58 protein-coding genes, 1 tRNA gene and 1 pseudogene (1 of these 60 cut by a window edge) are annotated in these 82,706 nt (G+C 53.1%); 37 read left to right on the forward strand and 23 right to left on the reverse strand.

Annotation, left to right across the window (positions count from 1 at the left end; genetic code table 11):
- From LOC67_RS16370 to LOC67_RS16420, 11 genes are all read left to right on the forward strand, one after another.
- Positions 1-191, forward strand: the final stretch of a protein-coding gene (locus LOC67_RS16370) for an SDR family NAD(P)-dependent oxidoreductase (protein WP_230263683.1). It extends 631 nt beyond the left edge of the window; the window shows 191 of its 822 coding nt (coding positions 632-822); the start codon falls outside the window, past its left edge; it ends in the stop codon at positions 189-191.
- 136 nt (positions 192-327) lie between these two features.
- Positions 328-1,332: an AAA family ATPase gene (locus LOC67_RS16375; protein WP_230263684.1), complete on the forward strand. Its 1,005-nt coding sequence runs from the start codon at positions 328-330 to the stop codon at positions 1,330-1,332.
- Positions 1,333-1,852: 520 nt separating this feature from the next.
- Positions 1,853-2,932, forward strand: coding sequence for a PstS family phosphate ABC transporter substrate-binding protein (locus LOC67_RS16380; protein ID WP_230263685.1), 1,080 nt, complete (start codon positions 1,853-1,855; stop codon positions 2,930-2,932).
- A gap of 381 nt (positions 2,933-3,313) precedes the next feature.
- Positions 3,314-4,258 carry a phosphate ABC transporter permease subunit PstC gene (pstC, locus tag LOC67_RS16385; RefSeq protein ID WP_230263686.1) on the forward strand — a complete coding sequence of 315 codons (945 nt, stop codon included), beginning with the start codon at positions 3,314-3,316 and terminating at the stop codon, positions 4,256-4,258.
- A gap of 5 nt (positions 4,259-4,263) precedes the next feature.
- Positions 4,264-5,484 (forward strand): PstA family ABC transporter permease, encoded by a 1,221-nt coding sequence (locus tag LOC67_RS16390; RefSeq protein ID WP_230263687.1) that lies wholly within the window; start codon positions 4,264-4,266, stop codon positions 5,482-5,484.
- A 12-nt stretch (positions 5,485-5,496) separates the two neighbouring features.
- A complete protein-coding gene (gene pstB / locus LOC67_RS16395) occupies positions 5,497-6,333 on the forward strand; it encodes a phosphate ABC transporter ATP-binding protein PstB (RefSeq protein WP_230263688.1) in 837 nt (278 codons plus the stop codon).
- A 166-nt stretch (positions 6,334-6,499) separates the two neighbouring features.
- Positions 6,500-7,201 carry a phosphate signaling complex protein PhoU gene (gene phoU, locus LOC67_RS16400; protein WP_230263689.1) on the forward strand — a complete coding sequence of 234 codons (702 nt, stop codon included), beginning with the start codon at positions 6,500-6,502 and terminating at the stop codon, positions 7,199-7,201.
- Between the two features lie 424 nt (positions 7,202-7,625).
- Positions 7,626-7,811: a hypothetical protein gene (locus LOC67_RS16405; protein WP_230263690.1), complete on the forward strand. Its 186-nt coding sequence runs from the start codon at positions 7,626-7,628 to the stop codon at positions 7,809-7,811.
- A 21-nt stretch (positions 7,812-7,832) separates the two neighbouring features.
- A complete protein-coding gene (locus LOC67_RS16410; RefSeq protein WP_230263691.1) occupies positions 7,833-8,780 on the forward strand; it encodes a prenyltransferase/squalene oxidase repeat-containing protein in 948 nt (315 codons plus the stop codon).
- Between the two features lie 85 nt (positions 8,781-8,865).
- Entirely contained in the window at positions 8,866-9,606 is a 741-nt protein-coding gene (locus LOC67_RS16415) for a hypothetical protein (RefSeq protein WP_230263692.1), read from the forward strand.
- Between the two features lie 214 nt (positions 9,607-9,820).
- The gene (locus tag LOC67_RS16420; protein WP_230263693.1) at positions 9,821-11,209 is read left to right on the forward strand and encodes a hypothetical protein; all 1,389 of its coding nucleotides are present in this window, start codon (positions 9,821-9,823) and stop codon (positions 11,207-11,209) included.
- Between the two features lie 76 nt (positions 11,210-11,285).
- On the opposite strand, the gene LOC67_RS16425 is transcribed toward LOC67_RS16420, so the two are convergent.
- Positions 11,286-12,395 (reverse strand): GTP-binding protein, encoded by a 1,110-nt coding sequence (locus LOC67_RS16425; protein ID WP_230263694.1) that lies wholly within the window; start codon positions 12,393-12,395, stop codon positions 11,286-11,288.
- 307 nt (positions 12,396-12,702) lie between these two features.
- Here LOC67_RS16425 and LOC67_RS16430 point away from each other — a divergent pair, with 307 nt between their 5' ends.
- On the forward strand, positions 12,703-14,196 hold the full coding sequence (locus LOC67_RS16430; protein WP_230263695.1) for a sulfatase: 1,494 nt from the start codon (positions 12,703-12,705) through the stop codon (positions 14,194-14,196).
- Between the two features lie 105 nt (positions 14,197-14,301).
- The gene (locus LOC67_RS16435; RefSeq protein ID WP_230263696.1) at positions 14,302-15,039 is read left to right on the forward strand and encodes a hypothetical protein; all 738 of its coding nucleotides are present in this window, start codon (positions 14,302-14,304) and stop codon (positions 15,037-15,039) included.
- Between the two features lie 22 nt (positions 15,040-15,061).
- On the opposite strand, the gene LOC67_RS16440 is transcribed toward LOC67_RS16435, so the two are convergent.
- Positions 15,062-15,586: a hypothetical protein gene (locus LOC67_RS16440; RefSeq protein WP_230263697.1), complete on the reverse strand. Its 525-nt coding sequence runs from the start codon at positions 15,584-15,586 to the stop codon at positions 15,062-15,064.
- A gap of 1,060 nt (positions 15,587-16,646) precedes the next feature.
- Between LOC67_RS16440 and LOC67_RS16445 the strand changes: the two genes are divergently transcribed.
- Complete coding sequence (locus LOC67_RS16445) at positions 16,647-17,483, forward strand: alpha/beta hydrolase (protein WP_230263698.1); 837 nt, start codon at positions 16,647-16,649, stop codon at positions 17,481-17,483.
- A 1,349-nt stretch (positions 17,484-18,832) separates the two neighbouring features.
- Here LOC67_RS16445 and LOC67_RS16450 read toward each other — a convergent pair.
- The 4 genes from LOC67_RS16450 to LOC67_RS16465 form a co-directional block, all read right to left on the reverse strand.
- Positions 18,833-19,858, reverse strand: a complete 1,026-nt coding sequence (locus LOC67_RS16450; protein ID WP_230263699.1) for an alpha/beta hydrolase fold domain-containing protein — start codon at positions 19,856-19,858, stop codon at positions 18,833-18,835.
- A 348-nt stretch (positions 19,859-20,206) separates the two neighbouring features.
- Positions 20,207-21,280, reverse strand: coding sequence for a lipase family protein (locus LOC67_RS16455; RefSeq protein WP_230263700.1), 1,074 nt, complete (start codon positions 21,278-21,280; stop codon positions 20,207-20,209).
- Between the two features lie 107 nt (positions 21,281-21,387).
- On the reverse strand, positions 21,388-23,715 hold the full coding sequence (locus LOC67_RS16460) for a PVC-type heme-binding CxxCH protein (protein ID WP_230263701.1): 2,328 nt from the start codon (positions 23,713-23,715) through the stop codon (positions 21,388-21,390).
- Positions 23,712-24,998, reverse strand: coding sequence for a c-type cytochrome (locus tag LOC67_RS16465; protein WP_230263702.1), 1,287 nt, complete (start codon positions 24,996-24,998; stop codon positions 23,712-23,714). Before LOC67_RS16465 ends, LOC67_RS16460 begins: the two co-directional genes overlap by 4 nt.
- Before the next feature lie 108 nt (positions 24,999-25,106).
- Here LOC67_RS16465 and LOC67_RS16470 point away from each other — a divergent pair, with 108 nt between their 5' ends.
- The 4 genes from LOC67_RS16470 (at position 25,107) to LOC67_RS16485 (ending at position 34,003) form a co-directional block, all read left to right on the forward strand.
- Positions 25,107-26,705: an efflux RND transporter periplasmic adaptor subunit gene (locus LOC67_RS16470; protein WP_230263703.1), complete on the forward strand. Its 1,599-nt coding sequence runs from the start codon at positions 25,107-25,109 to the stop codon at positions 26,703-26,705.
- Positions 26,702-29,914, forward strand: a complete 3,213-nt coding sequence (locus LOC67_RS16475) for an efflux RND transporter permease subunit (protein WP_230263704.1) — start codon at positions 26,702-26,704, stop codon at positions 29,912-29,914. The genes LOC67_RS16470 and LOC67_RS16475 overlap by 4 nt, the downstream gene beginning before the upstream one ends.
- A gap of 181 nt (positions 29,915-30,095) precedes the next feature.
- Entirely contained in the window at positions 30,096-32,516 is a 2,421-nt protein-coding gene (locus LOC67_RS16480; RefSeq protein ID WP_230263705.1) for a prolyl oligopeptidase family serine peptidase, read from the forward strand.
- Between the two features lie 2 nt (positions 32,517-32,518).
- Entirely contained in the window at positions 32,519-34,003 is a 1,485-nt protein-coding gene (locus LOC67_RS16485; protein WP_230263706.1) for a pectate lyase, read from the forward strand.
- Here the strand turns inward: LOC67_RS16485 and LOC67_RS16490 are convergent.
- The 5 genes from LOC67_RS16490 to LOC67_RS16510 all read right to left on the reverse strand — a co-directional run bounded on the left by LOC67_RS16490 (position 34,000) and on the right by LOC67_RS16510 (position 38,515).
- Positions 34,000-35,253, reverse strand: a complete 1,254-nt coding sequence (locus LOC67_RS16490; RefSeq protein WP_230263707.1) for an FHA domain-containing serine/threonine-protein kinase — start codon at positions 35,251-35,253, stop codon at positions 34,000-34,002. The two genes, LOC67_RS16485 and LOC67_RS16490, sit on opposite strands and share 4 nt — an antisense overlap.
- On the reverse strand, positions 35,253-36,812 hold the full coding sequence (locus LOC67_RS16495) for a serine/threonine-protein kinase (RefSeq protein WP_230263708.1): 1,560 nt from the start codon (positions 36,810-36,812) through the stop codon (positions 35,253-35,255). Before LOC67_RS16495 ends, LOC67_RS16490 begins: the two co-directional genes overlap by 1 nt.
- Before the next feature lie 204 nt (positions 36,813-37,016).
- Positions 37,017-37,532: a magnesium-dependent phosphatase-1 gene (locus tag LOC67_RS16500; protein ID WP_230263709.1), complete on the reverse strand. Its 516-nt coding sequence runs from the start codon at positions 37,530-37,532 to the stop codon at positions 37,017-37,019.
- A gap of 46 nt (positions 37,533-37,578) precedes the next feature.
- Complete coding sequence (locus LOC67_RS16505; protein WP_230263710.1) at positions 37,579-37,899, reverse strand: hypothetical protein; 321 nt, start codon at positions 37,897-37,899, stop codon at positions 37,579-37,581.
- Positions 37,900-37,903: 4 nt separating this feature from the next.
- Positions 37,904-38,515 (reverse strand): sigma-70 family RNA polymerase sigma factor, encoded by a 612-nt coding sequence (locus tag LOC67_RS16510; RefSeq protein WP_230263711.1) that lies wholly within the window; start codon positions 38,513-38,515, stop codon positions 37,904-37,906.
- 199 nt (positions 38,516-38,714) lie between these two features.
- On the opposite strand from LOC67_RS16510, the gene LOC67_RS16515 reads away from it, so the two are divergent.
- The gene (locus LOC67_RS16515; RefSeq protein WP_230263712.1) at positions 38,715-43,058 is read left to right on the forward strand and encodes a spondin domain-containing protein; all 4,344 of its coding nucleotides are present in this window, start codon (positions 38,715-38,717) and stop codon (positions 43,056-43,058) included.
- Positions 43,059-43,627: 569 nt separating this feature from the next.
- Entirely contained in the window at positions 43,628-45,064 is a 1,437-nt protein-coding gene (locus LOC67_RS16520) for a hypothetical protein (protein WP_230263713.1), read from the forward strand.
- A 268-nt stretch (positions 45,065-45,332) separates the two neighbouring features.
- On the opposite strand, the gene LOC67_RS16525 is transcribed toward LOC67_RS16520, so the two are convergent.
- The 4 genes and pseudogenes from LOC67_RS16525 to nusB all read right to left on the reverse strand — a co-directional run.
- A complete protein-coding gene (locus LOC67_RS16525; protein ID WP_230263714.1) occupies positions 45,333-46,712 on the reverse strand; it encodes an SGNH/GDSL hydrolase family protein in 1,380 nt (459 codons plus the stop codon).
- A gap of 243 nt (positions 46,713-46,955) precedes the next feature.
- A complete protein-coding gene (locus tag LOC67_RS16530; RefSeq protein WP_230263715.1) occupies positions 46,956-47,825 on the reverse strand; it encodes a TerC family protein in 870 nt (289 codons plus the stop codon).
- Between the two features lie 185 nt (positions 47,826-48,010).
- Positions 48,011-48,772 (reverse strand): sulfite exporter TauE/SafE family protein, encoded by a 762-nt coding sequence (locus tag LOC67_RS16535; RefSeq protein WP_230263716.1) that lies wholly within the window; start codon positions 48,770-48,772, stop codon positions 48,011-48,013.
- Positions 48,773-48,883: 111 nt separating this feature from the next.
- Positions 48,884-49,306 (reverse strand): annotated as a pseudogene (nusB, locus tag LOC67_RS16540) (transcription antitermination factor NusB); the annotation flags it as partial.
- Positions 49,307-49,833: 527 nt separating this feature from the next.
- Here nusB and LOC67_RS16545 point away from each other — a divergent pair.
- The 5 genes from LOC67_RS16545 to LOC67_RS16565 all read left to right on the forward strand — a co-directional run bounded on the left by LOC67_RS16545 (position 49,834) and on the right by LOC67_RS16565 (position 56,048).
- Positions 49,834-50,877, forward strand: a complete 1,044-nt coding sequence (locus tag LOC67_RS16545) for an alpha/beta hydrolase-fold protein (protein ID WP_261366974.1) — start codon at positions 49,834-49,836, stop codon at positions 50,875-50,877.
- A gap of 296 nt (positions 50,878-51,173) precedes the next feature.
- A tRNA-Ala gene (locus LOC67_RS16550) sits at positions 51,174-51,246 on the forward strand.
- Between the two features lie 961 nt (positions 51,247-52,207).
- Complete coding sequence (locus LOC67_RS16555; protein WP_230263718.1) at positions 52,208-52,741, forward strand: hypothetical protein; 534 nt, start codon at positions 52,208-52,210, stop codon at positions 52,739-52,741.
- Between the two features lie 663 nt (positions 52,742-53,404).
- Positions 53,405-54,304 (forward strand): hypothetical protein, encoded by a 900-nt coding sequence (locus tag LOC67_RS16560; protein WP_230263719.1) that lies wholly within the window; start codon positions 53,405-53,407, stop codon positions 54,302-54,304.
- A gap of 292 nt (positions 54,305-54,596) precedes the next feature.
- Positions 54,597-56,048, forward strand: a complete 1,452-nt coding sequence (locus LOC67_RS16565) for an AAA family ATPase (protein ID WP_230263720.1) — start codon at positions 54,597-54,599, stop codon at positions 56,046-56,048.
- A 61-nt stretch (positions 56,049-56,109) separates the two neighbouring features.
- On the opposite strand, the gene LOC67_RS16570 is transcribed toward LOC67_RS16565, so the two are convergent.
- From LOC67_RS16570 to LOC67_RS16600, 7 genes are all read right to left on the reverse strand, one after another.
- Positions 56,110-56,406, reverse strand: coding sequence for a hypothetical protein (locus LOC67_RS16570; RefSeq protein WP_230263721.1), 297 nt, complete (start codon positions 56,404-56,406; stop codon positions 56,110-56,112).
- Positions 56,403-57,335 carry a metallophosphoesterase family protein gene (locus tag LOC67_RS16575; protein ID WP_410001139.1) on the reverse strand — a complete coding sequence of 311 codons (933 nt, stop codon included), beginning with the start codon at positions 57,333-57,335 and terminating at the stop codon, positions 56,403-56,405. Before LOC67_RS16575 ends, LOC67_RS16570 begins: the two co-directional genes overlap by 4 nt.
- Before the next feature lie 8 nt (positions 57,336-57,343).
- The gene (locus tag LOC67_RS16580; protein ID WP_230263722.1) at positions 57,344-59,155 is read right to left on the reverse strand and encodes a cellulase family glycosylhydrolase; all 1,812 of its coding nucleotides are present in this window, start codon (positions 59,153-59,155) and stop codon (positions 57,344-57,346) included.
- Between the two features lie 228 nt (positions 59,156-59,383).
- On the reverse strand, positions 59,384-62,893 hold the full coding sequence (locus LOC67_RS16585; RefSeq protein WP_230263723.1) for a protein kinase domain-containing protein: 3,510 nt from the start codon (positions 62,891-62,893) through the stop codon (positions 59,384-59,386).
- 331 nt (positions 62,894-63,224) lie between these two features.
- On the reverse strand, positions 63,225-63,929 hold the full coding sequence (locus LOC67_RS16590; RefSeq protein ID WP_230263724.1) for a class I SAM-dependent methyltransferase: 705 nt from the start codon (positions 63,927-63,929) through the stop codon (positions 63,225-63,227).
- A 208-nt stretch (positions 63,930-64,137) separates the two neighbouring features.
- Positions 64,138-65,574 (reverse strand): sigma-54-dependent transcriptional regulator, encoded by a 1,437-nt coding sequence (locus LOC67_RS16595; protein WP_230263725.1) that lies wholly within the window; start codon positions 65,572-65,574, stop codon positions 64,138-64,140.
- Between the two features lie 235 nt (positions 65,575-65,809).
- The gene (locus LOC67_RS16600; protein ID WP_230263726.1) at positions 65,810-67,543 is read right to left on the reverse strand and encodes a two-component system sensor histidine kinase NtrB; all 1,734 of its coding nucleotides are present in this window, start codon (positions 67,541-67,543) and stop codon (positions 65,810-65,812) included.
- A gap of 210 nt (positions 67,544-67,753) precedes the next feature.
- On the opposite strand from LOC67_RS16600, the gene LOC67_RS16605 reads away from it, so the two are divergent.
- From LOC67_RS16605 to LOC67_RS16615, 3 genes are all read left to right on the forward strand, one after another.
- Positions 67,754-68,167: a hypothetical protein gene (locus LOC67_RS16605; RefSeq protein ID WP_230263727.1), complete on the forward strand. Its 414-nt coding sequence runs from the start codon at positions 67,754-67,756 to the stop codon at positions 68,165-68,167.
- A 127-nt stretch (positions 68,168-68,294) separates the two neighbouring features.
- Positions 68,295-69,668: a magnesium transporter gene (gene mgtE, locus LOC67_RS16610; RefSeq protein ID WP_410001140.1), complete on the forward strand. Its 1,374-nt coding sequence runs from the start codon at positions 68,295-68,297 to the stop codon at positions 69,666-69,668.
- A gap of 126 nt (positions 69,669-69,794) precedes the next feature.
- A complete protein-coding gene (locus LOC67_RS16615; protein WP_230263729.1) occupies positions 69,795-70,862 on the forward strand; it encodes a peptidase M42 in 1,068 nt (355 codons plus the stop codon).
- Positions 70,863-71,036: 174 nt separating this feature from the next.
- Here LOC67_RS16615 and LOC67_RS16620 read toward each other — a convergent pair whose 3' ends face one another.
- On the reverse strand, positions 71,037-71,258 hold the full coding sequence (locus tag LOC67_RS16620; RefSeq protein ID WP_230263730.1) for a hypothetical protein: 222 nt from the start codon (positions 71,256-71,258) through the stop codon (positions 71,037-71,039).
- Positions 71,259-71,570: 312 nt separating this feature from the next.
- Here LOC67_RS16620 and LOC67_RS16625 point away from each other — a divergent pair, with 312 nt between their 5' ends.
- The 9 genes from LOC67_RS16625 to LOC67_RS16665 all read left to right on the forward strand — a co-directional run bounded on the left by LOC67_RS16625 (position 71,571) and on the right by LOC67_RS16665 (position 81,758).
- Entirely contained in the window at positions 71,571-72,332 is a 762-nt protein-coding gene (locus LOC67_RS16625; RefSeq protein WP_230263731.1) for a hypothetical protein, read from the forward strand.
- Positions 72,329-73,807 (forward strand): RimK family protein, encoded by a 1,479-nt coding sequence (locus LOC67_RS16630; protein WP_230263732.1) that lies wholly within the window; start codon positions 72,329-72,331, stop codon positions 73,805-73,807. The genes LOC67_RS16625 and LOC67_RS16630 overlap by 4 nt, the downstream gene beginning before the upstream one ends.
- A 285-nt stretch (positions 73,808-74,092) precedes the next feature.
- Complete coding sequence (locus tag LOC67_RS16635) at positions 74,093-75,325, forward strand: glutamate-cysteine ligase family protein (RefSeq protein WP_230263733.1); 1,233 nt, start codon at positions 74,093-74,095, stop codon at positions 75,323-75,325.
- A gap of 32 nt (positions 75,326-75,357) precedes the next feature.
- Complete coding sequence (locus LOC67_RS16640) at positions 75,358-76,086, forward strand: N-formylglutamate amidohydrolase (protein ID WP_315861062.1); 729 nt, start codon at positions 75,358-75,360, stop codon at positions 76,084-76,086.
- The gene (locus LOC67_RS16645; protein WP_230263735.1) at positions 76,083-77,630 is read left to right on the forward strand and encodes a carbon-nitrogen hydrolase family protein; all 1,548 of its coding nucleotides are present in this window, start codon (positions 76,083-76,085) and stop codon (positions 77,628-77,630) included. The genes LOC67_RS16640 and LOC67_RS16645 overlap by 4 nt, the downstream gene beginning before the upstream one ends.
- A gap of 119 nt (positions 77,631-77,749) precedes the next feature.
- Complete coding sequence (locus LOC67_RS16650; protein ID WP_230263736.1) at positions 77,750-78,355, forward strand: hypothetical protein; 606 nt, start codon at positions 77,750-77,752, stop codon at positions 78,353-78,355.
- Positions 78,356-78,749: 394 nt separating this feature from the next.
- Positions 78,750-79,859, forward strand: coding sequence for a DUF1559 domain-containing protein (locus LOC67_RS16655; protein ID WP_230263737.1), 1,110 nt, complete (start codon positions 78,750-78,752; stop codon positions 79,857-79,859).
- Positions 79,856-81,268: a PepSY-associated TM helix domain-containing protein gene (locus tag LOC67_RS16660; RefSeq protein WP_230263738.1), complete on the forward strand. Its 1,413-nt coding sequence runs from the start codon at positions 79,856-79,858 to the stop codon at positions 81,266-81,268. The genes LOC67_RS16655 and LOC67_RS16660 overlap by 4 nt, the downstream gene beginning before the upstream one ends.
- A gap of 163 nt (positions 81,269-81,431) precedes the next feature.
- Positions 81,432-81,758 (forward strand): ArsR/SmtB family transcription factor, encoded by a 327-nt coding sequence (locus LOC67_RS16665; RefSeq protein WP_230263739.1) that lies wholly within the window; start codon positions 81,432-81,434, stop codon positions 81,756-81,758.
- Positions 81,759-82,706 lie beyond the last annotated feature (948 nt).

The following is an 82,706-nucleotide window of genomic DNA, read 5'->3' on the forward strand; positions in this document are numbered from 1 at the left end:
GGGGTGATTCAACGAATGATTATTGGGATCATCGCGCCAAGACGCAGGCGTTGATGGGCCGATGGGGAAGGCCTAGCGATATTGCCCAAGCGGTTAACTATCTGACTGATCCGGAGAACACGTTTTGTGTTGGACAATCGATCAATGTGAACGGTGGTTGGAGTCGTCGATTTCCTGGTCGGCCGAGCTGAGATAGCGTTTTTACCGTTTGAATAGTTGGGTGGCAAAACGTTTTGGCAAACGTGGTACCCGAGTCACCTCCCCCGCAAAAAATCGGATAGACTGCGTGGGTTCCCCATCAACTTGTCTTATCTCTTTGAGCTTTCGATGAGCAGCGTTTCTGATTCCACTCAGCAAAAGGCCGACGATTTCCGCCAACGATACGAAAGTGTTCGCGAAATGATTGGCCGGGTGATCGTCGGTCACGACGAAATCGTTCAGGGCGTCCTGACGGCAATGCTATGTGGCGGACACTGTTTGCTCGAAGGTGTTCCGGGGTTGGGAAAGACAATGTTGGTACGCACATTGTCTGAGGTTTTGGAATTGGATTTTAATCGCATCCAGTTCACGCCCGACCTGATGCCCGCTGATATCCTGGGTACAAACATGATCGTCGAATCCGATCAGGGGCATCGTGAATTCCAGTTCCAACGCGGTCCAGTTTTCACACAGATTCTGTTGGCCGACGAAATCAACCGCGCCACGCCGAAGACTCAATCGGCGATGTTGGAAACGATGCAAGAAGGCACCGTCACGGCAGCCGGTTCCAGATACGAACTAAAGAAACCGTTCTTCGTACTCGCCACGCAAAACCCAATCGAGCAAGAAGGCACTTACCCGCTTCCTGAAGCTCAGCTAGACCGTTTTCTGTTTAAGTTGGTTGTTGGCTACAGCAGCCGCGAAGACTTGAACGAAATCGTCGAACGCACCACTCGTGGTGAAAAGGCCAAGATCGAAAAAGTGATCGACGGCGAGGCGATGTTGGCAATGCAAGCGATGGTTCGCGAAGTCGTGCTAACGCCGCCAATTCGTGACTACCTCGTTCGACTTACCTTGGCGACACACCCCGACGGCCCACATTCAGTTGATGCAACCAATGCCTACGTGCGTTGGGGCAGTAGCCCTCGTGGTGCGCAGACTTTGGCGTTGGCTTCGAAAGTCCGCGCGATCCTGGCCGGTCGATTCAATGTCAGCTTCGAAGATGTGCGGCGAGTCTTTTTGCCAACAATGCGGCACCGAGTCCTGTTGAACTTCGAAGCCCAGGCCGAAGGCGTCGAGCCCGACAAGGTGCTGCTAGATATCTTGGAAAAGGTGAAAGAGTCAGTAGAGTAGACGCGGTCGTCGGTGGGGTCGGGGACCCCTTGGTTAGCACTCTGAAAACCTGCTGCTTTCCAATTACCGGGTTTAACTCTGTGGAAGTAGCGATCTCCTCCGTAGGGTTGGCTCCATCAAAGCGGCTTTGTGAGAGACCAAACCTGAGAAACTTTCGGCTGCTAAATCTCGGTCCGTAAACTCGTGATGGGGCATCATCCGCTGCGGTGCTCCTAACGTTGTTCGGGATCCCGTTAGCTGGGGTTCACGGGGGATCTTCCCTCGGGTGGGCTGGATTGTAGCGACGACGGCCTTCTCTTCATCTAATCTTCATTCGCTGATTTGCACCCTAGCGGTCGTCAGGTTGGGCCTTCACTGGTATCTTTCCGCGCGACATGGAATGCATCTCTCTCAATTTGCCTGCAAATCGGGAGGGGAAGCTTTTCTACCAGAAATGGCACGTTTTCGGCGGTCAAATGTGATTGGCGGCCTAATCAGGAAAGATTGTTTTCCTCAACTTTCACCGGAGTGATTCCTTCAGATGGCCATCCAACTGAAAAACTGGACCCTACCATTGGCAATCGCAGCGCTATGTGCCGTTGGTTGCAATTCAAAAACTGATACCGCGTCTGGTGATGCGGGAGCCGAATCCAGTGAGATCGCTGGTGAGGGTGCGGCGCCATCGAACATGGCCGGCACGATCAAAATCAACGGCAGTAGCACGGTATTGCCAATCAGCAACGCAGTCGCTGAAAAGTTCGCTCAGCAGTACCCCGACGTTTCGGTTTCTGTTGACGGTGCCGGAACGGGTAACGGCTTCAAAGATTTCGAAGTCAAAAAGACCGACATCTCGGACGCCTCTCGCCCCATCAAACCGGGTGAGAAAGAAAAGTGCCAAGCCAACGAAGTTGCCTTCATCGAAGTTCCTGTCGCCTACGACGGTCTGACCATCGTCATCAACCCAAAAAATGATTGGGTCAAGTCGCTGACAATCGATCAGCTGAAAAAGATCTTCGTCGGTGACGACGCGGCGAAAACTTGGAAAGACGTCGACCCATCATGGCCTGAAGAAAAAATCGACATCTACGCACCGGGCACCGGTAGCGGAACTTACGACTACTTCCACGAAGTGGTTGTCGGAAAGTCAGACGCGGAACTTCGTCAGGACATGAGCCTGAACGAGGACGACAATATCTTGGTCAAAGGCGTTGCCGACAATAAAAACGCGATCGGATTCTTCGGCGTCGCATACTACGAAGAAAGCAAGGACAAGTTGACCGCCGTTCAAATCATCAACCCCAAAGACGGCAAGGCTTACCTGCCAACGACGGAAAACATTGCCAGCGGCAACTACGCCCCGTTCAGCCGCCCGCTGTTCATCTACGTCAGCTTGGCATCGTTGAAGCGTGCCGAAGTTCAAACATTCGTCAGCTACTACATGGACAATGTTTCCGAACTTTGCGAACGCGTTGGATACGTCCGTCTTCCTGAGTCGATCATCGAAAAAGGCAAAGCCAACATCGAAAATCGTGCTGCCGGAACCCACTACATCAACGCCGAAGGCGAAACCCGTAGCGGCGCCCTGGAAGACATCTTCGTTGAAGAAAATTTGGTGAAGTAAACAGCCAAAAAGGCTTACCGGTCGCCAAAGACGGCAACGTCGGTCATGATGGCGGCCATGAAGAGTGTTCGATCGTTCCGACGCTACAATGATGTGGCGTCGGATCGCATCGTAAAGTTAATTTCTGTGCTTGCGACAGTCGCTACAATTGGAGTGGCTTTGGGATCAAAGCTGACCGTTTAGCTTTTCGGGAATGACAGGAAAGTAGGCAAAATTGCGGTCTACACCGGGTACCCCCAAATTGCTGTTGGGTCGTTGAATTACATCAGCGGATAGCGAACCAAAGTCGTTTTTATCGGAAATGGCCGACGCTCCGGCGGATCGGATACATTTCGGCGACTCCGAATGTGAGTCATCAAATCTAAAAATCGCACGACAAAAATGTCACTGCCGAAGGCTTTGCAATCGAAGGAGTTTCGGTCAACTCGCGTCGGCGTGTTGTCCGAGCGTTTGATCGTGTTTAGCCTGGCAACCTGCGCGACCATCACGGTACTGATCACCATCGGTATCATCTACATGTTGGTCAGTCAGAGTGCCGGGTTCTTTGCCAGCGATGCGGTTACGCTGAAGGGGTTCCTGACGGACACCGAGTGGACGGCTCTGCAGAGCAAGGACTTGGCGAAAGCGAAGTTCGGGATTCTGCCGCTATTGAGCGGGACTTTACGAGTCACCGCGATCGCGATGCTGATCGCCCTACCGTTGGGATTGGTCACCGCGATCTATTTGAGCGAATTCGCTTCGCCTCGAATCCGGTCATGGCTAAAGCCCACGCTAGAGGTGATCGCTGGTATCCCGACAGTGGTGCTCGGTTATTTCGCGATCCTCGTGATCAGCCCATCGCTGCAGTTTTTTACCGATGGTTTTGCAACCTTCAACGCGACCAGTGCTGGGATTGCGGTGGGCATCTTGTGCTTGCCGATGGTTTGTAGTCTTTCCGAAGATGCAATGAGAGCGGTACCCAGATCCTTGCGTGAAGGTGCCTATGGACTTGGTTGCACGCCTTTCGAAACGTCGATCAAGGTTGTCGTTCCCGCGGCGCTAAGCGGAATCGTTTCGGCATTTCTGTTGGCCTTCAGCCGTGCGATCGGCGAAACGATGGTGGTGGCTTTGGCGGCAGGAACCCTGCCGACGTTCACATTTGACCCATCGCAGCAAGCGCAAACGATGACGGGCTTCATCGTCGAAATGATCAAGAGTGAAAGTGAATACGGCACGGTGCAGTATTTCAGCTTGTACGGCGTCGCGATGACGTTGTTTTTGATCACGTTCGGAATGACATTGATCGGGCAAATTATTCGCCGACGTTTCCAGGAGGCGTACCAATGAGCTCGATGCCTACTGCCCTGACCAGTCAAGACCCTCAGTATCTGACGAATAACGCGATCCGTCGCAAACGGATGAGTCGTTGGTTTTATGGGCTCTGTGTCGCGATCGCTTTTGTGAGTGTTCTGATTCTGGTCGTGCTATTGGTGGCGATTTGGACTCAGGGCCAATCACGCCTGTCGACTGACCTTTTGACACGCGCCCATAGTGAGCTTCAGATTGAACGAAGCGGAATGTGGCCGTCGATCGTTGGGTCTCTGATCGTTTGCTTTGTCTGTGCACTCGCCGCGTTGCCGCTGGGAATTGCGACAGCGGTTTTCCTTGAGGAATTCAAGCCAACCAGCAAGCCACTGCGGGTGATGCATGGATTCATTCAATTGAACATTGCAAACTTGGCGGGGGTGCCATCGATCGTTTACGGGCTGCTCGGCCTGACGGTGTTTGTCTACATGTTTAACGTGTTTGGGCAAATCAAAGTTAACGAATCACCCGGCTGGGAAATCATGGGTGCCGATCACTATTACCAAGTGATGACGTTGCAGCCTGGGCATGTGGTCTTCGTCCCGCAAGAAGATCCAAGCATCCGAGAAATCGAGATTACCGAACCGGTCGAAGCCGTCGACAATGCGGGAAAGCGGTTCGAACTCGCTGTCTGGACTCCGGGAACACCTCGGCCAAAAGACGAGGCTACCAAGCGTAAAACGATTGAAGAGGGGGCCATCGGCGGGACAATCACCCGTCGATCGTGGTACTACTTTCGATTGCCTTTGGATAAAAGTTTTCTCTCCGGCGGGATGACACTGGCGCTAGTGATCCTGCCGATCATCATCATCGCTTCGCAAGAATCTCTCCGTGCGGTATCTCCATCGCTTCGAGAAGCGTCGATGGGAATTGGGGCAACGACTTGGCAAACTGTTCGTCACGTATGTTTGCCGGCTGCCGTTCCCGGGATCATGACCGGCTCGATTCTGGCAATGGGACGTGCGATCGGTGAAGCCGCTCCAATTTTGGTCGTGTTGGGTGCAAATGTCATGAAGGCCGGCGGTCCGGAGCACCTGATGGACAACGCAGTGACAATGCCGGTCTTAATTTTTAACTGGGCGGGTCGGCAACAAAACGAATTTCAAGAACTTGCCGCGGCAGCGATCATCGTACTATTGGTCGTTCTGTTGATCTTGAATTCGACCGCAATCGTTATCCGGCAGAAAGTACAAAAAGCACACTCCTGATCTATAGCAACCATGTCTACCGCACCGACGGCACAGCCAACTGATGCCCAACCAGATCAGTCAGACGATTCGACACTGATTCGAATCAAAAACTTCTGCTCTTGGTATGGCGACTATCAGGCTCTTCATGACCTGACGCTCGACATTCCTCGTCGCCAGGTTACGGCCTTCATCGGTCCCAGCGGATGCGGTAAAAGCACGTTGCTGAAATGGATCAACCGGATGAATGACATCGTGCCCGGTGCGAGAGCGAAGGGGCATCTGTCGTTGTTAAGCGATTCAGAAACGGCGCCCAAGAAGGAACTGGATATTCTTGATCCTTCTGTCGATGTCGTCGCGCTTCGGCGACAAATCGGAATTGTGTTTCAGAAACCAAACCCGTTTCCCAAAAGCATCTACGACAACGTTGCGTTCGGGCCTCGTTTGCATATGAAAACGACCAAAGCCGAATTGGACGAGCTGGTCGAATGGTCGTTGCAAAAAGCAGCCGTCTGGGATGAAGTCAAAGATCGATTGCATGGTCCCGCACTGGGACTCTCTGGCGGTCAGCAACAGCGTCTATGTATCGCACGTGCGATCGCTGTCGGTCCAGAAGTCCTGCTGATGGACGAGCCATGTAGCGCGCTCGACCCATCGAGCACATTGGCGATCGAGGATTTGATTTTCGAACTGCGGTCGCAGTACACCATCGTGATCGTGACGCACAACATGCAACAGGCATCACGCTGTAGTGATCGAACAGCATTCTTTTTCGAAGGCCGTTTGGTCGAAGCCGGTGACACCACCCAGGTCTTCACCAAGCCAGAGAAAAAGCAAACCGACGACTATGTCCGCGGGAAATTCGGTTGATGCCGTGTTGGCGCCTGTTGCCACATGGCAAAGGTTTCACGGCTAAGGTTATTACCGGACAATCGCATTAGCTGCTGCAGTGGTTGTCTGCCAACAGTGTCTAGTTCAATCGATTGTAAGTGTTTTGGAACGGATCGAATTCAGGGAATAAGGAAGGTGGATTGAGATGTCGAAACATCTTGAACGAGAACTCGAACGACTTCGCGAACAACTGATTTCGCAGTTCACTGTCGTCGAACAAATGATTCAGCTTGCCGTTCGCTCACTTGTGGAGCGTCGTCCAGATTTCGCTGATCGCGTTCTTGAAAACGATGTTGCCGTCGACGAGATGGATGTTCGGATCGAAGAGGAGTGTCTGAAAGTTTTGGCGCTGCACCAGCCCGTTGCTTTCGATATGCGATACTTGATTTCCGTTGACAAGGTGAATGGCGAATTGGAGCGGATGGGTGACACCGCTTGCAATATCGCGGAACGAGCCAAAGCGCTTTGTCGATTTCCACTTTTTACCGTCCCGGAAGAGATGTCCGAGATGGTTGATACGTCGATCAAAATGGTTCGGCGTGCCCTCGATTCGTTTATCAATTGCGACTCCAGCATGGCCAATGATGTTATCCAGATGGACGACATCGTTGATGCCTTGAACCGCGTTGTGATCGATCAGTTGCAAGAAGTCATGAAGTCCGACCGCGAATTGATCGAGCCTGCGGTCCACTGTTTCAGTGCCTCGCGGCATCTCGAAAGAATCGGTGACTTGGCGGAATGTGTTTGCGAAGAGGTGATCTACCTCGTCGAAGGCGAGATCGTTCGTCACAAGCACGGCTGGAATCGTGAAGCAGACAAACGGGGCGGCACAAGCACAACCGTTTAAGTCTCAAACCTTCGGTGCACCCCTCTTGCACCAAATCAGCTCGCTCTGCCCGTCTGATCATTGGATCAAGTAGGCCTGCCACGCTAGCGAGGCAGACGGAGCGTGAGCGTTTCTAAATCGCCAATTGGTGGATTCACGTAGGGTTTGCAGACCTTTGCTTGCCCTATGGGTGGGGCTATGGGGTTTTTGGGTTGCCTTGGTTCCGTGTTTGCGGTTGGCATAGTTCCGTAGCGGCGTTTCCTTCAAGTCTGTGGCGAGTCTGTCGGCTTGCCAATTTTCGTGGTCGCCTTTGCCTCTGTGAAGTTAGCGTTCGTCCCCGTTATGTGGGCGGAGCCGAAGGCGACCAAACGGCAAAGCCAGCAGGTCATCAGCCACGTCGGTGCGGATATCGTTCAGTGTTTGGTTCAAACGTGGGTGCCTTTCAATGAAGCTAGGACGAATCGAAATTACCGAAGCGTCAATCAAGATCGGTGTCGCAACGGCGATAATTGTCCTCAGTTTTGTGCTACTGAAACGCGTTACCGCCAGTGACCTGACGGGGCAGGTCAGAGGTAGCGGCGTTACTGTTGGCGAATCTGTTGTAAGTTCGCCAAATGAGGCACACCATTAGCAGATCGTGTAGGCTGGTGGGATGATCCACTCAGTTAAAAAACCGGTCCTGGTCTTATTTCTACTCACGTACTTCACGGTCACGTGCAACGCTGAAGATAAATCGATTCAGCTTGGGCTTCGCTATCTCAAACAAAGCGGTGAACGCTGGATCGAGAATCGTGAATGCGTCTCCTGTCACCAAGTCCCCTCGATGATTTGGGCTCACACCGCTGCGTTTTCCAGTGGCTTTGAAGTGTCTCGCGAAGACCTTGCCAAATGGGTTGAATGGTCAAGCCAAGTTTCTCACTTCGTCAAGGCGTCGCAGCGAGAGGAACAGGATCGTCAGAAAACGATGTCTGGCAACATTGACACCATGGTCGCGTTGCTACTCGCCATCCCTGCGAAAAACGATGATGGGGACCAATGGCGGAGCGAGTTCGCAAAGAAGTTGGTGGCCGAGCAAGCGGCGGATGGATCATGGAAGGCCTGCGGCCAGCTACCAATGCAGCGTCGGCCCAAAGATGAGACACAAGCCGTTACAACGATTTGGACATCGCTAGCCTTGGAAATCGAAGGTGTCTCCTACGATCGAAATTCAGCCTTGGCGTTCGCCGATCAGATTGAATCGCCGGTATCGTCGGAGTGGTTGGCAGCTCGCTTGCTACTAGCGGACTATCAAAACGATTCGCGAAAGCAGGACCTGCAGACAAAGTTACTCGAACAACAGAATCCTGATGGCGGTTGGGGATGGGCGCTCACTGAAGAAAGCGATGCGTTGGGAACAGGGTACGTGCTATACGCATTAGCCAAAGTCGCTGCCGATCCAGACGCGATTCAAAGGGCTCGTGATTATCTCGTTGAAACGCAGAAGGAAAACGGGAAGTGGCTGGTTCCTGGGACGAAAGAGTCAGCCAAAGGGAAAACGACCGCGACCGCCAACGATTGGGGAACTGCGTGGGCAATCGTGGCGCTCGCCGAAAGCCGATAAGCAACTATATCTCGTGGGCTGCTTCTGACTTGCGACAGGGCAGGTTGTACTAGACAAGTCTCTATCGCTAATCCCAGGTTTTCAAATGAACGGCTTTGGAGCATTCAAACCGCAGTCGCAAATCCGTTGCTTGGCTTTGACCCTCGCAACGCTCTTTCTATTGGGCTTGTTTGACAAAGGCTGGTCGCAGGAAATCGGTGCAAACGTCGATTCAGAATCGAATTTGCTTTTGCGATTCGAAACGCTCGTCGATGGAACTCGGAAGTCAATTGCCGATGCTTGTGTCTACTGGGATATTCGAGCCAATCGTCGCTTTGGGACAGAGCTTCCGGCGTTTCCAAAGGTGACGACTGCCCATCGCTTGCAGTTGCAGAACAACGTCTTCGTGCCTCGGGTTTCAACGATGCGTGCAGGGCAAGTGTTGGAGATTGCGTCCGAGGATAAAGACCATAACTTGTACCTGACATGGTTCGCCAATAGCGTCCGCGGATATCGAAACAAACTAGCGACACCATTGATCTACCGACGCGAAGTTGAAAAAGCGGAACCTGGAGCCGTTTCGATAAGGTGCAACATTCATGACGATGTCCAAGGCTGGATTTTTATTCATGACAATCCCTATGCCGGGGTGACAGATCAGGAAGGTCGCGTTGTCATCAAAGCCTTGCCAACAGGAAGGTCGGTTTTCCGATTGAACGTTCCGGGACAAGAATTCGATTTCGATCACCTTTTGCTTAGCGGCAAGAATATTGAAGCAAAGAATGGCCGCTTGAGCTTGGACTTGGTACCAGGAGACAACGAATTTGTCGTGCAGTTGTCAAAGTGAACTTAGGGAAGGGCAGGGAACAATTGCTTTGCTTTGCATTGGGTACGTTTCAAAGTCATCGATAAAGTGACTTTGCGATTCTTGGTCGCACCGTGGTCGTTTCGATTGGGCATCCCGGACCACTTCCCGTCCACTAGAATGGACCACGTTTTCTGAACCCGAAATTGGACACGGTTCAGTTCATGTTGCGTTCTTCATTCGGATCACAATCGAAATGTCGTCTACTTCGTATCGCGATGACTGGTTCACCAAGTTGACCGGATTCTCTGAAAGAGATCCGTCCGAGGTTAGAAGTCAATTGACTTATCAGGACGGTCGATTGACTTCCGTTGCCAACGGGAAGAGCTTTCAGTGTGGTGAATTGGAAGTCGTCTCGCTGCGTGAGCTTCGCGCTCGAGTCGCACATCTTGACCGCATGCACGGCTCGCTTTCGGTGGAACAGAAGATCGGTGATGTGCGGGAGATGCATGCAGACAACTCGAACGCTGGGGCGACCTTTCAGGTTGCCTCGCAATTTAACTTACTTGAAATGGTTTCTCCGCAGGTGACGCCGGATCAAGGTGTGGGCATCTACGAACATGACCCGACACAAGGGCCTGCGTGCGCAATTTCCTGTGGAGCCGGAACGATCTACAGGAACTACTTGGTGCCGATTGGTGATCAAATTGGCCAGACTGCCAATTGCCAAGTGGATTGTTTGGAAGCGATTGGCAAACGCCTGGGAAACGACAATGGGCGTTTGTGGAAGATGCAAAACGGCTATGCGCTACCAACCGAAGATGGGCTGAGAGAAATCAATTCAAAGTTGCAGGCCATGTCCGAAGACGATTTGGATGCCTTGCGCGGTGATTTGAAAATCGGAATTCATTCGCAAACCCAGGTCACCATTGGTCAGTCCGATCATGTTGTCACTCAGGTCTATTGTTCCGCAATGCCGGTCGCATATAGCGAACTCGATTCGACTCAATGGCAACCGTTTGCATCGCTGGTGCTCGATGCGGCATATGAAGCCACGTTTGCGGCGGCCGTGCTCAATTCCGTGCATACAGGAAATCAGCAGCTGTATCTGACGCTGTTGGGCGGTGGGGCGTTTGGCAATCCGATCGAATGGATCGTTCGGTCTATCAAGCGAGCTTGCATTCGATACCGATCCCATCCAATCAATGTTTCGATCGTTAGCTATCGTCAACCCAATGATCGCGTCGAACAGTTGGTGGAATCATTCAAACAGGCGACGGACGCGAAACCGGTTGAATCGAGTTTGCCAGACCATCGTTGCCCCGTTTGTGGATCGGCGCAGAAGCCATTTCTCCGCTATCCGTGGTATATATGCAATTCCTGTTTAAAGCTTGCCCAGGACGATCAAGGACGCAAACTTGAATTTGGCAACACCAGTTTCTCGGGTGGTCTGAACTGCAAGTACGCTGACGAAGACGAGGAGCGGTATATCGATTGCGGATCAGTTATCTGTTTGATCTTGGGGCGTCCGGTGATTGTTACCGAAGCCCGGTTTGGCGGTGTTGTCGCTCAGCCGATGCATTCAAATCTTTTGCTGCCCGGTTCGGATAATCGCTGCGTGGATCTCCGGCGACCACGCAAATAGTTCACAAACCCGACAGGCAGAAAAGCGACCTTGTGAGCTCGATCACTTTTCTATTTAGATCAACGCCCGATTGAGATTACTTTGAGTTTGCTTCGACGCGAAAAGTTGGAACGGGGCGACCTGGTCGAAAACTCTCCATCGTTTCCACAGCCATATCTGCCCTGAATCGTTCTCCTAACTCAGTGACGCATTCGGTGACGACTTGGCGAAGTGGCTCCGGCGCAAGACTGACGCGAGCGTTGATCAGCAGAGTTGCAGAATCGCTGTTGGCTTCGGATGAAACCGACAGCATGGTTGGCGTATCACTGCTGACAAGGTTTGCGACACTGACGGATTGATTTGAAGAGCACAGGACTTTCAGGTGCGCCGGTTCAGCATCGATTTCGTCTAGTCGCTCGCGAAGCCGATCGACAATTGCTAAGGCAACGCCATCAATCGAGAAATCGCTATCGGATTTCATGGTGACTGTCGCGTTAAGCCAACCGAGTTCGGCTTCGCCTTCTGCGTAGACGTCGTAATCAACGTCCATCAGTTTTTCTCGCGTCTGCGGCGTTTCCGCTAACGCCTCGTGCAGTAATTCGAGGTTTTCGCCGGTCTTTGCAGAGATGCCGATGACCGGTCGGCCCGGATATTGTTCCTCGATCGCTTGGCGAAGTTGAAGCTGCTGTTCTTCGGTCAGCTCATCTATCCGATTGATCAAAACGATTTCAGATTCTTCCAGCTGCTTGCGAAAAATGTATTCCGCCTTCTCCGAGAATCCTCGCCCGGTCGTTCCCGTCAAGATCTTCAGCCCGTGGCTCGGTTTCAACACGACAGAGTATGGGCTATGAACGAATTTCTCGCCAAGCCGTTCCATCATCGGTAGTGCGATCGTTGCAACAAGATCGGTGCAGCTGCCGACGGGTTCGGCCAAGATGATATCGGGGCGACGTTCGTTCTCGAAACGGTCCATCGCATCGGTCAGGCCATGGAAATTGCAGCAGAAGCAAGACCCCGCAACTTCGTTAACATTCAGCCCTTGGCTACGAAGCAGCTCCGTGTCGACCAGTCCTGCCGCTTGGTCATTGGTAACAACACAAACATGATTTCCTTGATCTTGGTAGTGACGTGCCAATCGGGCAATCAAGGTTGTCTTCCCGGCACCGAGAAACCCGCCAATCATGATGAATCGGATCGGAGTTGACATGGAGGGCTCGTCAAAAGGAGGGCAGGGGGAGGCGATGACGTTCAAACATTCTGACGAACACTAGAACGTTGTCAAGCCAGCCGGTCTGCTGTGACAACACTCTGAATCGTTTTGATAGAATAAGAAGCCCCTCCCATTCCCCACATGGCGGTCGTTTGCCAATCGAGTTAGCCAGCTTTGTTTGATGCATCGCGGCGGTAAACCGAAAGTGACGTACTCTCGCGAGCTGCCGCATCACTGGCGATCAAGACTTGACCTTCACTGGCAACGCCACTTCTCGTCCTAACCACTAATTAAGTTGATAGAGATGTATCCAAAGTATCGATCAATTCTCAGCGGAATTGCTGCCGTCTTCGTCGTGGCCTGGATGACCGGAACCGCGCGAGTTGATGCGGCGAAACCGAATATCATCCTTATCTTTATCGATGACTTGGGCTGGAAGGATATCGGTTGCTATGGAAACGATTTTGTCGAAACGCCACATATCGATCAACTGGCGCGAAACGGCGTCAGGTACACGAACTTCTACGCTGCCGGAGCCGTTTGTTCCCCAACACGCTGTGCCGTCCAGTCGGGACAGAACCAAGCACGTATCGGGATCACTGCACATATTCCCGGACACTGGCGGCCGTTCGAAAGGGTGATTACACCGCAGACTGCGATGGCTTTGCCACTGGATACCATCACAGTTGCTGAGTCGATGAAATCGGCTGGCTATAGAACGGGATACATCGGAAAGTGGCACCTGGGCAATGCTGCTCAGTTTCAACCAGAGCATCAAGGATATGACTTCAGCGCTGTGATCAACGGGCCTCATTTGCCAGGACGGTACAAGGTCCAGGGCGGGGGCGTAAAACCAGGAAAGGAGCAATACCGAACCGATTTTGAAGCGGACCTATCGGTGGACTTTATCAAACAACATAGCGAAGAACCGTTCTTCCTCATGCTGTCTCCGTTCGCCGTTCATATTCCACTCGGTGCGATGTCGGAGAAAGTTGACAAGTATCGAAACAAGGCAACAGTGCGCAAACAGGAACTTCCTCACCCGGTCTACGCGGCAATGATCGAACACTGTGACGATATGGTGGGAAGAATTGTTGATGCAGTAGAAAAGGCTGGCAAAACCGATAACACGATGATCGTATTTACCTCGGACAACGGTGGGCTCTATACGCGATACGACTATCGCGAATCGGCCGATGATTTGGTAAGTCGTCAGACTCCGCTACGTGGAGAGAAGGGTTCGTTGCATGAAGGCGGGATTCGTGTTCCGCTGATTATCAAGTATCCGCCACTTGCGAAAGCTGGCAGCGAATGCGATCAGCCAAGCATCAGCTATGACTTCTATCCGACGTTTATCGAACTCGCTGGGGCTGATCTGCCAAAGACCCAAACGATTGATGGGGTCAGTCTACTTCCAACCTTGGCAGAGCCGGACGCTGCATTGCAACGCGATCCATTGTATTGGCACTACCCGCACTATCACCATGATCGACCTGCCAGCGCGATCCGCGAAGGCGATTGGAAATTGATCGAGTACATTGACGGTAGCGGCGATGTCGAGCTATACCATCTCGGAAACGACATCAGCGAGTCCGAAAACCTTGTCGATGAAAAGAAAGGTCGCGCGGCGGACTTGCAAAAGAAGCTTCAAGATTGGCGAACGGAAGTGATCGCAAGAATGCCAATCACCAATCCGCATTATCAACCGAGCCGGGCAGGGGAGTGGTGGAGTCGCCGTACGGGCCGTCCCATCGACAGTGATTCAAGAAAACGATTTCCAGCAACTGAGAAGGACTAGGGTTGCGCTCGCAAAATCCAATCGAATGCTTTAGCCTCTGCGGCGTAGGTTTCTAATTTGGATTGTCACGCTGAATGTTTGAGTGTCAGGTTTCGAGTGGATCGATTGAATCAAGATTTGCCATCGCATAACGATCGGCACCGCGCGATCGCTGCACGTCGGAAGCGGCTTCTCGCAGAAACGAAAGACCGAACGCAGCAGCTTTACGAAGATCGCATGCATGCAGCAACCCTCCTTCGTGATCAGGTTTGCTCGCCCGGTAGTTCGCTTCGTGTGATCGTTACTCCAAGCAACCATCGAAACCTTGTATCGCTTTCCAATAAAAGGAAAAGCCGTTTTGTAAAACGCCTTTGTTCGACGATTGAGAACGTGGCGAAGGAAAAGGAAACAGAGCAGGGCACCGATGGATCCAAGGATGGGTTGGTGCAGGCGGATGAAGGCGTCGACCGATCTGGGGACCTGGTTCCGATCGCGAAGCTTGGTGAAGTGTGTGGCAACTGTCGCGGGAAGTGCTGTGCGCGAGGCGGGACACGTGCGTACCTCTGCGAAGACACGGTCCGTCGCGTCTGGAGTGATCGGCCTTTGCTGGAGCCTCGCGAATTGTTGCAGCTCTTCACAGAACGACTGCCTCAGGCGACCTACCAGGGTAGTTGCGTCTTCCATAGCGAAACAGGATGTGGCTTGCCTGTGCAGCTTCGCTCGGCAACGTGTAACACGATGGTCTGTGGCGGTTTGGTCGAACTAGAGCAGCGTGTGCTGTTGGACGGTGATCGTCAATTCTTTGTCGCAGCTTGTCGAGGTAGCTCGGTCGTCCGAACAGTGACAATCGATTTGGATGCGTAGTGGGTTGCGTTTCGAAGGGTTGCTACTTTTGACGTGCCCAAGTGTATTTCTTCCGCGTTTGGCGAATGCGAGCTTTGATCGATGCCGCATCGCTTGACTCAGCCTTCTCAAATATCGCGGTGACGTGCGGTCGGTAGGATTCATCGTTTTCCGCGATCGCGGCGAGAACACTATACGTCCAGGCTCGAACGAACTTGTTGTCGTTGGAGAGCAGTTCGTTCAGTGTGGCTTTGAGAGACTTCGCAACTCGGACTGGGATCGGATAAGTCGAAAGGATTTGAAGTAAGTGAAGTTTCGCTTCCCAGTGTTGGACTTGTTTCAGAGCCTTGGCGAGTTTGGGAATTGATTTAGCGAGCAGCGGTTCTTGTTCGTCGTTCCAACGTTTCAATATCCACGTCGCGCCCGCCTGCATCGTTCGGCTGTCTTGCTCTACAGCGATGAATAGTTCGGCGATGGTTTCTTTGTCACGAGGCAGGGTATCCGCAAGTTGCTCCAGCGGAGCAGTCGTCTTACCATCGTATTCGCGAAGTGATGCGAAGAGCGTCATAGGAGGTTTGTGTTGTCATACGAGAATTAAGTTGAATCGCATCAAGGAGCGAACCACCGTTATACTCGACAGGTCTCAGCCGCAGAAACAGCCACCCAATTCAGCCGCTACCGCGCCGGCGGTGCCTGCGTCGCACCGTCCAATCAGCCGCAACGCGCCAGCGTGCGGTTTCTACAGTGTGTCGTCTTGAATACAGTTGACGATCAGCCGCAACGCGCCAGCGTGCGGTTCCTGCTGTGTGTTGGCCACTGGAAATCGTGATCGATGTTTGACGCAGAGACGCAACGTCGCAGAGGCGCAAAGGGAAATATCAACAGTCCGACGGACGATCGAAATTTCAGTCCGCGTACTGGCAATGGCTGTCAGAATGATTTGCGTGGTTTCTGATCGTCGTTGTCCCAGACAGAGAACCGCAGGCTGGCGCCAAGCGGCTGATGGAAGAGGGACCCCCTGAGCCGCTGGGTGCCACCTGAATACAGTTGACAATCAGCCGCAACGCGCCAGCGTGCGGTTCCTGCCGGATGTCGGCCACTGGAAATGATGATCGGTGTTTAACGCAACGTCGCAGAGGCGCAACTGGAAATATCACTAGTCCGACGGACGATCGAAATTTCAGTGGGCATACGGGCGATGGATTTCAGACGGTTTGCGTGGTTTCTGATTGTCGCTGTCCCAGACAGAGAACCGCAGGCTGGCGCCAAGCGGCTGATAGGAGAGGGAACCCGTGAGGCGCTGGGGCCCACATGAGTACAGTTGACGATCAGCCGCAACGCGCCAGCGTGCGGTTCCTGCGGTATGCTCCAGTTTCGTTGTGGTCTCGAATATTCAATTCCGAGATGTAAACGGAAACCTCAACCGGGACTTCTTCGTGTTTGAAATCAGTCACCATGGAAACGAGATGGAGAAAACCGATCGGAATCGCATTTCTGGTGGACCGAGCGTCGCCTGTGCCACAAGTACAGAATCCCCATAGGTTGACCCCGTACGATTTGCAAAAAGGACGGTTAAGTTGCAACTGATTCGTAGTAAAAGCGTTCGAATACTGTTCGCGTTCTCGCTCGTGTGTCTCACGATTGGGGGCATTGTTTCATGGTTGGTTGCCGGAACGCTGGTCGCACCATATCAACGAACAGTCGGATTGCCTCCGGAAGCGTTGAACGCAGAGTCAATATTCATTGATAGTGAATCAGGGTCTGAGATTTCAGGCTGGCACTGTGTGCCAGAGAAATCTCGTGGCGTCGTCGTTTTGGTTCACGGAATACGTAGCAACCGTCTATCAATGTTGAAGCGTGCGAATCTGCTTTTTCAAAATGGGTTTTCGTCGATCTTGATTGATCTGCAAGCCCATGGTGAGAGTCCCGGAGAAAACATAACGATCGGCTTCAAGGAAAAGCTTGATGTTTGCGGAGCGGTTGAATACGCAAGACGGCAGCACCCGGGGCAGCCAATTGCTTTGATCGGTGTGTCTCTTGGTGGAGCTTCCGCATTGCTGGCTTCACCGCTGAACATTGATGCTATGGTTTTGGAGTCGGTCTATCCGAGAATTGTCGATGCGGTTGACAACCGGGTTCGCGTTCGTCTGGGACCGCTTACAACGTTGGCTTCATCGATACTGATTTTTCAATTGCAGTATCGGTTGGGTATCTCAACATCAGAACTTTGTCCCATCGACAATATCCGTTCGGTCAAGTGTCCCGTGTTCATACTATCAGGCAGCAAGGATCTGCATACGACCGAAGCTGAGACGCGCGAGATATATGAGGCGGCGATGGAGCCCAAACGACTGTGGATCGTTGATGGGGCAGGGCACGAGGATCTCTACGATGCAGCCGGACAACAATACGAGCAACGATTGATACAGTTTCTTGAGGATGCATTTTCGTCGTTGGTTGATTGAGCGGTTGCAGTCTATTCAGGAAAGATTGAGACGATAGCGCAAACCGTAACTAGTGTTGTCAATCAGCCGCAACGCGCCAGCGTGCGGTTCCTGCCGGGTGTCGGCCACTGGAAATCGTGATCGATGTTTGACGCAGAGACGCAACGTCGCAGAGGCGCAAAGGGAAATATCAACAGTCCGACGGTCGATCAAAATTTCAGTGGGCATACGGGCGATGGATTTCAGACGGTTTGCGTGGTTTCTGATTGTCGCTGTCCCAGGCAGAGAACCGCAGGCTGGCGCCAAGCGGCTGATAGAAGAGGGAAACCGTGAGTTACTGGGCGCAACTTGAATGCAGTTGTCAATCAGCCGCAACGCGCAGCGTGCGGTTCCTGCTGGTTGTCGGCTACTGGAAATCGTGATCGATGTTTGACGCAACGGTGCAAAGGGACATATCACTAGTCCGACGGACTATTAAAATTTCAGTGCGCGTACGGGCGATGGATTTCAGAGCGGTTCGCGTCGTTTCTGATTGTTGCTGTCCCAGACAGAGAACCGCAGGCTGGCGCCAAGCGGCTGATAGGAGAGGGAACCCGTGAGACGCTGGGTGCCACCTGAATACTGTTGACGATCAGCCGCAACGCGCCAGCGTGCGGTTCCTGCTGGGTGTCGGCCAGTGGAAATCATGATCGATGTTTGACGCAGAGGCGCAAAGGGAAATATCACTAGTCCGACGGTCTATCGAAATTTCAGTCCGCGTACTGGCGATGGATTTCAGAGCGGTTTGCGTGGTTTCTGGTTGTCGGCTACTGGATATCGTGATCGATGTTTGACGCAGAGACGCAACGTCGCAGAGGCGCAAGGGGAAATAGCGCTAGTCCGACGGACGATCGAAATTTCATTGCGCGTACGGGAGATGGATGTCAGAATGATTTGCGTGGTTTCTGATTATCGCTGGCACAGAAAGAGAACCGCAGGCTGGCGCCAAGCGGCTGATAGAAGAGGGAAACCGTGAGTTACTGGGCGCAACGTGAATGCAGTTGTCAATCAGCCGCAACGCGCCAGCGTGCGGTTCCTGCTGGTTGTCGGCTACTGGAAATCGTGATCGATGTTTGACGCAACGGTGCAAAGGGACATATCACTAGTCCGACGGACTATCGAAATTTCAGCGCCCATACTGGCGATGGATTTCAGAATGAATTGCGGCGTTTCTGATTGACGCTGGCCTAGACAAAGAACCGCAGGCTGGCGCCAAGCGGCTGATAGGACAGCGAAGCCCAGACAGCGAACCGCAGGCTGGCGCCGAGCGGCTGATAAGACAGCGAAGCAGAACCGCAGGCTGGCGCCATGCGGCTGATAGGACAGAGTGGCTACTTCGATTGAGGTTTGCCGATCGTTTTGATTAAGAAGTCTTGGACCATTCGGTTGACTTCGGGAGTGGCAAATTGAGGGCCTCCATGCCCGGCACCGTCAATCAAGTGAAGCTTGTTTGCAACGCCGGCTTTGTCCAACGCTTCATGTAAGGCTTCACTTTGATTTGGCGGGACGGTTCCATCCTTGGTTCCGTGAATGATCAAGTACGGAGGATCGTCCTTGTCGAGATAAGTGATCGGATTGACGCGTTTGATGCCTTCAGTGTTGGGCAACACTTCACCGCCGCCGAGCAACCGAGACTCTGGTGAACCTTCTTGGTTGTGGCGTTCATACCCTTTGGCGGTTACGAAGAGCTTAAAGTCTGTGGGGCCGAAAAAGTCGACGACGGCTTGAACGGAGCTGGATTGATCTTCCCACCCGCCGTCACCCTCAAGTTCCTTGGTTCCGCCAGAGGTACCGAGCAAGGCGACCAAGTGGCCACCTGCCGAACTGCCGCCGACTGCGATTCGATTCGGATCGATGTTGTACTGCTTTGCATGGGCTCGGAGAAATCGGATCGCGCACTTGCAATCTTCGATCTGAGCAGGGAAGGGGGCTTCACCTGTAAGGCGATATTCGATGGTTGCCCCCACGAAGCCTTGGCGAACCATCGGTGTTACTTTGCCAACTCCGCCGTCCTTGGTGCCTCCCATCCATCCACCACCGTGAATCCACACGTAGGCAGGCAGCGCTTCAGAAGAACTTTCCTTGGGCTCAACGATGTGCATCTTAAGCTCGCGTCCGCCGCCGGTACCAAACACAACATCGCGGTGAACGGTGACATCTGATGGTCCGCGACGTTCTGGCGAATTTGAGTCGGTTTGTGGCTGACCGGGGCGCTGACGTCGTTGCGAGTCGAATTCCTTCTTCGTAATCACGCCATCTTGGTTCCCGTCGATCCGGTCGAACAATCGTGGCGGACCCTTGAATTCATCTTTGCTAACCTGACCATCGCCATTTCCGTCTTCTCGTTGAAGAATCATTTCGAAAGTCAGACGCGCTCGTTGTTGCTGGGGACGAGTCTGTTGAGATGGGGTTTGCTGGGCACTAGCGGCCGAGGCAGCAAGCGCGGTGATGAGAAGAGCAGATAGGGTGGAACGCATTGTTGTCTTCGTTGGCTCAGGAGCGTGGGGCCACAAATCGGATCTGTCTGCCTTTTAAAACCACACCGAACGTCGTAAGTTTCGCAGGTGGCTAAAAGTGGTCTGAAACCCGTTTTGTAGCGGATGTCTGAGTCAATATAGACGCTCGGCCAGCCAAGCGGCGTGGCATCGATCTGATTGGGGAAGCCGCTGCGAGATCAGCCGCAATTCCGGCTCTGCCGATTGGCTTTAGGGCAGGGCGATAAGGTCTTCGAGGATCTCTTCGTCTGCGACAGCCAACAACAGGCCTGCGGTTTCTTCGAAAAGAGCCGATTCGTATTCCATGTGAATTCCGTAGGTCAGAATGTAGGGAATCATCGTGCGTGGGATGTAGCCCATCGGCAACTCTCCGCTGAAGTAGTCGAAGTTGTATTGACCGCTTTCTTTGAAAATCGTGTGCGTCTTTCCGAAGTGATGGTAGACGTGCTTCTTTTTATAGATGTCGTTTCCGTCGTTCCAAAATGTTGCCGCGACGTCTCCTGCAAGGACAAAGCGTTGTGTCGATTGGGTCAGAGCTCGTCCGCCAGCCTTCGGCTGTTCGATCATCTTGTTGAAATCCGTATCGCCGACACGCGGAGCACCGTAGGTCATTAGACCTTGAACGGGGATCCCCGATTGATATTGCAGTTTGAAGGCCAACATCGAGGCTGTTGCGCCTCCGAGACTGTGACCTGTCAGCCAGACTCGTCGACCGTTGCTGACTTCTAGAGCGACTTTGGAGACGACTTCGGGAAAAACACTGGTGGCGGCGTTCCAGAATCCGCGATGCACCCCGACTTCGGTATTGTCAACCTTGACCAGCTTGATGGCTCGATCCAAATCCGCATAGTGATCGGCAAGATTGGTAATGCTGCCAGAGGTGCCGCGGCAAGCGACGATGACAGCATGTTCGGTAACGAAAATAGCTCCGTCGGCACCGGTGTTGGAATCGTGAAACCCTTGGACCTCTAAAACACCGTGGTTGGCGTAGAGGGCATCCAGATAGTCGTCGTAATCCTGTTCGCTTAAACCTGTATTGTTGTAAACCGTCATGCTTAGATGGGCGAGCAAAAAGCGATTGACGATATCGGATCCTTCATCGACCGAATTGAAATGGTCAAAGGCGTGGTCCTCAACGACCGGCAAATACGACTTTCCAAATGTCGGATAGTAGTACTTGGTCTGTGCGTTGGCGGCACCAACGCCAAAAACCGCTGAAGTGATCAAGACGATCCCAGCGGCAAAAGTCTTTCCCAGTAGTGATCTAAACGTTCCCGCGCTCATCGATCCGATTCCTGTCGTTAGTGTTGTCTACCCCGGAAAGGCCGGTTCGACTCACCAAGCGACAGGAATAGCAATGTGTTACAGAAAGCTTTCTTGAGCGATCGGGCCTATTTGCTGATCAGCAGGACGTGGTTCCAGTAAGCCCATTCGTTTTGCCAGTCATTCGCTCTGTTTTCAACCACCAAACGGACGTTTTGGCCGGCAAACTTTGACAAGTCGACACTGACGTCTAGCCACTCGTTTGCCCCAACTGTTTTTGGGCCAACAATTGTTTCTTCTAGGACTTGGTCGTTGGCCAAAACGCGCAGCTGCCAGTCTCCGTGAGGATGATGGCTGACCCGAAGCATTAAAAATGTCGATTTGCCAGATGGAATTTCGGTATCGCGGATCAGTCGACAAGGCCGATTGCGGCTATCCGGATGGGTCTGCATCGCGGTTTGATTGCGGAAGCTGCTGTGGAAAACGACGCCTCCTTCACCCACGTGACGAACGTCGAATTTCGGAGCCACTTTACCGACGACCTTCTGCCAGTCTTCACCAATTTCGGAGTCGGCATCGCCAGTGGCAAGTCGTCGGGCCACGAACTCTTGAATCTTCGGCAGTTGCGTGCTGGTGGCTAATTGCAAAGATTCCTTCGGCCATTTGGGAACCATTGGCTCGAGAGCAAACCAGTACATCCGCTCCAAATTAGGATCTTCGTGGTCGTTGGGATGGCTTCCCAAGGCCGCCAGTAAGTCCCAGCGATGTCGAAACGGCAAACGCATCGCAGCGGATGCCAAATACAGGCGAACGATGGGGGACACGTCATCGGAGGCCATCTGAATGAACTTTTGCAAAATCTCTTCCGAGACAACACAGTCCTGTGAGTCTGCGTTTGCCAAATAGAACGCATCGACATTGCTTTGATCACACAGAAGTTGCACCGACCAGGCGCGGACGTATTCGTCATCATGATCAAGCAGCAGTGTTAAATGCGAGGGCTTAACAATGCCCGTTAAGAAGCCTGCCCATAGAGCACGCAACCGATATTTTGAAGACTCGGCAGAATGAAAGCGTCGTCGAAGCGTTGTGCTGACCGTATCACGATCCAATTTTCCGGTGGTTGCACGGTGGTGCAGCAAGACGCGGGCGTGACGGACATACCAATCATTGGAATGAAATTGCAGATCGACCAATTGTTGGTCCGTCAAGGAAGCTAGGTTCGGACGCTCAATCGGCGATGCGCCCTCAGGCATGATTCGATAGATCCGGCCACTATCTGGAAAGTTGATCGCGTTGCCACAGACATCCGTATCGTGCCAGTCCAGCAGATACACGCCGCCTTCGGGACCGATTTCGACACTGAAACCGACCCACGCCAGATCGTTCGTCGGCATGAAATCGTCGCCATGCTTTCCGATAAAGCTTGAACCGTTGCGTTCCATGACGTCAGTTAACACGGCATGTTCGTGAATATTGCACATGAACAACCGATCGTGGTACTCAACTGGGAACGCGTCGGCCAAGTAAAACCTTGCGCCACCGTGTGCAGACAGGTGGGTATGGTCGCGGATCGTTTTGATATCGTCGTAGATATAGGGATTGATATGCGGACGGCTTTGCTTGTGATAAACCCCACCCTGCGAAACGTGGAATAGGTGTGGAATCACACAGCAGGTGGCAAAGCCTTGGCCATGGCGATCAAAGTCAAAGCCCCAGGGGTTCGACAAACCGCGAGCAAAGACTTCGTATTTGTGCGTGACCGGATGGAACCGCCAAATACCTCCGTCGATAAATTGACGCTCGGCAGGATCACAGCCGGGTTTTCCAACTTGCGACTGGGTAAATACGCCATGGCAGCCATACAGCCAGCCATCGGGGCCCCAGATGAAACTGTTCAAGGTTTCATGGCGATCGTTGATACCCCAGCCATCGAGCAAGACCTCAGCCGGACCATCGGGAACATCATCGCCATCGGCGTCTGGAATGAAAACAAAATTCGGTGGTGAACCCAGATAGACTCCCCCAAATCCGACCGCGATACCGGAAGTGAATGTGAGGTCGTCTTTGAAGGTTTTCTTGGAATCGAAAACGCCGTCACTGTCGGTGTCTTCGAGAATCTGAATACGACTGACTTTGTCGTCGGTATGTTCCCGTCGCGTGCGATAGTTCAGGTTTTCGACAACCCAAAGGCGACCACGATCATCAAAGCAGAAGGCGATCGGTTCGGCTAGCGTTGGCTCGGATGCGAAAACGGAGACTTCGAAACCATCCGGGATCGACATCTTTTCAAGCGCCTCTGTGGGCGTCAAAAAGGGCGCATCGCTGGTACGATGTTGTTGCTTGGGGAGCAGCTGCTGAGCCGACAAAGTTGAAACGCTGAAAGCCAGGTTTAGCGTCAGAATACCCGATACGAATAGTTTGCAACCGAAGAGGCGGCGTTGTTGATGGCTCATTGGTTGGCCTCCACTTGAGATCGCGTTTGCATGTATCGGAACAGGTCGAGCACCTGTTGTGGTTTAAGTTGATCAAGTTGACCGTCTGGCATCATCGATTTATCGGAAACCTTTCGAGCTTCGATGTCGTCCTTCGCGATCACAAGTCTTGGCTGATCGACAGTTTTCAAAACCACTCGTTGAGCGTCTTCTTCGGCGAGGACGCCAGTCAGGATCCTTCCATCGGTGGTTTGCACGATTTGTGTGCGATAGCCTTCGGGAACGTCGGCACTCGGCGCAACACTGTTAAGCAGAAAGTAATCGAGGTTGGCTCGGTTCGAACCTGTTAGATCGGGCCCGATTTTTCCACCGGCCCCGTACATTTGATGGCAGGCACCGCAGGTTTTTGAAAAGACGACTCGACCACGCCCGGGGTCCGCCTTGGCAATCGCTTCGTCGGTCATGATTTGTTTGTAGCGGTTGATCGTGACAGCGATGTCTTCGCCCAACGATTCGATGTCGCCAAAGACATCGGTGAACTTCTTGCCTAGCATCTCGTTCAAGGTACGTGCGACGTAACTTGGAACGTCTTCTTTGGCAACCTCCTTTTGGTCGATCCAGCGGACAAGTTGTTCGGCGTAGTCTTGGCGAGTGGCCATGGTTTCGATGATGGCTCGTTTGACTTCGGCGGTAGCATCCGAATAGATCTGCCGCATGCGGATCGGACCGACGGGGGAGCCGGTGACTGAGAAAGCTCGGATCGCATCGATCTGAAGTTCGGGGACTTCCAACAGCGGTTCCAGTTCGGCGGCCAAGTCATCGTATTGCTGCGTCGTCAGTGCTGCTAAGGCTGCACGGCGTGAGTCTGGATCGGCGGTGGAGTCACGCAGTGTTTCGATCGCTTGGGCAATCGCTGCGGCATCGCCGAAGATTTGAGATAGCTGTGCAACATTCTGACGAACATCTGGGTCGTCAGTATCGGAGAGCTCTTTGGCAAGTTGGTTCCATCCTGACGGTGCCGCAACGTTGCGTCGGCCTTCGAGTCCTCGGAGCATCCCGCGAACAAGGGCGGATCGGGTGGTGATCGAGTCCGACTGGTCGATTGCCGCGACAATCATCGAAAGCCGATCCGCTTCGGTCCAGCTTTTTACGACAGGTTGTTCCTCGGCGCGTGCGAGGGGGCCAGGGACTAAACCAGCTACGGTGAGTGCCGCGAGGAGGATGATTTCGCGTTTGGCGGGGCGGAAACCGTTTGCTTTGGCAACCGATTGCGAGTCGCGAACTGGTGAGATTCTAAGTGACATTTGGCTCCACTGTGCCGGTTATGGCGGTACTTCAGTTATCATGCGGAGTTAAAACAGATTCACACTATACCCGGTCAATGGGCTTCTCGTGGGTAATCGGAACGGTCAATGAAAAAGTGGGCAAAGACGCTCGTCCAGTCACTGGTTTCCGCAGGGATTTTGGCGGCCAGCGTTGCTGGGTTTATTTACATGGGTAAGCCAGAGGTTCCCACCGAGCCGGCTGCGGTGCCTCCGGTACCGATCGTCGAAACCGCGGTGGCGGCTGCCCACAATGGAGGCATCTCTTTCGACGTCGATGGCGTCGTTGTGCCGTTTCGCGAGATTCAGCTCGCCGCCCAAGTTGGCGGTCGGGTGAGTTTCAAGTCGGAATCGTGTCGGATCGGTAAGCCAGTCCAAAAAGGCGAAGTCTTATTGCGAATCGAGGCGGCTGACTATGAACTTGAAGTTCGACGTTTGACCGAAGAGCTTCAGCAGGCTGATGCGATGATCCGTGAATTGGAAGCCGAAATCACTTCGGTGGACAATCAAATTGCATCCACACGCCAGCAGTTAGAGATCGACCAGCGACTGTTACAACGCAATCAAGACCTGCTCAACCGCAGTGCGGCGTCCAGTTCCGAAGTCGATCAAGCACGCAAAAGTGAACTCACAACACGCAATTCGTTGCAGTCCTTGGTCGACCAAGGCAACCTGCTAAGACAACGGCAAGTTCGCATGGCGAGTGCGAAGTCGTTGGTCGATGCGAATCTTGAAAAGGCAAAACTGAATTTGCAGCGGACAGAGATCCGCTCGCCTATCGACGGAATCGTTGTTACCGAAAGCGTTGAACAAGACGGTTACGTCCAAGTGGGCGGCATCATGATCGTTTTGCAAGACACTTCGCAGTTGGATGTGTCGTGCAAGCTGCACATGCGCCAAATGAATTGGCTGTGGCAGGGACAAAATCAAGACAACCGTTCTGGCTCATCAGACGGTCTGAATTCCGATGGATATGAGTTTCCATCAACCCCGGCAACGGTCGTCTATCAAATCGGCGATCGACTGTTTGCCTGGGATGCGATCGTCGACCGTTATGAAGGCGCGGGTATCGATGCGCAGACCCGGATGGTTCCTTGCAGAGTGCACGTTGACCAGCCGACGAAGGTCGTTCAAATCGATTCATTGCACGATAACTTTGCGACCGAGTCGCTGGTTTCAACAAACGCCTCGAATGACCAAACGGACGTTGCTAGCGACACGTCATCTGGTGGTTCTGCCGAGTCTGATGGTCAGGACAACAAAGCATCAGTTGGCAACACCGAATCAATCAATAGTCAAAGTGCTGAGATCGTCGCCGACGGAAATCGTCCTTTGCATCCGCCGACGTTGATGACTGGCATGTTTGTCAAAGTTTTGATCCACGCTGATCCGCCGATCCCGTTGGTTCGAATACCACAAGAGGCGATTCAACCCGGAAACAAAGTGTGGGTGGTTGAAGATGGCATGCTCCAAAAAAAGTCCGTCGAAGTTGCCACCACACTTCAGTCGTCCGTGATCGCTTACCAACGATCCAACGGATTGGTCGCGGGCGATGAGATCGTCGTGAGCCCGATCGCGACTCCGGTTGACGGCATGGAAGTCAAGAAAGCGTCCGAAATACAAGAACCGGCGCCGCGTGGTTCCGCCGACAACGCGGGCTGGAAGGGGCAGGGGGGCAAGCGATCATGAAATCGATTGTCCGCAGTGCGATCAACAACAGCGCAGCGCTGAATTTATGCATGGTCGCCGTCATGGTGGTTGGCTGGTTCTGTTTGCGATCGATGCATCGTGAATCGTTCCCGGAATTCGACCTCGACCGCATCACTGTGACAGTCCCTTATCCCGGCGCAGCCCCGCAAGAAGCAGAGCAGGGGATTGGCCAAAAGGTTGAAGAGGCTGTTCGTTCGATCGAAGGGATCAAAAAGGTTACCACCATCGCGATGGAAGGTTCCTGCACGGTCATGCTGGAACTGATTCCGGGAGCTCGGCCAGCGGATCGAGTACTAGACGAAGTTCGAAGCGAAGTGGACCGCATTCCCAGCTTTCCTCTCGAAGCGGAAGATCCGTCGATCTCATTGGTCACTAACCGTCGACCTTCCATCCGAATTGGCATCCTCGCACCGGAAAGGGACACGGAGTCGGCGGAGCTGACCGTCGATCAAGAGTTGCAGCTGCGCCGAGTTGCCGAACGGATTCGTGATGACTTGCTTGCGTTATCAGCTGTTTCTCAAGTCGATTTCTTGGCGGCTAGGCAATATCAGATCGATATCGAAATCCCTGAGGACACGCTTCGTTCGCACGGGCTGACCTTGCGAGAAGCTGCTGAAACGATCCGGCGTGAAAATCGTGAATTGCCCGCCGGCTCCATCCGCAGTCAATCACAGGAGATCCTGCTGCGCGGGAACAATCGGCGAACCAATGGCGACGAACTGGCGGAGTTACCGCTGGTGACAGAGCCCAACGGTGCCGTGTTGACGGTCGGTGATCTTGGCAATGTTCGCGATGAGTTTGCCGATGGCACCGCGATCAATTTGATCAACGGCAGGCCAGCCCTGGCGTTGTCAGTACAGCGAAGTACATCGCAAGATTTGTTCGTGATGATCGATGCGGTGCGAAGTTACATCGACCAGGTGCAGCTGCCGTCCGGGTATGAAATCATGACCTGGAGCGATGAGTCAGTCGAAGTGCGAAGCCGACTGAACTTGCTGGTCAACAATGGTGTTCAAGGACTGATCATTGTCTTCACGCTCTTGATGTTGTTTCTTGATCCCAAGCTAGCCTTTTGGGTCGCGTTGGGGATTCCGTTTGCAATTCTTGCAGCTGGAATCTTCCTGTACCTGACGGGGCAGACTTTGAATCTGATTTCGATGTTCGCCTTTGTGATGGCACTCGGAATCGTTGTCGATGATGCGATCGTTGTCGGTGAAAACATCTACTCGCATCGTCAGATGGGAAAGAACTATCTGCGTTCGGCCATCGATGGAACGATCGAAGTCATCCCTTCGGTGACCACAGCCGTCTTAACAACCATCGTGGCGTTCGCACCGCTGCTGTTCGTTAGCGGGACGATGGGCAAGTTCACTGCGGTGATGCCCGCAGCAATTATCGCGATCCTTGCGGTTTCGTTGATCGAATGCGTCACAATTTTGCCGTGTCACTTGGCACATGAAGGCAACGTTCTGTTTCGAATCTTCAACGTCGTTTTCTTTATCTTTCGACCGATTTTGTACCTCGCAAATGCGGCGAACCGATTCGCGACCGGTCTCCTGGACGCCTACATCCATCGCATCTATTCGCCGACGTTGAAGGTGTGTCTAGACAATCGATCTGTTTCGGTCGCCAGTTGCTTTGGCGTGTTGATCCTGACCGCCGGAATGTGGAACTCCGGAATGATCAAGTTCATGTTCTTCCCCAGGGTTGACGGCAACACCCTAAATGCCACCGTCGTGTTTCCAGATGGGACGCCGGAAAGCGTGACGATTGCCGCGACAGAACGAATCGAAGATGCGTTCTGGGAGGTCGCCGAACGTTTTGAAAAACAGGGCAAGCCAATTGCCAAAAATTCGTTTCGCGTCGTCGGTGCATCGGTAAGCGGTGGCGGACCGGGTGGTTCACCGATGCCAACAGCCAGTGGCGGACACAAGGGCAGCGTCGAAGTCGAATTGGTCAACGCCGAAAGCCGAGGCGTCCATTCGCGTGCCATCGTCGCTCAGTGGCGCGACGCGGTTGGCATGATCGTCGGAACGGAGGAATTAACGCTGGGTACACGATCGTTTGGTCCGGGAGGTTCCCCGATCGAATTCAAAGTGTTGGGGCCTGCTGACAAAATCGACGAGCTTGAGGCGGCCGTCGAAGATTGCAAAACCAAGTTGTCGGAGTATCCCGGCGTATACGACATCAAAGACGACTCCGTGCCTGGCAAATGGGAATACCGCTTTCGAATCAAACCGGAAGCCTTCGCGATGGGAGTCAGAACCGCGGATTTGGCCGAAACCGTTCGTGCGGCGTACTATGGCGAAGAAGTGATGCGGGTCCAGCGAGGACGTCATGAAATCAAAATCATGGTTACATATCCGCGAGAGGATCGTCGCGTTTTGACAAACTTCGATGAGATCCGTGTGCGTCTAGGCGATGGCATCGAACGCCCAATTACCGAGCTTGCGGAGATCGACGTCGTGCGAGCTTATTCGGAAATTAATCGAATCGACCAAGCTCGGTCGATCACCGTTTCCAGCAACCTCGACGAAGAGAAAGGTAACGCAGAGGAGATCGTCAGTGACCTGAAAGCTGGCTTCCTTACCGAACTACAACAACGCTTTCCCGATCTGCGTGTTCGGTGGGAGGGACAGCAGGAACAACGTGCCGAATCCTTCGGAAGTTTATTTCGCGGGTTCTTTGCTGCGTTGCTGGCGATGTATGTACTGTTGGCAATTGAATTCAAGTCAGTGGTGCAGCCGGCCTTGGTGATGTTGATCATCCCCTTCGGTGCGCTCGGTGCGGTAGCAGGGCATGTGATCATGGATCTGCCGTTGACGCTGTTCAGTTTCTATGGGGTGATCGCACTAACGGGCATCGTCGTTAATGATTCGATCGTGTTGATTGACTTCATCAATTCGCGAGTTCGTTCGGGGATGTCAATTGAGCAAGCGCTTGCCGAATCGGGCGTGCGGCGGTTTCGCCCTGTCTTGCTAACAACGATCACTACGATAGGTGGGCTGATACCAATCCTGCTGGAAACCTCCATCCAGGCTCAGATCCTGATTCCGATGGCGACAAGCATCGCGTTTGGTGAATTGTTTGCCACGATCGTTGTTCTCTATCTCGTACCGGTGACATATTCGCTGTACTGGAGTGCTGGTGGTCGATATGCGGTCCACGAAGAAGCAGCGGCGGTCTGATCGGAATTTTGACTGGCCGATTAGTTACAATCTTGTCACCCATTGAACCGGTCGAGCGCTGATCTCGACCCGGCTTTCACTGCGTTTTCATGGACCCTACCCGACGTCGAATCGAAAGCGATCGAATCTCTGCGTCGATGAAGTCTGCCCACCATTAAGTCCAACGATTGAGAGAATTCAGTTGAGTTTAATAACACTCCGAGTCACCTCATTCTCACTCTGTTTTGTCGTCCTTTGTTCACAAGGTGTATTCGCAGCGCCAAGTCCACTTGAGAGCGAGGGCAATCGTTCAGCTCGAACGATCAACCAGCGAATCGTACCTCGATGGATTGACGAGACCCATTTCACATTTTTGGAAGAACTACCTTCGGGCGAACGAGTTGAGCGACAGGTCGATTGCCAAACCGGTGAAATCACTGCGGTAGACAATCAGTCCGCTGGGCCCCGACAAACCTTGTCCGGCGGACCGCTTCCGACATCGGAAACATCGGCGACCGATACGGAACTTACATTTGTTAACGAAAGCGATGAAAAGGTAGAGCTGTTCTGGTTGGACATGCGTGGCGTTCCGACCGGCTACGGGACTTTAGAACCCGGTGAATCTAAGTCACAGCACACCTTCAGCGGACACGCTTGGATGGTACGGTCTGCCGGACGTGGTGAAGGCCGTCGTTTCTATGGCAGTTTGATTGCGGCGTCACGACCACTGGTCGCGAAGATTAAGCAGACGTTTGAGGTACCCGAAAACCTGAACCGTCGCCCTCGTCGATTCGGGAATCGCTTTGGTGATGCGGCCAGCCATTCGAAAGATGAATCGAAACGTTTTGCGATCGAGACGACTGAGCAAGAGCAAGGCGGGACAACATCGGTTTTGAAAGTTTGGTCAGTCGATGAAGGTCGGGATTCGGCAAAGGATTTGACTCGGGTTGATGGATCGGAATTGGTCAACTTCGCTTGGTCACCCGACAGCCGCTTTCTAGCCGGTTGGCAGTTGATTCGGCACCAACCAGAGAAAGTGACGATGGTCGAATCATCGCCAAGAGGCGGTGGTCGTGCGGTTGTGCACGAGCATTCCTATCGTCTCCCCGGCGATCCGTATGACGAATTTCTTCTTCATGTGTTTAACGTAGAAGATGGAACACAGGTGGCTTGCGAGGTTCCGACTGTCGACTTCGGACGACCCCAAATCCGTTGGCTTGGTGATAACCAGATCGTCTTTGAAAAAGTAGATCGCGGTCATCAACGGTTTCGTGTCTTTGTGGTTGATCCCGCAGCGGCAAGTGTACGAACCGCAGTTGATGAGTCGACAGATACGTTCATTTGGACCATGCATGGACCAAACGTGCCGCTAGTAACCTACCTGAATAAGACTGACGAATTTGTCTATTCCAGCGAAGCGAGTGGCTATCGGCATCTGTATCTAGTTGATTTGAATGATGCCGAAAACAGTTTCGCCGTGACGGCGGAACGGACCGAGCAAGAGCTTGATCAGATTAAGAACTTGGCGATCACCAACGGCGATTGGCTTGTCCGTAAGATCGCTGAAGTCGACGAAGAGGCACGCACAATCGATTTGGTTGTCGGGTCATTCTATGAAGACCAAGATCCTTATTTGCAACACCTTGTTCGCGCTTCCTTGGACGGTGACATGCTGGTCGCGTTGACAGAGGCCCATGGCGATCACACGTACGAGTTTTCGCCCAACGGTGACTACCTGATCGTTTCAAGCAGTCGCGTTGATAGTCCACCGCTGCATCAGTTGCGCCGTGTGTCGGATGGAAAGCTGATTTGCGATCTGGTTCAGGCCCAACGGATCGATGAAACATCCGACTGGAGCCTTCCGCAACGGTTTAGCGCGAAAGGTCGTGACGGCGAGACCGATATTTGGGGCAACGTGTATTTTCCGGCCGATTTCGATCCCTCGAAAAAGAACTACTATCCGATCATCGAAGCGATCTACGCTGGTCCGCATGACTCACACGTTCCCACACGATACCTACACTCGTCCCGGCACCAGGATCTAACTTCGCTGGGGTTTGTCGTGGTGCAAATTGACGGGATGGGTACGGCGAACCGGTCGAAAGCATTTCACGACGTCTGCTGGCACAATCTAAAAGACGCGGGGTTCCCAGATCGGATCGCTTGGATCAAAGCAGCCGCCGACAGGTTCCCGGCGATGGATACAAGTCGAGTCGGCATTTTCGGAACTTCAGCGGGCGGGCAAAACGCGTGTGGTGCTGTACTTTTCCACAACGACTTTTACAAGTCCGCGTACGCTTCCTGTGGTTGCCATGACAATCGAATGGACAAATCCAGTTGGAATGAGCAATGGATGGGCTATCCGGTTGAACAGCACTATTCGGAATCGAGTAACATTGATAACGCTCACCGGTTGGACGCGAATCTGTTCCTTGTGGTGGGTGAACTCGACACCAACGTGCCGCCCGAGTCGACTTATCGCTTGGTTGACGCATTGATTAAGGCTGACAAAGACTTCGAATTCCTGATGGTCCCATCGATGGGACACAGTGATGGGGGGCGGTACGGTAAACGTCGGATGCGAGATTTCTTCGTTCGGACATTGCAACCCTCGACGGAATAGAAATGAAGTACTGGCACGTTTTGCTTGCGGCGTTATCGTTTTTGGCAGTTGGCGACTTTTGGTTTGCACCGCCGGCAAACGGTCAGACACGCGAGCAATCCGTTGAAACCCGGTCATCAAATTCCGAAGAACCAAGCGACCGGCTCGTCGGCGCGGCGCTCGATTCGGCAAAGCGTGCCACAAGTTTCTTAACTGATCACGTCAGCACTCACGGTGGATACCTTTGGCGATACTCCGCTGACCTGCAATTGAAGGAAGGCGAGGGGATTGTCAAAGGCAATACCGTTTGGGTGCAGCCGCCCGGGACACCTTCGGTCGGGCTTGCGTTGACGCATCTTTATCAAGCGACCGGCGATCTGCAATTTCGTGATGCCGCATTGGCGGCAGCCGAAGCGTTGCGTCTGGGGCAGATGCACAGCGGCGGATGGCAGGCGTCGATCGAGTTCGATCCAGATCAACGAAAGAAGTGGGCATATCGCGTTGAACCTCCGCATCGGAAGCGAAAAGATCAATCAAGCTTGGATGACAACAAGACTCAGTCGGCGCTCTTGTTCCTGATCACTCTGGATGAAGCACTAGACTTCAAGAATAAGGGTGTGCATGACACGGCGGTCTATGGGCTGAAAGGGCTTTTGGAAAATGGCCAGTTCAAAAACGGAGGTTTTCCGCAGGTTTGGACGGATCAGAAAACTTCCGATCACACCGCAGCCGCAGTTCCAGCGAGCTATCCGAGTGAATGGTCGCGACAGTACACGGGCCATCACGAGTATTGGTATCGCTATACGCTGAATGATCATCTGGCTGCCGACATGATGGACGTGTTGTTCGAAGCCGAACGCGTTTACAAGGATCAGCGATTTCGTGATGCGGCACTGCGTTTGGCTGATTCATTGTTGAATGCACAAATGCCTGAACCTCAGCCAGCATGGGCCCAGCAATACAATGCGTCGATGGAGCCCATCTGGGCAAGAAAGTTCGAACCGCCAGCGATTACAACCAGCGAATCATTTGGTGTGATCGAGACGTTGATCGATGTGTATCAACACACCGGCGAAAAGAAATACTTGGAACCGATCCCTAGGGCGCTAGAATATCTAAAGACCTGCGAACTCGATGATGGCCGCGTCGCACGGTTCTATGAGCTGAAAACAAATCGTCCTCTTTATTTTGATCTGCAATACCAGCTGACCTACAGCGACAGCAATATGCCAACGCACTATGGGTTTCAGCTTTCAAGCAAAGTTGACCAGTTGCAACGCCGTTATGAGAAAGTGTTGCGAACCGGTCCCAGTCAGGTCTCTCGCTCACGTAAAGTCGACGAGCGTGAACTGCGTCGGGTCATCGATAGTCAATCCGACAACGGCATTTGGCTTAATCAGTCAGGCATGCGTTATCACAAAAATCGAGATCCTGCGATCGACATGGCTCCTGTCGTCGCGAACCTCGAGAAGATCGCGTCGTACCTACAGCAAACAAAACAAGACTAAAGTTTATCGATGTCGATTCCGGCGAAAGTGCCGACTCGTTTGAAATCTTCGAGGACTTCGGTTGCAGTCGAAAAGCGGTTGTTTGGATCGCGATCGATCAGCCGCATCACGAGGTCGCTCAGCCGTTCATCCATTCCGATCTGTGATTTGAATGGCGCTGGCGGCGTTTCGGAATTTACCGACTGAATCCACTCACCGATCGAATTGGCCGCATAGGGTGGGTGTCCGGTCAGCAGTGCATACATCGTCGCGCCTAGACCATAGAAGTCACTTCGGACATCCAGTTCAGTCGCATTGAGAACTCGTTCGGGGGCCAAGTAGCCTAGCTCGCCCAGAATGTCCCCGGGCTTGGTCAGTTGCGATGCATCGGTTGACTCTAGAGCTTTCGCGAATACCAGGTCGTTCAGCATATAAACATCGTCTTTGTCGCGGCGCAAAATGTTTGCCGGCGTGATGTTGCGGTGAACGATCCCGTGTTCAGATGCCGCAACGAGAGCTCGCGCGATGTGTAAGCCGCATCTGAATGCCCGTCGCCAATCGAGTGTGCCGCCGATTCCGATACTTTCAATCAACTTTGTTGCGCTCGTCCCTTCGACCCACTGCAGGGCGGCCCAACAATATCGTCCTTTCTTTCCGGCATTGATCAATTTGACAATGTGGGCATTTTCGATCGGCAAGACCGTTTTCATCGCTCGAATAAAGCGTTCTCGCTGTTCATCGGTCGCTGTCATTTGAGGCAATAAAACTTTTACCGCAACGGTTTTGTCGCGTTTGACATCGTGCCCTTTGAAGATCGCACTGTTGCGTCCAATCGTGATTAATTCATCGAGCCGATAGTTGTGAAGTGTTTGTCCAACAAGTTCCGTGACATTACCAATCATGACAGGCTCGTCGTTTGGAATCGCATCCGGACTGACCGTGAAGCGGACGGTCGGTTCGTCGGTCTGCGTCCCGCTTTCGATTCGCAAAATGGATTCACCGATTTTCATGATCGATCCGGATTTCAAGCGACGTGGGTTCGCAATGGCCTCGCCATCGACGATTGTTCCTCCAGCACCGCCTCGATCAATCACCACGGGAGTCGAATCGTCGACACGGATTTCGCAGTGGATTCGGCTGACCTTGGGGTCGCGAATCTTGGTGTCACTATCGCTTCCTCGACCGACCAATAGCGTTGTCGTGTCACTGAGCGCAAATTCACGTCCTTGGTCAGGTCCTTCGCTGACAACCAATTTCCAATTCTGACTCATCAAGATGCCTCGTTGCTGGTTGTTGTTGTATTGGATTCATTCTGTTCGATTGGAACTGTCGGCCGATCTAAAAGCCCGTAGACCTTCTGTTCAAAATCCGTCAGCTCTCTTGTGATCTGCTTTCGAGCCTGCTCGACAAGCAATTCTTCGTTCGCGATGGCACTGTTCGCTGTTGCCGAATCTTTTGCTGCGAGCTGCATTAAAAAGTTGGTCAGTCGCTCGGGAAACGCCAAGCGATGTTCGATCGCCAGCTCGGCGGCGTGAACTGACAGATGAAGCGACAATTGTCGATCTTCATCAACAAATTCGATTGCAGCATCGGTTAAACGTTCAACATCGAATTGATGACGCGACGAGTCCGAATCGAAGCGAGTCGATGTGAATCGCCGTGCGCCATTTCGTTCGACTTCCAGAAGGTTCTGTAGCCGAGCGATTTTTGCCTGTGACTGGGCAAGTGCAATACCGAGCAGCAGCAGCAGGAAGACCAGCAGGAAAGCCATACTTCCCGAAACGCTGGCAAGTAGCACGTGGCGACGAATCCAATGCGTCAAGCGTTTTCCAAGACCGGGAGGTTTCGCGAGGATGGGTTCGTCATCAAGGAAGCGGCTCAATTCCTCGGCAAGTTGGGTCGCCGATTGGTACCGGTCCTTGGGGGCTTTCGCCAAGCATTTTAGGGTGATGGTTTCTAAATCTTGTGGGATCCCCGAGAAGAACTGACTCGGCGGCACAGGGTCTTTCGTCATCACCTGCGTGATTACATCGATCGGCGATGGGGCAAGAAAGGGTGGTCGATCGGTCAACATTGCGTACAAGACGGCGCCGATCGAATAGATATCGGATGTCGGTCCGATCATCGCATCCGGAGTGCCAGCTTGCTCGGGAGGCATGTAGTGAGGCGTGCCGATCAATTCACCATGAGTTGTCAATTGACTTTGACCGGCCATCAATTTGCAAACACCGAAATCGGTCAGTCGGGGATTTCCATCGCGGTCGATCAAAATGTTTGCGGGCTTGATGTCCCGATGGATGATCTGTTGATCGTGTGCATGCCCGACTGCTAACGCGACGGCTTTGGCCAGTTCAGCGGCACGTTTCGGGGCGAAGGGGCCTTCGGATAAAACCGAGGCTAAGCTTTTCCCGTCGACGTAACCCATTGAAAAATACGGACAACCTTCGAAGGAGCCGACTTCGTAGACCGGGACGATGCCGGGATGGTCCAGTGCGCCGGCAGCTTTGGCCTCATTTTCAAATCGTCCTAACTCCGCTGCACTTGCCGTGCTGCTTTCAAGGATCATCTTTAACGCGACGAACCGATTGAGCTGTTGCTGCTTGGCAAGGTAGACGACTCCCATCCCACCGCGGGCGATTTCACGAACGATTTCGTAGTCATCAATCACTTGACCGGAAATCGGTGTCGGATGTGAATGTGTCCCCTGACCGCGAGCCGGAGTTGGCGTGGGGCTATCGAGATCACAGGCTGGCGAACCGATGTCTGTCGGTGCGTCGAGACCCTGTGCGGTTGGCGCGTCCAGGCAGTCGTCTGTTTGCGGATCTTCCACAGTACCAAACGAGGGTGAGAAGCGAAGTTTCGGCCCGGACGTCCCATCAAAGGAGACTGATCAGAGGGCACTAAGATTCGTAACGGCAACATTGGCAGTCACATTCAGCCAATGCGGCAGTTTATCAAACTTCTGATGCGAAGGTACAACGGCGGACAGTGCCGGACCACTTGGCTTCACCAAAGATTCATTCGGCGGATAACTTTATGCGGTTCCGAAGGACGGTACCCACTGGGCAAAAAGAGCCGCGTTGATCCCTGCTGGGACATGGACGGCGGTGACGCCAAGCGACGAGACGTCAAGAATGTTTCGCATTTCGTCATCAAAGAACAGCATGTCGTCGTATCCAATACCGCTGCTGTGCCGCAGTGCGTCGAAATGGCGAAACTTTGAAGACGGATAGATCTCTGCGTAGGCGAATCGATGTTCGATTTCTAACATTCCGATCAGCTCGCGAGCCCATCGTGGTTGTTCGGTTCGCGATGCCAGTGCCATTGGAATCGCGGAAGCATCGCAAAAGTCCAAGATCGCGGCGACGTCTCTGTAAAGTTCAACGCGGCGACCATGTTTATCAACTGGTAGCTGTTCGGAATACCTGAAGGGGGGTGTCAGGCAATCACACCACGTGCCACCACAGTCCCAAAGAGTGAAGTCCAAATCGAAAACGATCAGTTTCGGTAATGGGGGGGAATGGGAGGTTGAATTCTTTGGGGTGGTCATCGAAGCAGGGCAGGGGGCTTGGTTTGCGCAATCGATGGTTCGTCGACTACACCGGAGGATCGCCGGCTGTCGACGCCGAGCGAATCTGGTTTTTGATACGCTCGCGTGCGGCAACGCTTAGCTCTTGATCCTCGCGATTTTCACCATGATGGTCAACGCCGTCGTTATTGTGGTGGCGACTTGCGGAAACGACGACCTTTAGATCCCGATCGAGCTGGCAACAGTTTCCGCAGGACAGCTTGTGGCCTCGCAATGCCGCCCGTTCATGAGGCTGTAGTTCGCGCTCGTAAGAGTCCGACATCAACTGTGAAGCTTGACCACAACGCAGCGTTAAAATCAGTTTCAGTTTTTGAAAAAGTGTTCGCACGTGACTATTGATCGCGATCAGAAAACCAACGCAGATTCAGGCATTCACGCAATGCCAGGCGACACCGATTGAGTCGCATCGAAAGGTTCGTCGCACCGATGCCCAGAAGTTCACGGATTTCTTTGGGAGAATGTTGGTTTATTTCACGCAGGATGAAAACCTCTGCCAATTTGTTTGGCAAGCGATCAACGCAGCCGTGAAAGGTTTCCCAAAACTCGTCGTTTTCAAAAATGGTTTCCGGAGTCTGCTTCGAGGAACGCGCCGATGCGATTTCGTCTTCAGCAATCGTGGCGGGATCTGTGTTCGGGCTTCGTTGCAACTTTCGAAAGTGATCGGCGAGTTTGTGCTTCAGAATCGCGAACAGCCATGTCGACAACGTCGATTCGTTTCGAAAGCTCTTGCCGCTTGCCAGCGCCGCTAGAAAAGTCTCTTGCAGCAGTTCTTCCGCGCTTGCATCGCAACCTGTCTTTCTGAAGGCATAGCGGTACAGTGAGTCACCGAATTGATCGACTGCAAATTCAAGCGTTTCAACGATCGATTCGAGCTCGACCGACGGTGATGAATGTCGGGATACCGACGAGTCTTCTTCGCCAATCGAATGGTTTGCGAGATTCATGGGCCGTCGAAAAAAAGAAAAGAATTGACGGATTGGATGTGAATTAGAGATCCAGACCGCGACCAATGTTTCAAACCAAAACAATTGGTCCAAAGGGATTTGGCGCTGACCGGACAATCGTTCAATAGAGATTGGTCGACCTTGGCCGCCAACAACTCTACTCAAGCTTCCTCCGATTCGATTCGCGGGTGTTTATAAGATGAAACGCAGCCAGTGGAAGAACCGAAGTGCAAAATGGTTCAAACGACAGCCTTTCGCCCCAAGTCTTCTACCGGGTAAGCGGGCCAAAGGGAAACGATCTTGTAAGCATCCACTGACGATCGAAGCGATGGAACGCCGCGAAATGCTAGCCGCGGAAACATTGCGAATCACAATCGAAAACCTTTCTGATGCGGGCGGAATTTCAGAGACGCCCTTTTGGGTTGCCGCACACGATGGTGGTTTTCAGGTCGCGGAAATTGGCCAACCTGCCAGCAACTTCGGTGGTTTGGAAACGATTGCTGAAGAAGGAAACCCCGCAGCTTTGGCCAGCCGATTTGCTGGCGAAACGACAGGAGTTGATACGGTGATTACCGCACCGGACGGGTTCGCTGGGGCTCCGGTATTCGAGCCGAACGAAGTTGCTTCGGGAACGCTGATGGTGTCGGATCCGATGACGCAGCGTTATTTCAGCTATGCATCAATGGTGATTCCATCCAACGATGCTTTCATTGCAAACCTGGATCCCGACTCGATCGAACTGTTTGATTTGGCCGGCAACTTTACTGGGGCTCGATCAATCGTTGTCTATGGCCGTGATATTCTCGACGCGGGTACTGAGGTAAACGATCCTTTGGGCGGGGCCGCGTTTTCGACTGGTGGAGGAAGCGGAGTTGATGAAAATAGCGTCGTGATGACGCATGTGGGGTTGGACGATTTTGTAGGGACCGGACTGCCCACGGGAGACGATCTCGGCAAAGCTTTCAGTGCCAACACGCCCATCGCAAGAATCACGATTGCCCTGGATTCTGATCCCCAAGGGGCCTTCGATCAACACGGGCCCATGGTTGCTTTTGATGCATCGACGTTGGAAGCCCGATCGAGTTTTCATGAAGTGCGGGTTACCTACAGCGATCCATCGGGCGTCGATCTAACGAGTCTCTCAGTCGACGATATCCGAGTCGTCGGGCCGTCGTTGGCCTCTTTGGATGTGGTGTCTGTTGAGGTTGATGCGTTGCCTGGAACCACTCCTCACGAAGTCACCGCAACGTATCGAATCGCCTCGCCGGGATCGAGCTTTGAATCGATTGACAACGGAATCTATAGCGTTGTCTTACAAGCAAACGCGGTCAACGATCCGCTTGGCCACGATGCCGATGCGAGGTTGCTGGGACATTTCGAAGTCGACATACCGATGAGTATCAATATCGCGTTCGAGAACTTGAGCGACACCTTTGGGCTGGCAAATACGCCGATTTGGTTCGCCGCACACGAAGGCAACTTTCGCATCGGGCTTGCCAGCACGAGTGCTTCAGGGTTCGCAGGTCTGGAGACACTCGCGGAGACGGGCGCTGTTTCTGAACTGGACATTCGCTTTACGAGCGAATCGAACGGGGTGTCAAATGTGCTATTGGCGCCCGATGGTTTTCCGGGAGCACCGGTTTTTGAACCAGGGGAGATTTCGACGGCAGCATTGGAGATCAGCAACCCACTTGCGCAGCGGTACTTCAGCTTCGCCAGCATGATCATTCCTTCCAATGATGCATTTGTCGCAAACTTGGATCCAAGGATGATCGAATTGTTTGATGCGTTTGGAAATTTCAAGGGAACCCAAACGATCACAATCTACGGAAACAATATTTGGGATGCCGGAACGGAAGTCAACGATCCCAATAGCGGTGCCGCCTTTAGCACACTTGGAGGTAGCGGGCTCGACGAGCATGGTGTCATTCATCGCCACACAGGATTGGACGAATTTGTCGGAACAGGACTTCCAACGGGTGATGATCTTGGTGCCGCTTTTGACGCATTGACTCCGATCGGTCGATTCACGATTTCCATGGAAGGACAATCGACAATTCCGATTGATTTTGATGGACCTGCCGCAGCACTGCACGTTGAAGATTTACAAACATCTGGTGAAAGCGTTCACGAAGTACAGGTCGTTTACAACGATCCGTCGGGGATCGATGTGGATAGCATCGATATCCACGATTTGGAAATCCTTGGGACTGTTGCGGGCGACTTAGAAGTTGTCGGCGTCACAACGGATGCGATCGAGGGTGATACCAACCACTCCGTCGTCGCAACCTACGAAATCAGGACCACTCACGGCGGTCCGATCTCTGCTCATGACAACGGGCTGTACTTCATCAGCCTTCGTGGCAATCAAGTTAACGACGCGTTTGGCAATGCTTCCCAAACCCAAGCACTCGGTTCCTTCGAAGTCTATCTGCCGGTCGCACTAGAGATCTCGGTGGAGAATCTGCAGCCGAGTGGCGGACTGCTTCAAACGCCGTTTTGGATAGGTGTCCATGATGGTAGTTTTCAAATTGCCGCCGCAGGGCAAGACGCGGCTTCGTTCCCAGGTTTAGAAACGATCGCCGAGGAAGGCGACCCTTCTGAATTGGCAATGCGGTTCGCTTCTGAATCCAATGGTGCGAGTACCGTGGTGACCGCGCCGTCAGGTTTCCCTGGGGCTCCAGTGTTTGAACCCGGTGAATCGGATCATGCGAGCTTGTCGGTGTTTAATACCAACGAAAATCGATTCCTCAGTTTCGCAAGCATGATCATCCCTTCGAACGACGCGTTCGTCGCGAATCTGAATCCTCGGTCGATCGAACTTTTTGACCAGCAAGGCTTTTTTCTGGGACAAAAGACGATCACGATCTACGGCCGCGATATCTGGGATGCCGGAACCGAAGAGAACGATCCGGATTCTGGCGCCGCGTTCACCACAGCTGGTGGTACCGGGATGGAAGAGTCCGGTGTGATCCATCGCCATCGTGGACTAAGTGATTTTATCGGTGCAGAACTGCCAAGCCAGACTGATTTGGATTCCAGTTTTGCTCCGGCGACGCCGATCGCGCGGATCACCATCGGGCTCGCCGGTTCCACCCAGTTGCCGATCGACCTTTCAGGACCAACGGCCGAGGTACACGCAAACGATGTCACCGTCGCTGGAACACAACTTCATCATGTCGAAGTGACTTATCGCGATCCCTCGGGGATCGATCTGTCGTCGATTGATGAAGACGACATTCGTATCCTTGGCCCGCTCAATCAGACGCTCGAAGTTCACGGATTCGAAATCGATCCCGCGGCACAGTCCGGCGATACAACAGTCACTGTCAGCTATGCCGTTGCTCCGGCGTCCGATCCGTTTACAGCCAGAGACAATGGCACGTATTTCGTTACTGCGGTATCGGACGAAGTCGTCGATACCTTGGGCCAGGGAGTGATGGGATATCCCATCGGTGAATTTGATGTGCAAGTCGGTGTGCGGTTGCAGGTCACTGTCGAGTCGCTGACCGCAAGTGATGGACTTTATCTGACACCATTTTGGGTTGGTCTACACGATGGAGGTTTCGAAGTCGCGCGCGGTGGGTTGAACGCGGCAGACTTCCCAGGTCTGGAATCAATCGCCGAAGAAGGCGATCCTGGCGAGCTGGCGGTACGTTTCGCAAACGAAACCGATGGTAGCGGAAGCGTGGTGTTTGCACCGGGAGGATTCGCGGGAGCACCGGTGTTCGATCCCGGTGAAAGTGTCAGCCAAATCGTGGAAGTACATCAATCATTTGCAAACCGTTATTTCAGTTTCGCAAGTATGGTGATTCCGTCGAACGATGCATTTGTCGGGAATCGTAATTCACGGCAGTACGAGTTGTTCGATGCTCAAGGGAATTTTCGCGGTGCAAAGCAAATTACGATCCATGGCCGAGATATTTTGGATGCTGGAACGGAAGCTAACGATCCCAGCGGTGGTGCGGCATTCTCCACTGGCGGTGGCATAGGGCTGGAAACGAACGATCCGATTCAAAGGCATTCCGGGCTCGATGACTTTATCGGAACAGGCCTACCGACCGGAGAGTTGTTAGGTCACGCATTTTCATCAACGACACCGATCGCAAGAATCACCATCTCGTTGTTCGATCCTCAGGCCGATGTCTGTTCCGGCGTTTTGGCTGCGTGCTCCGTGCGAAGCGTATCACTTCAAAACGCGACGCTAACCGCAGATGTCAATCGCGATGGGGCCGTGTCTCCGCTCGACGCATTGCTCGTGATCAACTTCCTCGCCCGTTTCGGAACCACCGAAACAATCGCCGATGAAGCTCAAGCGACGGGGCTGGCGTTGGATGTCGAAGGTGACGAACTGGTCAGCATCATCGATGCATTGGTCGTGATCAACGAAATCGGACGCCGCCTCGCGGTATCCGATGGCGAGGGCGAAAGTATTGAGGCATTCGATATCGCTGTCACGGAGCTTTCTTCGAACGATATCGTTCTCGGTTCTGAGCGTGACGACGTCTTTGTCGAAAGCGATGAGCTATCGATGTTGTTTTAGCAAACCAACAAGAGGACACGTTCCCAAGTCGCATTGTTAGCCTGTTGATTTGCGATTGTCGCCCTTCACTCTTTGAAGGCGAGCGTTCGTTTCCGCTGGTGTTGTGTCGTCCGAGACTACTATCAGGGATACCAAACCTGAACATCAACAGTTTGTTTGGGGATGCTGCGTGGTGTGACCCCACCTTCGTTGACCCGCAGATCCCCATCGAGGTACCCACGTCAAAGTACAGCGAAAACCGTTTCATCGGAACATTCCGCACGGTTTGCGCCATCAGAGAAGTCGCTGATGGGGTTGCCGTTTTCGTTGTCAAATGACTTTGGTGAGGGGCTGCCCTCGGCCGTTACGAAGGTTGTCGCGGCGATCAATCATGGTGCAAGTCATGTGCGATTGATCGTGTTCGATTTTGTTTTTCTGATGATTGATCAACCCGCTAAATGAAGCGGGGCGTCTTCGTAAATGCTGGGCGCATTCAATCACTGCACAAAGGCCAACACGGTTTCTTGTAGCAGACCTTTTCGACTGGCGTCAAAAATTGATGCCTCAACAACTTCGTTTCTGAGGGTGTTTTGAATAATTCAAGCGATGACCGCGGAACTCGTTCCAACAAGCGACCGTTTGCTTTCCCGGGCGAATCGACCAACGAGTCGACGCCTCGCTGCCACTCTGCGATGAAGTTAACGCAACAGGTCGTCCGACAAGCGGCGGCGATCTCTGGGATCGATGGTAATGTCGATTTGACGTTTGAACTGCAGTTGCGAAACATTGGGACCGATACGCTCGAACAAATTAGCCTTTCACAGGATTTCGATGCGTCGATCGGCAATGCGTTCGTCGGCATTGTGTCGCGTCCGACTAAGATCCCAAGTGAAGAATTGCACGTCGTCGAGATGAATCCGCTATACGACGGCACCTTCCATTCGCCATTGATCGTCAATGCCAGTAAAGCCCCGTCAGAGCTTGCTCCGGGGGAAACACTAACGTTGCAGTTGACGATCGAAGTGGATCCGATCGCGTTTGGGAAAATCACTGTTGGTGGAAAGTTTGTCGCCAACGCGGAAGCAAAAGCAGTCGGGCGAATGACTCGCGAAAAATGTTCGGAGCGATGTCTGTGCATGATCGGGCCGGCCGGAAAGTCTGGCAGCTCCGATAGCGACGACACCAATACCGATACATTTTATGAACGTCTCAGTGAAAGCAGCCAACGTCGTTATCCAAATCGGCTATTACCGGAAGGCAATTCGTTCGACAAAGGAACGATATTTAATCGAGCACTAAGACCTACGAAGCCTGCCGAACCCCGACCAGTCTCCGAGGGCAAGTCAACGCATCGCTATAGCCATGATGTGTTCGCGATCGATGAAGAGCTGTTTAGCGCGTTCGAACAGTCGTTGGCAAATTTTCTGGGCAGTGATGATCTGGACCAACATTCATCGCAGTCGAAAGCCGATCCAGACGACCCATACGCGTCCTACGAAGCATCGATTCAAGAGATTGCCGAACGCCTGCAGGACGGTCTCGTGTTTCAGGCGGTGCGACGCCCAATTAGCCTGTCGGGACGAAGAGTGACACGCTTCGAACAATCGGATCGTGCCCCCAATGCCGATCCAGAGTTCGTCGATTCCGAAGAAGTCACGGTTCGACTGCAGGTCGTTGGCACGATGGGTGAGAAGCAGTCGAGCGATACGTTGCGGATGGATCTCGAAGTCGAAATTCATAATTCGAGTCACCACGATTTAGTGGACTTGCGACTGACCAGTGATCCCAAGTCTGTGTTGGAAGCAGCTTTTCTGAAGACAGCCGGGTGGCCGATTGTGGCATATTCGACAGCCACGCAAACACCGCAGGTCAATTTGCAGTTCAATGGTATGCCGCATCCCGAAGGTGATGAGGTGCTGATCGATGGCTGGGGAGGATGGCTGAAGCCTGGTGAGGCGTTTGCGCTTCAGTATGCTATTTCGGTGCAACTGCCCGAGCTGAACAAATTGCGAGGCCGCAAGGCATAGCAGACTGTTGATCATATTGTCTCCTTCCACTCCGTGGGAGGAACGCTCTTCGGCTCTAGTTCCTCAAAGCACGAAGGCGGCTCTTTGGAAGATCAAAGCTGAAGATCAACCAGTCGCAATCACGCAGTCGTCTCAGTCATTTACGTAGACTGATCGATAGAAACTAGAACAATAAAAAAGGTGGCCGAAGCGATTCGGCCACCTTCATGTTCGTTTGAAACGGATCCAAGGGTACGTTTGGGATCAGCCAATCGCACCGGTTTAGCAATCAGTCAACGCGTTTCAACACGTATCGGTGCGCAACCGGCTGAGCGGCTTCATAGATTGCGTGCAGCTCTTCGCTCGCTTGTTTTTCGATCGCGACCAACTCTTCTTCGAACGTTTTCATCCGTTCTTCGCCTGCAGTGATACGTTTTTGATAGTTCTCTTTTGCCGCGTCATCGGTCGCTTCTTCCAAAGCGTGTTTGTCGCGCTGAAGATTTCGGTACGCGACCCAGTGATCACGCAGACGCCGGATGGTTGTCTCGTTCCGCTTCGCGTTCATCTCCATCACTTTGGTCGCTTGAAGGGATTGTGGTGTATTGGGGAAGCGTTGCAATTCAACGTGCGAAGCCAATTGTGTATTGCTGAATTCGCCGATTGCGGTTCCGTCGATGGCCAACGCGTATTTCCCGGGTGCCAATCCGTGAACCTGAAAAGATTCTTTGCTAAATCGGTGATCCAGTCGCAGCATCTGGGCGGCTTTGTTGGTCGCTTCGGGAGTCACCCAAGGAAGCGAGTTAGCCAGGAAAGTAAACTCAATGGAATCGTCATCAGAACTCAGTTCGGTGATTTCGCCTCCGCGGCCACGTCCACGATAGCCTTTGGGCGATGGCGTCAACACAATCGTTGATACGGATCCTTGTTGGCCGAGGTTTTCGAGCCATGCATGAGCCATGATCAATTGTCCCGCAGGTCCGGGGTGAACCGAATCGGAGATGAAGGTGAATGTGATGTCTTCTTTGCGTGCTTCACGTGTTAGCTGGTTCAATGGGCTAAACATATCGATCGATTGCATCCCACGCTGATCCGCTTCGTCACGGAGCCACGTTCCGAAGTATGCCAGCACGGCGTTGTATTGGGCGATCATCGATGGATCTCGTGGTCGCTGTTTCAGACGGTTGCGAGCCGCTTCGGCATCGAACATCGTTGGTGTGATCGGCGACACGGTCGTCTTCGCCGCTTCAAGACGATCCAGCAGCGTCGTCATGTCCTGTTTGTAAGTGTCATAGACTTCTTGGTTGAACGGTTGGTAACGACCATCGTTCATTCCCAGCAAAATGGTCACCAACTCTGGTGATTGTTGTAGGACATCGCGATCAAGTCTTTGCAACGCGTCCCAAGCTCGGTCGCCGCCGATGCCAGCGTTGTGGAAATTCAGTTCGATGTTGGGGTATCGTGTGATGAAGAAGTCTTCGATGTATTGGGTGTACAGCCGCTGGTGAGTGATGCTGTCGCCCAAAAAGACGATCGTATCGCCCGTTGAAAGCTCAGCCTTTCCGACGTTGATTGTCGAATCGGATTGTGCGCGTAGCTGAGAAGCGGCAAGGGTAAACGTCGCGATCGCTGACAATACGAACGCAACAAGAGATCGACGAGTCTGTCTCATGGCGGGGGAATCAGGTGAGAAGGGAAGTTGAGAGAACGCCAATTTCGGCGTTGTGACGGAAGCTTCCCATTATGCCATCGGGCGAGGGCTGACGGCATCTACATCGCCCATCGCCTGATTATTTCGACGCATTTTTCGATCCGGTTGCTGGCCGATCACTGCCGAAATGCCGGATCAGCCGGCGCTGCGGTTTCACACCGAGACTCCCGGATCGCGATTCCTTAGCAGTTATCGGCGGCACGACTATCGCCGCAGACTTCCCGTTTCGCCTTCACCGGAACTTGGCCGGTAGCGTTTCATCCGCATCCTTAGATTTAGAAATTCCACCATCAGTGAAAATGCCATCGCGAAGTACACATAGCCTTTGCTGATCGGTGTCCCCGTGGCTTCACTGACCAACACGACACTGATCAAGATCAAGAACGAAAGTGCCAACATCTTGATCGTCGGATGGTCCTGGACAAAGTTGCTGATCTGATTGGCAAAGGCGATCATCACACCGACACTGATGACGACCGCTGCGACCATGATCGGAATCTGCTTTGCCATGCCCACCGCGGTGATCACGGAATCGAGCGAAAAGATGACGTCCATGAATGCGATTCGGAATAGAACGCCGCCGACAGTCACGGATGCCGCATTGGACTCGCCAATCGGATCGATACCGTCAGACGAACCGCCTTGATCGCCGGGCATGTTGCCGACTTCGGATTCGTCTTCGCCGCCTTCGATTTTATGGTGAATCTCGCGAACCGCTGTCCACATCAGGAACAGACCACCACCGAGCAGGATTAAATCTTTTCCACTGATCTCATTGGCTTCTTCGTGTTCGTGTAGATACTCCGCCAATGATTCGATCGTGACGAAATCTGTCAGTTCAAATAGCGGGCCAACCCACTGCATCAAGTAACCGATGAACAGCAATAGTAGGATTCGCATCCCCATTGCCAGCACCAATCCGAAGCGTCTCGCCGACGACCGTTTATCTTCGGGCAATCGTCCCGTGATGATGGCGATGAAGACAATGTTGTCGATCCCTAAGACGATCTCCATCAACGTCAGTGTGAAAAGCGCGAGCAAAGCATCGCCGGTGAGCAACGATCCAATATCCATCTATGTACTCGATTTGTTTTGCGAAGATGCGATGTGTTTCAAATGGTAAGCGAGCTTATCTTTATCGGCCTGACCAATGCCAAATCGGCCTGACCAACGCCAAATCGGCCCAACCAACGCCAAATCGGCCCAACCAACGCCAAATCGGCCCGACCAACGCCAATCCTGTCCCAGCGTTTGGGCGTCTAGCGACGCAGCCACGGTGACGCCAAGCCGACCAGTCCCAGCAGCAATAGTAGGCCCAAGGTGATGCGTCGAAGGCGTTCTTTTCCCAACCAATTTCCGAATCGAAGTCCCAGCCAAGTGACCAACAGCAGGGCAGGCAGGCTTAGGGTCGCCATCATCGCCGGCGCGTAGACACGTTCGCGGAACTTTAGCAACAGGATTGCAAGTGCGGGGCCAAGGCTGACCAAGTACATCGAAAAAAGGAAACCACGGATTTGACGCGTTGACCAGTCATGGGCTTGGACCCAAAACACCATCGCGGGACCACCCATGCCAATCAGTCCTTGCAAGAATCCTGACACCGGAAACGCGATCCAGCCCCAGAATGCGGCGATCGATGGTTTCGGGGTAGGGCGGTAGAGCATGATCGCGATGGTAGCGGCCAGCACCGCGCCGCCGACAAGCTGGCGAATTCGGTCGACCGACAATGTTTGCTCAATTACGACCAAGGCCGCGATCCCGATCGGATAGAAAGCGATTCGCGCGATTCCCGGCCAAAGAAGTTTGCGCGGTTGAATCGAGTCGCGTAGCGAATAGACACCCATCACGTTTTGTGGCACCGTTGCAACCAACAGGGCAACGCTCGCCTCGGGGATGCTATAACCCAACCAAAGCAAGATTGGGACGATCAGTAGTCCCGCGGCGAACCCTGCGGCGGACTGAACGAAAATCCCAATCGAAAGGACTGTCGCGATTCCGATCAGACTCGCCGGATCAAGCATCGGTTTCGATGAAGGGTAGGGCAGTGGACTCGATCAATTGCCTGAGTCCGGATTCGATTCTTCAGCCGAATCGGGAGCCGGTGCCGAATCGGTAACCGGTGCGGCATCGGAGCTGGCGGTCACCTTTGGTGCTTCGAACTCTTTCAACAGCCGATCGAGGATTCCATTTACAAAACGGGGGCTGTTCTTGTCACCGTAGCGTTTGATCAAGACCACCGCTTCGTTGACCGCCACTTTGCCTGGCGTTTCCGAGAACATGATTTCGTAAGCCGCCATCCGCATCACGTTTCGGTCGGTGATCGCCATCCGTGAAAGCGTCCAGCCTTTGGCGAGCCTGGCAAGATGTTTGTCGACGGCTTCACGATGTTTCAGCGTGCCCAAATAGATCGATTCGCCAAACGCCGTTAATGCCGTTCGTCCTTGCATCCGGGAACGAATAAATTCGCGAGCATCCTGTGGACTGCGCGGCTCGTTGACGTCGGCTTCGTAAAGCAACTGAAGAACAATTTCACGGGCACGACGACGACTGGACATTCAAACTGCATTTTGAGGGAAAGGAAGCGAACCGGCGTTCGAGGAATCGCACCACGATTGCCGCTGGTTGTCATCGAAACTGCCTTGCCGATTCGGGTGGGGCGACGGCACCTGCGCTGTCACCACAGGCGATTTGTTCATAGCGAGCCCGATCGGCTGGCGTCATTTGACAACCAAAGTCGGATTGTAGACTGACGAGCCTTCCGCGCCGACGAGGGCTTGCCAAGGAAGTTCGCTGCTGTCTGGCAACGACATTCACGCACCCCGCAAGCGAGTCGCCTGTCCGCACCCACGTTCGCACAACGCGGGATCCATCCAAAACCTCGCTGCGATCCTGTCCGCCAATCCGGCGGCATATGCCATACTCGGGAGCCATTTTTTCAGTCCCAGAGCTGCTAGAATGTTTGGCGATCTCTCGGCATCCATTGTCGTAGGATTGACTTCCCCCCAGTTTCTCCTTCCCCTTTAAAAGTCCTCAAGTGAACCTACGAAAACCCACCGTGAATCAATTCCTCTCGACGAAGCGAATGAAGGCCTGCCTCGCGCTGCTTGTCGCTCTAAGCAGCTCCGTTCCTTTGGCTGAGGTGACAGCCGAGGAGACTTATGTTGAAAATCCAACGAAGGAAGGCAACGGAAACCATGTGGTCGGTCCCGACTACAAGATCCAGCCGGAATTGACTGACCAAGGGAACCCGAAAGGCAAGTCGTTCGAATTCACGATGCCGCTCGCTGAAAGCAACATTTTTCGCGGTGACGACGAAACACTCAGCCGACGCAAACCGGTTCGGAAAGAGCGAAAGATCTTTGTCTACGTTCCGGCTGCCTACCAAGACGGAACCGAGGCACCGATCTTGGTCAGTTTCGACGGGCCAAGCCGATTGAACCTCGTTCGCAACGCACTGGACAACTTGACCATTTCGGATGATCCGCAGCGCCGTTTGCCGGCCTTCATCGCGATCGCCGTTGAAAATGGAGGAAACGATGGCAAAGGTAGCCAGCGAGGCTTGGAATATGACACGATGAGTGATCGACATGCTCGCTTTATCAACGACGAAGTTTTACCAGCGGTATTGAATCACCCTGAGATTCGCGCTGCCTATCCGAACATCGCGTTCACCAAGAATCCTTGGGGCAAAGCGGTGATGGGATGTAGCTCTGGCGGCGCGGCCGCGCTGACGATCGGCTGGTTTCGTCCTGACTTGTTCCGCCGTCTTATCACGTATTCGGGCACGTTTGTCGATCAGCAGGATGACGACGCACCCGAAGAGGCAAAGTATCCGCTGGGAGCATGGGAATATCACTCGGGTATGAAGCTGATCGAAAACAGCGAGAAGAAGCCGCTGCGGATCTTCACCCACGTAGCCGAAAACGATTTGCGAGCCAACGATCCGGAGGACACTTACCACAATTGGGTGATGGCCAACAATCGCACCGCGGACGCACTCAAAGCCAAAGGATACGACTATCGCTATGTCTTTAGCCGCGATTCACGGCACTGCGACGGTCGCGTTTTCGAAGCGACACTAGCGGACACATTGGTGTGGATGTGGCGAGGCTATCACGCTGAATAGTTGGGAAGCGTCCCAACGTCCGATAATCATTCGCCGGGATCGAAATCAATTCGGTCGCGGCGACTTGGATTTTGCAACGAACCAAGGACCTGAAAAAATGTCTAGGAAGGACATCGTGGAAGCCTTGGCAACGCGTGATTAGTTTTGCTAGGATACCGCCACGCGAGTTGGCGAGCATTCGAGTCGGCGTTGATTGAATTTTCAATGTGGACTTGCCAGCCAAGTTGCGAACCAGTAACTTCCGCGTCTTCGCTGGGCAGCAGCTCAGCCAGCAAGTGGAAGCTTGCAAAATCCCCGGGGGATTAGCTCAGTTGGGAGAGCGATTGCATGGCATGCAATAGGTCATCGGTTCAAGTCCGTTATCCTCCACTATAAAGAAGGCCCGCAAGACCAAGCGTCTCGCGGGCTTTTTTTTCGCTATCAGCCGCAACGCGCCAGCGTGCGGTTCCTACCGGGCGTTGCAATCTGGAAATCGTGCTCGTGTTTAGCCTGACGTCGCAGAATCGCAAAGGGAAATAGCATCTGGACGTCCTGGCATCCCCGCGTCGTTGCGTTGGATCAATGTTGAGACATGAGAAGACCGATTGGGCGCCCGTATTTCAAAACGACAAATCGGATGATCAAAGATAGAGATGTCTGTGATTACTGTGCGTTTTGTTCCAGAGGGCGAGAACCGCAGGCTGGCGCCAAGCGGCTGATGAATCCGATTGAAAACCGCTGATGCGATGGGCGTCACCCAAATACAGTTGACGATCAGCCGCAACGCGCCAGGGTACAGTTGGCCATCCCACGTGCACGTCCTCATCAGCCGCAACGCGCCAGCGTGCGGTTCCTGCCTGGCGTTGCAATCTGGAAATCGTGCTCGTGTTCAGCGTGACGTCGCAGAGTCTCAAAGGGAAATAGCATTTGGACGTCCTGGTGTCGTTGAATTCATCAACGTTGAGACATGGGAAGACCGATTGGGCGCCCGTATTTCAAAACGACAAATCGGATGATCAAAGGTAGATATGTCAGCGATTTCTGTGCGTTTTGATCCAGAGGGAAAGAACCGCAGGCTGGCGCCAAGCGGCTGATGAATCCGATTGAAAACCGCTGATGCGATAGGCTTCACCCAAATACAGTTGACGATCAGCCGCAACGCGCCAGCGTGCGGTTCCCTCTCATACGCACATCCTCATCAGCCGCAACGCGTTAGCGTACGGTTCCTGCCGGGTGTCACAATCTGGAAATCGTGCTGGCATTTTACTTCGTCGTGGCATCGCGTTGGATCAACATTGTTATCCTATTCAACGCCACTGGACCCATATGACCTCCGAGAACCTTAACGAGTATGGCCGACAACCAAGACACCGAGACCTATAGCGAGCAATACATCTACATGTTCATGGACGCTGCTGGTCGTGGGTTGCCGGTGGACGCCAGCAGTGTCGTGCTGACCGAAATGCAGTTGCGCCACAACGCATTTGAAGTTGAGATGACTGAAGCCGCACAAGATTTGCTCGGCGAAAAGCCTCCGATCGGTGATCCTGCACTCGTGGTCGAGATAGAGGAACTTGTTAAACGCATTCAAGCAGGTGAGGTGATCAAGTGTAAGACAACGTTTCCCGCTGCCGCCCTTGGAGTTCTGTGGGCATGGCATATCGTGACAGGTTTTCAATGGCAATGGCGAGCGGTCAAAAAGGATTGGTGGGAGACGTTAGCGATTGCTGATCCCGACAACAAATATGTGATTTTGCCCGTTCAATTCATGCGCGGAGTCGCCAGCAGTCAAGAAGTTGAGAGATGGCCCCATGAGATCATTGACGCGATAAATCAAGGACGTCTTCCAGATTCAGAGGCGGGAGGCCTATTGCGAATCGCATGAGTGATCCGATGTCAGGCGTTTTAAATCAATCGTTTAACAAAAAAACTACCCGAGTTGCCGATCGGGCGTTTCTGAAATTGAAGTCTATTGGCGGCAACTGGGTGATTTGGGTCGATCAACGTTGAGACATGAGAAGACCGATTGAGTGCCCGTATGTAAAAACGACAAATCGGATGATCAGTGGTAGCGATTTCTGTGCGTTTGGGTCCAGAGGGCGAGAACCGCAGGCTGGCGCCAAGCGGCTGATGAATCCGATTGAAAACCGCTGATGCGATGGGCGTTACCTAAATACAGTTGACGATCAGCCGCAACGCGCCAGCGTACGGTTGGCCATCGTACGTGCACAGCCTCATCAGCCGCAACGCGCCAGCGTGCGGTTCTCACTCATGAGCACAGTCGCAACGCGCCAGCGTGCGGTTGGCCAACGCACGTGCACAGCCTCATCAGCCGCAACGCGCCAGCATGCGGTTTCAACTTCCAGTGAAGACGCACGTACGCTGCTGCCCTGCCAAGATTGCTTTTCGACTTTTCTTTTGCAGTTTGACATCTGCACCACTATCATTTCAGACGCAATGTCTTTAATTGCGAAGATGATGCGAGATGGCTGAGTGATTGATCAGCTCGACTTGCGTATCAAAGTGCGTTCACTTCAAGGAAATCGCGATGAGATTTTTGGTTTTGTTGATCGGAGTGTTGGCGGTTTTACCAGCTGCGGCACAGAACGCGAAGGAAGACTACGAAACGCTGAAAAAGTTTTATCGGAACCAGGCAAAGCAACTTGATTTTTATCTCGACCGGGAAGGGAAAGAAAAGCTGAAGCTTCAACCCCCGGTGATGACCTGGACAGGCCTGGATTATCAAGGCTACCGCGACACCCAAGCACCAAACTCTGGTGATGTTTTCGTTTGGACTTATAAAGGACGTGCGATAGTTGCGGGCGGGGTTTTGTCTTTGCCACTTGATTCGGGACATGAGGTGTATCAGGAGTTTCAAGCACTTGTCGAAACACCGCCTCAGCCGATCTACAGTCCATGTAAATGGGGACCGACATGGGCGCCAACAGGAGTTGAGCTACGCCTCTTGGAAGTGGCGGTTAAACCATCGGCAGGTTCGGACCCTGCTGCACTTCGTCAACGAGACATTCAAATGCGTGGGCTGGCCAAGCAGTTCACTGCCGAAACAAAGTCCGCTACGTCCGGTGAGATTCAACAGCTGAAACTGTTACCCAAAGCGGTCTTCCGCCTCAACTCCACCGAATTGCAGCAAGCGGACTCCAGCGTGGTCGACGGCTGCTTGTTTATCTTTACGAATCAGCTAGGTACGGATCCAGAACTAACGCTGTTATTGGAATGCCACCAGACGGACGATGGATTACGGTGGATGTACGCACCGGGTTCTCTCGCGTTTCAAGAGTTGTGGCTCAAGCACAAAGGCAAAGAAGTTTGGCACCTTCCAAACTTCTTAGAGCTTCCTGGCGAACGGAACTTTGTGTCCACGCTTCTCTACCGCAATATTGGAATTGACGAAATGAAGCAGATTGCTGATCAGGAACTAAAACCATAGCCAGCATCTGTAATCCGATTGAGACTGCTATTGCCCGCAAAGTTGTGTTCGCGGCATGACTGGCGGTGCAGTCGACCTGCGATTGTATACCTCGTTTAAAAGATAGTGACTCAGGCGGCCTGATGAAGAACGCCCTCCGCGAAGACTCGGCTGTCGCTCGCGCGATCACCCACGGCGTCGTCGATCGGGTTTCGGAAACCCAGCAATGATCCGAACCCTATTGTGGACTTGGTTGTCATTGCCTGAAATAAAATAGGGTCGACTCAAATCACTCGCTGCATTGGGCGGATTGATGGACTATCTCGTTTGGTTTTTGGCGGGCGGAGTGCTTGCCTTCATAGGCCTAAAGTTTCAACGTTTTGGAATCTCGTTCTCGGGTGAAGCTGCTGATTCGGTGGCCGATTTGCTGAAGGCGCACTTCAAACCGCTTCCGGTGAAGGAGATCACAATCACCGAGCGACAATTTCCGTTTCGTGTCCGGGCGGATTTGCAAAAGGCGATCGATGAATTGTTCGGGACCGATTCCAAGATCGTGCATTTTTTCGGGGTGCGACGCGAATATTCGCACGAAGGCCTGTCGCTGTCGGAATGTCTTGTCGAGTCGACTCACAATCCTGCCGTTTCGGTACCGCCCGAACATGAAGAATTGGATGTGGGTGACGAGCAGCTCGTTCGGGTTCTGAAGAACGGGCTATGGATGCTGGAGAAAGACGGCATGCCGTACGCCGTTTTACTGTCGCTATATGGACAATATGGCTGTACGACAGGATTTCAGTTTCAAATTGGAACGGCCAACTCAGCACAGGGGACACAGCTTGCTCAGGAATTTTTTAAGCGACTTGAGGATTCGATACTTCGTGCCGATTCCTACCGCGGAAAAATTCTGTCACTTGAAAAAGATGACCATTCTTACACAGGTGAATCAAGCGGTATCACGGTTCATAAGTTGCGACAAGTGGAACGGGATCAGGTGATCTTACCAGAATCCACTATTGCTCTACTTGAACGAAACGTGATTGGCTTTGTTCGCCAACGTGAACGGCTTGCTCAGTTCAATCAGTCGACAAAGAAGGGACTTTTGTTTTATGGACCACCCGGAACCGGCAAGACGCACACGATTCACTACCTATCGCGTGCACTCGAAGGACATACGACGCTTCTGATTTCAGCGGAACAGGTCGGTCTGTTAGGCGACTACATGACGCTCGCAAGACTGCTTCAGCCAAGCATCGTTGTGATGGAAGATGTCGACCTGATCGCGCGGAATCGAACTGAAATGAATAGCGTTTGCGAAGAGGTCATGTTGAACCGGCTTCTTAATGAAATGGACGGCCTCAAGGAAGACGCGGATATCTTGTTCGTCTTGACAACGAACCGGCCGGAGGCCCTCGAGGCCGCACTCGCATCCCGTCCCGGGCGAATTGACCAAGCGATTGAGTTCCCGCTGCCAGACCAGCAGGGACGTTCGAAACTAGTGAAACTATATTCCCAAGGAGTTTCGGTTGACGATGTGTGTGTCAACGAAATCGTACGGCGGACCGATGGTGTGAGCGCCGCTTTCATGAAAGAGCTGATGCGAAGAATCGTGCAGTGCAATATTGAACGCGATGGTGATGGCTCGATCAGCAAAGCCGACATCGATGGGGCGCTTGACGAAATGCTGTTTAAGGGCGGTTCTTTGAATCTGAAGTTGCTGGGGGCTTCTGCAAAGTTGGGAGAGACCGAGCAGACTGCGAGTCGTTAGGGGGGCAAATGAAAACTGTGTGGAACTGAACAAATCGCTGCTTCGAACCCGCGCGTCGTTGCTAATCATCCGAGCCGACTTGACCGCCGTAGTCGGTGAAGATGGTTTTTACTTGTGTGGCTAGGATGGCAATCAGCGTTTGATCGTCGGAGGAGAGCTGTGCCTCTGGTTTGAGCTGCCCGTTTCTGGATGCCAGCACGATTGCCGCCAAAACGTGCTCAACATCGACCGGCAAATCGGTTGACTCTTCAAGCTTGATTGCCAAGTCAAACAAGATATCTGAAAGGGACGGTGCGACAGTCGCCTGCCCCGAAGATGTAACCGTGATGCCGAGCACAATTTGTTGATCTCGGTTCATTGGGCCCAGCGGTAGTTGTTTTGTTTGCGAAACCCGGTGATCTCGATCGTCCCATCCGCGGACAGATTCATCACGGAATAGCCGTTGTTGTTCGCACCGGAGCCTTCAACCATTGCGACCAACGTGCAGTAATGGATTCCATTGATGTCTTTGAGGTCATTCTTGTGACTGTGACCTTGAAAGACGGCCAGAACGTTGCCGGACTGTTCGAGCACCTTTCGGACTTCGGCGGCATTTTTGACTCCGTGTTGATTGTTGACATCAAGTCGCTGGTGAGCGAACACGACGGTTTTTTTCGTGGTGTTGGACAAGTCAGCTTTGAGCCAGTCGAGTTCGGCTGCGGGGATGTTCGGATCCGTCCAGACGAAATTTTTCCGGCCGTAGGGCTGTCCATCGCTGCGGAAGCAAGAGTCGAGAACGACGAAGTGATAGTCGCCAGAATCGAAAGAATAGTACGACTGAGCTTGGCCCACGCCACCAAGAAACTCTTCTTTCGTCAGCGTGTGAACACAATGGTTGCCGAGCACATAGTGCCGTTGGTCGCAGATCGCCGAGAAGCTTTGATTGATTCGGCTAAGATATCCTAGCTCGGTTTCCACACTATCAGCCGCATCGATGAGGTCACCGAGTTCGACAATGAACGAGAGCTTCTGTTTGGCGAAGTGTTCTGCGGCTTCGGACAGCTTGTCGAGTGTCTCACGATAATGGCGACTACCAGCTGGCGGCTTGTCGGCATAGTGCAGGTCCGTAACGAGCCCGACTTGCAAAGCGGGTTCATTCGCTTCGCTAGCGAGTAGTGATGGCGTGATGCAGGTCGAAGCGGTGAGCACCAACGAGCCATTCATTAGAAATGCTCTGCGTCCTTGGGATGTTCGACGCGTTGAAATGGCTTCGTGCCCAGCTGTTGCGAAGTCGTCTTTGGTAGTCATTCTGGATACTAGTCGTTTTGGACTTTGAAGCCAATGCGGCGGTCAGGGGTCGCCAAGTTTAAAGCTCCCCGGCAACCTTTATCCTTGTCGCAGCGTCCGTTGGCAACAAGGAGTCGACCGTCGGATAGCCCCTCGATGCCAAGCGAGCAATCGATCTCGTGGCGTCCGATCAAGTTAAAGTCGGCGTCGGTGACCAGCAGAATTTTTGGATCGCCGTAACATCCGAACCACCAGCGGTCGTGTGCGAAGGTTGCCGTCTGGATGCCCAAGTAGGTATGGCCGCTTTTGATCACATGCTTTTTCACAAACTGAAAATCAGCGTCGTACTCGTAGACATAATTTTCTTGAATGTTGGCGGGCAAGCCGCCGACGACAAAAAAACGATCGTCACGATGGCCGATACCACCCGCACCATGATAGACCTTTTGAGTCTCATACGAGGCCAAGTGTTCCAGTGACTTGGCATCGTAAACGTAGACCCATGAGTCGGCATTTCCGTTGGGATCGTTGAACTTACCAAGGTTAACCGCTACGTACAGCTTGCCATCCTGGTAACACAGATCGCCATGATGATTAGCAACGGGAATCTTCTTCAGCACGCTGCCGTTGAGGTCTGTTTTTACAAGCGTTGTTGTGAACGACCAATAGATCTCGTTTTTACCGTTGGTGCAGATGCCTTGCAAATGATGTTGGTAAGTTCCTTCGCACTGGGCGCTGGCAAATCTCGATTGCCATTGATTTGTCTCGTGTTCAAAGAGTTCCAGCCAGCTCAATACGATGGCTGATCGAAGAGTCTTCAGCTCGCGGTACTCGTCGGGTGTCTTTCCCCAGTAGAAGCCGATCCAACCGGCCGCGTACTTTTTCGCTTCACCGATAAAGTGGCTGAGTTCTTCGGTGCTGCATTTCAGTGGGAAAACTTCTTCGATGACAACCGGCTTGCCGACAGACGCGAATCCTTTCAGTGTGGCGGTTGCCTCATCGAGTTTGTCGGACTCTGGATAAAGATGTACGGCGATGAAGTCGAGCTGTTCGGTGACTTTATCTGGGACGAAACCCGACGTCAGGCCGGGGCGATCAAGACTCCAATGTACAAGTCCGACTGTGATCAGATGATTCTGGTCATGCTTGCGAATCGCAGCGGTAAGCTGGTTGATCCAGCGTTTGGCGATCTCGTGGCGAGGCCGGCCCCCTGCGGAACGGGTGATGAATTGAACAAAATGCTTTCCACCAAAACCAGCACCAAGCCAATCGTCTCGTTCATCATTACCGGGGACCACCGGTTCGTTCATCAAGTCGTAGCAGAAGATCGCGGGGCTATTGGCGCAGCGTTCTGCAACGGATTCCCAAAATACGCACTGGGCATTCCATCGCTGTGATTCACTGAGTTTGTCATACCAAGCGGGAACATCTTTTTTGTGATAGCAGCCGAGCCCGGTTAGATCGAGGTATAGCCCTGTCGTTTCGGCCAGCTTGATTAGACGTTCAAATTGATCGAGCGAATCATTGTTCGGTTTGTCGGCCGATTCCATGAAGGCAGCGAACTGAAGATGGATGCGAATGACGTTCGCTCCAAGCTGCTTCATTTCCGCAAAGTCTTCGATGACGGTGGCCCACTCGTCATTCCAGTATTCCTCAATGAGTCGCCCGCTGTCCTCTTGGTGGTCGTAGTTAAATCCCCAAGGGACAAACTTGCGTCCCGACTTTTCCATCACGAACGATCGGTTGTCGTTGGCCACTCGAATCCATTCAAGCTCGGCAGCAAGGCACTGGCTCGCGAGTGCCAGAATGAAAACCAACAATGCAAGTTTCGTTGTGCGCATGGTTCAGTTTTGCGGGAAGCGGAAAAAGCAGGCAATAAGCGAAGCCGCACCGGGATCCTACTAGCCACATCGTTGAGTAGGAATCTCTTTGCCGCGGCAATTGAGATTGTACCTGCTTCCAATTCGTAAGCTGTGGCTTGGTCGGAGCAGCCAAACGCGTACAAACACCCATGTGATTCCGGGAAGGTGGGACGAACCTGGGTTGGCATTGTTCGCGTGCTTGATCCGTTATTTCAATCCGACGCTTTCAGCGAGAAAGATGTTTACTTGGGATTTTCCCCTTTCGTCGGCCGCAATGTACTTCCCATCGGGCGACCATCTTAGAAATGTGTGCGAACCACCTAAGATCTTTTTCGACTCTTGCGATGCGATATCGACAACCCAGGCGCCGGATCCTCCACCATAATCGCCAAAGCTCAGTTGCTTGCTATCAGGTGACCAACCGGTGAGCAGCCCTGACCACCGATCAAGCGGAATTTCGAAGATGGTGTGGCCTGTTTTAAGATCGGCAACGACGAGCTTGCTGCCGTCTTGAAATGCGACCATGGATTCATCAGGCGAGACAGAGGGGAAGCTGTGTGTCCGGCATTCGAATACTTTTTTGGGAATCGAAGTGTTGTCATTGACTTCCACGGATTTGACGAATTTCTCCTGGAAATCATAGAAGTACAGCTTTTGGCCATCACTAGACCATGACGGGAACGAAGCTTTGTCAAAAATCAATCGACGGTTGGTTTTATCCGCATCGCAAACGAATAACTTTGATTCATCCATGTACGCGATCTGGCGTTCTCCGGCGAAAGCAACGGCGGGATCTCTAGCCGCATTCGCGACAGCGTTTTCTTCACCGGTCCAAATGTCAACGAACTTTAGCATCCCATCCGAATTACCTTCTTCGCCGCCACCGTTTAAGAGGATTTGATTGCCGTCCGATCCCCAGGTGTTGCTCCAGCCCTTGAATGTTTGCACTGGACTTTGTGAAAGTGTTCGAATTGGCTGATAAACAACTTCGATATTTGGTTTTTCGTTCCGGAATCGATCGACCGCTTGTTGGGATAATGCTGAAAGTTGAAGCCTTAATACACCCAGCGATTCCATTGTTTTGAGGTGATCAAGGATTCCGTCGGTATGGACAAACCTATCCGGTTCTTTGTTGTTGAGTTCCAGGTCTTGAATGGTTTTGGACTGAACCAAACGTATCAATGCTTCGGGCGACATTCTGCGAGTGCTTAGCGAGAGCGAAGTGAGTTTTGGTAGTGCAGCCAGCACCATCGCATTGCGTTTCCCAATTTGGACACTTCGCAGGTGAGCCCATCTTAAAGACTTCATTGCCCAGATCGTATCTGCCACCTCTTCACCCAGGTTGGTCCCGTGCAAACTGATCCCTTGCAGATTGCTGCCAGGAAATCGCTCGAGCAAGCCGCCGGTTAGCCCTTGAGCGTCAGCGAGGCTCAGATATTCAAGTTTGCAATTGGGGTTGAAATCTGGGATCACTACCTTGTCCCAATCTGTCATCCAAGCCGCCGAGATTGATAACCGGCCTTTGATATTCGCCAGCGGGGTGAAGTCGATGGAGGACGCCGATATCCAGCGTGGTTTTCCCGGGGTCTGAAAATCAAAACTGAGTTTTGGCTCGCCTTCGTTGTCCGATTGGATTTCGATATTGCCTTGGACATCATCTGCGAGCTTGACCACACCGCGAAAGCTGGAACCGAACTGCTTTTCGGCGAGCGAAATTGCGGCTTCGCTCTTTGGGTAGGCTGGTATGCCGGATCTGGCATATGTTCCCGGTGGGCTAAGCAACAACGCTTCTTCCAGAACGATCTGCGCGCCGTGATCCGCTTTGAAGACGGGGTAGAGTCGATTGGGATGCTGGCACCATGCGTCGAGGTCTAAGCGTTCCGGTGAGGAGGTAAACTCGGTTAGTTTTTCGCCATCCCATCGGACGAACAAGCCTTTCGGAGTCGACTCGATTTCTAAGACATGGGTTTGCCCGCGCTGGAAACATCGGCGACTGACAAACGATTCGTTGTGCATGTAAAGCTTGTCGTCGATCTCACCAATACCGCTTCCTAAACCACCATCGATATGAACCGATACCGGGTAACCTTGATGCGGGATGGAAACGACAAAGTCACCGGCATCGCTTTCACGACGCACTGACAATTTCAATTGATATTGGTCTGGTAGAAACGCAGGCAACTCGATCTCGGCTAGAGTATCGGTCGGCTGATTGAGGACCAAGTTTCCAGCGTCTCGCGAAACCGTTCCGTGAAGTCGGCATTCGTCGAGGTTATCAGGAAAGAACGTGAGCAGAGACTCTTGCCGGAGGTTGACTGCTACGTTTTGAAAATCGAACGGTTCTGGATTGTTAAACGCTTCCGAAGCGTCTGTCAGCTCTGGATTGTCGGTCGCTACTGTCACAAGACTTGCAGGCTGCGAGAGTTCGCTTTTGTCTGTCGGCAGCGAAGGTGGTGACGCAGACGCTGAGGAGGGCGGCTGGACATATTCAGCGACGCGAGTGTCTTCTGTGGAAGAATCTGCTGGTTGTTGTCTGGCGGACAGAACCAGCATGACTGCAGCGACAGCCACCGCGATCACACTGAAGGCAGACCCGAGAACGACCTTGTGCTTTCGGGCTTGGTGTCCCCATGACTGAAGCCGGTTCATCGGACGTGCCAGCACGGGACGTGATTCGGACCACGCCTGCAGATCCGTCGCAAACTCCTTGCAGGACTGATATCGAAGGCTCCTGTCAGGCATCATCGCCTTCTGGCAGATTGCTTCGAGCGTCCGATCGACATCAGGGTTTCTGTCACGCACTGGATGGATGTCGCCCTGAGCCACCTTTGCGACGATCACATACGGTGCTCCTTCGTGCGGGGTTGATCCTGTGAGCAAATAGTACAGCACGACACCCAGACTGTACTGATCGCTAAGAGCGTCGACTTCGGATACGTCTCCGCGTGCCTGTTCGGGTGACATATACGCCGGGGTGCCCAGCAGAGAGCCATCGGTGGTCAGATTGGAGTCCTCGTCCGTTCGCCTGGCGAGTCCGAAATCCATCAACTGAGGCTCGCCATTGACATCAAGCATGACGTTGTGGGGCTTGAGGTCGCGATGAATGATGTTGTTGGAGTGTGCGTAGTCGAGTGCCAACGCGAGTTTACGGACGATTTCGACCGCTTCCGCAAAGGTAACGCTTTCACGTTGAAGTCGATCCGACAGCAGTTCGCCTTCGATGTACTCGCTTGCGATATAGAATTGGCTGCCCGACTTTCCTGACTCATAGGTCGTGACGATATTGGGATGCCGTAATCTCGCTGCGGCTTTCGCTTCTGAGATAAAACGCCGTGTTCGGTTTTCTGCACCGTCGGCAAAGATCGGCACTTTCAACGCGACAAATCGATCCAGTGAAGGGTCATGCGCTTTGTAGACTTTTCCAAAGCCGCCGGTTCCCAGGACAGAGACGATCTTGAATCGACCTAGCTTTCTAGTCGCCCGCTGACGCTCAACACGCTCGTCCGAGGTGGAGAGCGATCTTAAAGTGCTTGCCTCGGATACTTCGATCGTCCGGTTGGATTCATTGCGGACGGACCGCGCCAAATTCGAAACGCTGCGGTTTGATTCGATCGCAAAAAAGTTTTTGCAGGTAGGGCAGCCAACGACCGCCCCAATTTTGTCAGCGGTAACACGCAGTTTTTGGCTGCAGTGGGGGCAAATCGTTTTCGTCTGCATGCTAGCTCGGTCAGGGGCGTCTCGAGAAACAGCTCACCAGGAGGGCTCGGGGCCCCCAGTATGTTACCCCATCGCGGACCAATTCATAGGCTGTCCTAGAACCGAATCTTCAGCGGCGTTTGCTGCGAGATCGCGGTTTGGCAGAAACAAAAAGCGGAAGCAAAGATCGGGACCTGGATCAGAAATTCAGCCTGCAGGAATTCAGCCCAATCGCGCGAGGGTCTGACCAAGCCGGCTTCGTACTACCACACCAGTCCGGGAATCGTCGCGGCACGAAAGTCTCTCGCAGAAACTTTCACTCATTCTGCAGAGAGAACGATTCGGTGAGCCCCTACTTCTCGGCGACGACGATGTAGCGTTTTGTCTTAGTGGAGGGGCGGGCGTTGGTTTGTTCCATCCAGCCGACATGCTGCAAGTGGAAGCCAGATTTTTCGATCAAGTACGGAACCAAGCTCATCGACTGATTGATCGACAAAGGGTGTGAATCAACGAAGTCACTCCATTTGCCGTTCCATCCATCGCGATCAAATAGACCGTCGATCACGATCAGGCATCCGCCCGGTCGTAGCCAGTGACGCCAATTCGAAAATGCGGCTAGCGGATCGTATAAGCAATTGACCAGCAGACGTGATGCGATCACATCGAATTGGCCTTCGTCAAAGAGTTTTCGATCGCAGGTATGATCGCAAAAGCCGTTGACTAGATGCACATCGGCGAGCGAATCTTTCGCTCGATAGCGATCAGACATTGGGAGCGACGGCTCAAGGGCTGACAGTTCCAGTCCATCAATGTGTCGCAGCGAAAGAGAGAGTGCTCCGGTTCCAGCACCGACGTCAAGCACTCGCATTCCCGGCTGGAAGCTGAACGCGGACGCTATGTCGTCCAAGCAGGCCTGGTGGTCATCTTCGTCTAAAGCAAGCGTCCATTGATCAAAGCGTTCCGCCTCGATGTCGTCGTATGCATCGAGGTATTGGTGTCGGGAGTCGAGCTGTGACTGCCGGAAAAGTTTCGGAGCGTGGGCTATCGGTTCGATCATCGCAACTGGACCGCTACATGGATTGGTTCACCTGGTCATTCGTGTCCGTTATCCGACGGGACTCTATCCAATCTGACACCGCAACGGATTAGGTGGTTCGAGCGAAACAATGACACCCAAACAAAGACGCAGTGACTTGCTTCCGCCAGACAGGCTTGCCTGGTTTGACCGAGAGTGCCGAAAAGACGCCCCGTCGCCCGGAAATCTCTTAGCCGGTCATCCCCAGTTGTCGCATCCGTGTGCGAAGTGTGGGACGGCTGATCCCCAGCCGAATACTTGTTTCGCTCAAGTTACCACCACAAGACTTTAGAACACGTTCGACCAGCAAGCGATCAACTTCTTCATGGATGTCGTCGCTGATCGTATTGGATCCGGCATTCAGCTTCGCTTGAATCTCTGCGATCAAGCCATCTTGCCAGGACTGATGGCTAGCCACCGGCATTTCCAACTCTGAAGATTCTTGCGACAGAATAGCCGGCAGGAATGCCGGGACGATCACAGGGCCGCTCGCTTTCAACAGGGTTTGTTTGATCGCTCCTTGAAGTTCACGCACATTGCCGGGCCAATCATGGTCCATCAAGATCTGCATCGTTTCGGGAGCGATTGAGAGAAAGTCCTTCTTCAAATGTTTGGCGTTGCTTTGAAAAAAGTACTCGATCATCAGCCGCAGGTCCTCACCGCGATCCCTTAGCGGCGGAAGATTGATCGTGAATTCGTTCAGTCGATAGAACAGATCACTGCGGAAGCTTCCGTCCGAAATGGCCGCTTGTAGATTGCGATTTGTTGCCGCGATGATTCGAACATCGGTTTTGATGGGTTTAGAACCGCCGACCCGTTCAAACTCTTTTTCTTGCAAGACGCGAAGCAACTTGGTTTGCATGACGGGCGACATGTCGCCGATCTCGTCTAAAAACAAAGTGCCTTTATCACAGATTTCGAACTTACCAATGCGTCGTTGATCGGCACCGGTGAACGATCCTTTTTCGTGACCGAACAGTTCGCTTTCGAGTAGGTTCTCTGGGATCGCGGCACAGTTGATTGCGTGAAAGATTTGATCGTGACGCAAACTATGTTGATAGATCGCGCGGGCGACGACTTCTTTACCTGTTCCCGTTTCACCTAAGATCAAAACCGCGACGTCTCTCGATGCGACGCGTCCGATCGAACGAAACACTTCGACCATTTTGGCGCACTTGCCCAAGATCGGATCGACGGTGCCGTCACGGCTAACGGCCCGGTCGGATTCACCGGGCAGCACCGCAGGCCGCTTGGCCATCCGACCAGTTTCCAGTGCCGAGTCGATCAACGGCAAGATTTCGTCCGGATGAAACGGCTTGGTTACATAGTCAAATGCGCCGTTGCTCATCGCGGTGATGGCTGTTTCGGCGGTTCCATGCCCCGTGATCAAGATCACTGGCGTGCGGCGGTCTAACTCGTGCAGCTCACTTGCGAGCGCGAGTCCAGATCGGTCGGGCAATTGGATGTCACACAGAACGGCATCAGGATGAATACGACGGAACGTTTCAATCCCTTCTTCGGCACTGCCCGCCGTCACCACGCGATACTCCGGTTCTGGCAAACACAGTTCCATACACTGCAGGATCAATGGATCGTCATCAATTACAAGGAGCGTCGGAGGGTTCATGTCGATCGAAGGAAGTTCTTCCTGCTGAGGTTGTGTCGTCTGAATTTTAAAGCGGTCGGTTAAGTGTTCGTTGCTTTGGTCCAGCTCGGATTTCTAATTACCCGATTGGGCATTAGCCCCGGTTGTGTTTGTGAGAACCGTCGCTAACGCGGTGCGGCTGATAGGTGCCAATGCTACTTGATTTTCTGATTAGCCGATTGGGCTTTAGCCCTGGTTGTGTTTGTGAGAACCGCCGCTAATGCGGTTCGGCTGATGTCGTCACGGGCAGAAGCACCGACATGGTGGTTCCGACGTTCACCGTCGATTGGACATCGACTGCTCCTTGATGGCTTTTGATGATACCCAGAGATGTTGATAGACCAAGTCCGGTCCCCTGACCACGGGCCTTGGTCGAGAAGAATGGTTCGAAAATCCGATCTCGCAATACCGCCGGGATTCCGCGACCGGTATCGGAGATCTCAAGTCGGACATAGTGCCCCGGATCCAGTTGGGTAAACGAGAATAGTTTTTGTTCGTTCAGTTCAATCGTATCGGCGTGGATTTTTAGCGTGCCGCCGTTTGGCATCGCGTCGCGGGCGTTGATTGCTAGGTTCATTACCAACTGGCTGATTTCGGTTTCGTCGCCCCGAATGAAAGGCAATGAATGGGGGACCGACATTTCCAATTGAATTTGATTTTTCAGTGTCCGTTGCAAGATGGTTGCCATGTCACGAAGCACCGGGGCCACATCCAAGTCGACTCGCACTCCTTCGCCACCTCGGGCGAAGGTCAGCAGTTGGTCAATCAAGCTGGCTCCGCGAGATGCCGCTTGTTCAATCGTTTCGACAAGAGCCGCCCGGTTGATCTTCGGCGACTCACGTTGCAACATTCGGCTGCTCATCAGGATTGGTGTTAGCAGGTTGTTCAAGTCGTGGGCGATGCCACTTGCCAATGTCCCCAACGATTCAAGTCGCTGCCGCCTTCGATCAACTGTTTGTGTCAGTTTTCGTTGATCAGAATCGAGATCCAAGACAACGACACCTTCGCAAGCATCGCCGTCCATTATCCGTGTGACGTGCCGTTCGATTGCCAGTGTCGAACCGTCTGCCGTCTGGACTTGGACTTCGCCTTCCCATCGCGACATTTGGCGGTCGCTTTGAGCGTGCAAAGAAACGTGGCAAGATTCTTGTGGCGAGATGCCAAGTACCTCGTCCGCGTTTCGGCCGAGCATTTCTTTTTCCGTATAGCCAAATAGGTCTTCCGCGCCGGAATTCCAAAACAGCACCCGTCCGTTCTCGTCCTGGACATGGATCGGTTCGGAAAACTCGGAAAGCAATGTTGCGTAGCGTCGTTCCTGGCGATCCGCTTCACCACGCAAGGTTCGTTCGGCTCGGCGTGAGTAATAGATCAATCCCAGCAGACCAAGCGACACGAACTGCCCATAGATCAGCAATGATCGGATCAGGTTGCGATCACGTTGTAGTGCAGACCGTGACCGATCTCCCGAGGCATCCAGTTCGCCGATCGCCTGTTGCATCTCTGCTTGTAAACGTTGCAGGCTTGACCTTGGTGATGTTGAACTTGGCGTTGCCTGCGGAGCGGATTCAATAACGATCGCACTGATTTCATCGATCGATTGTTCAACCACGACAGGTGAGATGGGTGCGGCATCGGGGAAGCTGGCGACTTGTCCCGCGATCGACATTTCCGATGCAAGTTGCCTTGCTCGGGCGAGTCTGTCGAGTGCAACGACTTGATGCGCGTGGTCTTTGGAAAGGTAATAGGTCCAAGCTTGCGATGAGGCATCTAAAAGCGACAACTGGAATCGGCTGATGGCACGACGGTATTCCCGAACATTTTCGACATGCCGTTCCATCAATTCAATTTGCTCGATTCGCTGGATTCCAACCCATAGCGAAATGACCGAATAGAAGACAGTCAACAGCACGGAACCGGGAAACAAGATGGGAAACAAAAATTGCTGAATCATGCGACTGCCATCGGTCCTGAATTCCCAGTGTTGAATCTTCGAAAGCCTATCGTTGCTAAACGTCCAACCGCCCCATTCACACGCAACACGTCACTGCGGTACAAGAATCGGTTTTGGGTACAGGGTTTGCATGTCTGACTTTAGTGGTTGGCAAGTTTACCCTTTATGGCACCGCTTCCCATGTGGGCTTTTCTGTTTATGGGATCCAAATTGACGACTTCCCCCGTCTCTGCAGCTCTCGCACCAACGAATCAATTTCCGACCGGGGTAGAGATGTGGACCGGTTGTGATTGGGAAACGGAGTTCGGACCATTGAAATTAAATCTTCAAGGAGTCCGCAGCCGACAAGCTATGCTTGCCGCGAGTGCGACGCGTGGGCAGGAGGCCGAGCAATGGAAAAACGCCGCAATATGGCTGAAAGACTTGGAAGAAGACGCCCGCAGGGCAACCGAGCTTTGGCATCAGGCGACGCAGGCGGAACTTGACGGACGGCTCGATCAAGCACTGAAACTTCGTTGTGCAGCCGAAGCGATCGAGCGTAAATATCCACGGAACGAGGTTCCTAGGGGGGTGAATCAGCCACGCCTTCGAACAGGCCTAGGAATCCCCGATCCTTCGCGGTAACGTTTTTTCCAGAAAGCAAAACACTTTCCAACCCATCCAAAACTCCGGTCAGCCGGCTTTGAATTCTCGAAGTCGGCTGATTTCATTTTCTTCATCGATCGTCACCTAGGCCCACAGCATGAACGACATGGTCACCGAATCATCAACGGAAACCAAACGGCCTTGGGAAGAGGTCATCCGGGTTTCCCAAGAAGGCACCGTCGAAGAGCTTTCGGATTTGTTGGACACCATGTCGGTTGCCGAACAGGCGTTCGTCTTTTCGCACATGGAAGACGAAGCCGAGGCGGCTGTGCTGCAGCGTTTGCCTGCAGAGGACGCTGCGGAGCTAATCGCTCATTTAAATGAAAGCGAAGCGGCACGGATGATTCAGCTGTTGGAAAGTCCCGCAGCGGCGTCGATCTTGCAAGAGATGCCCGTCGACGAGCAGGCCGACTTGATCGGTGACCTTCCCGAACGAGACGCCGAAGCGATCTTGTTGGAGATGCCTCAGCAAGATGCGGAAAACGTCCGCGAGTTAACGGCATATCCAGACAACGTCGCCGGCGGGATGATGGTCGTGGAGATGTTACGGTTCCGAAGCGATATGACGGTCGCCGAAGCGATCGAGGAAATCAATCGCGGTGCGGAACTTTATACCGACTTGGATGTGCGATATGCCTACGTATGCGATGACAACGGTCGTTTGGTGGGCGTCCTGCCGATGCAAAACCTGCTGTTTGTCAAACGGCAACGCAAGTTGGGCGACATCATGATTCAAAACCCTCTGTCGGTGTTGACCACAGCAACGCTGGAAGAGCTGGCAGAATTTTTCGAAAGCCATGTTTACCTAGGTGTTCCCGTCGTCGATCCCGACGGTGTTTTAAAAGGCGTATTGCACCGCGAAGCCGTGCAGTATGAAGAGGTTCGTGCGGCAGAAAATGACTATTTGAAAAGCCAAGGTATCGTCGGCGGTGAAGAGCTCCGCACCATGCCGGTTTGGCTGCGGTCAAAACGTCGACTCAGTTGGCTAAGTATCAACATCTTGCTTAATCTGGGAGCCGCAGCCGTGATTGCCTATTTCCAGGAAACGCTGGAAAGTGTGATCGCTTTGGCGGTGTTCTTACCCATCATCAGCGACATGAGCGGGTGTAGCGGGAACCAAGCTGTCGCGGTCAGCATGCGTGAACTGTCGCTCGGCATCGTACGTCCCAATGAGTTCTTTCGTGTCTGGTGGAAAGAGGTCACGGTCGGATTGATCAACGGATCGGTTTTAGGAGCTTTGATTGCCATCGTCGCAGTGGTCTTCGATGGAAATCCATACTTGGGGGCAGTGGTCGGGACTGCGTTATGCGTCAACACGTTAGTGGCCGTGTCGATCGGTGGCGTCGTTCCGTTGTTGCTCAAACGGTTCGGATTCGACCCGGCCGTTGCTAGCGGACCTCTGTTAACCACCGTGACGGACATGTGCGGCTTTTTCCTCGTGTTGGGCTTGGCCACGATGTTGCTTTCGAAGCTGGTCTGATTCTGTAGCGACGCTTTTGCCCTTGGCGAACTTCAGTGGACTTGATCAAGCCAAGCCGGCGTTTTCGCTTGCAACTGTCAGTTGCGGCGCGATAGAAACGAAGCATCGAAGCAATACGAAGGTTGCTTGCATGTCGTCAAATCAGCCGGATCACCCACCTTGCACGATTTCTATTCATTGCTGCGTCAGCTCGTTCGCGAGCCTGCCGTGGTCGGCTTGGAAGACCTGTTCTTTCAAATCATCCGTCGCGAATTGGAAGACCTTTCCATTCGTGTGACGCAATACCTGGGACTGTTGGTCGCGACAGGTGACTCGCCCAGTCGTGGCTATATCTCTGCCCATGTCGATCGCAATGGCCTGCTATGCACGGGACCGAATGAGTTTCAGTATGCCGCGTTCATTGCGGGAAACCGTGGTGAACTGAACGGCGATTCGATTTCGGAGCAGTTTATGGATACGATCGCGGGCCGATTTCGTGGCGCCCGCGTCCAGGCACACTCCCCTCGCTCGGGCGCCTACCTGGGGCAAGCAGAGATTTTGGACGCTTCGATTTGCACGCGACGCCGCAACCTGATCTTTACGCTCGATGGGCTAGAGTTTTTACAGCCCGGTACGCCAATCTCGTTTGTCGACCGTTTGGAAGTCACTAACAAGACCGTTTCGGCCCAACTCGATAACGTGGTCGGTGTGGCGATGGCGATCGACATGTTTCGACGCGGTTATCAAGGCACCGCATTTTTTACCGCCGGCGAAGAAGGCGGTCGAAGTTGGCGGTACTTGGCCGAGTGGTTTCAGCGGCACGATAAAACCACCGACCAACTAATCGTTTTGGACACGAGCCCATTCCCGGACATGACCGAAGTTGGCAAGCAGGATGTCGTTCTGCGATGGAAAGATGCGAACGGCGAGTTCAATCGGGAACAGACCAAGCGGATCGCGAAGCAGTGCGACCAGATGGGGATTCGGTACTGTTTCAAAGACGAATACATCGAATCAGTCAACCAGTCACGCGAGAAGCCATTGTCGCTGGGGCGGACCGAACTTGGGCGATTGATCAGTGCCTTGGGCGACTCAGTGCAAGGGACTACGATCCAGCTCCCTACAACGGCCTATCACACACAATCTGAAACGGCGAATAGACGAGCTGTCGATTTGATGCTCGAACTGCTCGAAAAGCTGCTGATTGATTCATAGCCGAACGAAAAAAGGAACCGAGACCAAGCAGGTCATCGGTTCCTACGGTTGTTTTCGTTTGATCATTGGGGTGCTAGCCCAAAGCGTTGGTGCCTTGTTGGCGAGGCAAACCGCCGGGACCAAATTCACCGTGGCATTCAAAGATTTGGCGAATGCCATTCTCGGTAAGGCAGCTTACGCCGCCTGTTCATCACTTTCATCGTTGGGCTCGCGTGAATCCCAAGATGTCACGACATCATCGTCATCTTCCATTTGCGAAAAGGAAGCCCAGTTTTTCTGGCGAGGGTAATCGCGGTCGCGATACCGATCGATCTGGTGCTCCTTCTTCTTGTCGAAAAAATCACCATTGTGTTGATTGAACTTTCGCATTTGGTTGCGTTTGTTCTCGCGTGACATTTGTTTCCTACTTGGGAATGCGACCGCGTTGGCAGTCAAAATCAAAAGACGAACCCTGTGATGAACGATTCCCGGTGACAGAATTTTCGTTTGGCGTGAATGGGATGCGATGAATGGAAAAATATTTGCCAAGTCACGGAAACGTTTTTTCCAACTCGTAGCTCTCCGTACACGTCTGGACTTCGATTTTCACCGAACTTCGTCCTGTCACGTCAATTGGCACACCGCGTGCCAAGATTCGCTTACTAGCAACACGCTCCTGAAAACATTTCCATTTCCATCCCCCCGAGACCATCCCGGAAAGCACGCCAAGTGTCGCTATCGATTCCGATTGAAATCAAAGCCCAGCCGAACGAAAGCACTTGTGGGCCAAGTTGCCTGGACGCGGTGTACCGATACTGGGGAGTCCCGGTTGACCAATCACATCCGCTCGACACGATCGAACAACTGCCCGGCGGTGGAACTTTGGCGGTGCATTTGGCGATCGACGCATTGCGACGAGGCATGGAAGCGACGATCACGACCTTCAATCTGCAGCTGTTTGATCCGTCTTGGTTTCGCCATCAATCCGAATCCGCCTTCGGTGACCACCTCGCGACCAAATTGGAACAGCAACTGGCGAAAAAACAGAGCAGCTCAAGCGTCGATGCGGTTCGCTTGGCATTGTCCACCGAAGCCTATATCGAGTATTTGCATTTGGGCGGACATGTCCGGATGCAACCACTGGAACAAAACCTGATTTCGCGTCCCCTATCACACGGCTTGCCGATCCTTTGTGGACTTAGCGCGACCTACCTTTACCAGGAGGCACGTGAGCGAGAATCCGCAACCGACCCAACCCGTTTTGTAACCGACGACACGGGAGGATACCCGGTCGGTCATTTCGTTGTCCTGCATGGTTACGATGCTTCGTCAGGTGAAGTTGAGATTGCCGATCCGATGCACGACAACCCGTTTTCAAATTCTCACCAATACCGCGCACCGTTTACACAACTATCCACAGCAATCTTGTTGGGGATTGTGACTTACGATGCCAATTTGCTGGTCATCGCACCGGCAGGATACTCATTGTGAAGACTCTGCTCGTTTTGGAATCGGACGATCAATGGATTACTGATCCTTGGTCCCAGGACCACTCCGATATCCAAATCATCTCGCCTTCGGAATATCTGACCGAAAACACCGAGGGCTTGGCTCGATCCATTCGTGTCTGCAACCTTTGCCGTTCGTACCAGTACCAATCGACGGGATACTACGTCTCGCTATTGGCCGAAGCTCGCGGGCATCGACCCTATCCCGACGTGCTGACCATCGGCGACATTTCGCTATCGCGAAGCGTCCGCCTAGTGCCGCCGTCTCTTGAATCGATTATCGAAAGTTCGTTGTCGCATCTGACCTCGGACGAATTTGTCCTGAGCGTTTATTTTGGCGAAAACCTTGCGAAGCGTTACCAACGCTTGGCAAAAGCGATTCAGTCGCAATTCAATGCGCCGCTGATTCGCTGTCATTTTAAACGCAGAAAAAAATGGCGTATCCAAAGCGTGTCGGCGATCTCGATTGTCGACGTTCCTGAGACACACCGCGAATTTGTCGCCGAGGTTGCTCGGCAGCATTTCGTTCGCAGTACGGTCAACCGTAGCAGCTATCGACCGCCGCGATACGATCTAGCAATTTTGCAGAACCCAGCCGAAGGCGAGCTAGCACCGTCGTGCCCAAAAGCACTCAAACGCTTTGTCAAAGCTGCCGCGGCCGAAGACATACGAGCCGAATTGATTACAGCCAGCGACGCTGGGCGATTGTTTGAATTCGATGCGTTGTTGATCCGCGAGACCACTTCGGTCAATCACCACACCTACCGCTTGGCACGTCGGGCCGAAGCATCGGGGATGGTTGTGATCGACGATCCGATGTCGATTCTGCGATGTACCAACAAAGTCTACTTGGCGGAGTTGTTGTCGCGTGCAAAAGTCGCCGCGCCTCAGACGACGATCTTGCATCGCAACGACTGGCTGGCCGGAAACTGCAGCTTGGAACTTCCCTGCGTAATCAAACGCCCCGACAGTGCTTTCTCGCAAGGTGTCGCCAAAGCCGAAACCAAAGATGAACTCGATCGGCTACTGCATGAATACTTTGCCGATTCAGATCTTGTCATCGCGCAACCGTTCATGCGAACGGACTTCGATTGGCGAATTGGTCTAATCGATGGGCAGCCGTTGTTTGCCTGCAAGTATCACATGGCACGTGGACACTGGCAGATCGCCAAACACCTTCCCGAGGGTGAAAAGCCGAAGTTCGGCAAGTGTGAGACTTTGCCGGTTGAAACCGCACCGAAGAAATGTGTCGCGCTTGCAAAGAAAGCCGCTTCGCTGATTGGAGACGGATTTTATGGCGTCGACATCAAGCAAAGTGGCAACGACTTTTTCATTATCGAAGTCAACGACAATCCCAACTTGGACGCGGGAATCGAAGACAAAGTCCTCGGCCAAGAAGTTTACCGCCGCATCATTCGGTCGCTCGTCCGGCGAATCGAAAAGCCACGCAATACCTAACGAACAGCACCTAGTGCTTCGTTCCAATTCGATTTTAGGATTAGCCGTGTGGCGTTAGCCACGGTTTCAGTGCACTGACCGGGGCTAACGCCCGTCAGCTGATGACCCGAAACCGTATTTTCATATGGAACGAAGCACTAGCAGCCGGTTGGTTTTCATTGTCGCCCTACACTCCGTGAAGGCAGCGTTTTCCCGCTGATATCCCTGCTGGTCAACAGGTCGCCAGCGGATCACAAGTCCGAAACAAATTTCTTGCTATCGAAGCAAATCGCGCGTTTGAATCCTATGACCCTAAAGCTATTTGAAGCATTCGGCATCGAGCTTGAATACATGCTCGTTGCCCCCGGTTCCCTCGATGTTCGTCCGATGGCCGATTCGCTGCTGACGTTAATCAACGGTGGGGCGGCAACCAGTGATGTCGACAGTGGAGTGACCAGCTGGTCCAACGAACTCGCGTTGCATGTCTTGGAGCTTAAAGCGACCGAGCCGACATCCGATTTGATTGGTTTGGCGGCTAATTTTCAGCGAGCGATTGCCGATGTGCAGTCACACCTTTCCAGGTGTCAGCTTCAGTTTCTGCCGACCGCGATGCACCCATTGATGTGCCCCAAACGCAGCGTCGTCTTGTGGCCGCATGAGTGCTATGAAATTTACAACACGTTTGACCAACGCTTCGACTGCCACACCCATGGCTGGGGGAATGTCCAAAGCGTTCATTTGAACCTGCCATTTTCAGGTGACGCTGAATTCGCAAAGCTTCATGCGGCGATTCGGTTGTTGCTGCCGATTCTGCCAGCGCTAGCCGCTAGCTCTCCGATCGTCGAAGGCAAGGCGACGGGCTCGGCTGATTCCAGGCTGCACCACTACGTTCGTCATTGTCGTGACATGGACTGTCTGGTCGGGCAGGTCATTCCTGATTCGGTCGATTGCGAATCCGAATACGACCGAGTCATCTACCAACCGATCCGGGATGCGATCGAGCGACAAGGTTGGACGGGCACCATGCGTGCGGAGTTCATGAATGCGCGTGGTGCGATTGCGAGATTCGATCGCGGTTCGATCGAGATTCGTGTAATGGATGTCCAAGAGCAACCGGCATCCGACGTCGCGATATGTGCTGCTGTGATTGCAATTTTAAAGTCGCTAGTTGCCGAGCAGTGGCGTTCGTACGAGGACCAGTTCAATATTTCGACCGCTACGCTGCGACAGATTTTTGATCAGGTCGTGGTCTGTGGCGGCGAAGCGATCATCGATTCGGAAGCCGTTCTCGCCTGCTTCGGTATCGAGGAAACATCCATGAAGGCGAGCGATCTATGGCGGCACCTTTTGCATCACGCCAGGCAAATGGACGCAACTGTTGATCAGCTTTATCAACCGCTTGAAGTCATCACGCGACAAGGAAACCTTTCCAACCGAATTATGACAAGCCTGCAGGGTGACATTTCCGAAGATGCGATCTTGCAAACGTATGCTCAGCTCGCGAACTGCCTGGCCAGCGGCAAGTCATTTCAGCCGTGATAGGACGACTACAGAATCCGCCGATACTATTGGTGACGTGTGAACACGGGGGGAATGATCTTCCGGATCAATACAGGGACTTGTTCTCTTCTGCCGGCGCACAGAAAGACTTGAAAAGCCATCGTGGCTATGACCCCGGGGCTTTGCAAGCTGCAAAGCGGATCGCGGATCGGCTTGATTGTCAGTTTCATTTTTCGACCATCACGCGATTGCTGGTCGATCTCAACCGCTCGATCGAAAATCCGACTTCGCTATCGAAGTACACCAACTCACTTCCGGCGATGCGGAAGGCAAAACTCTTGGCAGGGCACTACCATCCCTACCGAGACCAAGTCATACAAAGTGTTAGCGATGGAATTGAACGTTCAGGGTATGTGATCCATCTTTCGATTCATACCTTTACAGCGCGCTTTCGAGGACAGTGGCGACCGATCGATATCGGGTTGCTTTTTGATCCTGAGCGTGAAAATGAGTCGGCGTTATGCCGTGCCTGGCGTCAGCAAGTCCAACAGCAGCGGACGTCTGCTGGTCTGCGCCAATGGCGGGTGGAAATGAACCGGCCCTATTTTGGCACCGATGACGGATTGACAACCACAATTCGAAACCTATTCACCGATGATCGCTATTGTGGTATCGAAGTCGAAATCTCCAATCGTTATGCAAAACAAAAAACACCAAAGATCGATTTGATTGCGGATTCACTTGTCGACGCCCTTCAACCGATTTTCAATCTCACCCAACAGCACAATCCAGTTCGATGACCGAAACGATTGACCTTAACGAATACGAAACACAGCTTGTCGTCCGGAAGATGGAAATCGAGGACTACGATCGGCTGGTGGAAATGCAGATGAAGTGCTTTCCGACGATGCAGCCTTGGGGAAAAGACCAGATCGAAAGTCAGATCCAGCGTTTTCCTGAAGGGCAGATCGTTGTCGAAATCGATGGGGTCGTTGTGGCTTCATCCTCGAGCTTGAGACTTGCATACGATGATCACCAGGAATGGCACGATTGGAAGAAATCCGCCGACGCGGGGTATATCCGCAATCACCAACCGCGCGGTGACGTTCTGTACGGCATCGAAATCATGGTCGATCCTGATTATCGGGGAATGCGACTTTCGAGACGGCTTTACGATGCGAGAAAGGAGTACTGCGTTGCGCAAAACATCCAGCGGATGATCGTCGGCGGACGCTTGCCGGGGTACCACAAGTATTCTGGAACGTTGAAGGCGAGCGAGTATGTTGACCGGGTGATGAAAAAGGCGATCTATGACCCGGTGCTTACGGCGCAGATCTCCAACGGTTTTTCGCTTCAAGGGTTGATCCCCAACTACTTGCCATCGGATTCCGAAAGTTGCGGCTACGCGACGTACTTGGAATGGCGAAACTTGGCCTACATCCCACCTTCCAAGCGGACGTTGCGGCGGATCGTTGATACCGTGCGCATCGGAGCCGTCCAATATGAAATGCGCGCGATCGCTGACTTTGATGAATTCGCGAAACAGGTACGTTACTTTGTTGACGTCGCGGGTGACTACAAATGTGACTTCGTGCTGTTTCCCGAACTGTTCTCGGTGCAGTTGCTTTCCACACTGCCGGGGATGCGTCCGGGAATCGCGGCACGCAAGCTTGCAGAATTCACACCGCAGTTGCTGGAGCTATTGGCCGAACTTGCTGTGGCCTATGACGTTAATTTGATTGGTGGTTCGCACCTCGTTGTCGAAAACGAGCGTTTATTTAACGTCGCCTATCTCTGTCATCGCGACGGCCGAATCGATAAACAATACAAGCTGCACATCACTCCGGCGGAACAGCGTTGGTGGGGTGTGGAGCCCGGTGACAAGTTGGACGTCTTTGATACCGACTGCGGCAAGATCTCGATTCAGATCTGCTATGACTCAGAATTTCCCGAGCTCAGTCGACTTGCCGTCGAACAAGGTGCCAACCTGATCTTCGTGCCATTCAACACGGACACTCGCAATGGCTACCTTCGTGTCCGTCACTGTGCGGCAGCTCGCTGTATCGAAAACGAAGTCTACGTCACCATCGCGGGGTGTACGGGAAACCTACCCTTCGTCGAAAACGCCGACATTCACTATGCCCAATCGGCCATCCTGACGCCGTGCGATGTCACGTTCGCGCGTGACGGAATCGGTGCCCAGGCGAATGAGAATATTGAAACCGTGGTAATCCATGACGTCGACTTGGAACTCCTGCGTCGTCACCGTATCAGCGGCTCGGTTCGCAACTGGAACGACCGCCGTACCGATTTGTACGAAGTGATTCAAAAGTCCAAGAAGTGATCGACAAGCGATGCGGCAAAGCGGCACAATCGGCGACAAGGCATTGCGTCGTTGATGAATTCTCACGATACTGCTGAGCGTGAGGAACGAGCGGATTTTACATCTGACAAACATCCGCTTTGAATAGTCTGTTTTACAATTCGATACGCAAAGGCAAGCGGCAGCAACAGCTAGGACTGTTGCTGCTCCTGACGATCAGCTTTGCGCTAACAGGTTTCGTAGCCGTTCCAGATTCGCCTCGGCATTCGTCCTCACACGGCGAATTTGTCACTCTCGAGCGTTTCCCTTGTGAGAATTGCGGCTGCGGATGCCAATCTGCAGAGCAGTGTTGGGATCGCTGCTGCTGTCATAACGATGCTGAAAAACTGCGTTGGGCTGCGGCCAATGATGTCCAGCCACCTGATTTCTTGGTGAAGCGAGCTGCCGGTTCGGAGGCAACGTCAACGCCCCGAGCACGATGTCGGCATTGTCAGGCGAAGCCGACTCCGCAAGCGTCTTCCAAGGTTGCGGCAGACTCTGATGCGATCGTGAAAACGACTCGCGTGGTGCTGCTATGGAAGGCAGCGCAGTGTCGTGGTCTAAAGTCTATCTGGTCAATCTTTTCCGCAGTCTTTCTCGCGGATCCTCTTGTGATCAATGTGTCTCGTCCGGCAACCGATCGGGTTGACCTGATCGATGATTCCGGGACGTCTAGACGCGATTGTCCTGATCCGCCAGTCCCTTAGGCAGGGCGTTGGTTTCCTATTGTCTGTTTTCACTCCCTAGAACGAACGTACTTCGCTGCATCTTTTACGGAGTCGAAATCGGCTTGGTGAGAGACCAAACCTGACAGCTTCCTTCGACAGGTGGATCGCCCACGCTTTAGATGCTGCGTGCTCACCGCTGCGCGCTTACTACTGCGTGACTGCCGCTGCGATTTCGATACCGCTTCCTTCGCTGAAGTCTGGCGACGCTCGTTCCTCACAACAACGTGACGATCGTCAACTCAGCGAGGAGGCGACCTCGAACGGCGTGCACTCAGCAGCCATCCACTTCTTTGTTTGTTAACGGCGCTTCTTCAATGAGGCGAACGTCGCGGATTACTGCGCGCCGACCCCGATCAATTCAAACCCTTTCGTTATGCATCAATCAACACATCTAAATCCAAGGCGACATGCCTTCACGCTCGTCGAACTACTGGTCGTGATAGCGATCATCGGAATTCTCGTCGGACTGCTTTTGCCAGCAGTTCAAGCCGCCCGCGAAGCTGCTCGGCGAATGAGCTGCAGCAACAATCTTCGCCAAGTTGGGCTTGCGCTTCACAACTATGAATCGACATTCAAGCAATTGCCCCCTGCGGGCACGCGGGATGCGGACTTTTCAGTTCAAGCTCGTATCTTGCCCTACATCGAGCAATCGGGGCTGAATGATCAACTGCACTTCAACGTTCCCGCGTTTTCTGGAAGTTGGGCTGGGAAGCTGCCTCACCCGAAAAACGCTGCCGCTTTCGAGAAATCGATTCCAACTTATCTGTGTCCCAGCGACCCTGCGGATTCGACAACGACGGTCACCGTGAATAACACGACGGTGACGTATGGCGGCAACAACTACATGGCTAGCTTTGGCAGTAACCGTGATCAGAACTACGACTTCCGCTGGAAAACCGATGGAATGTTCTTCGAACCTTATGGCGTGAAGTTCAATCACGTGCTTGATGGGCTTTCTAATACCGTCATGTTCAGCGAAACCGTTCGAAGCCAAGGAGCCGATCAGGCGTTGCCTGCCGGTGAGCTTCCCATTCGCCCCTATCCGTTGACGCTTAACGGCTCTTCAGGCGTCAGTGCTTCGATGGGGACCGTTCCGGGCATGCAGGCTTCCGGAAGCCCTTGGAGTGGCTTCGTGGATGCCAACGGGAATATCGAAAACCCTGACGTCGCGAACTTTTGGAATTCGTTTACGAATTGGCGAGGTGGCAACAGTCCTGCGATACGCGGGCGCGGAATGAGCTGGGCGTTCACGGGGGCGATCAATTCAATGACCAATGGTTACCTCTCTCCCAATAGCCACACGCCAGACATCGTGACTCACTGGACGGGTTACTTCGCTCCACGAAGCTATCACTCCGGTGGCGCTCATCTATTGTTTGCCGACGGTTCGGTTCACTTCCTATCTGACAGCACCGATACCGAACTGCATCGTGACCTCCACAGCGCAAACGGTCGTGAGATCATTCAGGGGTTCGACCCATGATTCTCAAGGACGAAGCGACGAGCGTCCCGGCAAAACGGACGAAGCCTGTGCGATGGCCAGACTATGCGACGCTTTGGCGTTGGCATTTCTATGCGGGCGTGTTGAGTATCCCAATCGTTCTGGTGCTTTCGATCACTGGAACGATCTATCTCTTTCGTCCGCAGATTGATGCTTGGCAAGAACGGGCATTCGATCGGCTGGAAACGAGCCCCGACAGCATGCGATATGCAGAGCAGGTTCGAGCGGCAGAAGCTGCGACGGGAGGATGGTTGGCATGTTTGGAAGTCGAAAGCGAGCCGCAAACGAAAGTCGGCTTCAGTTCGGCTACCCGCGTGATTATCGAAGCGAATGGCAAGCGGTTGCGATGCTATGTTGATCCGGCAAATGCTCGTGTTCTGCAGAAGATCCACGACGATGATCGCTTGACCAGATTCGTCCGCAAGATCCATGGCAGTTTGCTTTTGGGACCTCGAGGATCTTACTTGGTCGAAATCGTCGCCAGTTGGACTGTCGTTCTGGTCGTGACCGGTTTGTTGTTATGGGTTCCGCCACGATGGCGATGGGCAGGCGTGATGTTCCCTCGGCTAAACCGTCGTGGCAAAACTCTGTGGAAGGATTTGCATAGCGTGACGGGATTTTGGGCGTCGAGCTTGATCCTGTTTCTCGTCTTCACCGGCCTGCCGTGGTCGACTTTCTGGGGCGACTATTTCAAATCGGCGCGTCGCTGGACTGGCACCTCAGTTGCTAAGCAAGACTGGGACGGAGGTCACAAGCAGCATTCCAAGGAGGCCAAAGGCAAATCACCGTGGCGCTCCGCTGGAGTCGATCCGTCAACCTACGACATCAACCAGATCGATCACGTCGCGGTTTTCGCGAAGTCGCTCGATTGGCTGCCGCCGGTCGAGATTGCTCCGCCATCGGACGGTACCTCGGTTTGGACGATCCGGTCGATGACTGCCAATCGGCCGCATCGGCAAACCTTCCGCTACGATGCTGAACGAGCGAAAGTTGTCCATCGTGAGCTGTTCACGGAAAAGCATTGGGTCGATCAACTCGTCGGCAATGGCATCGCTCTGCATGAAGGACAACGCTTTGTCGATTCTCGATGGGGATGGGTCAACCAAGCCGCTGCCCTGCTTGCGACCGGTTCGCTGGTCTGCATCAGTTTGACTGGCATTGTGCTTTGGCTGCGTAGGCGTCCCAGCACGGAGGCGTTGGGGGGATCTCGTTGGATGCCACCACCGCCAAAACGCGGGGTCGAAACTTTTCAAGAGGTTTCGCCAGCACGCAAAGCTGTCTTCATTGGGTGTTGTCTGGGGCTTTCGCTGTTGCTGCCGCTGTTCGGTGCAACGTTGCTAGTGATTTTGTTTGGGGATTGGGTCTATGCAACTTTGGTGGCAAGTCGCTGATCGTCAGGCAAATCGCGATAGCAATGGCCAGTGTCATGGCCGTGTGCTCGTCGGATTTTGAATGCTGCGTATAATCGAGGTCGACTTCAGCGATTGGATTGGAGTCGACCTCCTCTGAAGTTATTGAAGGGGCATTCTCAAACACGCGTTCGGCGGCTGACCGGTGTCGGAATCTAACGAAAACACTCCTAGCAACGACGAAACTTGCGCAACCTATCTAAAGGCGATTGCTGATCCGTTGCGGCTGAAGGTCGTGCGCGCTTTACAGATGGGGCCGCTCAGTGTTTCTGATATCGCGGAGCTGGTACAGCAAGAGATCGGTACGGTTTCCCATCACTTGCGTGTGCTCTATCACGCCGACATTGTTCAGACTCGGCGGGAAGGAAAGTTCATCTACTATTCGTTGAACGAAGAAATTTTGCGTGCGAAGAAACGCAAACCAGACGCCGTTTTTGACTTCGGTTGCTGCAAGCTAGACGTTAGTGAGTAGCCCGGTCGTCATCATTTGCAGGATGGATGGCTAGAGCGAGCAGAAAATACGTCGACCTGATGTCCGGTCGGGAAACTGCCAGTGCCAATCGGGGCCCGCTATTAAAGATTGGCGTATCGCAAGCAAAACCGGGCGTCTGAGTAGGGCACTGGCGTGCATTGGTGATCAGTGTTTCACGAACGAATGATGATCGTCAAAAACATTTCTGGTAAAACTTCTCGAAGCCTGTTGACTTTGTAGGTGAACACGCATATCTTCCCCGCCCCAGCCCAAGGCAACGCGAGCTGGGCCCGAGGAAACGAGGGGAGGAAGGATCCGAAATGGACACCTTCGAGAGCTTCAAAAAAAACAATTTTGAAATTCTCGCGAAGACAGGTTGACGGCGACACTCGCCGGCCCTATCTTCCCCGCCTCACTGATCGGCAACCGACTGACGCACTGCGGTGCTTCACTCGGCTGCGGATTAGCAGCGTCTTCCGAGACGTACCTGAAAAGGTGAACGCCGGAACATTGATATTTGACAATTTGGTTGTTTGGTAATTGGCATCAGTAATCTGCCAAGTGATTCGAAAGGATCGTTTGGCGACTACAGAACAAAGTTCTTCGGAATAGCGTTGCCAGTGCGAGCGAAGCACGTAAGTGCGAGCAAAAACTGGCTATTAGAATAGAAGCAAATCTGACAGGATTCTGTGCGAAAAAGCTGAATAGTGATGCGAGTTGATCTGCTTCGGCAGTGAGGCGAGCAAAGCTAATCAAGCCATGTGATATCGTTGCGGTAGTTGAACTACCAGCGGTTTCTTCGGTGCTTTGACCGGTGTGTTCTCTGCGGCTCGTTTCGCAGGTGGCATATCGAGTTTGAGTTCGGGATATCGTTGGCCAATCTACCAAGGGCACATGGGGGATGCCTTGGCGTTAAGAGTGTGGGCGTGGAAGTCTGCGAAATGCCTG

The organism is Stieleria sp. JC731 (assembly GCF_020966635.1).
Lineage (GTDB): Bacteria > Planctomycetota > Planctomycetia > Pirellulales > Pirellulaceae > Stieleria.

Coding starts and splice junctions, on each gene's coding strand:
- LOC67_RS16375 (WP_230263684.1), top strand. CDS start 328: ATGAGCAGCGTTTCTGATTCCACTCAGCAAAAGGCCGACGATTTCCGC.
- LOC67_RS16380 (WP_230263685.1), top strand. CDS start 1,853: ATGGCCATCCAACTGAAAAACTGGACCCTACCATTGGCAATCGCAGCG.
- pstC (WP_230263686.1), top strand. CDS start 3,314: ATGTCACTGCCGAAGGCTTTGCAATCGAAGGAGTTTCGGTCAACTCGC.
- LOC67_RS16390 (WP_230263687.1), top strand. CDS start 4,264: ATGCCTACTGCCCTGACCAGTCAAGACCCTCAGTATCTGACGAATAAC.
- pstB (WP_230263688.1), top strand. CDS start 5,497: ATGTCTACCGCACCGACGGCACAGCCAACTGATGCCCAACCAGATCAG.
- phoU (WP_230263689.1), top strand. CDS start 6,500: ATGTCGAAACATCTTGAACGAGAACTCGAACGACTTCGCGAACAACTG.
- LOC67_RS16405 (WP_230263690.1), top strand. CDS start 7,626: ATGAAGCTAGGACGAATCGAAATTACCGAAGCGTCAATCAAGATCGGT.
- LOC67_RS16410 (WP_230263691.1), top strand. CDS start 7,833: ATGATCCACTCAGTTAAAAAACCGGTCCTGGTCTTATTTCTACTCACG.
- LOC67_RS16415 (WP_230263692.1), top strand. CDS start 8,866: ATGAACGGCTTTGGAGCATTCAAACCGCAGTCGCAAATCCGTTGCTTG.
- LOC67_RS16420 (WP_230263693.1), top strand. CDS start 9,821: ATGTCGTCTACTTCGTATCGCGATGACTGGTTCACCAAGTTGACCGGA.
- LOC67_RS16425 (WP_230263694.1), bottom strand. CDS start 12,395: ATGTCAACTCCGATCCGATTCATCATGATTGGCGGGTTTCTCGGTGCC.
- LOC67_RS16430 (WP_230263695.1), top strand. CDS start 12,703: ATGTATCCAAAGTATCGATCAATTCTCAGCGGAATTGCTGCCGTCTTC.
- LOC67_RS16440 (WP_230263697.1), bottom strand. CDS start 15,586: ATGACGCTCTTCGCATCACTTCGCGAATACGATGGTAAGACGACTGCT.
- LOC67_RS16450 (WP_230263699.1), bottom strand. CDS start 19,858: ATGATTCTTCAACGAGAAGACGGAAATGGCGATGGTCAGGTTAGCAAA.
- LOC67_RS16455 (WP_230263700.1), bottom strand. CDS start 21,280: ATGAGCGCGGGAACGTTTAGATCACTACTGGGAAAGACTTTTGCCGCT.
- LOC67_RS16460 (WP_230263701.1), bottom strand. CDS start 23,715: ATGAGCCATCAACAACGCCGCCTCTTCGGTTGCAAACTATTCGTATCG.
- LOC67_RS16465 (WP_230263702.1), bottom strand. CDS start 24,998: ATGTCACTTAGAATCTCACCAGTTCGCGACTCGCAATCGGTTGCCAAA.
- LOC67_RS16470 (WP_230263703.1), top strand. CDS start 25,107: ATGAAAAAGTGGGCAAAGACGCTCGTCCAGTCACTGGTTTCCGCAGGG.
- LOC67_RS16475 (WP_230263704.1), top strand. CDS start 26,702: ATGAAATCGATTGTCCGCAGTGCGATCAACAACAGCGCAGCGCTGAAT.
- LOC67_RS16485 (WP_230263706.1), top strand. CDS start 32,519: ATGAAGTACTGGCACGTTTTGCTTGCGGCGTTATCGTTTTTGGCAGTT.
- LOC67_RS16490 (WP_230263707.1), bottom strand. CDS start 35,253: ATGAGTCAGAATTGGAAATTGGTTGTCAGCGAAGGACCTGACCAAGGA.
- LOC67_RS16500 (WP_230263709.1), bottom strand. CDS start 37,532: ATGACCACCCCAAAGAATTCAACCTCCCATTCCCCCCCATTACCGAAA.
- LOC67_RS16510 (WP_230263711.1), bottom strand. CDS start 38,515: ATGAATCTCGCAAACCATTCGATTGGCGAAGAAGACTCGTCGGTATCC.
- LOC67_RS16515 (WP_230263712.1), top strand. CDS start 38,715: ATGAAACGCAGCCAGTGGAAGAACCGAAGTGCAAAATGGTTCAAACGA.
- LOC67_RS16525 (WP_230263714.1), bottom strand. CDS start 46,712: ATGAGACAGACTCGTCGATCTCTTGTTGCGTTCGTATTGTCAGCGATC.
- LOC67_RS16530 (WP_230263715.1), bottom strand. CDS start 47,825: ATGGATATTGGATCGTTGCTCACCGGCGATGCTTTGCTCGCGCTTTTC.
- LOC67_RS16535 (WP_230263716.1), bottom strand. CDS start 48,772: ATGCTTGATCCGGCGAGTCTGATCGGAATCGCGACAGTCCTTTCGATT.
- LOC67_RS16545 (WP_261366974.1), top strand. CDS start 49,834: ATGAAGGCCTGCCTCGCGCTGCTTGTCGCTCTAAGCAGCTCCGTTCCT.
- LOC67_RS16555 (WP_230263718.1), top strand. CDS start 52,208: ATGGCCGACAACCAAGACACCGAGACCTATAGCGAGCAATACATCTAC.
- LOC67_RS16560 (WP_230263719.1), top strand. CDS start 53,405: ATGAGATTTTTGGTTTTGTTGATCGGAGTGTTGGCGGTTTTACCAGCT.
- LOC67_RS16565 (WP_230263720.1), top strand. CDS start 54,597: ATGGACTATCTCGTTTGGTTTTTGGCGGGCGGAGTGCTTGCCTTCATA.
- LOC67_RS16570 (WP_230263721.1), bottom strand. CDS start 56,406: ATGAACCGAGATCAACAAATTGTGCTCGGCATCACGGTTACATCTTCG.
- LOC67_RS16575 (WP_410001139.1), bottom strand. CDS start 57,335: ATGACTACCAAAGACGACTTCGCAACAGCTGGGCACGAAGCCATTTCA.
- LOC67_RS16580 (WP_230263722.1), bottom strand. CDS start 59,155: ATGCGCACAACGAAACTTGCATTGTTGGTTTTCATTCTGGCACTCGCG.
- LOC67_RS16585 (WP_230263723.1), bottom strand. CDS start 62,893: ATGCAGACGAAAACGATTTGCCCCCACTGCAGCCAAAAACTGCGTGTT.
- LOC67_RS16590 (WP_230263724.1), bottom strand. CDS start 63,929: ATGATCGAACCGATAGCCCACGCTCCGAAACTTTTCCGGCAGTCACAG.
- LOC67_RS16595 (WP_230263725.1), bottom strand. CDS start 65,574: ATGAACCCTCCGACGCTCCTTGTAATTGATGACGATCCATTGATCCTG.
- LOC67_RS16600 (WP_230263726.1), bottom strand. CDS start 67,543: ATGATTCAGCAATTTTTGTTTCCCATCTTGTTTCCCGGTTCCGTGCTG.
- mgtE (WP_410001140.1), top strand. CDS start 68,295: ATGGTCACCGAATCATCAACGGAAACCAAACGGCCTTGGGAAGAGGTC.
- LOC67_RS16620 (WP_230263730.1), bottom strand. CDS start 71,258: ATGTCACGCGAGAACAAACGCAACCAAATGCGAAAGTTCAATCAACAC.
- LOC67_RS16635 (WP_230263733.1), top strand. CDS start 74,093: ATGACCCTAAAGCTATTTGAAGCATTCGGCATCGAGCTTGAATACATG.
- LOC67_RS16645 (WP_230263735.1), top strand. CDS start 76,083: ATGACCGAAACGATTGACCTTAACGAATACGAAACACAGCTTGTCGTC.
- LOC67_RS16655 (WP_230263737.1), top strand. CDS start 78,750: ATGCATCAATCAACACATCTAAATCCAAGGCGACATGCCTTCACGCTC.
- LOC67_RS16660 (WP_230263738.1), top strand. CDS start 79,856: ATGATTCTCAAGGACGAAGCGACGAGCGTCCCGGCAAAACGGACGAAG.